At 65.2% G+C, this 115,343-nt stretch carries 104 protein-coding genes and 3 pseudogenes (2 of these 107 cut by a window edge); 32 read left to right on the forward strand and 75 right to left on the reverse strand.

The features are described from left to right. The 3 genes in view from ACQPXH_RS20515 to ACQPXH_RS20525 are tightly spaced (at most 18 nt apart) and all read right to left on the reverse strand, a layout consistent with a single transcriptional unit that may run on beyond the window. Positions 1 to 2,783, reverse strand: the 5' end (the start) of a protein-coding gene (locus tag ACQPXH_RS20515) for a PfkB family carbohydrate kinase (RefSeq protein ID WP_433598151.1). 25,432 nt of this gene lie to the left of the window's left edge; the window shows 2,783 of its 28,215 coding nt (coding positions 1-2,783); its start codon is at positions 2,781 to 2,783; its stop codon lies off the left edge, out of view. 8 nt (positions 2,784 to 2,791) lie between these two features. Next, positions 2,792 to 4,348, reverse strand: a complete 1,557-nt coding sequence (locus ACQPXH_RS20520; protein ID WP_433598152.1) for a hypothetical protein — start codon at positions 4,346 to 4,348, stop codon at positions 2,792 to 2,794. A gap of 18 nt (positions 4,349 to 4,366) precedes the next feature. After that, on the reverse strand, positions 4,367 to 5,788 hold the full coding sequence (locus ACQPXH_RS20525; RefSeq protein WP_433598153.1) for a hypothetical protein: 1,422 nt from the start codon (positions 5,786 to 5,788) through the stop codon (positions 4,367 to 4,369). Positions 5,789 to 7,344: 1,556 nt separating this feature from the next. On the opposite strand from ACQPXH_RS20525, the gene ACQPXH_RS20530 reads away from it, so the two are divergent. From ACQPXH_RS20530 to ACQPXH_RS20545, 4 genes are all read left to right on the forward strand, one after another. Continuing rightward, entirely contained in the window at positions 7,345 to 9,522 is a 2,178-nt protein-coding gene (locus ACQPXH_RS20530) for a hypothetical protein (RefSeq protein ID WP_433598154.1), read from the forward strand. Between the two features lie 621 nt (positions 9,523 to 10,143). Then, complete coding sequence (locus tag ACQPXH_RS20535) at positions 10,144 to 10,404, forward strand: hypothetical protein (protein WP_433598155.1); 261 nt, start codon at positions 10,144 to 10,146, stop codon at positions 10,402 to 10,404. Continuing rightward, positions 10,401 to 11,459, forward strand: coding sequence for a hypothetical protein (locus ACQPXH_RS20540; RefSeq protein WP_433598156.1), 1,059 nt, complete (start codon positions 10,401 to 10,403; stop codon positions 11,457 to 11,459). The genes ACQPXH_RS20535 and ACQPXH_RS20540 overlap by 4 nt, the downstream gene beginning before the upstream one ends. Then, positions 11,366 to 12,247 carry a class I SAM-dependent methyltransferase gene (locus ACQPXH_RS20545; protein WP_433598157.1) on the forward strand — a complete coding sequence of 294 codons (882 nt, stop codon included), beginning with the start codon at positions 11,366 to 11,368 and terminating at the stop codon, positions 12,245 to 12,247. The genes ACQPXH_RS20540 and ACQPXH_RS20545 overlap by 94 nt, the downstream gene beginning before the upstream one ends. A 242-nt stretch (positions 12,248 to 12,489) precedes the next feature. Here the strand turns inward: ACQPXH_RS20545 and ACQPXH_RS20550 are convergent, their stop codons facing one another. The 4 genes from ACQPXH_RS20550 to ACQPXH_RS20565 form a co-directional block, all read right to left on the reverse strand. Beyond that, a complete protein-coding gene (locus ACQPXH_RS20550) occupies positions 12,490 to 13,701 on the reverse strand; it encodes a cytochrome P450 (RefSeq protein ID WP_433598158.1) in 1,212 nt (403 codons plus the stop codon). A 499-nt stretch (positions 13,702 to 14,200) separates the two neighbouring features. Continuing rightward, complete coding sequence (locus tag ACQPXH_RS20555; RefSeq protein ID WP_433598159.1) at positions 14,201 to 14,635, reverse strand: hypothetical protein; 435 nt, start codon at positions 14,633 to 14,635, stop codon at positions 14,201 to 14,203. 143 nt (positions 14,636 to 14,778) lie between these two features. Then, positions 14,779 to 15,132, reverse strand: a complete 354-nt coding sequence (locus ACQPXH_RS20560; protein WP_433598160.1) for a hypothetical protein — start codon at positions 15,130 to 15,132, stop codon at positions 14,779 to 14,781. Between the two features lie 300 nt (positions 15,133 to 15,432). After that, positions 15,433 to 16,164 (reverse strand): SDR family oxidoreductase, encoded by a 732-nt coding sequence (locus ACQPXH_RS20565; protein WP_433598161.1) that lies wholly within the window; start codon positions 16,162 to 16,164, stop codon positions 15,433 to 15,435. Positions 16,165 to 16,274: 110 nt separating this feature from the next. Between ACQPXH_RS20565 and ACQPXH_RS20570 the strand changes: the two genes are divergently transcribed. Beyond that, a complete protein-coding gene (locus ACQPXH_RS20570; protein ID WP_433598162.1) occupies positions 16,275 to 16,469 on the forward strand; it encodes a hypothetical protein in 195 nt (64 codons plus the stop codon). Between the two features lie 1,655 nt (positions 16,470 to 18,124). Next, a complete protein-coding gene (locus ACQPXH_RS20575; protein ID WP_433598163.1) occupies positions 18,125 to 18,808 on the forward strand; it encodes a putative glycolipid-binding domain-containing protein in 684 nt (227 codons plus the stop codon). 647 nt (positions 18,809 to 19,455) lie between these two features. Here the strand turns inward: ACQPXH_RS20575 and ACQPXH_RS20580 are convergent. Continuing rightward, the gene (locus ACQPXH_RS20580; protein WP_433598164.1) at positions 19,456 to 20,748 is read right to left on the reverse strand and encodes a recombinase family protein; all 1,293 of its coding nucleotides are present in this window, start codon (positions 20,746 to 20,748) and stop codon (positions 19,456 to 19,458) included. 51 nt (positions 20,749 to 20,799) lie between these two features. Continuing rightward, positions 20,800 to 21,171, reverse strand: coding sequence for a hypothetical protein (locus ACQPXH_RS20585; protein ID WP_433598165.1), 372 nt, complete (start codon positions 21,169 to 21,171; stop codon positions 20,800 to 20,802). A 1,007-nt stretch (positions 21,172 to 22,178) separates the two neighbouring features. Between ACQPXH_RS20585 and ACQPXH_RS20590 the strand changes: the two genes are divergently transcribed. The 3 genes and pseudogenes from ACQPXH_RS20590 (at position 22,179) to ACQPXH_RS20600 (ending at position 23,222) form a co-directional block, all read left to right on the forward strand. Beyond that, positions 22,179 to 22,670 (forward strand): DUF2975 domain-containing protein, encoded by a 492-nt coding sequence (locus ACQPXH_RS20590; protein ID WP_433598166.1) that lies wholly within the window; start codon positions 22,179 to 22,181, stop codon positions 22,668 to 22,670. After that, positions 22,670 to 22,867, forward strand: a pseudogene (locus tag ACQPXH_RS20595) (helix-turn-helix domain-containing protein); the annotation flags it as partial. The gene ACQPXH_RS20590 and the pseudogene ACQPXH_RS20595, both read left to right, overlap by 1 nt. A gap of 115 nt (positions 22,868 to 22,982) precedes the next feature. Next, positions 22,983 to 23,222, forward strand: coding sequence for a hypothetical protein (locus ACQPXH_RS20600; RefSeq protein ID WP_433598167.1), 240 nt, complete (start codon positions 22,983 to 22,985; stop codon positions 23,220 to 23,222). A gap of 79 nt (positions 23,223 to 23,301) precedes the next feature. Here the strand turns inward: ACQPXH_RS20600 and ACQPXH_RS20605 are convergent. The 3 genes and pseudogenes from ACQPXH_RS20605 to ACQPXH_RS20615 form a co-directional block, all read right to left on the reverse strand. Beyond that, positions 23,302 to 24,378 (reverse strand): annotated as a pseudogene (locus tag ACQPXH_RS20605) (IS110 family transposase); the annotation flags it as partial. Next, complete coding sequence (locus tag ACQPXH_RS20610; protein WP_433603522.1) at positions 24,312 to 25,136, reverse strand: group II intron maturase-specific domain-containing protein; 825 nt, start codon at positions 25,134 to 25,136, stop codon at positions 24,312 to 24,314. The pseudogene ACQPXH_RS20605 and the gene ACQPXH_RS20610, both read right to left, overlap by 67 nt. A 116-nt stretch (positions 25,137 to 25,252) precedes the next feature. Continuing rightward, on the reverse strand, positions 25,253 to 25,618 hold the full coding sequence (locus ACQPXH_RS20615; protein ID WP_433603523.1) for a reverse transcriptase/maturase family protein: 366 nt from the start codon (positions 25,616 to 25,618) through the stop codon (positions 25,253 to 25,255). A gap of 113 nt (positions 25,619 to 25,731) precedes the next feature. Between ACQPXH_RS20615 and ACQPXH_RS20620 the strand changes: the two genes are divergently transcribed. The 7 genes from ACQPXH_RS20620 (at position 25,732) to ACQPXH_RS20650 (ending at position 33,768) form a co-directional block, all read left to right on the forward strand. Continuing rightward, on the forward strand, positions 25,732 to 25,923 hold the full coding sequence (locus ACQPXH_RS20620) for a hypothetical protein (RefSeq protein ID WP_433598168.1): 192 nt from the start codon (positions 25,732 to 25,734) through the stop codon (positions 25,921 to 25,923). A gap of 844 nt (positions 25,924 to 26,767) precedes the next feature. Continuing rightward, complete coding sequence (locus ACQPXH_RS20625) at positions 26,768 to 27,958, forward strand: ROK family transcriptional regulator (RefSeq protein ID WP_433598169.1); 1,191 nt, start codon at positions 26,768 to 26,770, stop codon at positions 27,956 to 27,958. 29 nt (positions 27,959 to 27,987) lie between these two features. Next, positions 27,988 to 29,487 (forward strand): sugar ABC transporter ATP-binding protein, encoded by a 1,500-nt coding sequence (locus ACQPXH_RS20630; RefSeq protein ID WP_433598170.1) that lies wholly within the window; start codon positions 27,988 to 27,990, stop codon positions 29,485 to 29,487. After that, entirely contained in the window at positions 29,484 to 30,506 is a 1,023-nt protein-coding gene (locus ACQPXH_RS20635) for an ABC transporter permease (protein ID WP_433598171.1), read from the forward strand. The genes ACQPXH_RS20630 and ACQPXH_RS20635 overlap by 4 nt, the downstream gene beginning before the upstream one ends. A 25-nt stretch (positions 30,507 to 30,531) precedes the next feature. Then, positions 30,532 to 31,578: a substrate-binding domain-containing protein gene (locus ACQPXH_RS20640; RefSeq protein ID WP_433598172.1), complete on the forward strand. Its 1,047-nt coding sequence runs from the start codon at positions 30,532 to 30,534 to the stop codon at positions 31,576 to 31,578. A 22-nt stretch (positions 31,579 to 31,600) separates the two neighbouring features. After that, complete coding sequence (locus ACQPXH_RS20645; protein ID WP_433598173.1) at positions 31,601 to 32,764, forward strand: Gfo/Idh/MocA family protein; 1,164 nt, start codon at positions 31,601 to 31,603, stop codon at positions 32,762 to 32,764. Next, on the forward strand, positions 32,761 to 33,768 hold the full coding sequence (locus tag ACQPXH_RS20650; RefSeq protein ID WP_433598174.1) for a sugar phosphate isomerase/epimerase family protein: 1,008 nt from the start codon (positions 32,761 to 32,763) through the stop codon (positions 33,766 to 33,768). The genes ACQPXH_RS20645 and ACQPXH_RS20650 overlap by 4 nt, the downstream gene beginning before the upstream one ends. A gap of 65 nt (positions 33,769 to 33,833) precedes the next feature. Here the strand turns inward: ACQPXH_RS20650 and ACQPXH_RS20655 are convergent, their stop codons facing one another. From ACQPXH_RS20655 to ACQPXH_RS20745, 19 genes are all read right to left on the reverse strand, one after another. Next, entirely contained in the window at positions 33,834 to 34,100 is a 267-nt protein-coding gene (locus ACQPXH_RS20655; RefSeq protein ID WP_433598175.1) for a hypothetical protein, read from the reverse strand. A 9-nt stretch (positions 34,101 to 34,109) separates the two neighbouring features. After that, entirely contained in the window at positions 34,110 to 34,868 is a 759-nt protein-coding gene (locus tag ACQPXH_RS20660) for a peptidoglycan recognition protein family protein (protein ID WP_433598176.1), read from the reverse strand. A gap of 14 nt (positions 34,869 to 34,882) precedes the next feature. Next, on the reverse strand, positions 34,883 to 35,341 hold the full coding sequence (locus ACQPXH_RS20665; protein ID WP_433598177.1) for a hypothetical protein: 459 nt from the start codon (positions 35,339 to 35,341) through the stop codon (positions 34,883 to 34,885). Continuing rightward, positions 35,341 to 36,645 (reverse strand): hypothetical protein, encoded by a 1,305-nt coding sequence (locus ACQPXH_RS20670; RefSeq protein WP_433598178.1) that lies wholly within the window; start codon positions 36,643 to 36,645, stop codon positions 35,341 to 35,343. Before ACQPXH_RS20670 ends, ACQPXH_RS20665 begins: the two co-directional genes overlap by 1 nt. 113 nt (positions 36,646 to 36,758) lie before the next feature. Then, the gene (locus ACQPXH_RS20675) at positions 36,759 to 37,091 is read right to left on the reverse strand and encodes a hypothetical protein (protein ID WP_433598179.1); all 333 of its coding nucleotides are present in this window, start codon (positions 37,089 to 37,091) and stop codon (positions 36,759 to 36,761) included. After that, the gene (locus ACQPXH_RS20680) at positions 37,088 to 38,137 is read right to left on the reverse strand and encodes a hypothetical protein (protein ID WP_433598180.1); all 1,050 of its coding nucleotides are present in this window, start codon (positions 38,135 to 38,137) and stop codon (positions 37,088 to 37,090) included. Before ACQPXH_RS20680 ends, ACQPXH_RS20675 begins: the two co-directional genes overlap by 4 nt. Before the next feature lie 14 nt (positions 38,138 to 38,151). After that, on the reverse strand, positions 38,152 to 39,228 hold the full coding sequence (locus ACQPXH_RS20685) for a hypothetical protein (protein WP_433598181.1): 1,077 nt from the start codon (positions 39,226 to 39,228) through the stop codon (positions 38,152 to 38,154). Positions 39,229 to 39,238: 10 nt separating this feature from the next. Further along, positions 39,239 to 40,267: a hypothetical protein gene (locus ACQPXH_RS20690; protein WP_433598182.1), complete on the reverse strand. Its 1,029-nt coding sequence runs from the start codon at positions 40,265 to 40,267 to the stop codon at positions 39,239 to 39,241. Positions 40,268 to 40,287: 20 nt separating this feature from the next. Beyond that, positions 40,288 to 41,904, reverse strand: coding sequence for a phage tail protein (locus tag ACQPXH_RS20695; protein ID WP_433598183.1), 1,617 nt, complete (start codon positions 41,902 to 41,904; stop codon positions 40,288 to 40,290). After that, positions 41,904 to 42,797: a phage tail protein gene (locus ACQPXH_RS20700; RefSeq protein WP_433598184.1), complete on the reverse strand. Its 894-nt coding sequence runs from the start codon at positions 42,795 to 42,797 to the stop codon at positions 41,904 to 41,906. The genes ACQPXH_RS20695 and ACQPXH_RS20700 overlap by 1 nt, the downstream gene beginning before the upstream one ends. Then, a complete protein-coding gene (locus ACQPXH_RS20705) occupies positions 42,794 to 45,244 on the reverse strand; it encodes a hypothetical protein (protein ID WP_433598185.1) in 2,451 nt (816 codons plus the stop codon). Before ACQPXH_RS20705 ends, ACQPXH_RS20700 begins: the two co-directional genes overlap by 4 nt. Positions 45,245 to 45,299: 55 nt before the next feature. Next, positions 45,300 to 45,527 (reverse strand): DUF5361 domain-containing protein, encoded by a 228-nt coding sequence (locus ACQPXH_RS20710; RefSeq protein ID WP_146161186.1) that lies wholly within the window; start codon positions 45,525 to 45,527, stop codon positions 45,300 to 45,302. Positions 45,528 to 45,676: 149 nt separating this feature from the next. Then, positions 45,677 to 45,967, reverse strand: coding sequence for a hypothetical protein (locus ACQPXH_RS20715; RefSeq protein WP_433598186.1), 291 nt, complete (start codon positions 45,965 to 45,967; stop codon positions 45,677 to 45,679). 210 nt (positions 45,968 to 46,177) lie between these two features. Then, on the reverse strand, positions 46,178 to 46,765 hold the full coding sequence (locus ACQPXH_RS20720; RefSeq protein WP_433598187.1) for a hypothetical protein: 588 nt from the start codon (positions 46,763 to 46,765) through the stop codon (positions 46,178 to 46,180). 74 nt (positions 46,766 to 46,839) lie between these two features. Continuing rightward, entirely contained in the window at positions 46,840 to 47,277 is a 438-nt protein-coding gene (locus tag ACQPXH_RS20725; RefSeq protein ID WP_433598188.1) for a hypothetical protein, read from the reverse strand. A 59-nt stretch (positions 47,278 to 47,336) separates the two neighbouring features. Continuing rightward, entirely contained in the window at positions 47,337 to 48,185 is an 849-nt protein-coding gene (locus ACQPXH_RS20730) for an immunity 49 family protein (protein WP_433603524.1), read from the reverse strand. Positions 48,186 to 48,190: 5 nt separating this feature from the next. Further along, positions 48,191 to 51,340: a hypothetical protein gene (locus ACQPXH_RS20735; RefSeq protein ID WP_433598189.1), complete on the reverse strand. Its 3,150-nt coding sequence runs from the start codon at positions 51,338 to 51,340 to the stop codon at positions 48,191 to 48,193. Positions 51,341 to 51,342: 2 nt separating this feature from the next. Then, a complete protein-coding gene (locus ACQPXH_RS20740) occupies positions 51,343 to 51,957 on the reverse strand; it encodes a hypothetical protein (protein WP_433598190.1) in 615 nt (204 codons plus the stop codon). A gap of 216 nt (positions 51,958 to 52,173) precedes the next feature. Next, positions 52,174 to 52,716 (reverse strand): hypothetical protein, encoded by a 543-nt coding sequence (locus ACQPXH_RS20745; protein WP_433598191.1) that lies wholly within the window; start codon positions 52,714 to 52,716, stop codon positions 52,174 to 52,176. A 317-nt stretch (positions 52,717 to 53,033) separates the two neighbouring features. Between ACQPXH_RS20745 and ACQPXH_RS20750 the strand changes: the two genes are divergently transcribed. Then, positions 53,034 to 53,297, forward strand: coding sequence for a helix-turn-helix domain-containing protein (locus tag ACQPXH_RS20750; protein WP_433598192.1), 264 nt, complete (start codon positions 53,034 to 53,036; stop codon positions 53,295 to 53,297). A gap of 10 nt (positions 53,298 to 53,307) precedes the next feature. On the opposite strand, the gene ACQPXH_RS20755 is transcribed toward ACQPXH_RS20750, so the two are convergent. The 9 genes from ACQPXH_RS20755 to ACQPXH_RS20795 form a co-directional block, all read right to left on the reverse strand. Beyond that, complete coding sequence (locus tag ACQPXH_RS20755) at positions 53,308 to 53,694, reverse strand: hypothetical protein (protein ID WP_433598193.1); 387 nt, start codon at positions 53,692 to 53,694, stop codon at positions 53,308 to 53,310. A 4-nt stretch (positions 53,695 to 53,698) separates the two neighbouring features. After that, the gene (locus ACQPXH_RS20760; RefSeq protein ID WP_433598194.1) at positions 53,699 to 53,944 is read right to left on the reverse strand and encodes a hypothetical protein; all 246 of its coding nucleotides are present in this window, start codon (positions 53,942 to 53,944) and stop codon (positions 53,699 to 53,701) included. Continuing rightward, positions 53,941 to 54,771: a glycoside hydrolase family 25 protein gene (locus ACQPXH_RS20765; protein ID WP_433598195.1), complete on the reverse strand. Its 831-nt coding sequence runs from the start codon at positions 54,769 to 54,771 to the stop codon at positions 53,941 to 53,943. Before ACQPXH_RS20765 ends, ACQPXH_RS20760 begins: the two co-directional genes overlap by 4 nt. A 150-nt stretch (positions 54,772 to 54,921) precedes the next feature. Next, on the reverse strand, positions 54,922 to 55,695 hold the full coding sequence (locus ACQPXH_RS20770) for a PE-PPE domain-containing protein (RefSeq protein WP_433598196.1): 774 nt from the start codon (positions 55,693 to 55,695) through the stop codon (positions 54,922 to 54,924). Positions 55,696 to 56,180: 485 nt separating this feature from the next. Continuing rightward, on the reverse strand, positions 56,181 to 56,378 hold the full coding sequence (locus tag ACQPXH_RS20775; RefSeq protein ID WP_433598197.1) for a hypothetical protein: 198 nt from the start codon (positions 56,376 to 56,378) through the stop codon (positions 56,181 to 56,183). A gap of 881 nt (positions 56,379 to 57,259) precedes the next feature. Further along, the gene (locus tag ACQPXH_RS20780; RefSeq protein ID WP_433598198.1) at positions 57,260 to 57,973 is read right to left on the reverse strand and encodes a hypothetical protein; all 714 of its coding nucleotides are present in this window, start codon (positions 57,971 to 57,973) and stop codon (positions 57,260 to 57,262) included. Continuing rightward, positions 57,970 to 58,389 carry a hypothetical protein gene (locus ACQPXH_RS20785; protein WP_433598199.1) on the reverse strand — a complete coding sequence of 140 codons (420 nt, stop codon included), beginning with the start codon at positions 58,387 to 58,389 and terminating at the stop codon, positions 57,970 to 57,972. Before ACQPXH_RS20785 ends, ACQPXH_RS20780 begins: the two co-directional genes overlap by 4 nt. Before the next feature lie 86 nt (positions 58,390 to 58,475). After that, on the reverse strand, positions 58,476 to 58,685 hold the full coding sequence (locus tag ACQPXH_RS20790; protein ID WP_433598200.1) for a hypothetical protein: 210 nt from the start codon (positions 58,683 to 58,685) through the stop codon (positions 58,476 to 58,478). Positions 58,686 to 58,873: 188 nt separating this feature from the next. Continuing rightward, complete coding sequence (locus ACQPXH_RS20795) at positions 58,874 to 59,098, reverse strand: helix-turn-helix domain-containing protein (RefSeq protein WP_433598201.1); 225 nt, start codon at positions 59,096 to 59,098, stop codon at positions 58,874 to 58,876. A gap of 141 nt (positions 59,099 to 59,239) precedes the next feature. Here ACQPXH_RS20795 and ACQPXH_RS20800 point away from each other — a divergent pair, with 141 nt between their 5' ends. Together ACQPXH_RS20800 and ACQPXH_RS20805 are read left to right on the forward strand one after the other, a co-directional pair. After that, positions 59,240 to 59,503, forward strand: coding sequence for a helix-turn-helix domain-containing protein (locus ACQPXH_RS20800; protein ID WP_433598202.1), 264 nt, complete (start codon positions 59,240 to 59,242; stop codon positions 59,501 to 59,503). Between the two features lie 1,255 nt (positions 59,504 to 60,758). Next, positions 60,759 to 60,980 (forward strand): hypothetical protein, encoded by a 222-nt coding sequence (locus ACQPXH_RS20805; RefSeq protein ID WP_433598203.1) that lies wholly within the window; start codon positions 60,759 to 60,761, stop codon positions 60,978 to 60,980. Positions 60,981 to 61,214: 234 nt separating this feature from the next. Here the strand turns inward: ACQPXH_RS20805 and ACQPXH_RS20810 are convergent, their stop codons facing one another. Beyond that, positions 61,215 to 61,916 (reverse strand): GntR family transcriptional regulator, encoded by a 702-nt coding sequence (locus tag ACQPXH_RS20810; RefSeq protein ID WP_433598204.1) that lies wholly within the window; start codon positions 61,914 to 61,916, stop codon positions 61,215 to 61,217. A gap of 193 nt (positions 61,917 to 62,109) precedes the next feature. Between ACQPXH_RS20810 and ACQPXH_RS20815 the strand changes: the two genes are divergently transcribed. After that, positions 62,110 to 63,054: an alpha/beta hydrolase gene (locus ACQPXH_RS20815; RefSeq protein ID WP_433598205.1), complete on the forward strand. Its 945-nt coding sequence runs from the start codon at positions 62,110 to 62,112 to the stop codon at positions 63,052 to 63,054. Next, the gene (locus tag ACQPXH_RS20820) at positions 63,051 to 64,649 is read left to right on the forward strand and encodes a flavin-containing monooxygenase (protein ID WP_433598206.1); all 1,599 of its coding nucleotides are present in this window, start codon (positions 63,051 to 63,053) and stop codon (positions 64,647 to 64,649) included. The genes ACQPXH_RS20815 and ACQPXH_RS20820 overlap by 4 nt, the downstream gene beginning before the upstream one ends. Here ACQPXH_RS20820 and ACQPXH_RS20825 read toward each other — a convergent pair. Further along, positions 64,633 to 65,253 carry a TetR/AcrR family transcriptional regulator gene (locus tag ACQPXH_RS20825; RefSeq protein ID WP_433598207.1) on the reverse strand — a complete coding sequence of 207 codons (621 nt, stop codon included), beginning with the start codon at positions 65,251 to 65,253 and terminating at the stop codon, positions 64,633 to 64,635. The genes ACQPXH_RS20820 and ACQPXH_RS20825 overlap by 17 nt on opposite strands. Before the next feature lie 153 nt (positions 65,254 to 65,406). On the opposite strand from ACQPXH_RS20825, the gene ACQPXH_RS20830 reads away from it, so the two are divergent. Further along, entirely contained in the window at positions 65,407 to 67,542 is a 2,136-nt protein-coding gene (locus ACQPXH_RS20830; protein WP_433598208.1) for an acetate--CoA ligase family protein, read from the forward strand. Positions 67,543 to 67,546: 4 nt separating this feature from the next. Further along, positions 67,547 to 69,916, forward strand: coding sequence for an acetyl-CoA acetyltransferase (locus ACQPXH_RS20835; RefSeq protein ID WP_433598209.1), 2,370 nt, complete (start codon positions 67,547 to 67,549; stop codon positions 69,914 to 69,916). Positions 69,917 to 70,080: 164 nt separating this feature from the next. Here the strand turns inward: ACQPXH_RS20835 and ACQPXH_RS20840 are convergent, their stop codons facing one another. Both ACQPXH_RS20840 and ACQPXH_RS20845 read right to left on the reverse strand, forming a co-directional pair. Then, positions 70,081 to 71,577, reverse strand: coding sequence for a class I adenylate-forming enzyme family protein (locus tag ACQPXH_RS20840; RefSeq protein WP_433598210.1), 1,497 nt, complete (start codon positions 71,575 to 71,577; stop codon positions 70,081 to 70,083). A 12-nt stretch (positions 71,578 to 71,589) separates the two neighbouring features. Beyond that, complete coding sequence (locus tag ACQPXH_RS20845; protein ID WP_433598211.1) at positions 71,590 to 71,901, reverse strand: hypothetical protein; 312 nt, start codon at positions 71,899 to 71,901, stop codon at positions 71,590 to 71,592. Between the two features lie 190 nt (positions 71,902 to 72,091). On the opposite strand from ACQPXH_RS20845, the gene ACQPXH_RS20850 reads away from it, so the two are divergent. After that, positions 72,092 to 73,159: a hypothetical protein gene (locus ACQPXH_RS20850; RefSeq protein ID WP_433598212.1), complete on the forward strand. Its 1,068-nt coding sequence runs from the start codon at positions 72,092 to 72,094 to the stop codon at positions 73,157 to 73,159. A gap of 276 nt (positions 73,160 to 73,435) precedes the next feature. On the opposite strand, the gene ACQPXH_RS20855 is transcribed toward ACQPXH_RS20850, so the two are convergent. The 9 genes from ACQPXH_RS20855 to ACQPXH_RS20895 form a co-directional block, all read right to left on the reverse strand. Next, a complete protein-coding gene (locus ACQPXH_RS20855) occupies positions 73,436 to 74,176 on the reverse strand; it encodes an SDR family NAD(P)-dependent oxidoreductase (RefSeq protein ID WP_433598213.1) in 741 nt (246 codons plus the stop codon). A 130-nt stretch (positions 74,177 to 74,306) separates the two neighbouring features. After that, the gene (locus tag ACQPXH_RS20860; RefSeq protein ID WP_433598214.1) at positions 74,307 to 75,767 is read right to left on the reverse strand and encodes an aldehyde dehydrogenase family protein; all 1,461 of its coding nucleotides are present in this window, start codon (positions 75,765 to 75,767) and stop codon (positions 74,307 to 74,309) included. After that, positions 75,764 to 76,951, reverse strand: coding sequence for a cytochrome P450 (locus ACQPXH_RS20865; protein ID WP_433598215.1), 1,188 nt, complete (start codon positions 76,949 to 76,951; stop codon positions 75,764 to 75,766). Before ACQPXH_RS20865 ends, ACQPXH_RS20860 begins: the two co-directional genes overlap by 4 nt. A gap of 84 nt (positions 76,952 to 77,035) precedes the next feature. Next, positions 77,036 to 77,227, reverse strand: a complete 192-nt coding sequence (locus ACQPXH_RS20870) for a ferredoxin (RefSeq protein WP_433598216.1) — start codon at positions 77,225 to 77,227, stop codon at positions 77,036 to 77,038. Further along, the gene (locus tag ACQPXH_RS20875; protein WP_433598217.1) at positions 77,227 to 78,141 is read right to left on the reverse strand and encodes a 3-keto-5-aminohexanoate cleavage protein; all 915 of its coding nucleotides are present in this window, start codon (positions 78,139 to 78,141) and stop codon (positions 77,227 to 77,229) included. Before ACQPXH_RS20875 ends, ACQPXH_RS20870 begins: the two co-directional genes overlap by 1 nt. After that, the gene (locus ACQPXH_RS20880) at positions 78,141 to 78,821 is read right to left on the reverse strand and encodes a histidine phosphatase family protein (protein WP_433598218.1); all 681 of its coding nucleotides are present in this window, start codon (positions 78,819 to 78,821) and stop codon (positions 78,141 to 78,143) included. The genes ACQPXH_RS20875 and ACQPXH_RS20880 overlap by 1 nt, the downstream gene beginning before the upstream one ends. After that, positions 78,818 to 80,005 carry a thiolase family protein gene (locus ACQPXH_RS20885; protein ID WP_433598219.1) on the reverse strand — a complete coding sequence of 396 codons (1,188 nt, stop codon included), beginning with the start codon at positions 80,003 to 80,005 and terminating at the stop codon, positions 78,818 to 78,820. The genes ACQPXH_RS20880 and ACQPXH_RS20885 overlap by 4 nt, the downstream gene beginning before the upstream one ends. After that, positions 80,002 to 80,451 (reverse strand): Zn-ribbon domain-containing OB-fold protein, encoded by a 450-nt coding sequence (locus ACQPXH_RS20890; protein WP_433598220.1) that lies wholly within the window; start codon positions 80,449 to 80,451, stop codon positions 80,002 to 80,004. The genes ACQPXH_RS20885 and ACQPXH_RS20890 overlap by 4 nt, the downstream gene beginning before the upstream one ends. Before the next feature lie 118 nt (positions 80,452 to 80,569). After that, the gene (locus ACQPXH_RS20895; protein ID WP_433598221.1) at positions 80,570 to 81,331 is read right to left on the reverse strand and encodes an SDR family NAD(P)-dependent oxidoreductase; all 762 of its coding nucleotides are present in this window, start codon (positions 81,329 to 81,331) and stop codon (positions 80,570 to 80,572) included. Between the two features lie 59 nt (positions 81,332 to 81,390). Here ACQPXH_RS20895 and ACQPXH_RS20900 point away from each other — a divergent pair, with 59 nt between their 5' ends. Then, positions 81,391 to 83,094 (forward strand): PEP-utilizing enzyme, encoded by a 1,704-nt coding sequence (locus tag ACQPXH_RS20900; RefSeq protein ID WP_433598222.1) that lies wholly within the window; start codon positions 81,391 to 81,393, stop codon positions 83,092 to 83,094. A 97-nt stretch (positions 83,095 to 83,191) separates the two neighbouring features. Here ACQPXH_RS20900 and ACQPXH_RS20905 read toward each other — a convergent pair whose 3' ends face one another. The 13 genes from ACQPXH_RS20905 to ACQPXH_RS20965 all read right to left on the reverse strand — a co-directional run bounded on the left by ACQPXH_RS20905 (position 83,192) and on the right by ACQPXH_RS20965 (position 96,437). Further along, positions 83,192 to 83,824 carry an HAD family hydrolase gene (locus ACQPXH_RS20905; RefSeq protein WP_433598223.1) on the reverse strand — a complete coding sequence of 211 codons (633 nt, stop codon included), beginning with the start codon at positions 83,822 to 83,824 and terminating at the stop codon, positions 83,192 to 83,194. 29 nt (positions 83,825 to 83,853) lie between these two features. Next, complete coding sequence (locus tag ACQPXH_RS20910; RefSeq protein ID WP_433598224.1) at positions 83,854 to 84,144, reverse strand: hypothetical protein; 291 nt, start codon at positions 84,142 to 84,144, stop codon at positions 83,854 to 83,856. Position 84,145: 1 nt separating this feature from the next. After that, the gene (locus ACQPXH_RS20915; RefSeq protein ID WP_433598225.1) at positions 84,146 to 85,300 is read right to left on the reverse strand and encodes an amidohydrolase family protein; all 1,155 of its coding nucleotides are present in this window, start codon (positions 85,298 to 85,300) and stop codon (positions 84,146 to 84,148) included. 39 nt (positions 85,301 to 85,339) lie between these two features. Then, complete coding sequence (locus tag ACQPXH_RS20920) at positions 85,340 to 86,545, reverse strand: thiolase C-terminal domain-containing protein (protein WP_433598226.1); 1,206 nt, start codon at positions 86,543 to 86,545, stop codon at positions 85,340 to 85,342. Next, the gene (locus ACQPXH_RS20925) at positions 86,542 to 86,967 is read right to left on the reverse strand and encodes a Zn-ribbon domain-containing OB-fold protein (protein WP_433598227.1); all 426 of its coding nucleotides are present in this window, start codon (positions 86,965 to 86,967) and stop codon (positions 86,542 to 86,544) included. Before ACQPXH_RS20925 ends, ACQPXH_RS20920 begins: the two co-directional genes overlap by 4 nt. A gap of 11 nt (positions 86,968 to 86,978) precedes the next feature. Continuing rightward, positions 86,979 to 87,989, reverse strand: a complete 1,011-nt coding sequence (locus ACQPXH_RS20930; RefSeq protein ID WP_433598228.1) for a hypothetical protein — start codon at positions 87,987 to 87,989, stop codon at positions 86,979 to 86,981. A gap of 8 nt (positions 87,990 to 87,997) precedes the next feature. Beyond that, positions 87,998 to 90,658, reverse strand: a complete 2,661-nt coding sequence (locus ACQPXH_RS20935) for an NAD-dependent epimerase/dehydratase family protein (protein WP_433598229.1) — start codon at positions 90,656 to 90,658, stop codon at positions 87,998 to 88,000. Between the two features lie 72 nt (positions 90,659 to 90,730). Further along, positions 90,731 to 91,144, reverse strand: coding sequence for a MaoC/PaaZ C-terminal domain-containing protein (locus ACQPXH_RS20940; RefSeq protein ID WP_433598230.1), 414 nt, complete (start codon positions 91,142 to 91,144; stop codon positions 90,731 to 90,733). Further along, entirely contained in the window at positions 91,141 to 91,590 is a 450-nt protein-coding gene (locus ACQPXH_RS20945) for an FAS1-like dehydratase domain-containing protein (protein ID WP_433598231.1), read from the reverse strand. The genes ACQPXH_RS20940 and ACQPXH_RS20945 overlap by 4 nt, the downstream gene beginning before the upstream one ends. Then, positions 91,590 to 92,495, reverse strand: coding sequence for an SDR family oxidoreductase (locus ACQPXH_RS20950; protein ID WP_433598232.1), 906 nt, complete (start codon positions 92,493 to 92,495; stop codon positions 91,590 to 91,592). Before ACQPXH_RS20950 ends, ACQPXH_RS20945 begins: the two co-directional genes overlap by 1 nt. Before the next feature lie 23 nt (positions 92,496 to 92,518). Beyond that, positions 92,519 to 94,033: a class I adenylate-forming enzyme family protein gene (locus tag ACQPXH_RS20955; RefSeq protein WP_433598233.1), complete on the reverse strand. Its 1,515-nt coding sequence runs from the start codon at positions 94,031 to 94,033 to the stop codon at positions 92,519 to 92,521. A 98-nt stretch (positions 94,034 to 94,131) separates the two neighbouring features. Next, positions 94,132 to 95,208, reverse strand: coding sequence for an acyl-CoA dehydrogenase family protein (locus ACQPXH_RS20960; protein ID WP_433598234.1), 1,077 nt, complete (start codon positions 95,206 to 95,208; stop codon positions 94,132 to 94,134). After that, a complete protein-coding gene (locus ACQPXH_RS20965; protein ID WP_433598235.1) occupies positions 95,208 to 96,437 on the reverse strand; it encodes an acyl-CoA dehydrogenase family protein in 1,230 nt (409 codons plus the stop codon). The genes ACQPXH_RS20960 and ACQPXH_RS20965 overlap by 1 nt, the downstream gene beginning before the upstream one ends. 97 nt (positions 96,438 to 96,534) lie before the next feature. On the opposite strand from ACQPXH_RS20965, the gene ACQPXH_RS20970 reads away from it, so the two are divergent. After that, complete coding sequence (locus ACQPXH_RS20970) at positions 96,535 to 97,542, forward strand: acyl-CoA dehydrogenase family protein (RefSeq protein WP_433598236.1); 1,008 nt, start codon at positions 96,535 to 96,537, stop codon at positions 97,540 to 97,542. A gap of 175 nt (positions 97,543 to 97,717) precedes the next feature. On the opposite strand, the gene ACQPXH_RS20975 is transcribed toward ACQPXH_RS20970, so the two are convergent. From ACQPXH_RS20975 to ACQPXH_RS21015, 9 genes are all read right to left on the reverse strand, one after another. Next, entirely contained in the window at positions 97,718 to 98,869 is a 1,152-nt protein-coding gene (locus tag ACQPXH_RS20975) for an acyl-CoA dehydrogenase family protein (RefSeq protein ID WP_433598237.1), read from the reverse strand. Between the two features lie 13 nt (positions 98,870 to 98,882). Further along, a complete protein-coding gene (locus ACQPXH_RS20980; RefSeq protein ID WP_433598238.1) occupies positions 98,883 to 99,641 on the reverse strand; it encodes an SDR family oxidoreductase in 759 nt (252 codons plus the stop codon). Continuing rightward, complete coding sequence (locus ACQPXH_RS20985; RefSeq protein WP_433598239.1) at positions 99,641 to 100,534, reverse strand: enoyl-CoA hydratase/isomerase family protein; 894 nt, start codon at positions 100,532 to 100,534, stop codon at positions 99,641 to 99,643. Before ACQPXH_RS20985 ends, ACQPXH_RS20980 begins: the two co-directional genes overlap by 1 nt. A gap of 13 nt (positions 100,535 to 100,547) precedes the next feature. Continuing rightward, positions 100,548 to 101,702, reverse strand: coding sequence for an acyl-CoA dehydrogenase family protein (locus tag ACQPXH_RS20990; RefSeq protein WP_433598240.1), 1,155 nt, complete (start codon positions 101,700 to 101,702; stop codon positions 100,548 to 100,550). A gap of 6 nt (positions 101,703 to 101,708) precedes the next feature. Beyond that, positions 101,709 to 103,511 carry an acyclic terpene utilization AtuA family protein gene (locus tag ACQPXH_RS20995; RefSeq protein WP_433598241.1) on the reverse strand — a complete coding sequence of 601 codons (1,803 nt, stop codon included), beginning with the start codon at positions 103,509 to 103,511 and terminating at the stop codon, positions 101,709 to 101,711. After that, the gene (locus ACQPXH_RS21000) at positions 103,508 to 105,505 is read right to left on the reverse strand and encodes an acetyl/propionyl/methylcrotonyl-CoA carboxylase subunit alpha (protein WP_433598242.1); all 1,998 of its coding nucleotides are present in this window, start codon (positions 105,503 to 105,505) and stop codon (positions 103,508 to 103,510) included. The genes ACQPXH_RS20995 and ACQPXH_RS21000 overlap by 4 nt, the downstream gene beginning before the upstream one ends. Before the next feature lie 10 nt (positions 105,506 to 105,515). After that, positions 105,516 to 107,120, reverse strand: coding sequence for an acyl-CoA carboxylase subunit beta (locus ACQPXH_RS21005; protein WP_433598243.1), 1,605 nt, complete (start codon positions 107,118 to 107,120; stop codon positions 105,516 to 105,518). Positions 107,121 to 107,201: 81 nt separating this feature from the next. Next, the gene (locus ACQPXH_RS21010; RefSeq protein WP_433598244.1) at positions 107,202 to 108,035 is read right to left on the reverse strand and encodes an amidohydrolase family protein; all 834 of its coding nucleotides are present in this window, start codon (positions 108,033 to 108,035) and stop codon (positions 107,202 to 107,204) included. A 9-nt stretch (positions 108,036 to 108,044) separates the two neighbouring features. Next, the gene (locus ACQPXH_RS21015; protein WP_433598245.1) at positions 108,045 to 109,196 is read right to left on the reverse strand and encodes an acyl-CoA dehydrogenase family protein; all 1,152 of its coding nucleotides are present in this window, start codon (positions 109,194 to 109,196) and stop codon (positions 108,045 to 108,047) included. A 284-nt stretch (positions 109,197 to 109,480) separates the two neighbouring features. Here ACQPXH_RS21015 and ACQPXH_RS21020 point away from each other — a divergent pair, with 284 nt between their 5' ends. The 6 genes and pseudogenes from ACQPXH_RS21020 to ACQPXH_RS21045 form a co-directional block, all read left to right on the forward strand. Then, positions 109,481 to 111,115, forward strand: coding sequence for a pyruvate, phosphate dikinase (locus tag ACQPXH_RS21020; RefSeq protein ID WP_433598246.1), 1,635 nt, complete (start codon positions 109,481 to 109,483; stop codon positions 111,113 to 111,115). A 71-nt stretch (positions 111,116 to 111,186) separates the two neighbouring features. Further along, complete coding sequence (locus ACQPXH_RS21025) at positions 111,187 to 111,945, forward strand: FadR/GntR family transcriptional regulator (protein WP_433598247.1); 759 nt, start codon at positions 111,187 to 111,189, stop codon at positions 111,943 to 111,945. A 63-nt stretch (positions 111,946 to 112,008) separates the two neighbouring features. Next, the gene (locus ACQPXH_RS21030; protein ID WP_433598248.1) at positions 112,009 to 113,091 is read left to right on the forward strand and encodes an acyl-CoA dehydrogenase family protein; all 1,083 of its coding nucleotides are present in this window, start codon (positions 112,009 to 112,011) and stop codon (positions 113,089 to 113,091) included. Positions 113,092 to 113,177: 86 nt separating this feature from the next. Then, on the forward strand, positions 113,178 to 113,786 hold the full coding sequence (locus tag ACQPXH_RS21035; protein WP_433598249.1) for a MarR family transcriptional regulator: 609 nt from the start codon (positions 113,178 to 113,180) through the stop codon (positions 113,784 to 113,786). A gap of 4 nt (positions 113,787 to 113,790) precedes the next feature. Continuing rightward, positions 113,791 to 113,973 (forward strand): annotated as a pseudogene (locus tag ACQPXH_RS21040) (enoyl-CoA hydratase-related protein); the annotation flags it as partial. 222 nt (positions 113,974 to 114,195) lie between these two features. After that, on the forward strand, positions 114,196 to 115,343 hold the 5' portion of the coding sequence (locus ACQPXH_RS21045) for a CaiB/BaiF CoA transferase family protein (RefSeq protein WP_433598250.1). 73 nt of this gene lie beyond the right edge of the window; only the first 1,148 of its 1,221 coding nucleotides appear in the window; its start codon is at positions 114,196 to 114,198; its stop codon lies beyond the right edge, outside the window.

A 115,343-nucleotide genomic window follows, 5' to 3' on the forward strand; every position in this document is an offset into this window, starting at 1 on the left:
AGCCGCGACCTTCCCATGTGCCGCAGCCACCGGTTCCCGTCCGGCAGCGCCTCGACCTTCGCCCGTCCCGCTGGTGTCAGCGCCGCCTGTCCGTCGTACCAGTACTCCGTCCCCACCTCGAGGGTTCCGTCGGGCAGTTCCACGTCGACTTCTTCGGCGATCCGTTTCAGGCCGAAATCCTCATGCGACAGTTGACCTTTCACGAGCGCGTCGGCCAGGAAGTCGTGGGCGGCGAACACCTCCCGCGCGGTCGCCTCGGGGGCGGCGCCAGCGGCGATCTCGGAGCGGATGAACGTCCTCTCCCCGCGGTCGACGATCGCGTCCATCTCGTCGATCACCGCCCGGCGCGGTGGCATGTGACCGGCGTTACACAGGTGTCCGACCGTCTCACCGGTGGCCACCACGATCGCGGGCCGGCCCGAGGTCACCGGACCGAAACCCTTCTCCTGGTCGGCCCGCAACACGTCGATCCCGAAGCCACCCAACACCCGCTGGTACTCGGTGAACTCCCGATGCGCCAGCCCGTCCGCGGTCGTCACCAGCAGCACCGAACCGTGGCGGACCGCCTGGTTCATCGAGTACGACATGAACATCAGCGTCTTGCCCTGGCCGGGCAGCATCTGCACCGGTCGCCGGGCCATCTCGAACCCGCCCTCCAGCTGCGGCGGCCGCAGCACCATCCCCCCGGGCGCCCCGTCGGACGTCTGCCGCTGGATGATCGCCATCCCAGCGATCAACGATTCCCGCTCGTCGGGGTGGAACAACCCGGCCTTCAACACCTCGTCGGGAAGATTGGACAGCCGCAGTTCCTCCAGGAGGTGGTCACCCGAACGCGCGTGGAACTCGGCCAGCACCTCGTCGGCATGATCGCGGAAGTTCGATGCCGACGAACCGGCATCGTCGTGTGAACTCGCCGCCGGATCGGGGTGAGTCGGCGTTTCGGGACGGGCCGAGGTGTCCTGCTCCCCGGCAACGGCCGATGTGTGCCTGGCACCAGACACTGCGGCCGGGTCCGCGCCGGCCGACCTCTCTGCGTAACGTTCATTGGCCGAGGCGCCGCGTTTCCCGGTGCGATCGTGCTCCTCGCTGCTCGGCGATCCATGGTCCCTGGTAGCAGTCGATGCGTGCCCGTCCTCGGGAGCCGCGACCGGGTGTGCGCCAGCGGGTGCCTTCTGGCGAGGTTCAACGGTGGGGATGCCTTGCTTCCCTGTCCCGCCGGGCCCCTCATTCCCTGGCGATCGGTGTTCGCCTGTGGCAGCGGTCGTTTCGTGCCCGGTTCCGACAGGGCGTATCGGGGTGCTCGTCGAAACCTTCGGCGGCGCAGACGTTTCCCCACCGGCTTCAATCCTTCGCAGCACTGGCTCACTCGTACCGGCCGTGGATTCGCCTCGCTGCGGGCGCTCAACCGGCGTGGCCGTCTCCGAGTGGCCCGGCACCCCGGCCGCAGCACCGGGTGTGACCTGACCACGACCAGTCGCCTCCGCGAGCGACCGCGATTCGCCGGACCCGACCGACGCGGCGGTCCCGTCCGCCACGACCTGCGGCAGCTCGCTGCGCGCACCGTCGGCGATTACCGTATCCGGAGCCGCTGTCCATGCCGACTTCGCAGCCTCCCACGCCTGCCTCGATTCCGCCGACACCTCGACCTGCGGGAGAACCTGCTCCGGCAACGCGGTGCCATCGCTGCGGCGAGCCGGTATCAGCTGTGCGGCATCCTCGCCGCGAGCTGCGGCGGCCAGGTCGGGCCGAGTGAAGGCGCCACTGCCGTCTACGACCGCCCCCGACGACGCACCGAAATCCGAGTGAGCACCCGGACGCGCATTCACCACCCCGGCGAATCCGCCGTTGAGCAGCGGTGCAAGCACCTGATCGAAATGCTCCGGCCAACCCGTGACCAACGCCGCCGCCCCCAGACCCGACACCGCGCCCGCCGTCCCGTGTACCAGCCCCTGTAGCGTGCGACTGCTCTCCATCCGCGGAATCACACTCGGCGCGAACCGGCCCGCGAGCATGCCACCCACAGCGCCACCCGCACCCGCCGCACCCGCCGCCTCGATCGACGTCAGATCGATACCCCGCGGATTCTCACCCCCCGCCCCCTTGACAATCCAGTCCCGGTGGCCGTCGAGGGCCTGCACCAGTTGCGTACCAGCATCGACCGCAGCGGGCAATGCAGCAGCCTTGCCAACCATCACAACGCCCCTGAACGGCCCCAACGCCGACAACCTCGCCGCCGTCTTCGCCGCACCCGCCTTGAACGCCTGCTCCAGCCCCGCACGCATTAGCTGAACCTCACCCCGCCCCTCGGCCAGCATCGTGCTCACCACCGGCGCGGCCGCGGCTTCCCCGCCAGGACCGGCCGCCGCAGCCGCCGACAACACCCGGATGATCCGCCACGCCAGCTCGATACCGAACGCGAACATCACACACAGCGTCTTCTCCGCCTCGTTCGCCGCCCCATCCGCCTGATCAGCCAATACATGAGCCTCATCACGCAACCGGACCGCGCCGTCTTGCTGCAGCAGTAACGTCTCGCGCAGTCGGTCGCCGAGCACACCCACCGAATCCTGCTGCGCGAGAAGCTTTCTCGCCTCATCCGCGTGACCGCTCACCGCCTCGGCCCGCGTCCGCAGCTCAGCCGCCATCCACCGCATGCCGGACACATTGGCGCGCGGCAGATCACCCCCGAACACGACCATCTCGATCGCACGCCGCACAGGCACTGGCAGTCCATCGAACACGTGGCGGATCTCCTCCACCGGATTCAACGACCACACACCCACGACGCCGCCTACCTCCGCCGCGTAGTCGCATCGACCAGAACCCCGTGCAACGTCCGTGCTTGCACACTCGCTTCGCCGCCGCGTACGACGACATCGGCGAACGCGGCACCGAGTGCTCGGCTCGCGTCGAATCCGGACGCACCCGCGGAATCTCCGGTCAGCTCGGCACGCCAGCGCCGATAACCCCGCACCAACTCTGCGAGCGTGGTGTACTTTCCCGCCATCCGATGCATGTACTCCGCGATCAGGACATGCTGCGCCGTCCTGCGCGCGACACCGCCACCGGCAAAGTCGAGTGCCCGGCCGAATTCGCGTAGGGTCGCCGCGTAGACGGCCGGCACCTCCGGTTCGCCCTCGGATTGCGACGTTTCGGCTACACCCAACTCTCGTGCCGCCTGCCCGTCGAGGGTGATCGTTTTCTCGACTCTGGTCGGGTCTCCGCGCGATTCGGAACTCCATCGCACTCGACGTCGGTCCTCGAGGTCCGCTATCGCAACGACATCGACCGAAATCACCGGATAATCGGTCAGCACTCGATCGACGGCCGCAACGAATTCCCGCACGGCCGGTTCCTGCAGGCCGGGTGTGTCGAACCCGGTGACCTGCACGCCGTGTCGTTCGACCAAACTCCGTGCCAGCCACCCGAGTACAGCGTTGCCAGCCCGCTCATCCGGGCGACGTCGCTCAGGGCCGCGTTGCCGTTCTTCGGTGGGCTTCTTCGTGCGCGGCGGGGATACGGATCGCGGATTCGACGGACTCGACGGAGTGGTGGCCGCGGGCCCGCCGGGTGCGCTGGGCGACCGCCCGGACCACGGGGTCCCTCCGCGTCCCCCGCTGACCGTTGGACCGCCGCCCCGGGTGGCCGCGGCGTCCGGCGCACGGGGGACATTCCGCGCGGTGGCCGGAGGCGACACCGCCGAGGACGGGGAGCGGCGGCCGGGCTGCTCGGTGCGTTCTTCACCGCCGCGTCGGCCCGCCGCGTCGGTTGATGGGTCCGAGCCCTGCGCACCATCCTGCGGTGCGGATCGTCCGCGCGAACCGTCCGGACTCCGCGACCCACCGGGCGATGCTTGCTCGGCAGGGCGGGTCCGATCTCGGGCTCCCGCGGATGTCGCGAGCGGATCGCCGGGCGCCGTGCCGGACTCGGCGCCCGCGAACGGACCTGTACCCGCGCCATTGCCCGGCGAATACATATCCGTCCTGCCGCCTCGAGACGGACCGGTCGGTGTTCCGCCGATGGGGTCCAGCGGGTCGGACGAGTCGGCGATTCGACCGGCGCCGATCGCATCCTGAGCTTCGAAATCGTTTGCAGCGGTGTTGATTCCATTGGCCATGTCGTGCAGGCTTTCCGCCATCGACCGCAGGTTGGCCAGCAACTTGTCGGTGTTCGGCTTGAAATCCTTGGCGAACGCCAGGCCCATATCGTCGTCACCCCAACACCCATCGGCATACGCCAGGGCATCACGCAGCCCGGTGTAAGTCTGGCCCACCTGGTCGCCGAGTTCGGCCAGCCGCACGCTCTGATATCGCAGACTGTCCGGATCCACCCGGACTTCACGATTCACGTCGCCGCCCTCCTCCCGTCAGGCGAGGCCGTCACGGCGATAGCGGAACCGGCGCTCGAAATCGGCCACAAACACCGACGGCGGCACCGAGGAGTTCGAGCGCTCCACGACACCGTCGTCGGCAACGTAGAAGACCGCACGGTCCAAAGCGATTTCACCAGCAGGCACCGGCGAACGCACCATCCACCCCACACCGATACGATCGGCCGTCAACGTCGACAGCGGATATCCCGTGGTGTCGAGACCTCGCTGCCGAATATGTTCACGGACCAGATCGAGCGCCTCCATCGCACCGGTACCGCCGCCGTCGTGCGCGATCACCCCCGCGATCATGAACTGGAACAGAGCTCCGGCAATATCGATCCGCTCGCTGTCCCCGAATACGTCCACGATTGTGTCCCGAGTCACGGTGCCCGCCTGCGCCGCGGCTACCAACCGCTTCGCGGCATCCCGCGTTCCGGCCGACCGATCGGCGAGCAGGTCACCGATCACCCCCGCTACCGCCTCGACCGTCCATACCGCGGGCACCGCCGGCGCGCACTCCGACATCGGCGCGGACTCACCCCGATACCAGTGCCCCGCCTCCCACCAGTAACAAAACGAAAGCAAACCCGTTGCCACACGCGTATTGAGCACCGGATCCGCCACCCAATCCGGGGCTCCCGCAAAGAATTTCGGCATCCCGGCACCCACGTTGTGTACGGCGTCCAGCACGGGCGCGTTCCACACCCCGCCCGACAGCACCGCCCGATCACCGGGCAACAGGGTCAACGTCGAACCACTGTGTCCCGCGCTTTCGAATATTCCCACCGACGGACACACCCGCGGCCCCAACTGCGAACCCACCGCCACGAACGCCGCCGACAACGCCGCCCATCGCGCCCACAACGCCGTGAGGTCCGGCAACTCACCCGCGACGGCTACCGCCCGCACCCCCGCCCGCTCATCCGCGCGCGCCGCCTCGGCGGCCTGCCGCGGCGGCCTGGACCGCCACTCGCCCCGCCCGACATACGCTGCCAACCACACCGGCAACCGATCCCGTGGATAGATTTCCAAATCGGCCAGATATGCGTCCGGAGTAAACAACTGCTCACCCGAAAACGGCTCCGTACCACGGTCCTCCACAACCTCGACATCACGAGTATCGATCCGCACCAGCAATCGCCACCACGGCCCATCACCCGACGCAGCCGACACCCGCCGGTGCCGACGCACCACATCACATATCGCGTCCGGCACCGGACACCGCGCCGACCGCACACCGTCGTCGGCCACCAACAATGCCGATTCGGCAGCGACGGTCATCGCGAACCGGGCCTCCAATCGCTGCCACCCAGGCGGCGCGAGTTCACGCAGCCCGCTCACGACCCGATCCGTCAGCCCGACGAGGTCGTCTCCTCGCCCCTCCACCACGTCACACTCCGTGCTGCTGGACCCCATTGCCGATCTTCTCCTCGAACGCAGCCCCGGGATCGCAGCAGTTGCGGATCGACCCACCGCAATTGACTCGAACCACACACTTCTGCTCGGACAAATCGCGATAAGCATGACCGGATAGGTAGGTCCGAGTCATCGGGAACGTACGCGCATGCTGCGCTTGGTCTCCCACGATCGGGTTACCGTCTTCGAACGCATGGTTGGCCGAGGCAGATCAACTCGGATCTTCTTAGGCGAAAGGCGCATCGACAGGGCCCGGCTTGACCCGAATCGAAATATTTCTGGAAGGAGTGCCGCTCACCTTCCTCGACTTCTACCGATGCGCTCGGCCCACCTATCCGGAAATCCTGGTTATCGATCTTGTCTGGTGAATCGAAGCCACCGGACATTCGTACGATCGGATCGATAGAGTGTTCGAAGGAAGTCTTTCGGAGGCGATGCAGCCATCCGCGACAGATTGAAGAAGGATATAGCGGATGTCGCCGCGCTACAGGCGCAGCCGCCATCCGCGGTTGCGGATGCCACTTCTACGGAGAGGCACGATGTCCACGACGCCCCATCCTGGACAGCACTATCTGCTTCCGGCGATGAACCCGAGTCGAGCGGACCTTCCGGACCGAATCCGCCGTCGTCAGACGAATCACACGACCCAACCACCGACGCACTGGGGACATCGACCATATCGACGACGATCGGATCGACCGAGAATCCTGAAACAGGTGCTCGCGCCAAAGTCACCAGACCACACGAATGCCAGAACGATACCGGATAACTTACAGGCCGGACTGCGAACTTCCCGCGCATCTCACACGCCGCATATCCAGGCGCACTGTCCGATTCGATACGGACGATCGACCTGAAACGCAGGAGACGCCATCCGTGAATTACCGGCGTGCCGAGACCGGTATACCCACCTCCGCCATCTCGTTCTCGATGGCCTTCGCCGCGAAATGAAGCCCCATGGATCGCGGTTCGCGAACTCGCTGATGCAACGCGGAAACACCCCCGGGTGCAGCAGCGATCTGGACAATGCCGATAGGCGCCTCGATGGAGGGTATCACCGGTCGAATAGCCATGCCATCTAACCTTTCTGCCGTTTCGCTCATGCGGCTCGCTGATACGCAGAGCGAATGTACAAAGTGCTCGACACATTCCGACCGGCTCAATAAGTAATGCACATAGGTGGATAGCTCGCGGCAATTACCTATAAGCGGCCGCTACCTACGCAACCGCAGTTTGCTGCGATAAAACAAAGACGCCAGTTTGTATCGCGATCACCCGATGCCATAGACCTACTTATGGCGCCATTCTGGAGTTCCGCAGACCGGGATCGAGAGGTGCAAGAGCATGGTGTGCTGTGTGCTGCTCGCCGGCCTCGTGGTGTTCGGGCCGCGTGGTGTGCGTATCTACCACACCTTTTGGGCCCATCGCCGGGGCCGACGGCCGAATCGTCACCCTCTCGAAGTCGCCGTCTCCGGTCACCTTGTCGAATCATCGGATACGACAGTCCTTTTCGTGCCCGCCCGGCCACCGGCGGCGCGCACACCATGGGAGCCGTCATGAGCACAGCCGTACCGGTTCAGCAGTCCGCGTCGAATATTCGTCTGCGCGGACCGGCCACCACCCGATGGTTTCGGCGCACGCTCGCGATCACCGCGCTCGTCTGGGCTGCCGCGGCGGCTATCCCGCAGATTCTCGGGCTGTCCGATGCGTGGCGGGCCTTCGGAACCGGACTCATCATCCCGGGCGCGGGGCTGCTGTACGCGATGCCACCGCTGGATCACACCTTCGCTACCACGGTTGTCATCGGCCATGCCGTAGTGATCTGGGCCGAGGTCGCACTCGCGGGTGCAGCTGCGCGGCGCAACTCCGGGCTACTGATCGCAGGTTTGGTCGCGCCAGTGCTGGCCATTGCGGTCGTTGCCGTTCCGGCAGTCGTTGTGGCGGCTGGCCATATTGCCGCGTTCCTCGGCATCCTCACCGCCGGGGGCTGGGCATTCGCCTTCCGCTCGGTGGCGCGATCAGACTATGTGACCCTGCCCGCGATCGTGCTTGTCGCCGCCACAGCGTCCGCGGCACTGACGCAGGTCCATGGTGATATGCCCGGACCGATGACGTGGGTGTGGTGGGGTGCTCCTGTTGCCGCGGTAGGGATTTCGGTACTGGTCTCGATTCGGGAGCATGTCCGGCACCGTGCCGCCCGTAGGCTCGGAATCGAACGCGACAACTATCTGGCCGAGCGGCCATGCCCGGCGCGAACGAATCCGGTGCCGCTCGACCAGCGGACGGGCACACCAGCGGTGACCGAGGCCGACGCCGACCAGCTGCGCCTGCTGCGCTATCTGATGAGCATCGCCGCGCACCCACTCGACAGTTGGGACGGCTTCGACGCCGAGGGCGCCGGCCCGCTGCAACAGTATCGCTATCAGCTCAATGCCCTTGGCTGGGCGCTGGCGATGTACGGGTACGCACATACGCCCGCATTACGCGGACCGCTACACCGCGCGCAACTCGATGTGCTCACGCGAATGCGCGACAAAGCGGTCTGGGGATACTGGTACCATCAGAATCTGCTGGGCAACTGGGATTTTCGCGAGCGACGCGCGGACCCGATCGACGTTCCACAGAACATCATGTTCACCGGCTACCTCAACTTGCAGCTCGCAATGTTCCGGCAGGCGACCGGTGACCGTCGCTTCGACAAACCCGGCTCGCTGAACTTTTCCTGGTCTCCGACGGAACAATTCGCCTACAACCATCCGACGCTCAATGACATCGTGATCCGAAACTTCGACAGTGAGCTCGGCCTGTGGCCCTGCGAACCGCTCCCGGTCGGTCGCGGCCGAAGGCACGGACTGATCTTTCCCTATTGCAATGCGGTGAGCGCAGCGGGCGTCGCCACAGTCGACGCCCTGGCCGGAACCAACCACGCCGCCGATATCGCCCGCCGCTTCCAACGCGGTCTCGATGCCGAATTCACCGCCGCGGACGGCGATATCGTCTCATTCATCGCCACCGGACTCGGCTTCACCGCACGCGCATTCCGAGGACCCGCGACCACTGCGGCGGTCGCGGCCTTCGTAGCACCGCTGCTGCCCGATCTCGCATGGCGGGCATGGGAAATATTGCTGCGTGAGTGGCTGACCACCGACCGGTTCCGTCGGCTCGGGTCCGGCGGATCGGAATCTCCGATCGTCGCGGACTGGGGATCGCAGGCGGCGACCAACGCCGAATCATTCGCCGCGGCAATGCTGCTGGCACAGGAATGCGGCGAATCGGACTGGTGCGCCGAACTCTGGCACGCGGCCACCGAGCAGCTGAAATTCGTCGAAGACGAGAACCAGGCCGGCATGTGGAGTTTCGACACCGCCTCCCTCCACGCCAATGGCATGCTTGGTCTGGGTGGACTCGGCCGTGCGTACGCGCTGACCGATATGATGTCGCGCTTACGACCGTCGGAATGGAGTGCCGGTCCCCGGATCTTCGACCTACCACATCCGAACGTCCTTGTGGCGAAGGCGGTTTCCGATGGCCACGGACTGGACGCGGTGCTCTATCCCGGTCGCGGGCCAGGCCGCTTCGCGCTACTGCTCGATCAGCTCGCTCCTCGCGGACGGTATCTGGTACATGGTGCGGTCGAACCGGAATTGACCGCTGACGCGAGCGGAAAGGCCCGAATCACCGTCGAACTCCGCGCCCGCAGTGCCATCGAGCTTCGGCCGGTCCCGCACAGATGATCTGTCATCCGTTGATGAGACTGTGTCTCGTGTCGATGGCTCGGCCTTCATGAATGTCAACCGGGATCGTTCGCAAGCGGCCGTAGCGTACCGGCATCATTGCTGTTTGCCTCCGAGATGCCCACCGGCCAGTGGGGTTCCGGCGCGACCGCCCTGCGAACTGGACTTGCGCGGAGCGACCGGGCGCGGGCCTGTCACATCGCTCCTTTCGCTCAGTTCGTTGGAGTACGGGCGGTGTAACCACCGCTGAAGACCGGCGGTCTCCCACTCTGTCAACGGGCCTCGCACTTACGCAACAAAGCTCGACCAGCGCGCTCACAGCCCATCCGGCACCAGACACGGCGCCAGTACATCTACCGCGACCAGACATTTTGCAGCACAACCGGTTACGACGTACCGCGAACGACTCTGAAGCCCGAGCCGACCATGGCGACGTGAGACACGGTCTCGCATGGTGAACACGGATAATTCTGCAGAAATACCGATGCGACACAACTACCTATGTGACGAACATACGTATACATCGCGATACCGAGCGTCGAACGTACGCATTGATATCAGCCGATGAATCCAACGGAAAAGGGTGAATGCCGAAGGGTATTCGACAAAACGGAGGATGCTATGAAGTCGACATCGAAGGTGGCCGTGGTCGCCGGGTTGATGGCAGCGGGTGTGCAAGTGAGCGGCATCATCGCGCTTGGACACGCGGACGGCGCGGGTCGGGTGGTGACCGTCATCGCGGGCCACGCGGACCAAGTCGCCGACGACGACGCGACCGACCGAGCGACCCCATCGGATTTCGTACCAGTCGGGCGCTACCAGTCGGCGCCACCCGTCTGGACGGAACCGACACCCGCGGAGGCCCCGAGCAAGGCCCGATGAATTCTGTTGTGTCGCCGAGACATACCGTCGATGCCATTGTGGTTCCCGCATCCCGTCCCGGCGGGTACGTGCAGGCGGACTGCCAGCTGGCGGAGGGTCTTGGTTGCACCCTTGTGGTGTTGTGCAGCCAGGAAATCCGCGCGAAGAAGGTCATGGAGCTGGTCGACACACCCCGAACCGAAGTTGTCGCTCTCGACTTCGACCGCGACCACAGCGCGCCGATCCGCAATGCCTTCGGTACTTCGGAGTTGTTGCTGCACACACCATTCCACAACGACAGCGAAGCAAGCGCCAAACGCAATACGGCGATTGCCCTGTCCCACCTCACCGGATGGAACACAGTCTTCTTTCTCGATGACGACGTCGTGATCGACGATCCCGACCATATTCGAAGCGCCGCAGCGCTGTTGGACAAGTATGCGGTGACCGGACTGACAGTGCACACCTTCCCCGACCTCTCGGTGGCCACGCACGCGTACCGAAGACTCGGTGGGCAGGCCAAACCATTTCTCGCAGGTGGTGTCTTGATGACCGCTCCACGGCGCCGGAAGTCGTTCTTTCCGGAGATATACAACGATGATGCGTTCTATCTGCTCGACGAGCACTCCTTTCCACCCCTTGCCCTAACAGGACTGGCGACCCAGGACGAATACGATCCTTTCGACGACCCGGCCAGGGCGATACAGCAGGAGTTCGGCGAGGTGATCGCGATCGGCCTGCATTACCGAACGCGCGTCGGCGCCAAGCCACACGAGGCCGATCGCGATTTCTGGCGGGACTACCTGCCGATCAGGCGCCGTTTCCTCGACCATCTCTCGACGGAGTACCACGCTCGGATGGATACCGAGCCCGACAGCGCGAAGATCATCGCAGCCATTCAGGCGGCCATGGACACGCTATCGCTCATTACGCCGGCCTTCTGCACCGCATACGTGGACGCCTGGCTGCGCGACCGCACATCGTGGATCCGCTGTCTGGACAGTATATCCGACAAGCGAATGACCACTGTCGACGCGGTAGCCGAACTGGGCCTTCCGGCGCTGGTGCTGTCATGACGAGCCGCGATGCCAACATCGACTTGAGCTTTCGAGAAAAAGACCGACGTCTCGCCGACCGCATCCGAGCGAACAAACTGTTCGGTGATTTCGACCTGGAAACCTGGGTTACCGAACACGTCGGGAGTCTTCGGTGGAACTCGGTCCTCGACATCGGTTGTGGCGATGGCAACCACCTGGGGATCTATCTCGAGAACGGCCCGTCCACACGCCACGTCGTCGGCCTCGATCGGGATGCCGCGTTGTTGGAGCAAGCGCGGAAACGCTACGGCGACGCCGATGGACTGGAACTGCTGCAGCATTCCATGGACGACCCACTCCCCTTCGCCGACACCACATTCGGACTCGTCATGTCTGTCTTCGCAATCTACAACGCCCGAAATCCCGCCACCACGCTGCAGGAAATTCACCGTGTCATGCAACCGGGCGCACGCCTGACCCTTATCGGCCCGACTGTTGACAACGGCAAAGAACTCTACGAGTTCAACGAGCGCCTCACCAGCCAGCGAATCGACGAGCGGACTCTCGCACGATCCCAGCGCCTTGTCGACGAATTCCTCCCCATCGTCCACAAGATCTTCGACAGCTGCGAACACAACGTGATCGAAGCGAAACTGACCTTTCCCGACCGACACGAGTTTCTGCGGTACTACACCTCGACGATGCTGTACGAGGAGACCGCCGAGGGACGCGGCTATTCCCCGTCCGCCATGGCGGATGCCTGCTCGTCCACCCACAATCTTCGGCTATCGAAGGAAACTGTGGTGATCACCGCACAGAAGGACTGACGAGAGGCGGGCCCGCGGCGAGCCGGTGCGATGGCAGCGAGTCACCGCGATCTGACTTCAGCATCGCCACATCGTCGGCGACTCGGACGAATTGTGCGATCACTACCTGCTGCAACGAGTACCCCGGATAGGGATAGAGCTGCAAGGATGTTTCCGTGTATCCGCCGCTGTGATTCAGTGCGCGCACAGAAATCTTCGCGGATTCACCGGATTGCACCAGGGCGGCGGTCGAATCCCATTACCTACCTGGGAAAGACGACCGGTAGAGCCGACAAGGCTCGGTGAAATGGACCGGGTCGCCAGGTCAGCTTCTCGGCGGGAACCGCCAGCCGCATACCGGGCAAGGCGTCTAGGAGCTGGTCGATGGCGTCTTGGGCGATCAGGTACGCCGCCGTGCGGGCCGGACACGCGTGCGGTCCGGCGCTCCACGCCAGATGTGAACGGTTGCCGATGTGTTCACCGGCGCTGATCGCGGGATCGTTGTTGCATGCGGCCATACTGATCACGACCGGCTGATGCGCGGGCAGCCAGACGTTGTCGATCAGAATCGGCTGGCGCGGGTAGGTGACGCAGAAGTTCGCCATTGGCGGATCGGTGAACAAGACCTCGTCGAGCGCGTCGCGGGTGGATAGGCTGCCGCTGAGGATTCCGCCGCCGAATCGGTCATCGGTGAGCATCAGCAACAAAGTGTTGACGATCAGGTTCTGCTGTGGCTCGATCCCGGCGCCGTAGAGAACGACGAGTTGGTGGATCAACTCCATGTCGTCGAGCTTGCTGGGGTGGTGCAGTAGCCGGCTGGCGATGTCGTCACCCGGTTCGGCGCGTTTGAGCTCGATCAACCGCGCCAGCGCCGCGGCCAGCAGCACATTGCCCTGTTCGGCGTCGATACCGTCGAACAGCGCCGCAATGCCGGCCGCCACCTCGTGCCCGATCTCGGGTGGGCAGCCGATCATTGCGTTGACGACCGCGAAGGCGAGTGGAAAGGCATACTCCTCGACCAGCTCAACCGTTGCCGCCCCGAGGAAGCTATCGATCAGCGGGGCGGCGAGACGCTCAACCGTGGCGTGCAATGCGTGTAGATCGACCTCGCCGATGCTCGCGGTATTGGCCTGTCGGTAGCGAGCATGCTCGATTCCGCTGCTACGCAACGCATTCGGACGCCATTCCAGAACCGGCAGCACCGGGCACTCGGCCGGGATCGTTTGCTGCCAAGCCCGAGGATCGGCCGGAAAGTGCTCCGGGTCGTGCAGGATTCGTATCGCGGTGCGATATCCGATCACCAGAGTGGCGGGCACCCCGGGGGCCAGATCGACCGGCACCAGGGCGCCATAGCGCCGACGCATCTCCCGGTAGAAGCGGTGTGGATCCGCGGCGAATTCTGTACTGAACAACGCAACCCGCCGATCGTCGGGATCGACCGGTGATTGATGGTGTGGAATCGGACTGGTCACCATCGCTCTTCCTGGACGTCACAATATGCTGGGTTGGTTCTTTTCTGGCTGCTGAGCACGTGTGCGAGTTCGGCAGCCGTGGGGCGCAGACGGGCATCCGGTGACAGACCTGCTTCCAGGACGTCCCGCAGATCGGCGGATAACGCGGACGAACTTGCCCTGCCCGTCGCGGCGAATACCAATGCAGCGGCGAGCGCGAGCACGTCATCGGCAGGGCGGGACAGGTATTCGCTGGGCGCTGACCTTTCCCCGGCGATCTTTCTGAAATCGATACGGTCGAAGGCACCAGCCGCGGGCCGGCGAATGTCAGCTCTATGGACATCGGTGACACCGCACCATGGATACGCCCAGTTGCATGCAATCTGGCGAGGTGGCGCGCAAGAGCAGCGCCCACCGCCCGCACAAAGGGCTCGGGCAACGGCCCGAATTCGGAAATCATCTCATATAGCGGGGCCCTGACCGGCGCTTCGGACCCACCGACCCCATCCATCCGCGCGCTACGCTATCGATCGGCCAACCGCGGCCTTTTGAACCAACGACCCGCCGAACCCTGGCACAATAGTACCACAATGACAAATGCGGCAATCAAACCGATAGGCCCCGGCGAATAGCGCACGATATTCATGCCGGGATGCTCGTGCATAGCAATACTGGAGTTAGCCTGAACCGAGCCGAGTGCGATCAACGACTGCAGGATCGCCAGCACGATTGCCGCGACACGAACCCCGTTGCCGCCGCGGCGGAAGAATAAAGCGACGATAGCCAGGATCCAGAAGAAGAGATAGCCCGTGCTGTTGGCCCCCGCAACATAGGAATCACGGAAGGCAGCGAGGCCGACGGTTCCCACCACACCGATAATGGCGAAGATATTGATGATCCACCGCGCCGCACGGACGGTTCCAGGCAACGTCGGAAAGGCTTCTGACCGCTCATACATGTGTTGTGCACATTTCACCGGGTTGCACCGATCTTATCGACATTCTGTCGCTTTCCTGCCGACAGACCTGTTACAACAGTTCGCGATCGGAGTGACTGCACAGCAATCCCCGATACTCAGTTGACTCGATCGATGATCGTCGACTAGGTAGATGACGCACATCGGTAATTCACAAAGATCATGCACTGGCCAAGCCGTTCGAGGATCCAGCCATAATGGCTCGAGCCGCTCTCGATCAGTTCTCGCAGGAAGCAGAGGGGACAGACGGGGTCGAAAGGAGCTGTCGTCTGTGTTCGAGCAGTGAGTTCAGGTTGCGGCGGTGTCCTGTCCGGGGCGGCCACCGCGATCGCCGGCTGCAGACCGAGCGCCACAGAGATCGCTCCGGCGGCAATGATTTTCGCCACGACACGATACACGAGATCCTCCACTCCGATGAGATGAGCGCCGACGGCATCAAGGTCGACACCGCCGACCAACCCAAGCCAGTTCTCGGACACGTCACTCCTGTTGCCCCCGCTGGCGCACCTGCCGGTTGTGCAGGGACGCCGCCGATATCGGGCGACAATGTGATCCTTCTCGAATAGGTAGAGGACAAACATCAGTATTGTCGGCGCGCTGAGTCGATTCATGCCGACACCACAAGATTTCCCCTCTGTGTCGTGGTGTCGCAGGCCGGGGCTCCACCGATTGGTGGATGGGACGGACTTTCCGGTTGGCCCGCTCCCACCATCGACCGGTGGCGAAGTTTGACCGGGTCGGCGGATGTGCGCCGCTGTCTCGCCGCCCGGCCGTGACCGTCAGAAGACGCCACCGCCGGCGCCGAGGTTCTGCCCGGTGACCCAGCGCCCCTGATCCCCGGCGAGGAAGACCGCCACGTCGGCGACGTCCTCGGGTTGGCCGACCCGGCCGAACGCCGACATGCCCGCGGCGACTTCGCGGTCGCGGTCGGGCAGCAGGTCCGTGTCGGTGAAGCCGGGAGACAGGGCGTTGACGGTGACATCACGCGGGCCGAGCTCACGGGACAGCACGCGGACGAACTGCTCCACGGCAGCCTTGGTGCCGAGGTAGAGCGAGGTCTCGGTGAAGAACATCCGCGTGCCGCCGGTGGACGTGGCGATGATCCGCCCGCCGTCACGCACACGCCGCGCGGCCTCCTGCATGGTGAAGAAGGCGCTCTTGGCGTTGGCAGCGAACAGCTTGTCGAACTCCTCCTCGGTGCAGTCGACCACCGGCTTGATCACGACATCGGCTGCATTCGCCACCACGATGTCCAGGGCGCCGAACACCTCCTCCGCGCGGTCGAAGAGGCGCTTCACCTCGGTAGGCTTGGCAAGATCACCCTGCACGGCGATTGCCCGCCCACCCTGTTCGAGGATCTCCTCGACGACCGCGTTCGCCTTCTCCTCGTTGCGCAGGTAGCCGACGACGACGGCCGCGCCGCGAGTGGCGAGCCGGACCGCGATGGCGCGCCCGATCCCACGCGAAGCCCCGGTCACGATGGCTGTGCGCCCGGACAGATCCGTATGCATGGTGTCCTTACCTTTCTTGCAGGGATCGAGCCAGCTGTCCGCAGGCTTCGAATTGCCCAGGAGCGACGGGTCTGGCTTCCATGTTGAGCCGAGGTTCATAGCCGAAGGAAATGGCCGCCGATCGTTCCGCGACGGTCGAGCTGTGCATCCTTACCGCCGCCCGACCCGACCCGACCTGGCCTGGCCTGCGACCGCACCGTGCGATCAACCGACTGCGCGCCACACTGCTCGAACACCTCCCCGCCCTGAAACGCGCCTTCGACTACAGCGCTGATCCTGCTGTCGGGCCACAACACCCCCAATAGGTTGCGTGCCCTCGGCATGCAACGGCTGGCGGCTTGGCTGCGAGAACATAAGGCGCGCAACGCATCCGCAGTCGCAGCGACCGTCCCCGCAGCCGCTGATGCCCAGCACACGATCGTAGCGGGGCAAGCGATCGCCGCGGCGATAGTGGCCGAGATAATCCTGAACATGCCCGTTTCGGCCCCCTGCTCAACGCGGAATTCGGCACCGCCACCGGCGATCTCGCCGTGGTCAACCGCAATGTGAGCCCTCGATTTCGGCAGCCGGGTCGAGACAACGCCCCGTTGACGCGCACTTGTATAGCTCGGCCTCCAGCCGATCAGGACACCGACAGCACCTCGTGCACGCGTGACCGGCGCAACACGGCGAAGGTGATCAACAGGTTGAAGATCACCACCACCGCAAGAACGACCACAGCGGCAACGACGAATGCCATGGCACTCCCAGCTTGTGAATATCGGCCCGGCTCAGGTGAGGGCCCATTTGAACTCGGGGGCGGTGGGTTGCCCTCCGGACGGCTGCTTCAGCATCAGGTCATTGAATTGCGTGGCCAGGTACCATCCTGAATGTTGGCGCGGCGAGAATGCTACTTGCGGCGGATTGACTGTCCCGCCTCCCGCCCAGTCCATCTCCTGACCGCCGTCGCACGAAGCGAGGCCGATCGAGGTCGAGCTGCCCGCGGGTCCACCGATGAGGCACAGGCTGGGCTGGTCGGCCAGTTGGAGGCGTGCCCAGCCGTCGGGGGTTCTGATGAAATTGAAGACGTTCGACGACGCGGGATTACAGGTCGTACCATCCAGCCCCTTGTCGAGCCAGATCCGTGTTTTGTCGCAGTAAATGCATTGTCTGCCGTGGCCAGGCCAATCGGCCGGATTGTAGAGCTGGAATTGTGACGGGAACCCAGCTTCCAGGCATTTCCCGACGGGCCCGGATCGGGTGAATCCGTAGGCGACGCAACAGCGGCCGGAGCGGACAGACCGAACGCCGCGACCAACGCGGCGGCAACCGACGCGATCGACCTGGTTTTCACACCGACTTGCCGCATTCGAATACTCATCTACTTGATTCCGATCGTTTGGTTGTGAATGACAAATCCCAAAGTTTCCGGCCGACTGCCGCACGGCCAGGAGTGCGCAGATCCAACCGCCGATCAACTGCCACTGCGCACACCTGGCCGCGTCCCAAAGAGATCATCGCGTCATAGGTAGGTGCGAAACATCGGTAATTCCGTCGGAGATCCTCCCTGTTGTCATCCACCACACCCTGCAAGTGATGCCGATATCAGGCAATCTCGGTGGCCCGCTGCCTGCAGGTCGACTGCCACGTGCTGCGCGATTTTATTGCGCGGCTTGGCTTCTCGGTCGACTATTCCTTTGCGAGCTCGGCGTTCGCCGTACAACCGGTCTTTGAGGTTGGTATCTTTGTGGGTCGGCAGGAAAACCTGGTGCCCCAAGGTGAATCGGTCGATGTCGCGGGTCGCGTTCTGCTGCTGAGCCGGATAGAAAATACGCACTTCCCCAATAGCGCGGCGTGTGGCTGGCCTCCGAGGGAAGGAGGCCGGTCAGCCTGCCTGTCGGAAGTCGGCGCAGCAGCCGCGGCGCCCGGAATGACATCGCGACATGTCGCGCGCGGGGAGTAATCGCGATAGCCTTCCCGCGTGCGAACCCTGATGTGGGAGGGCATCGATGAGCCTCGAATCGAAATCGTCCGAGTGGACTCCCTGGATCGGGCACGCGGTACTCAGCTCGGGCTCGTTTACGAATTGCGTTGGGAGCTGGACGGTTCCGAGTTGATCGTCGACATCGGTGACGGGCCGGTACGTCACCGTCCGGACGGAGCGGACTATTTCGACCTTCAGCATTCCGCGTTCTTCAACACGTTGCCCGTGGTGGGAGACCGGCTGCTGGACACCGCCGAACCACGCGACTACATCATGCGGTTCGTCTCTGTTCCCGAGCTCACCGCCACGCTCGCCACGCAGCGATACGAACCGGTGGGCGACCGCACGGTGCACTTCTCCTCGGGTGACTACGAGGCCGATATCGACTTCGACGACGACAGCTTCGTCCTGCTTTACCACGACTACTTGCGACGTCTGCGCCGTGGTGACAATTGGGAGACAACGGCGACCAGCGACAGCTGGGTAATCACCCAGCAGATGAAATGGGACGCCCTGACAGCTCGGGCTCGCACGTTCGAGATCGCTACCTCCTGGGCTCCTGCCGATCTCCACGAAGATGCGCGGACGCCCGAACATCGGTCGGTGATTCGGTTCATTTCCGGCCGAGTGAGGTTCACCCACGTTCGCCGACGCTCTCCCCCAGCTACTGATCACTCTTGAGCATTCCCTGGATCGGGTCGACGACCTCACGCTGCTCTGCGCACAGCGCGCCGTCGGCACCGACTCCACGAGCGAACCCGCAACCATTAGACCCGCGCACACATGAGCGATCGGCAAACTCGTCATCCGCGGACTCGCACAAACCCGACGACCACAACAACGCGCGGCGCTTCTGGATGTAGTCGACGCACTAGTCTTTCGAGGCTCCTACGGAATCAACCAACTCATCTCCGACTCCGAGAGACGGTGATCAGACCACACCGCAACGCCGGGGACGGCACGCACCACAGCAGCAACGAGGCCGGATACGACGGAAAATCAGGGCGGTGGCGTGGCCATAGCTGGTAATCGGCTTCAATCTGTTACCAACCGGCCAACAGGAAACCGTCGGTCAGACCCTTCCCATCTTCACAGTGCCCCGCAGAGGGCACCAACCCTGCGACCCATCTCCGCGGCTCAGCGGGTGTACCTGACCCGCACATCGCTTCCGGATCGCCGAAGAAACCGAAAACGTGCAGGTCAAACAGTTGCCCTGGTACGCGTGTCGGAGGACGCACCTGCGACACTGCGGACCAGAACCAATACGCCGCCGCCACTATTCGCCGATGACCAGCAGTTTTCGCTGGGATACCACGTGTGCGTAGTGGTCAAGTCCCCCTCCGGACACCAGTGCTAACCACACAAGGGTTGGCTAACACTGTGGCGATTTGCTGTCGATGGTCGTAGTGAATCTCGACGTTGAGCGCGGTGTAGAGCGCGATCTTGTCCTCCGGTGCGCCTGCGTTGAGGACCGCTGTCATGTCGCCCAGCGAGTCGATCAGCTTGTTGAACTGAGCGGCCGTCAGCATGACGGTCTGTGGAATCTGCTCCATTTCGGCTTGGGCGATTGCCTTTTCGGCTTGCGCGGCGTTCATGGTCTCGACCAGGGCGAACGGGTCAACTCCTGCCTCGATGGCGCTGCGGTGCCGCGTCAGCTTGGTCTCGGCCGCATTGATCTTGGCGCGCAGCATCTCGCGGCGTTGGTTGCCGTTGTCGTGGTTTTGGGCTTTGACCAGCTTCGCGACGGTGTGATCACGGTTGGTCCGGTTGAACAGCCCGCTGAGCCAGTCGTTGAGTGGGCCGATGATGTGGGATTCGCGTAGGTTCACTGTTTTCGGGTGGTCGGCCAGGGCCGGGCTTCCGGGTGCCAGGGTGCGGGCGATGCACCGGTAGTAGATAACGCCGTGCACGACCTCGGCCTGCATCTTCCTTCCACAGCAGTCGTGGCGGATCCGCCCGCGCAGCTGATAGGGCCGTGGCAGCCGCGTTTGCCGGCCTCGCTCCAGCTGACCGCGGGAGCGGTTACCGCTGCCGGCCTTGGCGCGCCGGATCAGATGCGCCTCGGTGAAGACCTCCACTGACACGATCTTGGGGTGCGCCGGTCGACGTGACCGGACGATGCGATCAGCGCGGGATCGCCGAAACCGCACCACATGCCCCGCGGCCACATCATCCGGGTCCAGAAGTTCCTCGACCTTGGACCATCGGCCGAACACCCCATAACCGGTGTAGCGGGGATTCTGCAGGATCGCCGAGACAGTGGGAGCCTGCCAGCCGTCACCGGCGCGATGGCGGTTCTGCTCCGGCCGATGCGCGGAAGGACACGGGATGCCGTCGCGGTTGAGGCCGATGGCGATCGCCTTGTCACCGGCACCAGCGATGTATTCGCGGAAGATGCGTTGCACCACCGCCGCCGTCAACTCGTCGATAGCGAGGATGCGCAGTTTCAGGCCCGCGGCCGCGCGGCTCGGGTTCGGGTGCGGCGGGCCGTCGATCGTCACGTAGCCATAGGGTGGCCGACCGCCCTGATGGCGTCCCTCGTTGAGGACCTGAGCGTCCATCGCCGAGCGAGTGCGTTGCTGAACTTGCTGGCGTTCGGACTGGCTCATCCCGCCGAGCATGCTCATCATCATGTTGTGCGCGGTGTTGTGCGGACCGTACTGACCACCCAGCTATGGCACCCAGATCCCGACCCCGTAGGCGTGCAAACGCGGTGCGACCAGGCTGAATTGATTACCGAACCAACAGCGTTGCCCCTCCCCGACCACGATCGCCGACCAGCCACGCTCCCGGTTCTTCAGATCCGCGAGCAGCCGACCCGCGTGCGGACGCCGATCCCACGGCACCGACCGGGATTGCCCGGTATCGAAATACGTTTGGGTGATCCGCCCCGGAGCCAGCGCGGTGGCCTTGGAGTACTGCCAGTTCAACGAGGTTTCCGGGTCCTGGTTGTCCTCGGTCGAGCAGCGACCCAGAAACGCGAACCACCGGTTCGAGTCGAACTCCTCTCCGGTGACCTCGATGCCGAGCAGCTCGTCGAGCATCACCCGCCATCTAGCCCTCTCCTTCCTGCCCAGCCGGCAGCCTGATTCTTGAATTGGTTGTGCGCCAGCATGATCCCAGCAGGACTCTCGCCACCGCCAGGTTCACCTCGGGGAGTTCTAAAGAACTCCATCGACACCTCGCCACGGGGCCACTGTCGTGGCACGACACCGGCACCTGACCATCCTGCGATCTTTCCCACGACGGCCAACCCAATCTCTATCGCGGACCCAATGTCATCGAACGTCGTTGTGCACCAGTCAATCCAGCGATCCACGTATTGGTATTCGCTGCCCGACCCCAGCTGCTGAGAGACCCGTGTTGAATATCTTCGGAATCGAGCAGCGCCCACATAACGCGAACCATTGGTCAGCGCCGCTTCCGGCGGTTTCGGGGACGATTTCGCGCGGCTCGTCGAGAAGGGCGCATCCGTTCGACTTGGTCGGCATCGTTCTCTGTCTCGCTGGAATGTTCGCGGGCATGTCGAAGTAGAAGCTGAAGCAGCACCCGGGCTGCCTGGTCGGTGAGCTCGGGCGGGCTGTCGGGACAGACGACTCCAATGATGCCAGGATCCACGGCACTTGAGTTAACCGCTCGGTTGCTGTGGTTAGCGCACACGATCGACACCGGAGCTCTGAAAGCCTGTTGTGGGACTGCAGATTGCGGGTCGCTCAGATTGCCCGCAGCCGTGCCGCAACGGTTGGCGGGCACCGGTCGAGGCAATAGGCGCAACCGCCGCAGGCAACGCGGGGGCTAGATCGGCGACCGCATCGCGGCTCAGTTCGACAGACAGGCAACTAGCGGCGTAGACCGGGCCTGCGCCGCCGCGGCCCAGACGCCAACCCCACATCGCCCAGGTTGGACCCGTGCCCGGCGGTGGCACAGGAACGCCGCCAGATCCTCTCGCCGTTACGGCGTGGCCCGCTCGTTGACGCTCGGCTGGCCACGCTTATGCTAGACTATCGACTTTCGATAGATTCGCATCGCAACTCGATAGAAGGACGGGACCATGGGAAAGCTGGCAGTACGTGCGCTCCGCGCCGTGCTCATGGTGGTACTCGCAGGCACCATGCTCATACAGGCTGGGATGGTGTGGGTGTTGGTAAGCGGGAGCGACCCGGAGGACGGATCGCGCCCACTGACCGCGTTCCGCGTCATGACGATCCTGGGGATGGTGTCGGTCCAGGTCGCCCTTGTCTGCGTATTGCAGCTGGTGACGATGGTGCGCCGTGGAACCGTGTTCTCCCACGCCGCCTTCCGTTACGTGGACGTCGTGATCGGCGCGATCGTATCGGCTGCCCTCGTGTGGTTCGCGGTTACGGCCATCAATGCGCCGGACCAGCGGGACGACCCAGGTGTCACCATCATCATGGCCGGGATCGGCGTGGCCATCCTCGGGGTCGCGCTCATCGTGTACGTACTGCGAATGCTGCTCGCTCAGGCCGTCGTGCGCGATGTCGAAGCGGCGCAGCTGCAGGCCGAGCTGGACGAGGTGATCTGATGCCGATCGCCGTCGACATCGACGTGATGCTGGCCCGGCGGAAGATGTCCGTCGGCGAGCTCGCGGACCGCGTCGGGATCACTCCCGCCAACCTGGCGGTACTCAAGAACGGCCGCGCCAAGGCGGTGCGCTTCTCGACGCTCGCCGCCCTCTGCGAGGAACTCGACTGCCAGCCAGGCGACCTGCTGCGCTGGGAGGCCGAGCCAGCGCGGGTCAAGGCCCCTCTGGGATCGCCCGGCGGCTTCGTCACTGCCCCGCCACCACCGCAGCCCCGTCACGACGATGCCTTCTGACCCGACTCGCGATCCGCACGTGAACACGCTCGGAGAGCTGCGGGTGATCGGCGCGCGTGCTGTCGTCCGCAGTGATGTCGTGACGACGGTCGGGCGGTTGAGCACAAAGCTGGCTGAGCCGTGGACGCTCAGCTCGCTAGCTGGCGAGGTCCATCTGTCGCGCTCTCAGCCTGTCCGCTCGTTCGACGCCATGGTCGGGATGAGCCCGATGGCGTATCTGCGGCGGACGCGAGTCGAACGGATGACCGCCGGCTGTTGACCACTGACCGGAAAATAGTCCGTGGTGACCGGCATGGCGGAGCCACTCGGCGGAGCCGGGTTGTTCGTTTGAAGCGTGGTCAGGCGGCGGGTTCGAGGGTGACGCGGTAGCCCATCGCAGCTGCGCGACGTGGTTGCGGGTCCTGCGTTCGGTGTTGATGCGGGTGGCGTGGTAGTCCGCGCCGAGGTCGCGGAACCGAGTCGTGGTGTCGTTGAGCAGGTTCCAGATGATGACCAGGATCGAACGTGCCACCGCGACAATGGCTTTGAGCTTGCCGCGGCGCTTGACGATACGACGGTAGCGTTCACCGAGAAAGGTGCTGGTTTTGTCGGCGGCCGTGGCGGCCTCGCCGAGCGCACCTTTCAGGTACGGGTTGCCCTTGCCGGTTTTACCGCCCGCTGCGCCGGCCCGGACTGGATGGTGCGTGGACACAGTTTCGCCCACGACACCAGGTGGGCGGCGGTCGGGAATCTGGTCATGTCGAGGCCGATTTCGGCGATGATGGCTTGGGCGAGTCCCGCGCTGATGCCGGGGATCTCATCGAGCCGTTAGACCGTGCTCGGTTCGCCGACCGCGTCGCGAGACCGATTCGCACCGTCGGCGTCGCTGCCGCTGGCACTGTCGGGTTCGGGCTCCATCGCTGAGAGCAACCCCTCGATGCGAGTGGTGAGTGTGGCGATCTGGGTGGCGAGGGTGTCGATCTGATCGAGCAGCATCCGGTCAGCTCGGCGTGGTGATCGTCGAACCGGCCGTCGAGCGCCTCGATGAGGTCGGCGTGTTTGTGTTTCATCCTGCCGCGTGCCAGACCGGCGAGCCGACGCGGATCGCGTTCACCGGCGATCAATGCCTCGAGCATGTCGCGCACCGAAAGCGTGTCCATCGTCGAGGCCACCGAGGACACCTTGATCGAGGCATCCTCGAGCAGTTTCTCCAACCGCTGCCAGTACCGCGTGCGTTCCCGGGTCAGATCGACCCGCAACCTGGTGTAAGGGCCGGTGGTACGAAACTGGGCCGCAGCAAGCCCTCGGTGAGTTTGGCCAACCACACCGCGTCCAGCTTGTCGGTCTTGGGCCGCCCCTGCACGTTTCTTCACATCCCGGCTGACCAGCTGCACCGAAAGTCCCGCCGCCTCCAGCACATAGAACCAGATCCGCCACTCGGGTAGCGACGGCGCATTACTGCGCCGTCGCCCCCTAGGAACCGGGCGGGCGGGATTTCCCCGCACCCGGCTCGGGCAAGCCCTGAAGGCTCGTGGCAGGTAGAAGCGCTGGTCGGCTGCCGCTGTCGCGGGTGAGGCGACGCTGGCAGCCGGTGTGGATCAAACCGGAATGTGGTAATCCCGTCCGGTGTGCTCGGGTCGGTGCCGCTGGTGATCGCGTGTCTGCGGATCGCCGTGCGGGTCACTGTGGACCACTGTTCCCACTCGTCGGGGGTTTGCGGTTCGCAGTCGGCGTGCAGCAAGAGCCCACCGCAGAGCGGACAGCGACCGTTCTGCGCGATCAGCGCGCGCAACCGGCCGCGGTCCAGCGGTGGCTTCTTGCGGCCACGCCGCCAAGCCCAGTACTCGGCCAGGGCCGGGTCATCAGGTGATGCCCAGCCTTTGACCATGGTGTGCCGCACAATCTTGGCCCAGGAGAACTTCAGGAGATAGGCGCCGGTGTCCCGGTCGCCGAAAACCCATCGGTCGCTCCTGGCGGGGTGGAATTTGCCGAAGTACCGGTTGACGATCCAGCGTTTCGGCTTGTGCGGGTGACGGAACTTCACCCCCTTGTAGGTGAGGTTCCACATGTGGTCGTCCAGCGCGTCGAATGTCTTGCTGGACACCACGATCCGGTAGTAGGCGGTCCAGCCCCGAATGATGGGGTTGAGCCGTTGCAGGACCGCTTCGGCGTTGGCCCCTCGCAGGGCCTTCATCTCGGCGGACAACCGCGCCCGGATCCGTTTGACCGCCGCCTTGCTCGGTTTGATCAGCAGCTTGCCGTGGTAGCGGCGGGCATGGAACCCCAGGAAATCCACACCGCCCTCATCGATTAGGTGATGCGGGTCTTGTCCTCGTTGAAGACCAGACCCCTGGGCGCCAGCCACTGGGCCAGCCGCGCCTTGACATCCTCGGCCTGCTGCCGGGAATGACAGAAAGCGAGAAGATCATCGGCGTATCTGATCACCACCGGTGAGCCCGGCACCACGCTTCCGGCATCTCGATGCCCGGCGGTGCGGTAGCGGACTCTGGCGGCCTGCTCCATCCCATGCAAAGCCACATTCATCAGCAACGGACTGATGCAACCACCCTGCGGGCTACCCCGCTCGGTGGACAACAGCCGACCCTGATCGAGCACGCCCGACCGCAACCATTTGCCGACCATCCGCCGGGCCGGGAAACTCCCCAGTGAACCCAGTAGATGATCATGATCGAGGTTGTCGAACGAAGCCTCGTCTTACTACGGTCCTCGAGGACTTGCCCGCGGCGGTGAGGATCATGCGGTCTCGTCATCCTCTGGAGGGTCGGTTGTTGCCGGTCCTGGGCGGCATGCATCGTCACGCCGTGCTGGAGTTGCTGTTGGTGCTGCCCGACGGCAGCAAGTCGCTGATGCCGGCCGCTTGGACGGACATGAAACCGGGCGATGTCACCGAGTTGCGGCGGCTCGCAGCCGACGGCAACTGCGATGCATCCGACATTCTGGCCGAGCTCGCCGAAGAGTAGCGCAACGACACGGAACAAGCGCCGGTGACGGTCGGCCAGCGCTCTCGGATTCCGCTGGTTTGACACGAAGTTGTTGTGGCTCAGCGACTTTCGCGAGACTAGATGCGCGACGCCGAGTTGTCCCGTGCCACGAGAAGTAGGATCACCCAAGCCGCAACGGCGCCTTGGTGATCCGCCCACTGCACCTTTTTGCCCAGCTGAGCAACCGGATCCGCTGGATGCGGGCGGTGACGGCCCGCTGGTCCAGTCACCGCCGACGGCGAGGTGGTCGCCGGTTCGCGATCGCCGAAATCGCGTGCGGCTTCTGCTGGCGACGGGCCGAGTCTCAGATGACGGTGGCCAGTTCGATGACGATCCTGCCGACGACACTGGCCAAGCTCGGCGCCATCGCCGAACGCCGAGCCGAGCGCCGTCACCGGCCCGCGCGGACGCCGAAGGACGGGCGGATTACCGCCGCGCTGACGCGTGGGATCGACCGGCGACCGGGTCGCACGTTGCTGCTCGCGGTCCTGGTGATGCTGGCTGGGGCTGGCCGCGCCGATCCTGGGCATGAGGATCACCGACATGGGGCCGGAGACCCACCCGCGCGAACTGGCGGCCATGCGCACCTACGATCGGTTGACCGGTGTGTATCCCGAGGTGAAGTCGATCCACCAGGTCGTTGTGCGCGGGGCTGGACCTGCGGTGACCGACGCTCTCTCGTCAAACTCGAGGACGATCGAGACTGTTCAGCCGACCCGACTTTGTCTCGGTGCAGAACAAACTTTGTATCAATTCTTCGAAAGTCGATACAAGGGCGACAAAGTCGGGTTGAATTCGTGCCAACGGAAGAAAGAAGGACCTGATGCGGATCGCGGTTCGACCCGAAAATGCCCACCAGGTGCGACTATTGCGGCTGCTGCGCGATCACGGCCCGCAGTCGCGGTCGGAACTGGGCCGCCCGATGGGGTTGTCCCGGTCCAAGCTCGGGGTGGAACTCGATCGCTTGGCCGAGCTCGGACTGGTGGAGGCGGGCGGCCTGGCGGCGTCCAGCGGCGGACGCCGCTCGGCCATCGCCCGGCTGGCCTCGGACCTGCGCTTCGCCTCGGTAGACATCGGGGCCACTTCCATTGATGTCGCGGTGACCGACGGCGAATTACGTGTTCTCGCCCATCTTTCCGAGCCATGCGATATCCGGCAGGGCCCAGCTGCGGTGCTCGAGCGGGCGCTGGATCTGATCGGCAAACTCCGCGACGACCATACGATGACCGGGCGACTGCACGGTGCGGGGATCGGCGTGCCCGGCCCGGTGAGCTTCCGCGATGGTATGCCGGTGACGCCGCCGATCATGCCGGGCTGGCACCGCTTCCCGGTGCGTGAGGTAGTCGCGCAGGAACTGGGTTGCCCGGTGCTGGTGGACAACGACGTGAATATCCTGGCGCTCGGCGAAATGCAGGCCGGTTCGGCGCATTCGGTCGACGACTTCCTGCTGGTCAAGGTCGGCACTGGGATCGGCTGCGGGATCGTGGTCGATGGCAGAATCTATCGCGGCGTCTCCGGCAGCGCGGGCGATATCGGCCATATCCGGATCAGCGATGACGGACCGGTCTGTGCCTGCGGCAACAGCGGTTGCCTCGAGGCGTACGCGGGCGGTGGGGCCCTGGCCCGGGATGCGCTGGCCATGGCCCGCGCTGGGCGATCGGCGTTCCTCGCCGAACGTCTGGCGGGCGCGGGCGCGCTGACCGCGGTGGATCTGGCCGATGCCGCCGCGGCGGGAGATCCGGTGGCGGTAGCCATGATTCGCGAGGCCGGCGCCCGTCTCGGCACCGTGCTCGCGGGGTTGGTCAGCTTCTTCAATCCCGGGCTGGTGGTGATCGCCGGGGGTATCGCCGGATTCGGGCATCCACTGCTCGCGGAGATCCGCAGCGTGGTTTACCGCCGGTCGCTGCCGCTGGCCACCGGCAATCTGCCGATCGTGCTGTCGGAGCTCGCCGAGCTCGGCGGAGTGATCGGCGCGGCGCGACTCATCAGCGATCACGTATTCAGCGTCGCCTGATCTGCGGCGCCGGACAAGGAGGCCTGGCCATGGAGACCGTGCTGACGATGCGTGGCATCGTCAAAGAATTCCCGGGCGTGCGTGCCCTCGACCACGTAGATCTCGAGGTGCGGGCCGGGGAGGTGCACTGCCTGCTCGGTCAGAACGGCGCAGGTAAATCCACGCTGATCAAGGTCCTGTCCGGCGCGCATCAGCCCGACGACGGTGAACTGCGCTGGCTCGGCGAACCCGTACGCCTATCCGGTCCCGCCGCCGCCACCCGGCTGGGCATCGCCACGATCTACCAGGAATTGGATCTGTGCGACGGACTGAGCATCGCCGAGAACATCTTCCTCGGCCACGAGCTGGCCCGCGCCGGATTCACCCGCCGAACTCCGGCTGCACGCGCCACCACCCGTCTGCTCGGCCGCCTCGGCCATGCCGAACTGCGACCGGACACGGTCGTCGGCACATTGGCCGCCGCGGCCAAGCAGGTCGTCAGCATCGCGCGGGCCCTGTCCTATGACGCACGCCTGATCGTGATGGACGAACCCTCGGCGGCGCTCGGCAATGACGAGGTGGCCAACCTGTTCCGCATCATCGAGCAGCTGTGCGCGGAAGGTGTTGCGGTCGTGTACATTTCGCACCGCCTCGAGGAGATCCGGACGATCGGTGACCGAATCACTGTGCTCAAGGACGGCCGCACCGTCGCGGCTGGACTGCCCGCCCGAATCACGAGCACCGAGGACGTGGTGTCTCTGATGACCGGGCGTGACCTCCAGGATTCGGTCGCTCGGTCCCCGCGCGGCGCGGCGTCCGCGGAGGTGCTGCGGGTGACGGGACTCGGGCTGTCCGGCCGGTTCCACGATCTGTCGTTCGCGGTGTACGCAGGGGAGATCGTCGGCCTGGCCGGCCTGGTCGGGGCGGGGCGTTCGGAAATCCTTGAAACGATCTACGGTGCGCGGCGTCCGTCGGCCGGACAGGTGCTGCTCGGTGGCCGCTCGATACGGCCCGGCAGCACCACCGCCGCGGTGGCCGCCGGAATAGGACTCGCGCCCGAGGAGCGTAAATCGCAGGCGCTGTTTCTGCTGCAATCGGTGGGCCGCAACATCTCGGCCGCCTCGTTGCCGCGCTACTCGCGATTCGGCTGGTTCGACCGCCGTCGGGAACGTGCCGAAACCGGCGCGTCGCTCGCCCACGTCGGGATCCGTCCGGCCGATCCCGCACACCCGGTGCGTGAACTGTCCGGCGGCAATCAGCAGAAGGCGATCCTTGCCCGCTGGCTACTCGACGACTGCACAGTGCTGTTGCTGGACGAACCGACTCGCGGCGTCGATGTCGGTGCGCGTGCAGACGTGTACGCACAGATCCGCCGACTGGCGGATCAGGGTGTGGCGGTACTGCTGGTTTCGAGTGATCTGCCGGAACTACTCGGGCTATCGGACCGGGTGCTGATACTGCGCGACGGCGCGATGATCCACGCGGCGCCTGCGGCCGACCTCACCGAACACGACATCATCACCAGGATCATGGAAGGGAGCGCCTTGTGAGTGAGGTGCAGACACCGGCAGCGCCCCCCGCCGGCGATCGACCGGCGACGGGCGGCGCGGCCGTGAATCACAAGGCGCGCCGCGAGATTCGCAAACACGCGACTCTGATCATCGCACTGCTGGCATTACTGCTCGTCGGTGCGCTGACCAAGGGCGCCGATTTCCTCGGCACCGGCAATATCGTCACCATCCTGACACTGGCATCGGTAATCGGCGTGGTCACGGTCGGAATGACCTTCGTGATCATCGGTGGCGGTATCGACCTGTCGGTTGGTGCGATCATCGCGCTGGCCTCGGTCTGGTGCACCACCACCGCGACCCAGTCCTACGGTGTGATCGGAATGGTGTTCAGCGCACTGCTGGTCGGCGCCGGTTGCGGACTGTTGAACGGGGCGCTCGTCGCCTACGGCCGACTGGTGCCGTTCATCGTCACGCTGGCAATGATGGTGGCCGCGCGCGGACTGGCCGAACAGATCTCGGGCCGCCAATCCCAACTCGTCACCACCGATCTGCTCGCCCTGGCGCAGAACCGGGTGTTGGGCATCCCATTGCTGGTCTACCTGTTCCTTGTGGTCGTGGTAATCGGCTGGATCGTATTGGAGCGCACCACCTTCGGCCGTCGCAGCTTCGCGGTGGGCGGCAATCCAGAGGCGGCCAGGCTGGCGGGCATCGACGTCCGCCGCCACACATTGCTGCTCTACGCCATATCCGGACTGTGCTGCGGGATAGCGGCGATAATGCTCACCGCCCAGACCACCACCGGCGCAAGTACCAACGGCCAACTCTACGAACTCGACGCCATCGCCGCGGTGGTCATCGGCGGAACGCTGCTCAGCGGCGGATTCGGCACCATTACCGGCTCGATCCTCGGGGTGCTGGTCTTCACCGTTATCGAGGACCTGTTCATCCTCAACAATCTCGAACAACCGATCCAGGCGATCGGCAAGGGCGCGATCATCGTCGCGGTCCTGCTGTTCCAGCGTTTCGGTCGCACCCGGGCCGTTCCCACTCTCACCTGATCGCCTTCACGCACAAAGGAATACGATGAGCACCACCCACTCCCTCCCCCGTCGCGGTCTCCTGCTGACCGGTCTCGCGGCCACTTCGGGTGCCCTCGTGGCGGCCTGCACGTCCAACAACACCTCCTCCAATACCCAGGTCGCGGGCAATACCGGCGACAACGCGGCCGCTGGGCAGCAGGTGAAGGTCGGCTTCTCCGCACCCTCCGCCGATCACGGCTGGACCGCGGCGATCACGCGTAATGCCAGGGCCCAAGCCGAGGGGTTCAGCGATGTGACACTCAATGTCACCGAGGGCACCAACGACGTCGCCCGCCAGATCGAGCAGGTGCAGTCGCTGATCAATCAGAAGGCCGATGTCCTCGTGGTGCTGCCGTTCGACGGCAACGCCCTCACCGAAATCGCGAAAACTGCTATGGCGGTGGGTATTCCGGTGATCAACCTGGATCGGAAATTCGCCTCGGCGCTGGCCTACCGCACCTGGATCGGCGGCGACAACTACGGCATGGGCGTCAACGCGGGCAACTTCATCATCCGCAAGATGCGCGATGCGAAAATCGCCGATCCGGTGATCGTGGAGGTCGCCGGAATCGACAATCTGCAACTCACCCAGGAACGTAGCCGCGGCTTCCAGGATGCGCTCAGCGCCGCCGGATTCCGCATCGCCGCACGACAATCCACGGATTTCACCGCGGCTGGCGGGCAGCAGGTGGCCAGCCAGATGCTGCAGGCGGTGAAGAGGATCGACGCTATGTGGAACCACGACGACGATCAAGGCATCGGCGTGCTTGCCGCGATCCGACAGGCCAACCGAGCGGGCGAATTCGTCATGGTCGGCGGCGGTGGTTCGGCCCAGGCCATGAAGGAGATCCAGGCTGGGAACTCACCATTGCAGGCGACGGTGCTCTACAGCCCCTCCATGGCCTCTTCGGCGGTCGCGCTGGCCCGGCTGCTCGGCCAACGCAAGGCCCTCGGCGATCTCGCCGAACACGATGTGCCCGCACAGATGACGACCTTCTCCCCGGTGGTCACCAAGGACAACGTGGACAAATACCTGGCCAACGGCTACTGACGCCGGACCCGAACGGAGCACGATGACCTCGACAAACCGCCCGACACTCGGTATCGGCCTGGTCGGTCATGCCTTTATGGGCCGGGCGCACTCCCATGCTTGGCGCAGTGCGGACGCGTTCTTCGACCTGCCGTGGCGGCCGGTTCTCTCGGTGCTCGCGGGTCGCGATACCGAGCGAGCGACGGCCGCCGCCACCCGGCTCGGCTGGGCGAACGCTGTGGGTGACTGGAAGGACCTGCTCGAGCGAGACGACGTCGACCTCATCGATATCTGCACTCCCGGTGACAGCCACGCCGAAATCGCTGTTGCCGCACTGCAAGCGGGCAAGCATGTGCTGTGTGAGAAGCCCCTCGCGAATACGGTGGCCGAGGCCGAAGCCATGGCCGCCGCGGCCGAGCGAGCCGCCCGCCGCGGGATACGGTCGATGGTCGGCTTCACCTACCGTCGCGTGCCTGCGCTGGCGCTGGCCCGGAACCTGGTGGCGCAGGGGCGGATCGGTGCGATCAGGCATGTGCGCGCGCAGTATCTGCAGGACTGGCTCGCTGATCCGGAGGCGCCGCTGAGCTGGCGGCTCGATCGGCGGCGAGCCGGGTCCGGTGCGCTCGGCGATATCGGCGCGCACATCATCGACGCCACCCGGTTCGTGACCGGGGAGACGCTTACCGGAGTGTCGGCACTGCTGGATACCTTCGTCACCGAACGTCCGCTTCCGGACGGGCCGGGTAATGGACCTGTCACGGTCGACGACGCCGCCTTGTTCCTCGGGCGGCTCTCCGGCGGGGGGCTGGCCTCCTTCGAGGCCAGCCGGGTAGCCGCCGGACGCAAGAACGCATTGCGCCTCGAGCTCAACGGAACTCGTGGCAGCCTGGCCTTCGATCTGGAGGCTATGAACGAGCTGTGGTTCCACGACCACACCGAGGAACCGGCGACCGCCGGATTCCGACGCATCCTGGTCACTGAACCACAGCACCCGTATGCCGGACGCTGGTGGCCGCCCGGGCACGGGCTCGGCTACGACCACTCTTTCACCAATGAGATCGCTGACCTGGTCATCGCGATCGCGGCGGGCAAGGACCCCGAGCCCACCTTCGCCGACGGGCTCTCCGTGCAGCGGGTGCTGGCGGCGGTCGAGGCGAGCGCGGCCGACGCGGGCCGGTGGACCGCAACCACAGGAGCACAAACATGAGACCGATCACACTGTTCACCGGCCAGTGGGCAGACCTTCCCTTCGAGCGGGTGTGTCGACTGGCGGCCGACTGGGGCTACGACGGGCTGGAAATCGCTTGTTCGGGCGATCACTTCGAGGTCGACAAGGCAATCGCCGACCCGAATTACGTGACCGCTAAACGCAAGATGCTCGAACAGCACGGACTCCAAGTGTTCGCGCTGTCCAATCACCTTGTGGGCCAGGCAGTCTGCGATCACCCCATCGACGAGCGGCATCGCGCCATTATTCCGGCGCGCATCTGGGGCGACGGCGAGCCCGAAAGCGTGCGCCGCCGCGCCGCGGTGGAGATGACCGATACCGCCCGGGCGGCAGCCGAACTCGGCGTTTCTACGGTCGTCGGATTTACCGGATCGAGTATCTGGCATACCGTCGCGATGTTCCCACCGGTGCCGCCGGAGACCATCGAACGTGGCTATCAGGATTTCGCGGATCGGTGGAATCCGATCCTCGATGTGTTCGACACCGAAGGAGTCCGCTTCGCCCACGAAGTCCATCCGAGCGAAATCGCCTACGACTACTGGACCACAACGCGCGCCCTGGCCGCAATCGAGCATCGCCCGGCATTCGGATTGAACTGGGACCCTTCCCATTTCATCTGGCAAGACCTCGACCCGGTTACCTTCATCCTGGACTTCGCCGACCGTATCTATCACGTCGACTGCAAGGACACCAAGGTCCGCTGCGGCGATGGCCGCCGCGGCCGCCTGTCCTCGCATCTGCCCTGGGCCGACCTACGTCGCGGCTGGGACTTCGTCTCCACCGGCCGCGGTGACGTGCCGTGGGAGGACTGTTTCCGCGCCCTGAACGCTATCGGCTACGACGGACCGATCTCGGTCGAGTGGGAAGACGCCGGGATGGACCGGCTCGCGGGCGCGCCCGAAGCGCTGGCCTTCGTGCGCGGCTACAACGCCATTACGCCACCGGCCACCGCGTTCGACGCGGCATTCGGCGACCATCGGTAAGCAGGCCTCGCCATCCACAGCCATTCCCAGGCAAGCAGTCAGCTGCCGGAAGCAGGCCCTGGACATCACGGTCGAGCGCCGCGGCGACGAGTATCAACTCGTCCACCCGGAACGACCCGGGTATCAGCCTGGGCAGAGGTCTTCATCTGCCGGCCGAGGTTGACGCGCTGCACCAGCCTGGCGGTGTCCTGCTGGTTCAGGTTGTTGAAGTTGTAGACGTTCTGTCGGCGGCTCGAAGGCTTGAATTCGGTCGTGCTGACGCTTCCCGGCATCCACGTGGCCAGCGGTCGCGTGGACGCCGAGAACGGGGTCTGCGATGTCGAATTCGACATCGGGGCCTCCTAATGCTCGAAATGTTCCAGGCGGGTGTAGATGTCGGCGAGGGCGTCGACGACAGTGCGGTTGTTCAGCTGGGACCAGCCGGCGTACTGGCCGCTGTCGCGCTGGGCCTGGCCGCACAGCTGTTCGCGGATGTCTTTGACGTCGCTGCTGATCGGGCCACAGAACGCGGTGATGAATTCTTTGATCTCGGCGACTTCTGCTGCGCTCATCGGCGCGTCCTCTCCGTCGATGAAAGCCTGGACATCGCGGCGGAACTCGTCCATGTCGATGCCGGCGGGGTCGATTTTTCCTTCGCTGCTGTACTCGCGGTGGGCTACGCAGTCGGCGGCGGTGCGGTCGATGCGGCGCAGGATGGCGGCGCAGCCGCGTTTGTAGGCGTCGAGCTGAGCTGGGGTCCAATCGATTCCGTCACCACGGGAGACCGCTTCGATGCCGATCACGTGGTAGTTGGCGTTGTTGGTGGGCCAGCCGGGCCAAGAGCCACGGCCGGCGTGCCAGCAAACGCCTGCCGCGATCACGCGATAGGTGCCGTCGCGTTCCAGAACCAGTTGGGCCAGTGGGCCGTCCAGGTCGGGCCGCCCGTATTGGACCGTGCGCCAATCGTCCGGTCCACCGCCTGCGGTGTGGTGGCAGAGCACGCCGCGCAGATCGGCGAAGTCGCCGTGACCGCGGTCGCGCCAGCCCTCGTGTTCGATGACGTGCAGGCCGGCGTCGCGGAGCACGTCCGCGAGCCAGATCGGGTCTGCTGTCCATGTCATGCGGTGTTCCTCCGTTACACGACGTCGAAGGTGACGTAGGTTGCGGAACCGCCCTTCAACGTCGCGGTCACACCCCAGAAGCTGGTGGTCGTGTTGGTGACGGCGAGCCACAGACGATCACCGGGCTGCACGGTGATCGGAGTATCTGTGAGGGCGACGAACGTCGCGCCGCTCGCGAAATCCGCCCCTTTGAGCTCGGTGCTGTTCTGCATGAGCGACACATGGAACCCGCCGCCACCTGCACCTGGGCTCCAGGCCGCGGCCAGGGTCACCTTGCAGCGCGCGATGCCCGCGCCCGAGCTTCCGATGAGGATCTCATCGGCGCCGGAGATGACAGTGTCCGGATACCCGCTGCGTGCGACCCACCCGGACACCTTCAGGTTGGCGGTGTCCTTGCCGACGGGAAGATCACCGGATTTGTCCATGCCCATCGGTGCCGGCACCGCACCGGGGGCGACCACGACGAAGACCATCAGACCGTCACTCCTTTGAGGCTCACCTGCAGGCCCTTACCCGCCGGGCTGTCGGCGGTTGTGATATTGACGGTGAGACGATCACCCGGAGCGAACGTCCACGGGCCGCCTGCTGTGATGACGGTGTCGGTGTTGTGGGCGGCGGCCGCGATGGTCGCCGAACTGCCTGCGACAGGGTTGTTTCCGCTGCCATTGGTTTTGCGCAATTCCACGACGAGGTTGCCGGTGCCGACGGTCTCACCGCGGTAAGTGATCGAACTGATGCTGATCGAGCGCTCGATGCGAAGCCCTTCCGCCATCACATTTCCGGTGCCCGCAGCTCGAGTTCCCGTGTGGGATTTGAACGCGATGTCGTAGACCTGGCCGGCCGCGGTGGGCGGACGCGGATCGCTGAGCCGGGTGTCGGTGGCCGACACCGTCCCGAGCGCGGTGCGGGCGGCCGCCGCATCGGTGGCAGTGAGCAGCGAGCGTCCCACCGCGCTCGCGTCCGAAATTTGTGCGGTCGTGTGCGTGTGCGCGGTAGGTGTCCGAGCGTCGGTGAGCCGCGGATCATTGCCCGCGACAGCAGTTGTCGAGGTCGAGCCGATGGTCGGCGGGAAGGTCGCCGGCTTGCCGGTGACGCCGGCCCAGTCGGTCGCACCGGCCGGGCCTCGGATCACGATGCCCTGTCCGTTGGGAGTCCAGCCACCGGCCGTCGCGCGGTAGACATACAACAGCCCGTCGGCCTTGACGACGTACTGCGCACCGTCTTTCGGCGTGGCAGGCAGCGCAGCGTAGGTGGCCACCTGGCCGTCGATCTGGATGCCCACACCGCGCTCGCCGCGCACCACGGCGTTGCCGGGGCTGGCGGGCACCGGCGAGACGAGCGTCAGGTCGACCAGGCCGGATGCGCCGGTGTCGGGATTGGCGGGGTCCGGGCCGGCAACGTACTCGGGAACAGTGAAGCTGAACGGCTCCAGGGCGACCGATTCGCCCTCGTACTGGAGCGCGAACGAGACCCGCCAGGTCCATTGGTTCGGATTGGTGTCGGCGTTCGGCGCGACCAGCCGGATGCCGCGCTGACCACGCCAGGTGAGATAACCGAATTCGTCCAGTTCGCACACGTAGTGGTTGGGCAGCTGGACATAGGTGGCCGGCGCGGGTTGCGCGGCGGCCACCAGTACCTTCGGGGCGTCCGCCGTGAAGGTGACGGTACCGGTGAGGGGCGGGAACTCGGGGAGATCGCCGATATCGGGGCCATCGGCGATATTCGCGAGGAAGCGCCCGACGACCTTGCCGTATTTCAGTGGGGCCAGATCAGCCATCGATCAATGCCTTTCGAACAGCGGGCAGCCGCAAGAGGGCATGCCGGAGAGCGAGAGCGGCTCCGCTACGGAGCCGTGCTGGATGTCAGCGCGTCTGAGCGCCGTGTGTGGATCTACTCGGCCGGAGCCGTGCCGCCCTCAGGCGGTTGCGCAGGCTGTTTGTAGACCCAGAGCAGCCTGTCGTTCTTCATGTAGGCGACGGCGCCGGGCAGCCCGGAGACACCACGCACGGTGTTGCCCGGATCCGCGCCGGGCGCCAACGGGAGAGAATCCGTCCGGAGCTTGCGGAGTTCGTCCGCGGCAGTGGTCGTCTCGCCGGGGTGGCTCCAGTAGGTAACGAACCTGCCGAATTCCGTACTGGTCCAGATCAGTTCGCTGTCCTTCGGTACCAGAATGTCGGTCCACTGCGATCCGACGTCCACCTGGAGCCGGAAGATGGTCGTCATGACACCTGCCCCGCGTAGACGATCAGCTGTGCGCCGGTGTTGTCGACGGAGAACGACTGGCTGCCCTTGGTGCGCTTGGCGATCACGTAGAGAGTGACGGTTTGATTGGGCTGCACCACACCGAAATTCGCCGTCGGCGAGAGCGGGAAATCGAATTTCGGGCCGATCAAGACCCAATCCCAGCTGCTTATATCGTAGCCGTAGCCGTAGCCGACGAGCTCGCCGGTCGGGCTACCGATCCGTACTTCGACATCGGTGCGGGTGCCGTAACCGTTGCCGTTCGACGACAGCACACGGACCGAACCGCGCACCTGCGGGCGCCAGGCCGTCGGCTGCCCCGGAATGGTGATAGCGGCGAGCACCTTCTGCTCGTTGAGGTTCGAGCCGCCGCTGAACTGACTCTTGCCGACCGCCCACGGCCCGCCGAGCTTCGGGTTGGGGGCCGGGACGAACTTGCCGAGGGCCGCGTTCCACTCGAGAACGTAGTCCTGGGCAACCGGATGATCGGCGTCGATGAGGACATCCGCCGCGTCCTGGATGCGACCGGCCGCGCCCGGGTCACCGGTGTCACCCTGGACGCCCCGGGGAAAGGTGACCTCGAGATTCTGGCCCGGTGTGGTTCCGGTAATCCGCGCCGAGGCGGAGGACCCGGGTGCGCCGGCAATGGCGGTGCCGGTCAGCGCGTTCGCCGGGCCGGCCTTGCCCGCTCGGCCGAACGCGTTGGCGAATGCGATGAAATCGAGGCCGGTCCAGTAATAGACGGCGTTCTCCGACACCACTCGCCAAGCACTGCGCGCATCGGCGGTGGTCAGGTTCAGTGCCTTCAATGCCGCGACATCGGCGACGTCGCCGCGCCACTGCCAGGGCCAGGCCGCATCGCCCTCGGGTCCCTGCCCGCCGGCCGGCCCTTCGCGCAGCTCGATGAGCGCCTCGCGATCGACCAGTTCCAGCGGATTCACCGTGTACGGTAGACCGACCGAGTCGGAGACCCCGCGCATGGTGATCATGATGTTCTCGTCGTAAACGGTCTGCTGTTCGTCGGTCATACTGTTCTCCACGCTCACGAGGCCGTCACCGGCCTCGCCCAGCACACGATGTGCGAGTCGTCTTGGCGGTAGGAATAGTTGGAAGTGCCGCGGTTCCGCCGCAGCACCACGTGCAACGTGATCGCCCGGCCGGCTTGCACGACGCCGACCGCGCTGTCGGGAGTCATAGTCCGAGTGCCGTAGTAGGGCTGGAAAGAGCAGAAGCCGTCGGTGCCGAACGGGAATCCGGCGCCGAGCGCGACGATTTGCCCGGACGGGGAGTCGATGCGAACCTCGGCGTCGATGCGGGTGTTGAAGTTGCCGATCGTTTCGTCGGTGAACACCAGGGTGCCGCCCGCTATCACCGGCCGCCAATCGACGTCCTGAGCGGGGATATTCAACTGCGCCACGGTATTCGGCGAGGTACCGGCCTTGGTCTGTGAGGCAGCGAAGCCAGGGCCGCCGTCCCATGCCAGCGCGCGATTGATCGACCACGGGCCGCGCAGCCCGGGATTGGGGCGGGGCGTCCACAGCTGAGTGGCCGTATTCCACACCGGGACCGCGCCATCGGCGTGCGGTCCGTCGGCGTAGTCGGGCGCCTGCCGGATCGGTCCGGGGCCGCCCGCAGCGCCCTTTGTGCCCTTGACTCCTTGCGGGACAGTCAGATTCAGTACGAGGTTCGGGCGGATTCCGGTCACGGTCACCACCAGATCGGAGCCCGCGGGACCGGTCGCGACCGTGCCGATCGTGACATTGCACGGTGCGCCGACCGGTCCGGCCCCACCGAAGGCGTCGGTGAAGGAGTCGAAACTGGTTCCGTTCCAGTACATCAGGGTGTTCGTGGCGAGTACGCGCCACACCTTGCCCGCATGGGCGGTGTTCAGCTTCGACGACAGCGCCGTCAGCGCGGCCTGGTCGGCGATGTCGCCCTCCCAGCGGAACGTGGCGCCCGGCTCACCCTGCGGTCCCGCCGGACCGGGGGTGCCGGTCATCAGTTCCAGAGAACCGTCGCGCGGGGTCCCGTGCAGCGCCTGCACGACCCCCGCGGTTCCGACACCCTCGTCGATCCCACGAATGAGCGTGGACTCGAAATATTCTCCTACGGTTGACATGTCACCTCATTCAGATGGGCTGGGCGTGGACAACGAGCGACGCTTGGGTGCGCGAGAAGCCGATCTTCCCGCTGCCGTCTCCCGCACGGTTCAGACTGACCACGAAGGTGGCGGGCTGCCCGGCGGGCAGGGTCGCGAAGGTCGAACTGGGCGACAGCGTCGGCACCGAATCCTCGTCGCGGTATGTGGTGATCAATGGCAGGTAGAGGTACCCGCCGCCGCACGGACGTGTGGCGGCCACGATCAGGCCGTCTGCACTTCCCAACCGAACGGTCGCGTCCACCGGGGAGCTCGCACCGTACAGGTAGACGTGTCCCTGCACCACCGGCCGCCATGCGAACGACTGAGCGGGCACGGTGAACGTGCCGACGGTCAGCTGCGACGCGTCGACCTCCTGATCCGCCACGAAGTCCTCCTGGAACCAGGACCAGGGGCCGACGCCCAGCGGCGGCTGGAGCGGCCGGAACTTCTGCGTGGGACGGTGATAAGCGAACACGTAGTTCGAGCCTGGGCTGGTCGACGGGTCGTAATCCGGCGAGGCGGCGATCTTGCCCGAAGCGCCCGCAGGTCCCTCGGGCCCGGCGAAGCCGGCCGGCGCGGTGACCTTCACCTGCTGGTTCGCACCCTTACCGATGAAGTCGAGAGCCGGGACAGTCAGATTGGGTTGGTGGAGGGTAGGGGCGACGTCGAGTGTATTGGCGTCGGCCAACGGTCCCCGCGGACCCACCGCGTGCGGCGAGTGCACCCACTGTGCACCGTCCCACACGTCCATGCCGTCGTCGTCCAGTCGATGCCACCACTTCCCCCGGTCGTCCGCGCCGAGTCCGCCTGGGCGCGCCGCGGCGGTGGGGATCTCCCCCATCTTTCGAAAGGTGCTGCGCGGACGGCCTTTCGGTCCCGCGGCACCGGCCGGACCCGGGGGCAGCGCCAGGCCGGCTACGTCGTCGGCGACCTCTAGCTTCGCGTCCAGTATTGGCAGGCCGTCGACGTCCGGCTGCCGGGCAATGGTGATTCGGGCGGGAAAACTGATGTCCGCCATGGTGTTTCCTCCCAGCGAGGTTAGAAGATGAGCAGGTCCAGATCCGCGCCGACATCGGTTGACAAGTCTTTGATGGCGGCCGCGAAGCGGCCGAGCCGCTGCCAGGCCTTGACGACCGAGTCCTCTTCGTCGGATCCGTCGCCGACAGTGATCTGCCAGACGGCCGGGGTCTGCCGATCGTCGGTGAAGGTCAGTTCGGTCACGTAGTCGGTGAACACGTGCTCCCCGACCGCGAAGCCGATCTGATCGCCGAGTCCGAAGTCCCTGCCCAGCAGGTAGGGCGCGTTGTCCTCGATGGTCACCTTGTGGCTGGTGTAGCCGCGGGTGAGGTGCAGCCCCTGGCGCGCGGCGACCAGGCCGTCGAGGTTGAAGGCCTTGTCGCTGCCGGTGATGTACAGCTCGCGGAACGCGTACGGCCCCGCCTTGCGGGCACGTTCCATGTCCCGGTACACCATCCAGGCCAGGAAGACGTCATTGAGCTGACCGCGATACAGCCAGCCCAGACCGATCAGCGACAGCAGGCCCTTGATGACGACTTCGATACCGGCGTTCACCCAGCCTGGGGAACGGCCGCCGATGATGACGTCCGTCGCGGTCGGCTTGTGCAGTGCCACTTCGGAGGCGCCAATGCCCGAGTACTCCCCTTCGAAGTACCAGACCCATGGGAAGTTCCGGGTGGTACCGAACTTGCCCTGCTCCCCGTATACGGTTTCGTAGTCGGTGGTGGAGTCGAGATTCGGATAGCGCATCGGCGTGGTGCCGTCGTCGGCGAATTCCTCGAACCAGGACTGGATTCCATCCAAGAGCGTGCCGGTACTGCCGGTCACGCCGGACTTGTCGACGGTGTCGATCACAACGGTCGGATGCTCGAGGTAGAAGTAGTTCGGCGCCGGCTGCTCGTCCTCCTCGGGCAGGAAGAAACGCGCGGTCAGCATGACCCCGGAGTCCTCCAGCATCGGCTGAAACAGCTTGTCCGCCATATCGAATCGCGCAGAGGCAGCACTCCAGCGGCTGGTGTCGTGCAGCGGGTCGACCGGAACCACGGCGATCGGGAAGAGGGTATTGCCCGCATTCCACTTCGGGGTGTCGGGTCCGTCCGCGGGGGCCCATCCCGGCGCCTGCAACCGCATCAGGTTCATCGTCAGATAGGTGGTCACCAGCGTCCGGACCGGGCCGAACAGGATGTGATGCCGGGGGAACTGCGCCAGCACCGGCGCGAACGGTGACGCCCAGCAGCAGATGGTCGCGATGTGATTCCAGGCGTGAATGGCCTCGATATCGACCGTCTCGACGCCGTTCTCGTCCCGGACGATGGACGCCTTTGTGATGTAACCGTCCCACCGGAAACCCTTGGTGTTCACCGTGATCGGGATGGTGGCGTCCTCACCGTCCGGATTGTTGAACAGGTGGTCGAAGTGCACCATGTCGCGCGGGCAGATCATCTTCAGGCCGCCGGCGGCGTTGCGCGGATACGTGAACTGAACGGAGAGATAGCTGTGCTCCTCCCCCACCTCTTCCATGAATTTGTTCCAATAGCGAACCAGCACATCGGGATTGCGCGCGTGTTCCTGGTCGACCCGGAACTGCTCGTCCATCCGTCGTGATTCGTCGTACGGATCCCAGGTGCCCGCGGTCATCAGAACGGCCTCGAGGATCGGGGGGTGACCGAGGCGATGATGCTGGAGGCGGTGGTTCCGCCCTCGACCTGCACGGTGATCTCGGTGGAGCTCCAGGGATCCATCGACTGCATCCAGCGACGGCCGCTGAGCTGCGCCCACACATTGACCGGCTTCGCGCCCGAGCTGTCGTAGACGGTTGCGGTCCGGTGCCGCGGATGCGTGTCGATCCGTAGCGTCTGGGTGGCGGTCAGCAGCGGCGTCTGCACCATCCGAGGCAGGTCACCCGGAACCGGATCCAAAATCTGCCAACGTCCCGGGCCGTTCATCGTGTAACGCGGCCACGCCGGCTGATCCGCGGCATTGCGCAACCGCACGCTGCCCTGGCCGATGCCGGCCGAATTGGTCCACACCGAGTTCTCGTCGAAATGCCGCTCCAGCGGATCCATCGCGGTAGCGGACATCTTGTAGACCGCCATCGCATTTCGCGCAGGATCCACATCGCCGACCGGCTCCGGCGCGGCATCGAGCTGCGCCTGCTCGAACCGCCAGCCTTGATGCCGGGTGTAGTAGCCGACCGTGACCGGCTTGTCTGTCGACCAGCCTCGGAACCAGGCGTCATGCACAGCGTGGAAATCCCGAACCGGGTCGGCGCCACTATCTTTCGCGGACGCCGAGATGACGGCCAGGAAGTCCCACTCCTTCTTCGAACGGACGGATCGAACAAAGGTGGCGCCGTCCTGACGCGCCCCCTCCGAGATCAGCAGTTGCACCGGCGCGAACATGAATCCGTTCTGCTGGGACAAGCGCACGCCCTCCCGGCCGGAGTTCACTCCGGACAGGTGCCACACTCGTCCGTTGACATCCCACACGACCACCTTCGTGCCGTGGGTTTCCAAAAGTTGGTGGCTCATCGCCCGAAACCTCCTCCGCGTTGCTGCGCCACAGCCCGGCGCCGACGGACCCGCTCGACCGCGATCGATGCGCTCTTCGGGTCCATGCCGTTGAAGTTGTAGATATCGCCGCGAACGGTGTGCCCGCCCGGGCCTTCGGCCAGGTCGGTGAGACCGAAACCGGTTCCGACCAGCTCTTTGATCGTGTTGCCCACCCATTCGATAGGGCGAGTGAATTCCTCGGCGATACTGCCGCCGATCATCGAGCCCAGGAACTGGCCGATGACGGGGGCCAGCGGGGCGGCAGGGCCGAGGAACGGCGCGGCCAGGGTGCCGAGGAAGTTGCCAGCCAGGTTGCCCAGGGTCGAGCCTGCGCCGGAGATCGCGCCGGTCAGGCCACCGACCAAACCGTGCTGTTGCAGGCCCTGGATGCCTGATTCGAACGCCGCGACCCCGGCCTGCTGTTCATTGGTTATCTGATTCGCGGACGACGTGCCCGAACTGCCATTGGGGGTCCACTCGATACCTGTGGCTTGGCTGATCCAGCGACCGATGGTGTCGGTCCACGTGTGGTTCGGGTCGGCGTCGCTGTATGCCTGTCCGAGCGGCGCAGTCAATTGCGCTGCCAAATCGGCGAGGTTCTTGGGAGCATCGCTGCCGAGGATCGGCGTAAGCAAGGTGCCCAGGTCGGTGCCGACCTTTTGGGAGGCGAGGTCGACCAGATCCGCGAAATTGCCTTCGTTGGGGTTGTACTGGTGAATGTCGTCCTGCAGGGTTTGGGCGTCACCGTTGGCGGTCTTGCCGGTCAGCACATCGAGCCAATTCAGGCCCTTCGGGGTCCGTACCATCCGCTGCGGCGCGCCGTTATCGGGGATGAAGTTCCCCAGCTTGAAACCATCGGGCACCGCGTCCTTCGGCACCGAGTACTCCGACTCCGGCATGAAAAGCGCCCAGCCCGCCGACGTACCGAGTTCCGGGTTGGCCGAGACGTACTCCCAACGGCTGCCGTCCGCGTTGGTCTTTCCAATGATGTTGCCGCTGCCGACGTTCGAAGCTGCCGGGCCGGCAGTCTCCACGATGGTGCCGCCGCCGGGATTACCGTCGGTCGGTTCCGGCGCTGTACCGTCTCCCGTCGAGTCGGCTCCTGCCCCACCGGGTTCGGCACCGCCACCAGAGCCTGTCGCCGAACTGGCCTGTCCGCCGCCGACTCCGGCCTGCACGGTCAGCGAGGTACTCAGCTGAGCGCCGAACTGTGAGCCGATCAACCGGCCCAGTTGTTCGCCGATCACGGGTGCGAGCTCGCCGGATGGGCCAAGCGCGGGTTGGATTGCGGCACCGAGCATCTCACCCAGGCGGCTACCCGCGGCGGTCGCTGCACCGGTGATTCCGGAGCCCAGCGCCGCGGCGAGGGAACCCAGCTGACCGGCCGCGCCTGTCGGCGAATTCGGTTGTGCGGTACCGAGGAACCCAAGCGTGGCGGAGGGGGTGGCCTGAATCGAGGCCGTCATCGGAACGGCCGAGCCTGTGCCGGTCAGACCCGCATCGTTGCGAACCGACGCCGATGCCGCAGATCCAGGACGGGCCGCGAACAGGCCGCCCGGGCCGAACATGGGCGCCAGGGCGGAGCCCAATGCGGCGCCGGCCCAGGAAGCCGCGTCCACCGCCACATTTCCCAAGCCGCCCAACGTGTCCGCGATGACGCCCTGACCGAGCAGGTCTCGCCATTGGTTCGGATTGCTGGGCGCGGTGGTGCGACTCGCGTCCGCTCCGGCGAGGCTGGGCAGCATGCCCGCCAGGAAGTCCGCGGAGGGGACCCAGCCGGAATTGATCGCGTCGAGCAGCGAAAACGCGCGTGCGGCGGCGTCAGCATTGACCACGTACTCACCGCGGGAGGCCGCCAAGTGAACCAGATCGGAGGACGAGCCACCGGGTCCGGAAACCAGGCCACCGTCTGCGACGGTATCGCCGGGCTTGTAGACCAGACCGCCGCGTGCACGCCGCACCGGATTCTGTTCGAAGACCGAATCGCTCTGGTCCTCAGAGTCTTCCGGCCTACGCTGTCCGCCTCGCTTGGCAGGGTTGAGTAGCGTGGTCTTGGCGCTGAACTTGACGATCCGCGTTTCGGTGTCATCGCTCTTCGAGGTGTCACGAAGCAGGTTCAGCGCCTGCGACGCGACCCGGTCGGCGAAGAAGTTCGGTACATGGCCGAGCACTTCCTCGAAGGCATGGGCCAGCGCGGCGAACGGGCCGGACCGGCCCACGAGGGAGTTCGGCGCATCGGATCCGTTGTCGGAGACCAGAATCGGATCCTGGTCGGGAAGCGTGACGAGGGAGGTCCCGGGTGTCGGACCTCCCTCCCAGAGGGCGCCGCTGGGCAGCGTGATCCGCTTCCCCGGTGCCGGCTGCCCGCTGGTCGTCATCGCGAGAATGTCCGGCAGTGTCATCGCCGGTGGGCGTTGCTTGTCCACAATTCACATCCACTTTCTGGGCCGATTGCGCCCGAGCTCGCCCACCGGCGAGGAATCACTCACTCCAGCCGAGGAATTCGTTGATCCGGTCGACGCCCATCGCCGTCCCCACACGTTCGCGGCCGGACTCGAGGCCGGGACGGGAGATCGGCTCGGGGCGGTTGCGCCCGTGGCGGGCGTCGTCGCTCTTGGACCACACCAGCCAGCGCAGGCAGTCGGCCATCTCCGCGAGCAGATACTGATCGAGCCGCCAGCGGTGGGCTTCGGGGTGCATGGTGCGCATCAGTGCCGAGTCGGGCGGCAGAAATTTGACTATGGCCTTCAGGTCGCACCAGCTCAGCGCTTCATCGCCGAGCCGGCGCAACCGCAGGCCGAGGGCAATCAGGTCGTATTCGATTGCCTCGGAATGCTCTTCGAGAAGGGCATCGAGGCTCAGGATTCCCCCAGGCTGATCCCCGAGTGCGCGCGCCAGGCCTCCAACATCTCGTGGTAGGCATCCGGATCCATATCGTCCAGGGCCGCAAGCGCTTCGGGCGAAACCGCCAACTCCAGCAGGGTGTACATGGCGTCCACATCGCCCAGGCGGCGGATCCGGCGGACCAGACCCGGCTTGAGGTAGGTCAGCGACGGCAGCTCGATGTCGATGCCGTCGACCTGGTAGTGGAAGTTGTCCTTCACCTTCGTGGGAGTCGTGATCGCGATGGGGGCTTTCGGGGAAGTCATTGTTACGCAGACCTTTTCGTCTAGTTGTTGTGGTGGTTGTATGCAGTTGGAAGGCCCAACGGCGGCGGCGGGCCTGCGCATAGGTTTTGGAATAACCGCCGCCGTTGGGGGCTTTGCAGGACGGCTCGAGGCCGCCAGAGGGCAGGGTTCAGCCCCGAGCTACTCGGGGCTGAACCCTGTCATGGTGTTCGACGGTGAATACCGTCGGAATCAGGCAGTCTTGATGCCGTCGTCCAGGTACCGGTACGCCTTCACACCGGCGTCGTCTTTGAAGGCCTCGACGCTGATGGTGAAGCCCGCCAGGGCGTTCGACACGAACTTCTTCTCGGTGACCGAGGTGATCTTGGCGTTCGGCAGCACGATGCGCAGCTTCTTGTCCTCGGTGACCATGTCGAAGATCCACGAGCGACGCGGCAGCGGCGTACCGGTCTCCTTGACCTGGTACAGCGCACCGGAAGTAGAGGTAGCCGCGGTCGGAACGACATTGCCCGCGCCGAAGACCTCGCTCAGCACGTCCTTGTCCCACACCGCGTACAGGGTGAGACCGAACCGCACCGAGTGCTCGGTCTGCAGCTGCGCGATGATGTCCGCATTCCAGTCCTTAACGGACTCGATCTTGCGCTCACCCATCGATTCGATGCCGTCCTCGGACACATAACCCAGCGCCTTGAACGCGGGATCGATAGTGCCGGCCGCACCGGTCGGCAGCGCGGTAGCCAGCGGAGCCACCAGAACACCGCCGGTAACAGCGATGTTCGGGGTGCCGGCGCCAATGTACTTGCTGGAAGGCAGAGCCATTTTCGTTATCTCCCTTGGGATTTGCGCAGGCCCTAGGGATTGGTTATTCAGTTGTGACTGCCTCTTACATGCAGTCAGGCGAGAACAGTGCCCCGCACAATCAAATCGGTGACAATCGTGTACCGCGGAGCGGCAGTCACCGGATCGGTATCGTTCTCTTCGCCTGCATCCTCGACGTGGTCGCACCACACGGTGCCGATACGCCCAGGAGCAGCGGCATTCACAACGCCGCGCACAAGTGCAGCGAGGCCGGCCGCATTCCCAGCGTCATCGAAACACTCGAACAAGACCCGCGGCCGATCCAGAACCAGCTGAGCGCCACGGCGCCCCTCCCGATCCTCAACGTCAACGCGAGCCTTGCGATCATTCCGACTGACCCGCACCATTCGTGCAGGCCGCGACTCAGGAACCTTCGTGACCACCACCGCACTGTCGGAGACAGCTGCGAGCTTAGCGGTCAAGAAGGTGACAAGAGCCTTCTCGATATCAGCAAAAACTATCTGCTCAACCAAGGCAGGGATCCGTTCAATAGAAGCTCATAGGATAATTGAAACATCTACGCTTCAAGAAGCTAGAATCGAAATCCTTCCAGCCAGTCACCTTTTAACATATGCCTGGGGATGTAATCCGATTCGACCTCAACCGCAACTTCCATGTCATATCCGATGCACGCCATAGCGAGCGGAGCCAGAGCAATTGCTCCCGTAGCATCGTCGAAGCGATCGATATCCGAGGTCCAGTAGACCTTATGCAGTTCTAGTGCATCTTTCAACGCTTCGTTGAAAAGACTTACGTCTTTGAAGATCAAAGAATAGAAGAGATGCACGGGTGGATATAGAATAGTTTGAAGATAACCTGCCGAAACGAAATGAACCGCATCAGCATATGACGCCTCCATTGCACTCCGAACACGCGACGCCAAGCCGTCACCTCGAAGCCAAAAAGTTTGCAGAACATCTACCCATAGATAGATGAACTCATCTTCCCGGCTAGCCGCTCTAAGCCTATCGACCGGAATTTCGCATAGCTTCGTCATTCTAACTTGATCTCGGCAGATAACCGCGAGATAGAAGGAATTTAGCCAATTCGAAGCACTGGCGAATGTCCGCGCGCCGATCATGGGCAGCGTTCTATTCTCATCTAGAATGAATAACTCAACCGCATCAACATTATCGCCGGTCACTTCAAAAATTGCCGAGCCCACCTGCAAAGCTATTGCAGCCGACTCGCACGTTGCAAAATATTCCGCATCTCGGTCCGCCCAGAAGCTCAAATACATCGCCCGGAGGGCGGCATCGAACACTGCGCCGATAGAATTCGGCACATCTTCGAGGGAACTTACACGCATAGCAAGGTCGGACCGGGCTTCCTGAGCCCGCATTTCATCCGTCTTGGCCGGATGTCCATGATGAGCGACCATGACGGTCACGGAGTACCACCTTTACTGAGATCATATTCCCGCACTATATACCCATCATACAGGCCTATGCGCTTACCGTCCTGGCCGACTATATCGATACTCTTTCCCCGGATCTCAAGGTATCTAACACGGCCTAGCCGAAACGCCTTGTCCAATTCCTTAGCGATCTGAGCCGATACTCCACCATCCTTCATGACGCGCAAAATGTCGAAGAAATACTCCCGGGTACCCTCGTACACTTTTGTTCCATCCGGCAATGTCCGATAGTTGAGTCGAGTTCCCCTATCTCCCTTTGTTTCAATCACGAAATACGCGCCATCCGGAAAGCGGAGAATATCATCGAATCTGTGATTACCATTTGCGGGGCCAGGCGCGTCTACGTGCTTTCCGCCCGGAAAATTCTCAGGAACAGCGGCGACCCGCGATACCGCTTCGCCGTAAAGCTCAGACTTCTTACCCATCGCTGTATGCACTGCACTATATGCAGCCTCGTTCAGCTCCTGAGCTGCCGCATTCTCTGGGCTTGGATGAGTTTCTTGCAGTCTTCTAGAGGCCAGCTTCAGACGGTTCGCTTCGGTATCTGCATCGATAGCAGTCCGCCTGTCCGCTGCTAGGGGATCAAGAGTTTTCAGTACTTCCGGACTGGCGTTACTTCGTTCCTTCTCGATTCTGAATGGACCGTAATGCGGCTTCCATGGCGGGGGAATTTGATCCGCTAACGCCCATTTACCTGGAGATACTTCTTTGAGCTGCGGAGGTGTCGTGCCGGTATGGTCTCGAACCTCCGTGCGCAGGCGGTGCCCGTTTATCTGATAGTAGGCTGTGCGGTAGCCCTCGTAATTGTTCGCAAGCCAGACTTGATATTCGGCTATTAAACCGAAATCTCCAGGCTGCTTCTCGATATCCTCCGGCACCTCCCACTTAATCGTGGGCGGCCGCGAGGCGGGATTTGATTGCGATGATGATGATGCACGTCGACTACGCTGTTCGAACACGCTGCCTTCCAGCCAATTTCCTTGACTGGAGTTTGCGAGATATCGGCTCGATACGCCTGCGATAGCGGTTTGTGGACCTCCCAGCGGCGGGCCGCCGGATTTCCATTCATTCCATCGTGCTTCTATCCAGCTATCAACTTTGATAATTCCTGTTATCTTCGCATCAAAAGCTGGCGGCTGTTTATCAAACGTTTGGACAATCGGAGGTCTTCGGGTTCCGCCGGTCGGCGGCTGAACACGAGGTAGATGAGAAGACGTCTGGGTGTCGACCAGTGCGGATCGACCCGGAATGGCGCGAATTCCTTTTGTCGGTGTCGCCCAGCTGGCAATACCAAGGGCAGCGGTGGCGAGTACTGCGCCGGGGTTGTCGCGGAAGCCGGTCCAGTCCGTCCCGATGAGTAGTTTTGACTCCGCATTCAGAGCGGTGAGATAGCTCGGAATGCTCCTGGTGATTGCGTCGCCGAGACTCTGTCCTCCTGCTCGGTATACTGTAAGCTCTTTCAGTGCAGTAAGGTTGTGGAAGAGAACTGCCTGTTGGAAGCTATCGGCACCTTGCGAGAAGCTGTCTAGGATTTCCTTCTTGGTTGCGAGGTGGGGGCTATAGCCCATGACGGTGCCGGCCATGTTGATCACGTCATTGAGACCAACCATGCCGCTGAATCCTTCGACCATCCCACCGAGGGTCTTTACCGTCGTAAGGGCGAACTCCTGGCTCACCCATTCGTTGAACGAGCGATCTCCTTGGCGGTTGTAGCGTTTGACTTCGGCTCCGAATTTGTTGTACTCGACTGTTTCATAGCCGTCGCCGTAGTACAGACGCATGCCTCCGCCGGGAAGGTAAGAAAGTGTGCCCCTTCGACTTCGGTTGCCGCTCTCGTCTTTGAACGTATAATCGAGCTTTCCGTCTTTTCCAGGCTTCCCCTGAATGAGTAGTGCACCCGTACGTTCCAGTGATCCGATTACTTTGCCGTCGGGGCCGAACGTAAGGGAATTCACCAGCCGACCGGACGAGTCGAAAGTCTCGTTCTTCTCGTTCGGCCCATCCTTGTATACGAAACTCCACCCTCCGGTTAGAGGATCTTGGTATCGCCGGGCGCGATTCCCGTTATCGTCCTTGTAAAGTTCCCAGCGACGGTTCTCTTTATCGAGCCACCAACCGCGGCCTTCGATATCGACCTGACCTGCCTGTATGCTCCCGAGACCACCATCGGGCTTTACGATCGTGCGATCGAACGAGGTATTTCCGTACGTGTCCTGAAACTGATTGTCGTAGAATCCCTTGTCGTTTCGGACGCCGATGCTGACTCCGACATAGTTGCCATTTTCGTCGTACTCAGGCTGGTATGTATTGCTGTAATCAGCATTGGTTCCGGATTCACGAGTCGGTGCGCCCGACGTCGACTGTCCTGGATCGAACGATTGAATGTAGGCGTCCAGATCTGCTGTTTGCTTGTCGACATAAGACCCGGCGCCGGTGGAATCGTTGTTCCAACGCTGGTAACCACCGAGACCGTTGGCGACAACACGTGAGCGGGTGATGGTTCCGTCTGCGTTGTAGATCACCTGGTCGACGGTTTGGGTTCCGTTGCCGAAGGGGATCGTGTTTACACGGCGAATTCCTTCGGGATTGCCGGGGGTTGGGGGTAGGAACTCTTCCCAGGTGTCGCCTTCCTTGTGCCCCGTGACGTCTGGCAACCCGAAGACATGTTCATCGACACCCGCCGGTACGACACTGACGGTCTCCGGCCCTTGTTGGGTGGCGTCCGGTTGCGCCGCCTGCGACTGGCCCGATTGGCCCGCCGGCTGCTGCGAACTCGGTTGCGGCTGCTGGGCCGGTTGCGGGTTCGCGGGAGCTGGTTTGGCCGGTTCGGGTTGTGGTCGAGGGATGTCCGCGGGATCGAGGCCGGGGACCATCCGGCCGGTCTCCGGGTCCTTATGCATCGGGAAGATGGGTGTCGGTCCCAAATCACCACCGGGCGCATATGGGTCCTGGAACCGAACGCTGATGGGCCGAAGGCCTGGAATGAACTGTGCGCCAGCAGAAGCGAGCAGATCTTGGCCACCAACTATTCGCGCGAACTGTTGCGCGGCGTCAGCGCTCGATCTGACCGAGACATTGTGAACCTCACCAGTGGCAGCCTTGGACGGAGTGATCGGCATGATCACTCCTCACGGGTGCGCCGCGCTTGGTCGATGCGGGCGCGGAGCTGGTCGACGAGGGCGGCGTAGGCGTCGGTTTTGGTGGGGGCTTCGGTGGCCAGGCCGCGGGGGTGGGTGGCACACCAGAGGCCCTCGTCGGTTTTGGTGACCTGGATGTCTTCGAGGTTGTAGAAGTCCTCGGGGTCGGGGGCGGGCCAGCTACCGGTGGCGTCCTTGAGGATGTGGAGGCCGGTGTCGAAGACGCCGGGCTGCCCACCAGGGGTGGGGGTCCAGCGGATCTCCTCGAGCTCCGGATGCACACGGACGCCGCGCTTTACGAGGTATTCGGCTACTCGGACGGCCTGTTTGATGCTGGTAACCGTGGGTTCGGCCAGCTTGCGGCCTACCCCGGACTGCCATTCGGGGAGGTGGATCACCGACAGTTCCTCGGCCAGGGCACGGACTTCCGGGGAGAGTTCCTCGGTGTCGCGGTGCTCGGAGAACTTGCCGGAGAGCGACTGCTGGATGAGGGCGAGGAATTCGGGGGTGACCAGCTGGCCGGCATCGGTTTTCACGTACTCGGAAGGCGGCTGGTGGTTGCCGAAGTGGATGGATTCGAGAACTTCCTTGTCGGGCATCGGATTCGGAGACCTTCCGGGACGAGGGCATGGCGAAACACCGCGCCCTGGCTGAGGCTCGGGTTCGAGGGATGGGTGGGTCCCGTCCCCGGAGAGGGGGGAGAACGGGGACGGGACCCGTTGCGCCCCATTCGGCGTGACAACCCTGCATCTGCTACCGCAGACCACCAGCGGGAGACGGGTGCGCCGGAATGGGGCGAGTGTGAGAGGACGGGATCAGGCCTGGGTGAAAACGATTTCGTCGGTGTAACGGACGTACCGCCACGAACCGTACGGGTGAATCAAGCCGAGGTCGACGGCGCCGACGGGCAGCTCCCGATCAGGGCCGACCGAGGAAACGGTGACGTGGTGAATCTCGCCGACATTCATCGTGTTGTAACGAACGAACAGCTGAACAATGCCGAAGTCACCGACCGGCCGCAGCTTGTCGATCGCGACAAAGCCTGGGACATAGAACTCGAAGTTGGAAGGCCGACCTGTGAAGACCACCGTCTTCTCGTTGTGCCAGTTCGTCGGTGCGGGCAAGGCATAGCAGAAAACGTATGCCCAACCACCGATGGTACGGACCTTGCCGAGAGAGATGGCGGGAGGCGTCTGGCCCACGATCGGCGGCCCGTCCGAACGACTGCCCACGGTCACCTGTGCGACCTGGCCGAGCTGCGAATCGTCATAGACCACCGAAAACTCAGCGCTACCGTATTCGTCGGTCAGGCGCAGCTCGTCGATGCGAACGAACCCGGGGATATAGAACTGTGCCATAGCTATTGGCGGACAGGATCGTCGTCTTTTCCATTGTTCTTCTCTCGCTTCTTGATCGAACGGAAAGTTGGGTGCCCCTGCGCTGCGACCGCAGCCGGCGACCGTGGGACCACCTCACGGGAGGCGCGCGAGCGCAGGGGCGGGCATGCGGCGAGCTCGACCCGCTGTCAGGAACCGATGGAAGGTTTCCGGGGGCTGGCCGCATGGGTCTTGAAAGATCGCTTGATCGAAACCCGCTGGTAGAGAATGTGATTCAAGCAACGTTGACAAGTTGGGCTGTTTGCCGGGAAGGCCGCGCGGTCTTCACAATTTTCCGTATGGAACTGCGTGAACTCCACGACGACATCAACCGCGCGGTGGGTGACGAGTTGCGGGCCGCTCGCGCACGCCGCAATCTGACCCGGCCACAGCTAGCCGAGGCGTCGGGGGTCGCGATCAGTACGATTCAGCGCTTCGAGAACGGTGAACGCTCACCGGACATGCATCAGCTGTTCGCGCTGTGCAACGCACTCGACATCTCGCCGCTCGAGATCATGGATCGAGCGGTACGGATCGTCAAAGGCTCACTGTCACAGGACTGAACCTCGGACATCAAGTGATCGCCCCGTTCATCTCGACCTCGTCCATCAGCTCCCTGGACATGTACAGTTCCGGGATGCGGCCGTGCTGAGCGGCCTCTATAACGCCTCGCAGCACCGCGAGCGCCTCCCGGAAAAGCCCTGTGACCCTTGTCAATTCACGGATCGAAGCTTCCTGCGCCGCCTCGACCGCATCGAGACGGCCGGTGACATCGCGCAATTCCTGCGACACCCGTCCGAGCGTCTCGAGCGCGATGTCGTTCACGTTCTTGGCCGCCGCGACCTCATACCGCAGGCTGGTCATCGGCTGCATGCGACGAGCACGCAGCAACGAGAAGAAGGCCGAAGTACCAGTTCCGCCGAGGAAGGTGGCCGCGGCGAGTAGCAGCGTCTCGAACAAGCGATCACCCGGCCTCGGGTGCGACGATCTCGTCGATGGCGGATACGAGAGCCGGTTCGTTCTTGACGATCCAGACATTGGCGCTCCGCAGCGCCTCCATCAGCACCAGCAAGGTGGCGCCCACACCGGCGTATTCGGCCGGCGCGAACTGGAACAGGGCCGCCGACACCGCCAGCACATTGATGATTCCGCCGATAACGGAGACCACCGCTTTCGCATTGCGCGACACGAACACGCCCTGAGCGCTCACGATGTGGCCTTCGGAGCCGAGCCTAGATCGTGCTGTAGCTTCGCCACCGCGTCGACCAGAGTCATGTTCTGCCCCTGGGCATTGCGACCGAGTTGCGGCCAGCCTTGACCGTCCGGGCCGCGGAGCTGGCCCCAGATTTCCTGAACCTTCTCGTACAGGTCAGCCTGCTGGGCATCTGTGAGCGCCATGAGGACTCCTTGAGTAGTAGATGGTGCCAACCCGAGCAGAGCGCGGAGTTGGTCGAGGGTGCCGAGGAAGGCGTTGGCGTCGACTCGATGTCCGGCGACCACGGCAGCGTCGGTGAACTGGAGGATGTCGACGTTCTTGCCGCCGAAACCGGTCCACAATGGGGAATCGTCGCCCGGATACAGCGCCGAGGCGGGAGCCGAACCGTAGACATAGCTCGACTGGATCAACCCGGGTACCTTCGACACGTCCGGACAGCCGATCCGCTGCCAGTACCAACGGGGCAGGTAGGAGAGGTTGATCTGTCGACCGCGCGCGTTCACCGCGTTCACGAACGCCCAAAAGGTCGACAGATCACCGGAATTCGCCTCGAAGTCGACCATGGTCGCCGCGCCGCCGAGATGGGCGACATACAGATCGGCCTGGTCTTCGACGTCGGCGTCGCCCCTGAGGTAGTGATAGCCTGCCACCAGTAATCCGTTGGCGTGGGCTGCCTCTCGATACGCTGGCCACGTGTGGTCGACGAAGCCGTCGCCCTCGGTGACCTTGGCGAAGACGAATTGAAACCCTTCACGGGCGACCCGCGCCAGGTCGATGTCCGGACCGTTGTTATTGGAGATGTCGATCCCGAAGATGGTCATGGAACTCTCTTCGTGTTGTGTGCCGCCGGAATTCGAGTCACCGACCTGGCGAGGGGCAAGGTGCTGGCTACAGTCCGAACAGCGGCAGGACCAGCGGAATCAGGTCGCCGATCAGCTTGATGAGATCTTCGGCAATGGTGATCACTTCGTTCACCCCCTCTCCGGATAGCGGTTGAGGATCGCGGCCAGTCGATCGCAGAAGCCGCCGGTGATGTAGGCGGTACTGTGCTGACCGCCGTTCAGATAGCCCTCCATCAGCGCGGCGGCCTGCGACCACAGGTCCCAGATCCGGATCGGATGCGACCACGAGCCGAACTGCCTTGTCTGCCAACGATTTCTACGAATACGGTCGGCCAGGTCGCGGGTCCAGCCACCCATGTCGGCGAAACTGAAGGCGGATACCGTGTCGGCAAGGGCACGAAGCGGCGAATCCGGAGGACATGAGGTGATTCCATCCGCCGGGTTCGCGACCTCCCAGGTCGGAAACTCGTCGGGCCAAGGCCCGCGCTGACCATTGATACCGAAGCCGACAGGGTTCGGATCGATCGAATCTCCCTGCATACGCAGCGGATTGGCCAGATTCGCGGCCCAGGCCAGTTCGCAGTCGGGGAACTCGCCGCGAGCCTTTGCCTCGAGGAAGCGGGTAACCACCTCCGCACCGAGGCTGTAGCCGAGGAGTCCGACCCTGTTCGGGGTGGCGTTGATTGCCCGCACCAGGGCGGTGATGCCCTGGTCGATGGATTGCTGTTCACTACAGCCTCCGACACCGTGCCGCGGATTGGCGGGGCCGATGGCTGCGGGGTAGTCGACGTCGGGGCCGATTTCGTAGATCGCCGGGTCGAGCTGCCTGGTCACCGCGGCGAGCATGTTCGCCGGGGATCCGAGGGGTTCTCCGGTGCCACGGCAGGTCAGGACGGTGATCATGCGGAATCGCCTTTCGGTCCGGTGGATAGCGGACGGCCCCACCCGCGGATGAAGGCTGCGGGTGGGGCCGTCGAGGACTGGGTCCCGCCCTCGAGTTCGAGGGATTCGAGGGCGGGACCGTGGCACCCCCGCGCTGCTGCGGCGTCTGCGACCGCGGACCACCTGCGGGAGACGGGCGCACGAGGGGTGAGCATGCGGCGGGCTCTGATCCCGCGTTATACCTGAGAAGGGGTTTCGGGGGCCGACCACATGGGTCTCGGGAAAACGCCGATGGGTGGCTTCGTCATCAATATCTGTTGCAGTACAACAACTCTCGCACCGAGTCGGGTTCTCAGGAGTGGAAACCGTTGGTGGAGTGATGATTCCCGTGAGTTCGAGAGGAAGGCACAACTGTGGCGCTGCAAATAGCTTCACTTAAGCGGCGCGCAATGTCAACACCCAAGATCAAATCTCTTGAAACTTGCTGGTAGACGCCACTTCAGAGATCAAGTGTGGCGACCGGAGTCCGGCACCAGGCGCCCGGCGGCGGCCAGCGAATCGAACGCCGCCGACTTCCGTGGACACCTGCCGGCCGGACATTCACGGTGCAGACGCATGATCTCATGGGCGCTGTCCACAGACAGTGGCGTACTGGGTGCCGTGTGCGCGGCCATCTCGATCAGCTCGAGCAATGAGTAGTTCATGACGGACCTCCTGATCAGGGGATGCGAGAACGACAAAGGCCGCCGGACCGAGAGTGGAGCTGCGGTCGGCGGCCTTGAAAACGTGACTTCGTCTTCGAGACAAAGGATCACGATCAGTGTCGAGCAGGTCACACAGGGTGGGCCGGGTGCTGCAGTTTTGGCGAGCTTTCGACACTATCGCTGCGATGGCGGCGCAGTGAACTGGATGGCTGCGCAATGAACGGCGGGACCGACGCGGCGAGCGAGCACGCCGGCACTAGCAGATCGAGCGGCGGATCGGTCACAGTCGGTCTCTTTCGTGTGGTCGGAGTTCCCTTGCGGGAGTGGGTTGTTCGTGAGCCCCGTTCCCGAGCCCGGGGCCCGGGAACGGGGCTCACGCGCCCGAGTCGAGTGGTGTCTGGACCGCGCTGGTATTGCTGGAAGACACCGGATCGCCCGGGGCGGTATGCGGCAGGCTCCCCCCGCTTGTCCTTGGACATCGAAAGGGTTTCGGGGGCGTACCGCACGAATCAGCCGACCGAGAGGTGATGGACCGGCACAGGAACGACTGTGGCTTCGGCACCCACGCGGGTACCGAAGCCACAGTCACATTCGGAAAAGAAGGGGCCGACTCTTCGAGTCGTCAAAAAAGGAGGGGCGATGTGAGCCAAACGCTTTCCTCCAGAAGCACTTTCAAGGCTTCGGGCACAGCTCTGGCGCTGCACTAATCTTCACTTAACACGCAGCCGATGTCAACCCCCAGCCTCGAAATGACCCCCGAATGTGCTGGTAAACAATGGTTTACGGTCCACACGTGGCGTCGACAAAGCGAAGAGAATGCATCGAATACGCGAAGTGCCCCACCTGCGCTCGAGGTAGGGCACTGATCGGCGCGATGTGGATCACCGAGAAACGCGGTGTCGCGGTGGCGTGGTCGCTGAAGCAGCGCGCCTGCGGCGACTGGGGTAGGCGAGATGGGCGTCGAGGACCTGACCGACGGCGAATAGTTCGGGCCATTCGGGGGACCATGGTCCTGGTATCGGCGAGATCTTTCCGGCATCACGCAGTGTCTGCACGCGCCGGAGGGTCAACGTGCGGTATTCGGCTCCCAAGCGTTTCGCCAGGGCCGCCAGCCCTGAAGCGTTGAGACGTTGCGAGCGGGCCAACAGCAACGCCGCATCGTCGAGTACCGCGGACTCCTCGGGCGGACTGATGACCCGCAGCGCGGCTTGGACCACACGATCGATCTCCGTGGGCGCCGCCTCGGAACCCACGGTCATCGCCAAGGCGATGAGATTGCGTGCCAGCCAGCGGGCAATCCCGGCGGTCGTCGTTGATCCCGGATAGTCGATCGCACGCTGTTCACAGACCAGCCGCACCCATGACACCAGTACAGCCCGCATACCGTCGGCAGCGTCAGCGGCCGCTTGGTCGTAGGGCAGCGGTTGTTCACTGGGGTGCCGCGGTATCCCATAGTCGCGACGCGCACCGATTCGCGCCTGCCGGGATCTGGCGATCGTGAGGTCTTCGTCCAGTTCTGGTATGGCACGTAGCAAGTCGGCCAGCGCACACAGTTGTGATCTGTCGAGGTAGAGATGCTGCGATGCTTCGCTCACCGCGCGGACGCCCGTTCGACCGCGCCGTTGTCGAGAGTTTCGGCCAGATGCCGAGTACGTCCGAGGCGAATGGAGTCTTCCGTATGGCGGTCATCGGGGAGATAACACCGCGCATAGACGACAGCATCTGTCCAGACGCGCCAGCTCCATGGTGACCACCAGCGCCACAGCCGACCGCGCGCGACAACATCCACCGGACTGCACCCCCACCCCAACATCGCCTCGGGACTACTCGGACTGCGGCAGGAACCGAGGTGGGCGAGCGTGCGCAAGGGCCTGCCCTCGGGCCAGAAGGTGATCGGATTCCCTTGGGCCGCAGCCTGATACGCAGCGGCACGGACGGACTCGGTGACATCGTCTCGGTTCGGATGCCAGGTTCCGGCGACCATCAGCACCTCTGTCGTCGGTTCCGGCATCGTATACTTGGGCGCCTGAGTCCTTTTGGGCATGAAACCGGACACGACAGGTCTCACTTTCTGACGAATATTCCGAAAACGGTGGTTCAGTGCGTCGGCGCATGGGAGAACACCGGAGCTTTGGTCACGGGAGGCGAGTCCGGCTTCGCGACAGGGGATTCGAGCCGAAGGTTGGCGGGGTGGGTCGCGATGGCATTGCCAAGGCTCGGCCAGACCGGGTTGGGATAGCCGTAGTCGACGTACACCATCCGGTTGTCGACCCGGGCGATGACGCCACGTTCGACTCTCGTGTTCACCGGCGACACGAACACGACAGCGCATCCGATCCGACGCCGGAATTGCTCCAATGCCGCCGCGATATCGATAACTGATCGATCGCTCGAATGTCTGATTACCGATGACCCACTGGAGTGATGTCGCTCACATCGAGGTTTGCACTTCCCCCGCTTCGGTCGACCGCCAGCCACCATTCGCTCGATGCCGGTCACTGCCCACGCACCAGATCCGGAAGAAGATCGACGGTCCGACACCCCAGGACCGCGGCGATTGCGGCGAGTTCGGTCAATGTGAACGACGCTTCTGCGGCCAATTGCCGCCGCAACACCGCCGACGGTATCGAGGCGCCTTTGACCAGGTCTTTTATTCCGATTCCAGCTTCGCCGAGCGCCCTTCGGACACCGTCTGCGATCACCCTGTCCAGTTGCTCCACATGGAGCACAATATGGTCCAAACGGACTACTGGCAAGTCCGAACGAACCTATGGCTCCAGCAGTTGACCCGCAGGCACTTCAAGATCATCATCTACGGATGGCGTTTGCCACATAGCCGTTCGGAACTCAGAATGGTCCATATGGGTGCGAAACAGACGGCTACGGCAATCAATCGCGCGGTCGGGGACGAGCTTCGAGCCTCCCGGGCCCGGCGCGACCTGACGCGACAGCAACTCGCGGAGCTGACCGGGCTCGCCGTCAGCACGATTCAGCGATTCGAGAACGGAGAACGCTCCCCCGACATGCAGCAACTGCATGCCCTGTGCGACGCACTGGATATTTCCATGCGCGAGTTCGTCACGCTCGCCCTCGAGGGTGTCGAGCGGCCGACTGCGCGACCGTGACGCGAACGGGTTCCCATCACGTCGCGCTCGAGTCAAGACAATCGTGATGCTCGCTCCGCGAACGGAACAAGCGTCACCACCCATCACGCACAGCGCGGACCGGCAGTGCTCTCGGAGACGGGGCCGAGGGCCGCCTCGGCATAGTCCACCACAGCCTGCACCGAATCCACTCCCAGCACCCATGATGCTAGAACGACCTCGCACACAGTCGCCCTGCCTTCGAGTACTCGGTGCGCGCCGTCCATTCCCAAGGTCGTCTGCAGCGCAGACGCCGCTACCATCCCCCGCATCGTCGATTGTTCGGCGCCGGTGCCAATACACTCCACAACATGTTCCCCTTCAACTCGTTTGCCCGCCATCGGGCAAGGCGAACCCGGGCTACAGAACAAATCCTGCGTCCCGGAATCAGGGTATTTATATCGCATCGGCTTCCGGTTTACTCGGCAAAGACAGGCACCGAATCGACTCTTCGTCACTAGCAGTTGGTATCAATCGGCGCGTGCTGTTTGCCCGCTATTCGCCAATAGTGCGCGATCCGTCGAAGCACCCACCCGTGCAAGCACATATCCGTATGTCTGTATCGGATTACCCGGTCGTGGACGGCAGAGGAGGGATGAACAAACCCCGATAGATCTCACCGTGCGCCGAGGGGTTCGGAACAACCCGCGACTGGAACCATTCCGGAGCCGCCCGAACCACATCCATGAAAATACTCCGCGAATGAAAACACAGAGCCATCACTGAAACCGAGCACGTCGATACCCGCCGAGGTCCACCACCCCGCAACCCGACCTCATCGGCAGGGCCACAGGCAAACCCGAACCTGAACCTATCGCGCAAGGCGTTGCCAGGATCCCGCGGTGGTCTATCGCATCCATCCTGCTCGGATTACTCCAGCAGAGTGGCGAACCCGCGAACTGGACATAACTATTTGTGGCACACAGCCATCAGGCGCCGGCGAAACGAGTTCCCCTCCGCAGTGCCGCCTCCGACCTCGACGACAGGCCCGTCCGGCGGACATCACAACATTTCCCACGGGCGCCGACCAAGCCGTCAGCGCCGACCGACACACAGCCATACCCGGCGGGACTAACGCACGACGATAACCTTCACCGAAATCGGCCGAAGTTGCCGATTCGGAAATCGGACATGCCACTCAGCGGAATAGTTCGATGGGGTCACGGTCGAGGAGATAACAGGCGCGGACGAGATCGCACAGCGTTGGTTTGTCGCGCATCAGCCGGCCTGTAAGACGATGAGCGCACGCAGCGACGCCGACATCGCCGCGATCCGGATGATGATGGACCGGCTCGATCTCACCGTCGCCGACATCAGCGACGACACCCCTCCGGCCACAAACGTGCCGACCTTCGGCGACTACATCCCAGTCGTCGCCGACAGCATGCCCGCGAGCCGGACCCGCGACCACTACAGACCAAGATCCTTACCCAGCCGGGGTGGGCCGAACGGGCACTGAACAGCCGACTCCCGCCCAGTTGCAGGGGCTGTGCGAGATGATCAAAACCCAACGGCTGATCCGCCGCAACGGACGAGACGTCGCAGGCTGAACCATCTGCCCGCGGCCACAGCGGCACCCTTCTCCCTGTACGTGTACGTCCTGACGACGCGCCCAGCTTCCCGCACACCGACTAATAATGCATTGTTATGGTGCAACACCTCCGAGTTCGGCGTGCCGACCGTTCCGGAAATCTCAGCCGGTGGGCCCGAGAAGTACACCGGCGGAGTCGCCGTGCTCGCGCAGCGTGGCCACCACGGTGGCGAAGTGATCCTCGAGTCGTATCACCGCACGTAGGCCACGCCCGGCTTCGAGCAACTCCACCACAGCGTCCAGGCTCTCCCGCCACACGACCCACAGCGGGCTCGCGTCGTCCAGGCCGATCAGGCGGTAGGACCTGGTGGCGACTCCGTCGACGAGGTTCGCCAGCTCCCGGTTCGCCGCGGCGGCGGTGAGAATGTGCACGAAGTCATCCATGGCCGAACGTGTTACATGCTTGTCGCGCGCGCGGGAGGCCGGGCGGTACTCATCCACCGCGGCGCGCAGCCGCGCGAGTGGTTCGCCGGGCAGGTTCGGCAGCGCGCGCTGCAACGTCGCGCACAGCAGAACGCCGAGCACATCCATCAGTTCGGTCGCGGCCTCGAGCGAGAGCGTCGTCACGCGTCGACGCTTGTTCGGCAGAGCTTCGATGAGACCTTCCTCGATCAACTGGGTGACCGCCTCGCGCACCGGGGTGATGCTCACCTCGAGCCGCGCCGCCAGTTCGACGTCCTTGATCGGATGCCCGGGCGCCAGTGCGCCGGAGAGGATCTCGCCGCGCAACGTCCGCAGGACGACTTCCTTCCGGGAAGGCGCCAGCTCGGACTCGGTCAACCACTGCCCTTTCCGCGTGCTCATCTGCCTCGATCAGCGTACCCGCAGCGGTGCTGCTCTACGGGAACCGAACCCCCCCTTGCAAAACAATGCATTGTTTTTGTATGGTGTGTGACAGCCGCCACTTCAGGCCAATGTCATGGCGCACATCACATTTCAACTCCCGGTACCTCGAACTCGGGAGGGTCTCATCATCACTGCCTCGGAAGGGACCACCATGGCCCTCGACACCGCAACCTCGTCCTTTCTCGCCCAGATGGCAGGATCGGGTGCGCCACCCACGTGGACGCTGACTCCCCAGCAAGCTCGCGACAAGGGCGGGGCGCTGATCGAGATGATCGGTCCGGGTCCGGATATGGCGCAGATCCGCGACGTGCGAGTCGACAGCGACGCCGGTGGCACCTTCGAGATCCGGGTCCTCGTACCGAATGCGGAACCGTCCGCGGTCCTGGTCTACTACCACGGCGGCGGCTGGGTGGTCGGCCATATCGACGAGTTCGACACGCTCGCAAGAAAACTCGCGGTGGCGACCGGCGCGGCCGTGGTGCTGGTGAACTATCGCAAGGCACCCGAGCACCCGCACCCGGTGCCGATCGAGGACGCCTGGTCGGCGTTGCGGTGGGCGCAGGAGAACCTGACGTGGATCGCCGGACGCCCGGTGCCGCTCATGGTGGGCGGAGACAGCGCCGGAGGCAATCTCGCCGCCGTCGTCGCGCTACGGGCCCGGGATCGGCAAGGGCCGCAACTGGCCCTGCAAATCCTTATCTACCCGGTCACCGACGCCGACCTGGACACCTCGTCCTATCGCGATCCGGAGAACCAGCTGATGCTCGACCGGAAAACCATGACCTGGTTCTGGCATCACTACCTCGCGGACACCGCGGCCCGACCGGGTTGCGAAGCCGCACCGCTGCGCGCCGCATCGCTGGAAAATCTGCCGCCCGCAATCGTTCTCACCGCCGAGCACGATGTCCTGCGCGATGAGGGCGAGGCGTATGCCGAGCGTCTCGCCGCGTCCGGAGTGCAGGTGCGCTGCCACCGCTTCGCCGGACAGATGCACGGCTTCTTCACCTTCGTCAATATTCTTCCCGGCAGCGACGCGGGGATCGCTTTCGTCGCCGAGTCCGTCCGAGAGATCGTCGGAAAGGAGCAGGCTCGATGAGCGCGACCGATGTCGATGCCATTGTGGTCGGCGCGGGTTTCGCCGGACTGCATCTCGTTCATTCCCTGCGCGAAAAGGGTTTGCTTGTCCGGGCCTTCGAACGTGGCGACGGTGTCGGCGGCACCTGGTTCTGGAATCGTTACCCGGGCGCGCGCTGCGATGCCGAAAGCGTGTACTACTCGTACTCCTTCGACCCCGAGATCGAACAGGAGTGGACCTGGTCGGAGAAGTACGCCACACAACCGGAGATCAGGAGTTATCTGGACTTCGTCGCGGACCGGCTGGATCTGCGCCGCGACATCACCTTCGAAACGACCGTCACCGCAGCGTCTTTCGATGAATCGACAGGCACATGGACGGTCCGCACCAACGGCGGCGAAGAAGTCACCGCACGGTACGTCGTGATGGCCACGGGATGCCTGTCCGCCGGGCGGCGGCCCGACATCGCCGGGATCGACGACTTCACCGGCGAGGTCTACCACACCGGGTCCTGGCCGCGCGACGGCGTCGACCTGACCGGCAAACGGGTGGCGGTGATCGGCACGGGCTCATCCGGCATCCAGGCGATTCCACAAATCGCGACCCGAGCCGACCACCTCACGGTCTTCCAACGGACCCCCAATTTCAGTGTGCCCGCCCGCAACTCGCCCCTCGATCCCGACCACATCGCCGAGGTCAAAGCCAACTACCCGGATCTGCGGGAACGGTCCCGGTGGTCCGGTGGCGGCTCACCGACCGACGCCGTCGAGACCTCCGCACTCGAGGTCACCCCCGCCGAACGGCAGGCCCGATACGAAGAGTTCTGGCAGGCCGGAGGCGCGACCATCATGTTCGCGTACGCCGACATCATGACCGACAAGGCCGCCAACGACACCCTTGCCGATTTCATCCGGGGAAAGATCGACGAGATCGTCGAGGACCCGGAGCTGGCGCGCTTGCTCAAACCGCACGATCATCCTGTCGGCACCAAGCGGATCTGCGTCGACACCGATTACTACGCCACCTACAACCGGGACAACGTCTCACTGGTGGATCTGCGCACCACCCCGATCGAGGCCCTCACCGCGAACGGGATCCGCACCACCGCAGGGGATCACGATCTGGACGTCATCGTGTTCGCCACCGGATTCGACGCGATGACCGGCGCGCTGAACCGGATCGATATCGTCGGCCGCGACGGAGCGTCATTGCGCGACCGCTGGCGGGACGGTCCGAAAACATACCTCGGTGTAGCGGTCCACGGATTCCCGAAACTGTTCCTGGTCACCGGGCCGGGCAGCCCCTCAGTGCTCAGCAATGTCGTGACCTCGATCGAACAGCACGTCGAATGGATCGTCGCACATATCGAGCATCTCGAGAAGAACGAGCTGGACCACAGCGAAGCGGACGAAGCCGCTCAGGAACGGTGGGTTGCCCACGTCAACGAAACGGCGGACGCAACCCTGTACCCACAGGCCAACTCCTGGTACCTCGGGGCGAACATCCCCGGTAAGCCGCGAGTGTTCATGCCGTACGTCGGCGGGGTCGGGGCGTATCGCGAAAAGTGCGACGAGGTTGCCAGGAACAACTACGAGGGGTTCATCCTTGCTCGATAACCCCTACGGGCTGGTCCGAACGAACGGTCCGCAAGAGGAAGTCGACGAGCTCACGAATATAGCGAGATGCGGTGGCGGGCAACTGATGACGCAGATGCGCGGGGGTGGCCTGCACGTGCATGGTCACCGCACCGCACAGCATGTCCAGCAGCAAGGTGACAGAGGTGCCCGCCGGCAGCTCCCCGCGAGCCATCGCCCGGCGCACGAGCGTGCGCGCCGCGACCACTTGCGATTCGCGGATAACCCGCCACCGCTCGCCGATGGCCGGGATCTGATCGGCCTCGACCCCGAGGCGCATCACGGCCCGGCCGCTCGGTCCCATGTACTGCATCATGACCCCCTCCGCCAGACGTACGAGGTCGGTGCGCACGTCACCGGTTTCGACGTCCTCGATTCCGCCGAGCTGGTTCAGCGCATCGATGAGCAGCGCCTCACCGGTGGACCAGCGCAGATAGATCGACGCCTTTCCCACTCCGGCGACCTTGGCGACCTTTTCGACGTTGAACCCGCCCCAGCCCGCCTCGCCGTACAGCGTGAGAGCAGCCTCGAGGACCCGTCGGTCCACATCTGGATCACGACGTCGCCCTGGTCCCGTCGTGGTCATGCCAACCTCCGTGTTCGTCCGATCAATGTTTGCCATACGGATGCGTTCAGTATAGCCTGGGTCACATTACCGAACGGGATCGTTCCGTAATTCTGGTTTCTCGGAACCCCGCCGGTTATCCCGGCATTTCTAGTACAAGGAGCGTGCCCAACGATGAGCAGCGACATCACCCCCGACCGTCTGCGGACGTTGTTCCGGCCGCGCAGCGTGGCCCTGGTCGGGGCATCGGACAAATCAATGTTCTCGGCCATCGCCTACAAGAACCTGGTCGACTTCGGCTTCGCCGATCACACCTTTCTGGTGAACCGGCGCGGTGTCGACGTGCACGGGCAACCGTCCGTGCCCACCTGCTCGGATATCGGCCACGAGGTGGATGTCGCCTTCATGCAGGTTCCGCAGTCCGGTACGCTCGCCGCGCTCGACGACGCCGCCGCGGCCGGGATCCGCAATGCGGTGATCCTGTCCTCGGGATACGGCGAAGCGGGCGCGGACGGTCGCCGCGCCCAGCAGGAGCTGGTCGAACACGCCCGCTCGCTCGACATGCTGGTGCTCGGTCCCAACCACCTCGGATTCGCCAATTTCGTCGACCAGGTCCCGGTGACCCCTGTGCCGGGGCTGCCGCGGACGGCCGGGCGGGTAGCGCTGCTGTCGCAGTCGGGGGCCAGTTCCTCGGCCATGGTCGACTTCGCCAGCATGGCCGGCTCCGACCTGTCCTATATGGTCACGCTCGGCAACGAGGCGTTGATAACCGCCGGTCACGTCCTGGACTTTCTGGTGGACGACGAGGCGACCAAGGCGATCGCGATCTTCATGGAGACCATCCGCGAGCCGGAGGTGTTCGCAACCGCGGCCAAGCGGGCTGCCGCGGCGGGCAAGGCCATCGTCGTACTCAAGGCCGGTAGCAGCGAGATGTCGGCCCGGACGGCCGCGGCCCACACCGGCGCTCTGGTCGGCGACGATCGCACCATCGATGCGGTCTTCCGCGAGCTCGGCGTCATCCGGGTCGATTCGATCGAGGACATGATGATCACCGCGGCGGCGGCCGCGAACCTGGGCAAGCTCGGCGCGCCCGGAATCGGATGGGTCTCCATCTCCGGCGGCGCCTGTGACATCATCGCCGACAGGTCGGAAGACCTCGGCGCACATCTGCCCGAACTGGCCGCCCCGACCCGAGAGCGACTGCAGCAGGTCCTGCCGGACTACGGAACCGTGCAGAATCCGCTCGATGTCACCGGTGCCGCGATCATCGATCCCTCGATCTTCACCAAGGCGATCGAGGCGATCTCACAGGACCCGTCGGTCGGCGTGGTTGGCGTGATCAGCGGTGTCCCATGGCAATCCACCGGCGGACCGAACCAGTCGCAGTACATGCTCGACGCCATCGGCGCGGCGAATGCCGCCACACCGGTGACACTGGTCAACCAGGTGCTACAGCCCATCACCGACTACACCAAATCCGTTCTGGCCGAAGCGAAGATCGGTCACCTCATCCCCGGGCTGCGACAGTCGGTGGTGGCCCTGCGCAACCTTGCCTGGTGGTCCGCGACCATCGGTTCGGTGACCACTCACACCCCGAACCCGGTCGAGGTCACCACCGCCGCTGCCCGGGTCGGCGCCTGGTCGGAATCGACCGCTCGCGACGCGCTCACCGATGCCGGAATCCCCGTTGTCCCCAGCGGTCTGGTGACAGGTGCGGACGAAGCCGCGAAGGTGGCAGCCGGCTTCGGCGGCGCGGTCGCGATGAAGATCGCCTCCCCCGACATCCTGCACAAGAGTGATATCGGCGGTGTCGTACTCGGAGTCGAGGGCGACGCGAACATCGCTGCCGCCTATGAACAGATCACCGCCGCGGCGGCGACGAACGCGCCCGACGCCCGGATCGAGGGCGTCCTGATCTCGCCTATGCGGACCGGTGGAGTCGAACTGCTGGTCGGTGTCGTTCGCGATCCGCAGTGGGGCCCGGTGCTCGCGGTGGCGATCGGCGGGATCTTCGTCGAGGTACTCGATGATTCGGCCCTCGCGACACTGCCGGTGTCGCCCGATCGGGCCCGTGCGCTGCTGGACAGCCTGCGCGGCAAGGCGATTCTGCAGGGCGCACGCGGAACGGCCGCAGCCGATCTGGACGCACTCGCCGCGGTGATCGCCCGGGTCGGCGATCTCGCACTGAGCCTGGGCGACGAACTCGAATCGCTCGAGATCAACCCGCTGCGCGTCGACGGGTCGACGGTCGAGGCACTCGACGCGGTGATCACCTGGGCAACGCCCGCCGACGACACGAAGGGAGAATGAGGACATGACCACCATCGACGACATCGATTCGCGCACACCGGTTCTCGTCGGCGTCGGCCAAGCCGCCGAGCGTATCGACGGCTCCGCTTACCGCGCGCTGTCCGCAGTGGAGCTCGCCGCCGCAGCGGCGCGAGAAGCGCTCGCCGACGCAGGAGCGAACTCCGAAGCACTCGCGGCCCGTATCGATACGGTGGCCGGAGTCCGGCAGTTCGAGATCTCCACGCCCGGTGCACCTGCCCCGCTCGGCAAGTCCGACAACTATCCCCGTTCTGTGGCGGATCGGGTGGGGGCAGATCCCGCCCGTGCCATTCTGGAAGTCAGTGGCGGACAGTCACCGCAGCATCTGATCACTGAGCTGGCCCGCAACATTGCCGCCGGAAACTCCGACGCGGCATTGATTTTCGGTTCCGAAGCCATCTCGACGGTACGGCACCTGGCGAAATCCGAGCAGCGACCCGACTTCACCGAGCAACGGGGCGGGCAGTTGGAGGACCGGGGCTTCGGCCTGAGCGGACTGGTTTCCCGGTACGCGATGATGCACGGACTCACCGACGCGCCGAGCCAGTACGCGCTGTTCGACAACGCCCGGCGAGCCCGCCTGGGTCTCTCGCGCGAGGACTACCGCCGCAGTATCGGCGAGTTGTTCGCGCCCTTCACCCGGGTCGCCGCCAAGAACCCGTACGCCGCGGCACCGGTGGAGCGCAGCGCCGAGGAACTGATCGCGGTCGATGACCGCAACCGCATGGTTGCCGAGCCCTACACCAGATTCGTGGTAGCGCGCGATCAGGTGAATCAGGGTGCCGCGGTGCTGCTGATGTCGGTGGCCGCGGCCCGGGAACTCGGTGTCCCCCAGGACAAGTGGGTCTTTCTGCACGGCCATGCAGAACTGCGGGAGAAGAATCTGCTCGATCGTCCCGATCTCAGCGTCGCACCGGCCCTGGTGCGGGCCGCCGAACACGCCCTCGAGATCGCCGGAATCGGCGCCGATCAACTGCACACCATCGACCTCTACAGCTGCTTCCCGATCGCGGTCTCGGCCCTGTGCGACGATCTGGGACTGACCGCCGACGATCCGCGCGGCCTGACGGTCACCGGAGGTCTGCCGTTCTTCGGCGGCGCGGGCAATAACTATTCGATGCACGCGGTAGCAGAAACCGTTGCGCGCCTTCGTACTACGCCCGGAACCTACGGCTTCGTCGGCGCGAACGGCGGCACCCTGAGCAAGTATTCTGCCGCGGTCTACTCGACCACCCCGACCGACTGGCGCGAGGACGAGAGCCGACGCTTGCAGGAGGAACTGAACGCGGTGCCGTCGGTCGAGACGGCCGTGCAAGCCGACGGCCCGGCCAGGATCGAGACCTACACCGTCAAATACGAGCGCAGCGGCCCCACCGGCATCGTGGTGGGACGCCTGGACGACGGCCGCAGATTCCTGGCCACCGTGGCGCCGCAGGACACGGACCTGCTGGCGCTGCTCACCACCGGAGACCCGGTCGGACATCCCGTCTTCGCCCGATCCGACGGACGAGGCAACGTCGTCACCGGCAGCCCGGAGAAAATGAAAGAGCTTTTCCCCCAGCGTGTTCCGGTGCTGCGCGACGATTACGAGTTCGCCCGCGTGCACCGCGACGGCCACCTGCTCGAGATCACGATCAATCGCCCCGAGGCCCGCAACGCGCTCACCCCGCAGGCCAACGAGGAACTGGACGAGATCTTCGACGCCTACTTCGCCGATCCCGAACTCTGGGTCGCGATCATCACCGGCGCGGGTGACCAATCGTTCTGTTCCGGAAACGATCTGCGCTATTCCGCGAGCGGAAAGCCGGTCTGGGTACCGAAGAACGGCTTCGGCGGTCTGACCAGCCGCCGCGATATGACCAAACCGGTCATCGCGGCGGTCAACGGCTTCGCGATGGGCGGCGGCTGCGAGATCGCTCTCGCCTGCCATATTGTGGTCGCCGATGACACCGCGCAATTCGCCCTCAGCGAGACGCGCGTGGGGCTCATCGCCGGCGCCGGAGGTCTGGTGCGGCTGCCGCGCGCGATTCCCCCGAAGGTCGCCAACGAGCTGATCCTGACCGGCCGGAAGATCCCGGCCGAGCAGGCCCATGAACTCGGACTGGTGAACCGGGTCGTGCCCGCGGGTACGGCGTTGGACGGTGCGCGCGCAATCGCGGTCGAAATACTCTCCGCATCACCGACATCGGTGCGCGCTTCGCTGCAGGTGATGAACGAGACCAGCGGCATCAGCGACGTCATCGATGCCGTAGACCATCACTCACCGGCTCTCGACGATCTCATGACCAGTGAGGACATGATGGAGGGTCTTCTCGCTTTCGGCGCCAAACGCGCGCCGCAGTGGAAGAACCGATAAGCGAGGACGTGCTCACGGTCCCGATGATGTGACCGTGAGCATCTGCTCGAACGGCCCGTGATCACCCGACCAGGGAGGTCACGGGCCCAGTCGTGTCCCGATATCGTTCGCCCTGAGCAATGAAGGTCCGCGATCCCTTCGACATGGATCGCGGACCTTCATCGTCAGGAGACGGAACTCTCCGGGCTCAGCCCGGCAACAACGTCTCGACGCTGGATCTTGCCGACGACGTTGCGCGGCAACTCTTTCCAGCATTCGATGCGGTCGGGAGTCTTCGAACCACGCAACAGTCCACGGACGTAGGCTCGCAGCTCCTCGCCGTCCACCCGGGCGCCGGCCCTGGACACGACCACGGCCTCGATGCGCTGCCCCCACTCCTCGTCCGGTACGCCGACGACCACCGCGTCCTCGACGTCCGGGTGCCGGGTCAGCACATCTTCGATCTCGGCGGGCGCGATGTTCTCCGCGCCGCGGATGATCGTGTCGTCGATCCGCCCCTCGATGAACAGGTAGCCCTCGGAATCAATCCGGCCGCGGTCCCGTGTATCGAAGAACCCCTGGCTGTCCACCGATGATCCGCGACCTGCGTATTCGCTGGAGACCTGTGCCCCACGGACCCAGATCACGCCGGTCTCCCCTGAAGCTACCGGTTTACCCTCCTCGTCCCGGATGACGAGCTCGATCGAGGGCACCGGCCGCCCGGCCGACATGAGTCGATCACGCTGCGCGGCAACGGTACTGGACAGCGCAGCGCGGTGTTCCTCGGGTCCGAGTATGGAGATCGTGGAGCTGGTCTCGGTCAGCCCGTAGGCATTGACGAAATCGACGGCGGGCCATTCCCGCAGCGCCTGCTCGATCACCTTCAGTGGCATCTTCGCGCCACCGTACGACAACAATCGCAGCGACGGCACACTCCGGTCGCCGTCGTGGCTCATGATGCGAGCGAGCATGGTCGGCACCACCATCGCCTGGGTCACCGATTCGGTGCGAACCGTCTGCAGCCAACGCTGCGGATCGAACACCTCCAGAGTCAGAAAGCGCCGTCCCGCATAGAGATTGGTCAATACGTTGGACACCGCCGCGATGTGGTACGGCGGCACGCTCATCAAGGCGGCGTCATGCTGATCCGCCGCACCGAACTCCACGGTCTCCAATACGTAGGAGGCCAGGTTCTCGTGCCGGAGCACCACACCTTTCGGCTTGGATGTCGTGCCACTGGTGTAGATGATCACCGCCGGTGCGTCGGTCGGGGTGACCTCCATCGACTCCGGCACCGAGGCGGCGGCCCGGTCGAGCCACTCCCGCGGGGTCACCGCATCCCGGCCGGAGCGCGCGAGCGCGGCGGTCTGCGGTTCGTCTGCGATTGTCACAGCATGGGGGTGATTGGCCAGTAGTTCGTCGAGTTGCTCCGCGCCGAGCCGATAGTTCAGCGGAACCAGCGGTACGCCGGCGATGGCGGCAGCGAACAGCGCCACTGGGAAAGCGGGTCCGTTGACCGCCAGATAGACCACCGCGTCAGCATTCGCCTCGCGAATCAATTCGGCACCGCCGGCTGCCAATTCGCGTAGTCGGCTTCCGGTGATCGCCGCGCTGCGGGTTCCGACCACGCCGCGGTCGGCGAATCCGTCCGCGGCCATGTCGAGCAGCAGTGTCAGATGCATCGCGCACTCGTTTCAGTCAGAGGACGGCAAGGGTTTGGCCCCCTTGATCGTCAGAGGGACGCCGTTGACGGCGAGCGTGCCCTGGCCGGCCTTGGCCACCAGCAACTCGATGCCGATCTGTTCATCGGCGTACCGCTTGCCGAGCTGGGTGCCGTCCCGCTGGTCCGGATCCGCGGGCTGCCGGGCCGCCGCATCCGCCGCCTGCGGATCCACCATTTCCGCCCCGCCGCAGGTAATGCTCACCTGGGTGGCGGGCGCGCGCACGACAACCACCCGAGTGTCGTCGACCGCGCTGGCGAGCTGCTGTCCTGTTCGCGGATTCATCGCTGGAACCTTCCTGATCGAGATACAGAATACGATAACCTAGTTAGTGTATTTGGGTCCAGCTCGTCACTAAATCTAGAACATATATATAAACTGCATCCGGATTGACACTCCTGACCGCTACCGGGCGCGGACGAGTGCGCCTATCGACGACAAATTCTTCCGGCTTGCATCTATAAGAGGAACTTCCTTGTCCAGCAACAGATTTCACATCAACACCAACTCGAACCCCACCGGGGCCACGGTCGCCCCGCGACTCGGCGAACTCGGATACAACACCGCTGTCGCGTGCTACGAAACCGAGCTGGCGATGCATCTACCGACCTCTCGCCCGTTCGGCCTGACCGAGCAGTCGTGGTACCTCTACGGTGGCTGGCGCGATGCCTCCGGAGCGCTGCACATCGTCGAGCGGAAGTTCTGCGGCCCGATGACCGCTGGGCTGTGGCTGATGAACACCCGCTCGGGAAAGGTTTCGCTGGCCCCCGAGTCGCTGCAGACCGTGCGTGGCGAGGTCAAACGCGAGTACAGCGCGCAGGAGCATCACCTGTTCGGCTCGCTGCTGGGCAAGGCCGGCGGCGCCCCCGAGGAGGGCCTGGACTTCCGGCTCCGCGGCGACGGCCTGAGCTGGCGCGAAGGCGAGATCCTGGGCCTGGAGGGCACACTGGTCGGCCCCGGCATCCAGATCGCGAGTATCGATCACGAGGAGCCGTTCTTCTACACCAGCGAGTTGTACCGCATCGAGGGCAAGGTCCTCGGCGAAGACGTACGCGGGTTCGTATTCCTCGATCACGGCTATTGGCCGCACGGTGCGGACTGGAAGGAGTTCCGGATCTTCAACGAGACGCAGTTGTCCTGGTCGGCCTTCGCCACCGAATTCGAGGACGGAACCGTCGAGTGGGGCCAGGTCGCCATCGGGCGCGAAGGGTTCAACTTCGTCGCCGTCGCCGACGAGAAGGGCCCGGTCACCATGCAAGCGGGCACGCGCGGCGGATTCGACCCCGACGCCGATGACTGGGCACAGCGCATCGGATACCAAACCGACGATGGACAGACCTGGGTGTTCGAACTCGAACCCGGCGGCCAGATGGCCCAGTTCTCCGACGCCCGCTGGGGTGGCTACCGTGCGCAGGCCGGTCGCATCCTGCGCCACGGCGAGGACCGCCCCGTCCGAGTGGCATTCAGCTGGGGCGAAACCTTCATCACGCGGTTCCGCGACGAGGGCGTCGGCGGAGTCGACGAACTGCTCTCCCACTCCTGAAACGTATCGACAACACACCCCGTGCCCGCGGTGACGACGCGGCGCGGACGGTCCACCTGCACGAGAACACGTGCGCTCGACCTCGAAAATCCTCGTCGCGATATTGAAATGCGTCGGATTGTGTTCGGCACAAACACAATTCGCGACCGCCGGGCCGCCGCAGGACGCCCGGACGGTGGCCGTCCGCGGTGGCAAGACGGGACCGTCCGGTACCCGCCGACGCGGATCGGGGATCGGCCGCCGACGCCTGACCACCGTGCCGAACTCATTTTGCGTTCAGTGAGCGGTGTAACCGCCGTCCACCGAGTAGAACGAACCGGTGACGAAGGACGCCTCGTCCGACAGCAGGAAGGCCACGACCGCCGCGACCTCGCGCGGCGTACCCAGACGGCCGATCGGATGCAGTGCGGCCACGGCATCACGGACATCGGGCCGTTCGGCGGTCATCGGGCTCTCGATGACGCCGGGGCCCACGGCGTTGACCCGCACGCCCCGCGCGGAGAATTCCAGTGCGGCACTTCGGGTCAGCCCGACGACGGCATGTTTCGCCGCGGCGTAGGCGCCGCCGCCCGCCATTGAGACGGCGCCGAACATTGAGGACATATTGACGATGGACCCGCCGCCGGTGGCGAGCATGGCGGGGATCTCGGCCTTCATACAGAGCAGCACGCCGTCGAGGTCCACGGCGGTGACTCGCCGCCAGGTTTCGAGTTCGATCTCGGTGGTGTGCGGCTGCTCGCTGTCGCCGATGCCGGCGTTGTTCACCGCCATGTCCAGACGCCCGAAAGCGTTGACCGCCGCATCCACCATCGACCGGGCGTCGGCTTCCACGGTGACATCGGTGTGGTGCGCAATAGCGTTCTCGCCCAGGCGATCAGCGACTCGTCGAGCCGCCGTCTCATCGATGTCGGCGATGACCACCCGCGCTCCGCGTTCGACCAGCAGAGCGGCGGTGGCCTCACCGATTCCCGATCCGGCTCCGGTAACCACCGCAACCTTGCCCGACAACGCTGTCATGACATACCTCCGCAAATATCAGTAACCTTCGCCGAAGCGCGATTTCGCTCCGCAGCGGTTACGAAAGGCCCGAAAGACCTTCTGCCGCTGCGGAACTCACTGGTCTTCGCCGATCATCGACGGTCGGGGACTACGCATCGCCCCAGCCGAGATACTTGATCTCGGTGTACTCGGCGACGCCGAGGTCGCCGCATTCGCGGCCGACGCCGGACTGCTTGTATCCGCCGAACGGGCCCTCCGTCGTGGACGCCGTCGCGTTCACCCGGACCTGTCCGGCGCGGATCCGCCGGGCCAGCCGCACACCCAGGTCGACGTCGCGGGTCCACACGGCGCCGACCAGGCCGTATTCGGAATCGTTGGCCAGCGCGACGCCCTCGTCCGGATCGCCGCTGTAGCGGATCACCGAGATGACCGGGCCGAAGATCTCCTCGCGGGCCACGGTCATGTCGTTGCGCACATCGACCAGAAGAGTCGGTTCCAGGAAGTATCCGTTGCCCGGTACGTCGGGGCGCTTGCCGCCGAAGGCGATCGAGGCGCCCTCGTGCACGGCGTCGGCGAGACTCGCCTCGATTCGACCGAGTTCCCCGGCGCTGATGACCGGGCCCATCATCGTCTGCGGATCGTGCGCCGAACCGACCCGCACCTTGCCCAGCGCCGCGACGAAGGCCGCCACGACCCTGTCGTGCAGGGAATCGGGCACCAGAATCCGGGTGAGCAGGCCACAGCCCTGTCCGGCCAGGGTGACGAATCGCATCGCCGCCGCGACCATCGAGGGCACATCGGCGTCCGGCAGCGCCAGCAGCGCGGACTTGCCACCGAGTTCGAGCAGCGCGTGCTTCAACGATCCACCCGCCGTGGCGGCGATGCCGCGCCCTACCCCCGAGGAACCGGTGAACGCGATCATGTCGACGCGGGGATCTCCCACCATCAGGCGGCCGACCTCGCCGCCGCCGGTGATGACGTTCAGGACCCCCGCGGGGAGCCCTGCCTCGAGGGCGAGCTCCCCGAGCAACAGCGCGCACCCCGGCGCCTCGGGAGAAGGCTTGAGCACCATGGTGTTTCCGGTGACCAGCCCCGGGGCGACCTTCCACAGGTTGAGCAGATGCGGCGCGTTCCACGGCGTGATCGCCGATACCACGCCGCGAGGTTCACGGGCGATGATCTGCCGGGACCGCGGCGGTCCGGGCAGATCGGCCAATTCACGATCCAGGCCGCGCGCACCGCGGTCGATCATGTCGCGGTAATGATCCATCGGCCTGCGCACCTGCCCGGCCTCGGCGATCAGCCGCGGGGTGCCGACCTCGGTCGCCACGAGATCGGTGAACCGGCCGGTATCGGCCTCGATCAGGTCACCGAGGCGATGCAACGCCGCGGCCCGTTCGGCGACCGGCAGATGCGGCCACGGCCCCTCGTCGAACGCCCGTCGCGAGGCGGCGATCGCGGCCTCCGCCTCGGCGGGACCGCCGAGCCACACCTCTCGCACGACCTCGCCGATCGAGGGATCGACCACAGGAAGCGTGGCGCCGTCCGATGGGCCGACCAGTTCACCGTCGATGAGCAGATCCCGCGGCGGCGTACCTACCGCGGTCATGCCGCCAAGCCCGCGTCGAAGATGACGGGCATGGCGGCGACTCCGCGCATCATCATCGGGCCGTGCGGCCGGAACTCGTAGGTGTCGGCGAGCCTGATATCGGGCAGCCGGTCCAGCAGAACCTCCAGCACAACGGTGGCCTCGAGCCGGGCCAGCGACGAACCCACGCAGAAATGCTCGCCGAAGCCGAAGGTCAGATGTGTGCGGTTGCGTGCGGCCGGACGATCGATATCCCAGGTGTCGGGGTCTTCCCACATGGACGGATCGCGATTGGCGTTGCCGACCGCGTTGCACACCATCGTCCCGGCGGGGATTCGCGTCCCCGCGAACTCGGTGTCCGCGTACGTCATTCGCGGAACCCAGTACAGCGGCGGTTCGCAGCGCAGAGTCTCCTCGATGACGTTCGGGATCAGCGATCGATCCTGCTTCAGCTGCTCCCACCGGGACCGGTCCGACAGCAGGAAGTGCAGCATCGAGCCGATCAGGTTGGCGGTGGTGTCGGTACCGGCGAGGATGAGCTGGCGCACCAGCGCGAGCAGCTCGCCGGTGCTGAGCCGGTCGTTGCCGTCGTGCGCTTCGATCAGGTCGGTCAGCAGATCCTCACCAGGCGTGACGCGCCGTTCCTCGATGATCTGATTCACGTAGGCGCGCAATTCGGGGTCGGACGCCGCATAGCCCGACTTGCCCGGCGCCGCTTGGGAAATGGCGTCGTCGGCCCAGTGCACGAAGGTGCTGCGGTCGCCCGGCGGGATGCCGATCAGTTCGGCGATCACCATGGCGGGCAGGATGAATGCGAATTCCGCGCACATATCGGCGCAGCCCCGTGCGGCGAACGTGTCGATGAGTTCGTTGGCGATGTCGTGGGTCGGCTGTTCGAGGCGCTTGACCGCCTTCGGAGTGAACGCCTTGACCACCAGTTTGCGCAACCGGTTGTGGTCGGCGCCGTCGATGTGCACGAGGCTCGGCTCGATACCCGGTGCGGGCGGCTTCAATTGATTCCGGAAACCCTCCGGATCGCGGAAGACCCTGGAGACGTTCTCGTAGCCGGTGATCACCACACTGCCGGCGAGGCCGTTGTTCACCGGACAACGCGCGTGCGCCGCGGCGAGCGCGGAGTACGGGTCGACTGTGGGCGTGAAGACATCGAGCGCGGCGCTCTCCTCACGAGCCGGTGTTCCGGACATCCGTTCCTCCAAAAGTCTTCTCCGGCCGGCATCGTCCACGCCAGCCCAATGCATTAACCAGGTTAGTTAATTCGGATTGCAGGGTCAATCATCGATGCTGATGGCCCGTTCCGGACACGCCTGGGCGCCCGCGCGGGCGGCTTCGGCCAATTCCCCCTCCGGCGCGAGCACGCGGACCACACAGAAGCCGTCGTCGTCGGGCTCGAACACATCGGGCGCGTGCGTGTAGCACTGTCCGTGCCCGGCGCACAGTTCCGGATCCACCGACACTTCCATCACGACATCGCCGTTTCGGCCGCCGGAACGCCGCAGCGAGCGCGCAGGTCGGCTGCCGTGGCCGGTTCCAGACCCCGAGCTTGAATCAATTCAACGGCGCGCTCGACCATTTCGGTATTGGTCGCGGTCGGAAACGCCCAGGGGCAGTCGCCGATCCCGACGCGGATCCCCAGCCCGCGGTCCAGCGCCCGCTCCCACAGCTTCTCGGCACGCTCCGCCGAACTCATCGCATACGGGACCACGACGGTCTCGTGCTCGATACCGGCCGGTATACGAGAGAGCAGGAAGTCGATGACATCCGGGTCGGGATCGTTGTTGGAGACCCAGCGGTCGGAGAAGAAGAGCTTGATGTTGAGCGGTTGGCTCAGGATTCCGATCCGCGCGGCCAGGGCCACCCATCGCATATCGGCCGCGTTGAACACCGCGATATTGGGGATCAGCCCCAGCTCGCGGAACCGGTCGAGTTCGGGAGGGTAGGGCGGGCGCGAGTTGTTCGGATCGTCCGGGCCGAAACTCACCACACCGAAGCGGTTCTCCTCCTCGAGCCACAGCACCCGCTTGACGTGCTGCACCGGATCGAACGGGGTCAGCAGCAGCCGGGTTCCTGCCGGCGGCCGCTCGGCCAGCGCCCAGATGTGTTCCAGGCTGCCGTGATAACTCGGATAGGCCAGCACGTCGACCTCACGCGCCGCGGCGGACAGCACCCGCCGCGACACCTCGTCATCGGTCCAGGCCTGCCGTCCGTCGTCGTAACGAGCGTGGAAGTGCACCGCGGTGGCTCCGGCGCGGATGACCGACACGACATCCGGAGCCACCTCGTCGGCGCCGTAGGGCACGTTGGGGTTGTCCTGCTTCGAGACGACCTCGTTGACGCCTACCTCGAGGTAGACCTTCCCATCGTCGTGCAAACTCATCACATACTCCTGGTCCTCGCCGTCGCGGATGGACTCCCGGCGTACGGGCGCGACTGCCGCAAATGTTGAATCTCGTTGAAAGAGCGGAGTTTCCACCGCAGGTCAGCGGTGATCTGGATCCGGGTCATCGAGGCATATACCGCTTCCACGACCGAGCGCCCGGGATGGTCCAGCGCCTTGCGCGCAGCCGCGTTCACCACGCCCCCGTGCGCGAACACGGCAACGACGCCGCCGAGGTTGTCGGCGACGATCCGTTCGAGCGCATTGACCACCCGCACCTGATATCCGTCCAGAATCGCGGGCGCCTCCGGACTATCGATCCAGGCCCGGAATCTGTCCAGACGTGGATCCTGTTCCGCTCGCATCTCCTCCAAGGGGATGTAGTAGTCCGCACCCAGCTCGAATTCGGCCAGGTCGGCGTCGACATGCACGGGCAGGTCGAGCAACCGGGCGGCCGGACTCGCGGTCTCGGCGGCCCGTCGCATATTGCTGCTGTACAGGGCGGTAATCGGTTCCTGCGCAAGCCATTCGCCGACCGCCTGGGCCTGGCCCCGCCCGATCGGACTCAATTCCGGATCCGGGCGCGGAGTGTTCTCGACCCGGACCGGGAGGCCGTGCCGGACGATCAGGATCTCGGTGAACTCGGAAGTACCCACGATGTCCTTCACCAAATCCGTCATCGCCGCACCAGCACCGTCGCGCCCGCAGTCGGGCCGCCACCGACACCAACCGCGACCGTCCGAGGCGCTCCCGCCTGACGATCACCGCCGAGTTCCCACAACTGGACGCAGGCCTCGTAGAGCAGGCCGCAGCCGTGCAGACGACCGGCCGAGAGCTGGCCGCCGCCGGTGTTCAACGGCAACTCACCGTCCAGCGCGATGCGCCGGCCGCCGTCCAGGAACGGCCCGGCCTGGCCCTTGTCACAGAAGCCCAGCGCCTCGAGCCACACCAGCGGCAGGAACGAGAACCCGTCGTACAGCTGCACCTGGTCGACGTCCGCGGGCCGCAACTCGCTGCGCTCCCACAGGTGCGCGGCGGCGTCCCAGGCGGCCATCTCGGTCATATCGGGCCACTGGTCCCACAGCGGCCGATGCCGCATCGCCCAGCCGAATGACTCGATGCCCAGCGCGGGGCGCGGGCCGTCGTCGGCGGTGTCGACGTGCGAGACGATGAACGCCACCGAACCGTCGCACGGCACATCGCAGTCGAACATCCCGAACGGCGTGGAGATCATCCGCGCGCCGAAGTAGTCCTCGAGAGTCATCGGCGCCCGGTACACCGCGGCCGGATTGCGCCCGGCGTTGCGCCGGTTGTTGACCGCGATCGTGCCGAGATGTTCTCGGGTGGTACCGAATTCGTACATGTGCCGCTGGGCGTACAGCGCGATCCAATTGGCGGGCGAGTGCGCGTCGAACGGAGCCAGCCAGCGCCGGAAACCGCTCACCGGGGCATTGGCACCGGAAACCACCGTCCCGCCGCGACCGGCGCTGCCCTGCGCGGTCGCCTCGCCGACGGTCCGGTAGACCAGCACGTGGCGCGCGAGCCCGGTGGCCACGGCCAGGCACGCGGAGAAGAATCCGCCCAGCTGGCCGCCTTCCGGGCCGCCGTAGGTCCAGTTGGTCTCCAGCGCGAGGGCGGCCTCGACCTCCAGAGCGCCCGGACCGGCGAGGCCGGGCGTGTCGAAACCGCCGCCCGGAAACGTGGCCAGGCCATCGATATCGTCGCGGGTCAGCCCGGCATCGGCGATCGCCGCCTGACATGCCTCCAGTGTCAGATCGAGTTCGCTGCGCCCAAGCCGCCGCCCGATCCGCGAGGCGCCGATCCCGCGGACGACCGCGTCGCGCTCCGGTCGCCGGTCACTCATTCGGCACCTCCGGCCGGGGCGAAGAGGGGAACATAAAGACCGCCCTCGACCCGCTCGAAACGAACGGCGATCCGCATACCGATATGCACCTGCGAAACATCCTCGACGTCGATCAGCCTGCTGGCGAAACGCAGTCCGGGCTGCTCTGCCAATTCGGCGATGATCACCACGAAAGGCACCGCGAGGCCCGGACTCCACTGCTGATGGTTGATGGTGAACGTGTACACGGTGGCCTGCCCGCTGACCGGCTGGAAGACCACCTCGCGCGACAGGCAGCGAAAGCACACCGGCGAGGGTGGGTGCTGGAACTTTCCGCACGACCGGCACAGCTGCATCCGTAGCACGCCGTCCGCGCCCGATCGCCAGAACGGCTCGTCGTCGACGGTGACCGCCGGTATCGCTCGCTCGACCCGGACCGCTGCCTCGCCCGTCACGCCCGCTGCCACCGCAAGAGTCTCCTCACCGTACTTCCCATCGACAGAAAGATATCACGTGGTTATATATTTCTAAAGGTGCATCCGGCCGTTCGACGACCGCGAACAGCACGTCCCCTCACGCACGAAGCTAAACCGTTCTCCGCACGATGGCGTCGAAGAGGCCGGGCAGAAAACGCCGCATCCGCCACATGACGGTGGAGCCGCGCCCCGGAAAGACGAACACCTTACCGCGTGGGCGCGCGAGCGCGGCGTCGACGGCATCGAGCACGGTCTCGGGGGCGATCGGCACCGCCAGTTTCGTTGCGCGACGCGACATCCCCTGATCGAAGATGTCGTCCAGCATCGGCGTGCGAACCGCCGGCGGGCACACGCACCGCAGCGCGATGCCGGACCCGGCGAGTTCGAGTTTCAGTGTCTCCGCCAGCCCCACGACCGCAAACTTGCTCGCGGTATAAGCGCCCATCCGAGGCGTGGCGAACCACCCGGCGAGCGAGGCGAACAGGACCAGCTCGCCCGCCCCGCGCCGTCGCATCTGTGGCAGCACAGCCCGCACCCAGTGCACCGTGCCGAGATAGTTCACCTCGATCACCCGGGCGAACCGTTCGTTCGAAACGTCCTGCACCGAACCGGAAACAGCGATTCCCGCGGCATTGACCAGCCGGTCCACCCGTCCGTATCGCTCCTCGACGGCCGCGGCAACCCGATCGACCTCATCGGGTCGGCTGACGTCGCAGGCATGGGTCGATACCCCGTCGCGCCGGGCCAACGCCTTCAGCGGCTCCCCCGGCAGATCGACCGCGGCGACCCGCCACTCCCGCGCCACGAGGCGCTCGACCGTCAGCAGCCCGATCCCGCTGGCCGCGCCGGTTACTATCGCAGTTCGTGACATCACTGCTCCAGAAATAGATTACGTGGTTATATATTTTGGAGATTAGCAAAGGATGTCGCATGAAAAGCTGGTTTACCGATACCGTCGTCAATGCGAAATATCCGCTGTTCACCAGGGCAAACGCCGGCGAGGTCGCGCCGGCGCCGCTGACGCCCCTGGGCTGGACCCTGTTGTGGCAGCGCGGATGCACCCCCGGCACGGTGGACGCCTACTTCGAGAGCGGGGTATTCGATCCGTCCGAATCGGACGGGCTGGACACGATCTACGGCTGCTTCGGCGGCTACCTCATGCTGAATCTGTCCATCCTGCGCCGGCGAGCGGCGCGCGCCCCTGGCACCTCGGTGACCGCGATGGAGCAACTGCTGCTCGGACAGCATACGGGCGTGCCGCCGTACCAGCCGGATCCAGCCGACGACGCACCCGAGCGGCAGGCCGAGATCGGTGCCCGGCTACAGCGATTGCTCGCCGTGACGGAACTACCGCAACTCGACGAAGACGCCCGCCTCGTGCGTCGGATCCGCTCCGCGCGTGGCGATCTCACCGAATTCACCGATCATGAACTCGTCTCACGCGCAAGGGATCTCGCGTCGGTAGTCCGGCAGATCTATCCCCGGCACGTGCTGATGTCGACCGGCGCCGGAGCGGGCGACGGGATGCTGCGCCGGGCGTGTGCGGCGGTCGGCCGCGCGGACCTAGCCGTCGGATTCATCTCCGGAATCGGCGGCGTCGACTCGGTCGGGCCGGTACGGGATCTGTGGGAGATGTCCCGGCGAACGCGGCACGCGCCGATCATCGATCGGACCTTCGAGTCCGGCGGCCCCGCGGCCGTGCTGGATCTGCTCAACCGCGAATCCGGCAGCGACCTGGACGGTTTCCGCGGCAGCTGGGAGCGGTATATCGCGGAGTACGGTTATCGTGGAGCGGCCGAGTGGGATCCGGGCGCAGATTCCTGGCAGACCCGGCCAGAGCTGCTGCTCGCGCTGCTGAACGGACTGCGCCGCATCGACGACGACCGGGCACCGGACCTGTCCGCCGAGTCTGCCGATCACAGCGCGCTACGCGCCGAATTCCTTGCCGCCGAACCGGATTCGGAAACGACAGAACTCCTGGACAACGGATTGCGGGTGTCGGCGCTCTATCTCGCGGGCCGCGAGCGCAGCAAGACGAATCTGATGATCGTGGTCAACGAAATGCGTTCGGCGATAAGCGAACTCGGCAGGCGCCACCTGGCCGACGGTGCCGCCGTCGCCATGCTGCGCGATGACGAACTCGACGATTTCATCGCAGCCCCGGGTTCCTTCGATGACGAGATCCGGGAACGTAGCATGCGTTTCGGCGAACTGCGTGATCTCGAGCCGCCGTACATCGTCGACACCGCTCCCCCGCCGCTGTCGAACTGGCCCGTTCGAGCGGTGACAGACACGCACCCTCGGGCCCAGCGCGGCGACGTCCTGACGGGGCTCGCGGGCAGCCCGGGCACCGTCGCGGGTCGCGCTCGCATTCTGCGCGACAGTGACGATGTCGATCTGCTGCAATCCGGTGACGTGCTGATCACCCCGACGACCGACCCGGCCTGGACTCCGGCCTTCCTGATCGCCGCCGCCGTCGTCGTCGAAACCGGCAGTGTGCTCAGCCACGCGGTCATCGTCTCGCGTGAACTCGGCACACCCAGCGTCATCTCGCTGGCCGCGGCCACCACCCGCATTCGCGATGGGGATCGGATCCTGGTGGACGGGGCCCACGGCACGGTCACGATCCTGTGAAACCAAACGCCGCCCGCGACCGCCACGGAGACGATCGCGGGCGGCAAGCGACCCGGCGCGGGGGAATTGGGCAGGGACAAAGCGCGGGGTCGCGGTCTCAGGAGGGCAGCACTCGTCGTGCCACCAGTTCGGCGCGGAACCGTTCCGGCGTGGAGAACAGCACAGCGCTCAGGCCGACCTCGATCGCCGCCATCACATTGGCCGGGGTGTCGTCGACGAACAGCACCGGACCGGCGGACAGATTCAAGCGCTGGAGAAGTGCGGCGAAGATCCGCGGATCCGGTTTGCGCACACCGACTTCCGACGAGTCCACGATGACCTCGAAAGCGTCGATCGGCAGCACTCCGCTGTTCCACCAGGAGCGGGCCTCACGGACATTGTTGGTGAGCAGACCCAGCCGGGTGCCCGCATCCGCCAGTTCCCGCACCAGCTCGACCATTTCCGGACGCACTCGCTGCCCGGCGGCCATGGCGGCGGCCAGGCGCCGAATATCCACCTTGGCATCGAACCCGGCCTGTACGTCCACACACGTCGTTTTGAGGAAATCGCGCATCGTCGACGCCCCGGTTTCCACCGCCTGGAATCCGGGGCTGTCCCGGAGCAGGTCGGAGAAGGTCGACTCGGGCAGGCCGAGCTCGCGTGCGTACTCGTCACATGCGATGAAGGGGTCCTCGGTCAGCACCCCGCCCATGTCGAAGACCACGGCCGCCACCTCGGGTGGAGCACCCACGGACGCTCCACCCGTCGCGGTATCCGGGCTCACGTCGGACCCGGCGCCGAGGCGTGAGCGGCGAGGATCCGGTCCGCGGCCGCCTTCAGCTCCTCGGCGCGCTGCTGTTCGGCCGCCACCTCGGCGCGCAACCGCGCCGAGTCGGGACCGTCCGGATCGGCGACCAGCGACTCGGACGCGCGCTGCGCCCGTTCGCGAGCCAGGCGAACCTCCATCGCCAATCGCTCGGACGCCTCGCTGATGGTCAGGAGATCCTCGTCGTCCCAATCGGATTCGCCGAGCATCTGCTCGGGCGGGATGGGTTCGACCGGTGCCGGCATGTCACCGATCCTGCCGCGGGAAGTTGAACAGCGTGCGGGCATTGGTCTCGACGATCTTGCGAACCTGCTCGTCCGGAACGTCCGCGAAAACATCCTGCGCGATCTTGCGGCTGTTGGGCCAGTTCGAATCCGAATGCGGGTAGTCACACTCCCACAGGATGTTGTCCAGCCCGACATCGAACCGGTTCTTCAACCCGTGCCGATCGTCGATGAAGCACGAGTAGACGTGCTCGAAGTACAACTCCGAGGGACTGACGGTCTGATCGATGTTCTGGTAGTAGCGATGCCGCTTCCACACGTAGTCGGCCCGTTCGATGATGTACGGCACCCAGCCGATGCCTCCCTCGGACAGCGCGACCTTCAGCTTCGGATGCTTGTGGAATACCGGCGAGAACAGCAGATCGGTCAGCGCCGACATCGAATTGGTACCGAACAGCGTAATGCTCACCGCCAACGGCCCGTCCGCCGACGGACGCGGCGACTGGCCCGAGGTCCCGAAGTGCAGCGACAGCGGCAGATCCAGCTCCTCGGCGGCAGAGAACACCGGATCCCAGTGCTCGCTGTGCACCGAAGGAAGACCCAGCGGGGCAGGGTTTTCCGGGAATGCGATGGTACGCGCGCCCTTCGCGGCGGTGCGATGAATCTCCTTCACCGCCTCCTGCACATCCCACAGCGGCAGAATCACCAGCGGGATATAGCGGTGCGGCGCCGCGGCGCACCACTCATCGAGGATGAAGTCGTTGAACGCCCGCACCGAGGCCAGCGCGACCGCCCGATCCGGACCCTCGAGAAATACCGTCCCGGCGAAACGCGGGAACGACGGAAAGCACAGTGCCGCTTCGACTCCGTCGAGATCCATATCGGCCAGCCGCTGCACCGGGTCGTAACAGCCCGGCAGCATCTCGTCGAAGCGCGCGGGGTCGATGCCGTACTCTTCCGGGCTCTTACCAGCAACCGCATTGAGCCCGATCTGGGGGAAGCGCTTGCCCTGATACTCCCAGACCTGACTCGGCGGCCCGCCCTTCTCGCGCGGCACCTCCACGATGTGCGGCCCCAGAGCCCGGTACTTCTCCGGGAGCCGGTCCGCCCAGACCCGCGGATGTTCGATCAGGTGATCGTCGACCGATATGAGGTGCATATCCGGCTGGAGTGGCATCTCATCTACCTCCTGTTGAAAATCGGTGGCTGCCGCACATCAGCGCGCACGCCGTTCCAGAATGTGCACCGCGCAGGAGCTGCCCAGGCCCAGGACATGAGCCAAACCCACTCGCGCACCGTCGATTTGCCGGTCACCGGCGTCGCCACGCAGATGCGACACGATCTCGAACACCCCGGCCACGCCGGTCGCGCCGAGCGGGTGCCCCTTCGACAGCAGACCACCGGAGACGTTCACCGGCATGGCGCCGTCCCGCCACGGAGCACCCGAATCCAGGAATTCGGCGGCGCCGCCGGGCTCGCACAGTCGCAGGTTCTCGTAGTGCAGCAGCTCCGCGGTGGCGAAGCAGTCGTGCAATTCGACCAGATCCAGATCCGACGGACCCAGGCCCGCCTGCTCGTACGCCTGGGTCGCGGCATTGCGGGTGACGGTATTGACGTCCCACGAGGCCTCGGCGGCCTCGTCGAAGGGGTCCGAGACCAGGACCGAGGCCGCGATGCGGACCGCGCGATCACGAACCCCCGGTTCGAGTTTCGCCAGCGCGGCATCGCTCGCGATCACCACGGCCGCCGCGCCGTCCCCGGTGGGCGAGCACATCAGCGCGGTATTCGGGTAGGCGATCATATCGGCCGCGCGGATATCGTCGAAACTGAATTCCTTGCGGTACTGAGCATAGGGATTCAGTGCCGAATGACCGTGGTTCTTCTGGGCGATCTTGAAGAAATGATCGACCGTGGCACCGGGATTCTCTGCCAGATAACGAATTCCGGCCTCAGCGAAGACACCGGGCATCAAGGTGCTGCCGATCAGACCCTCGGTGTCCATGACCGAACCGTCCCGCCCACGCGGGGTGAATTCGCTGCCGCGCGGTTCCTCGGGTGCGGCGAGCAGACCGCGTTTGCCGAGCTGCTCACAACCGATTGCCAGGGCCAGGTCCGCTTCGCCGGCCCGGATCGCCAGCAGCGCGGTCCGGATCGCGGTCGCGCCGGTTGCGCAGGCGTTCACCACATTGTGCACCGGCACGCCGGTCTGCCCGATTTCGTGCAGAATCCGTTGTCCCACGCCGGTCATCGACTCGAACACATTGCCCACGGCCACCATCTGCATCTGGCCGATCGCGCAGTCCGCGTCCCGCAGGGCCTCGCGCGCCGCACGGGCGCCGAGGTCCACGACGTCGAATTCGGGATAGCGTCCGAACGGGGTCATCGCGGCCCCGATCACCCATACCGACTCGCTCACGCTCACGCCGACTCCTCGATCTCGAAGGTGAACCCGACCGCCTGCACGCCGCGGCTATCGGCGCCGACCACGGCGGTCCGCAGCCGGGCGGTCCGGCCGACGGCCGCCACCGGATCCTGCGGAACGCCGGTCAGCGTGGTCCGCACGAACCCGCCGCCGTCCAAGGCGACGACACCACTGGTGAACGGAGTCTTCACCCCTTTGGGTGCACGATGGATCGTCGCCGCGCTCACGACCCGGCCGGTATTCGAAAGATCTTGCGGCCCGGTGAATTCGGCATTCCCACACGATCCACAGGCGCTGCGGCGCAGCAGGTACACCGCACCGCACTCGGCGCAACGGTGGCCATGCAAACGCGGTTCGTCACCGAGCTTCAGATAAGCGACAAGTGGAACCTGCTGCGGTTCAACGGTTTCGGTCTGTGTCATCACGGAAGTCCTCAACGGCCGATGATGCGGCCGGTGCTCTCCCACGCCTTGATGGCGGGCGGGAAGAATTCGTTGTACGAGTGGTAGTACTTCGGCGTGCGGGTTTCCCCGACGCGCCGGATCAGTCCTTCCGAGGAGCGGTAGAAGTCGTGCCCGGATGCCTGGTCCGGCAGTTCCCCGTCATCGACGCAGGTCCACTCCCAGTCGACGCCATCGACCTCGTAGTACATGTGCTCCGGGAACGTGTTCGGCTTGTACTTGATGTCGCGGGCGCGAACGTCGTCGGTCTTGTGCAGGACCTCACCCGAGTCGGTGGCGATCATAGCGAAGTTGAAACCGTTTGCGCCGTAACAGATGTGGCCCATCTCGACCGAACCGTCGGTGTATTCGGTGCCGAAGGGGGTCCAGGCCAGTTCCACGCCCTTGAAGAAATCGCTGTTGCGCCAGGTTACCCCGGGCGGCAGGTATGCCTGATCGACCCAGAGGAATCCCTCGGCCCGCTTGCCGAACGCGGTCCCCGAGACGCGGTGCTGCAACGAGCTGTAGAACAGCGGCGTCGGCCCGGACGGCACGTAGACCTGCATTCCCGGTCCGATTCGCCTGCCGGAGAAGGCGAGTTCCTCGCCCTCCCGGTACTCCACCGTGCGCTCGGCGCGAGTCAGCTCGAACGGCTGCCCGGTCGCGTAACCGGCCTCGGCCGGCTTGCTGCGCATCCGGTAGACGCCGTCGGAGACGGTGGTCTGGATCGGGCCGCGGAAGAACTCCTTGCCCTCCGGCAGCTCGATCTTGCGCAACGCTCCGTCACGAGACTCATTGCAGGTGAAGTGCATCGAACCTTCGAGCCCCAGCGCGGTGCGATAGGCGAAGTGCAGTTTGCCCTCGGCGTCGCGGAAGTTGAGGTAGAACCACGTGCACATCAGCGACAGACCGAAGTATGTCCGCGTCGGGTCGCCGTCCTCGGCAACCGGTTCGAAGGTGTCGACGATCGTCCGGTGGCCGAAATCGCCTTTGCTGTTTGTCATTTCGCTGATCACTCCGTCTCGGAAGCCGCGACTGGCGCGTCTTCGATCACTGTGATGGTTCCTTCGGCGCCGTCCACGCGGACGAGTTGGCCCGTACGCAGCACGCGCGTCGCGTCGATTGTGTTCACCACCGCCGGAATCCCGAACTCACGGGCCACGATCGCGGCGTGCGACATGGCGCCGCCGATATCGGTGACCACGGCGGCGGCGCAGCCGAAGAACGGCGTCCACCCGGTATCGGTCACGCTGGCGACCAGAATCTCGCCCGACTCCAGTTCGTCGTCGGCGTCGGACATGATCCGGACCCGGCCCTGGGCCACTCCCGGCGACACGGCGAGTCCGGAGACCACCCGGTCCGCCGCGGTCTCTTCGGCCTGGTCCGTACCCGGATGCCAGGGCTGCACGAAATGGACGGGTACCGGCAGTACGCGCAGCCGCTCGCGTTCCGCGCGACGGCGCCGCACGCGCTCCTTGGCGTCGGCGGGCGGCTGGTAGAGCTCGTCCAGCGGCAGGTAGGGCAGATCCTCCGGCGCCTCCAGGATGCCGCGGGCCGTCAGACGCTCACCCCACTCACGCAGAATCAGCCGCAGTTCCAACGAGATTCGCATACAGGCGTCGCGACTGCGCTCGCGGCGGGCGATGGCCGTGGTCGCGGTGTTGATCAACGCGCGCCCGATCGGACCGCCCGGAGCCTTGGCCCGCCCGGGCGGCGAGGACGGCGCCTCGAGCGACCCGACGATCGCCTTCACCAGCAGTTCCGGCGCGTCGGCGTAGACCGGATTCGCGAATTCGGTCTCGCCCGGACCGCGGTGCCCGCAGCGGGACACCAGATCGTCGAAGCGGGCCGCGAAGTCCGGCGCCTCCGCCCGGAGTTTCTCCAGCACGACATCGCGCTGGGTCTCGCGCATGATCCGCGCGATCTCGGTCCGGCGGCGAACCTCGTCGGCCAGCTCCCGGATCCCGTTGAGCAGTGCGGCACTACGCAAATTCTCGGTGCCGACCCGAACCGCCTCGACACCGACGGTGCCGTATCGCTGCTCGATCATCGTCATGGGCGCGCCGACGAGGAAAGTGTTGACGCAGTTGATATCCCAGGCCCGCACCAGGAAATCGAACACCTGGTCGAAATACTTCAGCAGCGCCTCGTCGGTCACGGCCGAGTAGTCCGGGCGCCGCGCGGCCAGATCCTCGGCCCGCTGCTCGATTCCGGCGACCTCGCCGTTCAACCCCGCGACCTGGGGGCCCGCGGCGGTCAGCACCTTGCCCAGACGGGCGAGTTCGCGCGCTCCCAGCTTCGGCGGCTTGTAGTCTTCCGGAAACGGCGTGCCGTGCATCTGATTGTCGAACGCGTCCTGGGTCTGTCCCGGGATCGAGGTAACCAGCTCGTGCATGATGCTGACGTTGTTGTACAGCCGATGCCCGATCGCACCGACCTGCTTGGTGCTGACCCGCTCGGCGGTGTGCTCTTCCACGGGTACGAGCCGGGTCACCATATTGGCCGCGCTGAACATGATGCGCAACGCGATACCCAGCGACAGCGGCGTCATCGGACCGGGGAATGCCTCGGAAAGATTCGCCGCAGTCCACTCCGGATAGTCCGGATCCGCTGTCGCGGTATCGAATTCACCGCCGGAGTTGTCGCCGATGATGTTCTCGCTGCGGCCGTCGTCCGCGGCGTGCCGGGCGGGCAGCACCGTCGGGGTGGCCAGTCGCCGCGGCTTGCGGATGGCCTTGAGTCCCAGATAGATATGCGACTTCGACCACTCGCCCATGTCCGCTATCGCCTCCGCCGAGGAGTACGCGCAGGTGAAGCCGAATTCGTTCTTCAGCCGGGTGGTGTCTCCGAGCGGATAGTGCAGGAACAGTTCCAGCAGATCGGGCATCTGCCGTACCCGCGGAATCAAGCCGACCGGACGGACCATCCCGCGCGCCGGGCCCCTGCCGATGTTCACCACCGGCCGTCCGACCAGGCCACCGATCTCGGTCCAGGTGACCGCGTCGTCCGCGACGAGGTTGACCGCGCCGGTCGGACCGCCCAGCGAGGCCTGAGCGAAGAACCGGCCGACATCGTCCTGGTGCACGAGTTGCAGGCGAGCAGCGCGTCCCGGCGTGACCACGACGGGCTGCCGGAAGATCTGCGCGGGCGCGCTCCACGCCTCGCGGCCGACCACGACTGTCGGGCGGACGCTGACGCCCTCCACACCCGACTCGGCGATCATCCGTTCGGCCCGAACCTTGTTTCGCTCGTACAGGAAACTCGCCGCGGGCCGCAGCGCCTCGTCCTCGGTGTAGGGCTGCGGATGATCGGCGTGCCCGCCATAGGTCGTGATCGACGAGGCGAACACCATCCGCCGGCAGCCGGTGCGCTCCATCGCTTCCAGCAGGTTGCGCGTGCCACCGATATCGATCCCCTCCGCCTGCTCGGCGGTCTGGATCGCGGACACCGTCCACGCGAAATGCGCGACCGCGCTGCAATCACGCATAGCCCGCGTGACCGAATCCGCGTCCTGTATATCCGCCTGCATATAGGTGACACCCGGGAGCGGACGCGCGGGCGCGCGCCGCGCCAGCACGACGACATCCGCCCCGAACCGCCGCAGCCACTTCACTGTGGCCGCACCGAAGGCTCCGGTGCCTCCGGTGACCAGTACCCGGCCAGCGTTTTCCATGGTTCCTCCGCTTGTGACGCCAGTCTCATTCTGGGTCAATTTAACATAACCTGGTTAGACAATTCTATGAATCTAGCCGTTGCCCGGAACGGCGACGACGACCGCCGCGGTCACGGCGACACCACCGCCCTCCCGGCTCAACGTCAGCGCCAGCTCCAGCTGGCGTTCCCCGTCGGATTCGGATGTCTTCTCCACTCGACCGGCACAGACCAGCACGTCACCGGGCCAGACCTGTTCGGAGAACCGCACCGAGAACAGCCGCACGCTCTCCGGACCGAACAACTCGGCGCAATAGGTGCCGAGATATCCGGCCTGCAACATGCCGACGCTGAAAGCGCCCGGCATCCCACCGGCCTTGGCGAACTCGTCATCGTGATGAACGGGGTTGAAATCGCCGCTGGCCCCCTGATACCGCACGATGTCGGTACGGGTCTGCGGGCCGAATCGGCGAACGGGCAGCTCCTGCCCCGGGCAGTGATCGCTCATGACCGTCCCCTCTCGATGACGGTGGCGCGTGCCTCGGCCACGACCCTCCCTTCCGGGTCGCGATACCGGGTCAGCAGGACGACGAAGGTCATCTCGCCGCCACGCTTGCCCGCTTTCGTGGTCACGGACTCCACACTCACCACGGCGTACAGCCGGTCGCCGGCGTGTGGCACCCCGCCGAAGAAGCGAAACTCCTGGCCGCCCTGCAATACCCGGGTCAGGTCCAGTCCCAGCAGGTCCACCAGCGACGGTCGATCCTCGGGCTCCCACAGCATCGAACTGATCAGGAACGTCGGCGGGATCGGGGCTCGCTCACCGCGATACACCGCCGAGGTCGCACCGGTCGCTCGGGCGAATTCGCGGATTTTGCCGCGCTCGACGTCCAAATCGAACTCCAGCAGCACCGAATCGACCAGTGCCGCAGCAGGATGCGTGGCCGTGGTCATCAGGAGGGCCGCCGACCGGTCATATCCGCCGCCGGAACCGCCCCGGCCACCAGACCGGGCAACACCTCGTCGAGCCGATCCAGGGTCCACCGCTGGTCACTGGAAATCTCGGGACCGTATGCCCAGCCGTCCACCACCGCGACCGTGCCGCCGATGACCGCGAAGACGCGGCCCGTGACGTCCTTGGAGGCTGTGCTGCCGAGCCACACCACTACCGGGGACACCGACTCGGGCGCCAGATCGATCGTCGAAGCCAGTTCGTGCACGGCCTTCAGGTCGTCGGTCATCCGGGTCAGGGCCGTCGGGGCCACGGCGTTCACGGTGATGCCGTACGGGGCGAGCTCCATTGCGGCGATCACGCTGAAACCCGCGATTCCGGCCTTGGCCGCACCGTAGTTCGTCTGGCCCGGGTTGCCGAACAGCCCCGATGGCGAGGTCGTATTGATCACGCGGGCGTCGTTGGACAGCCCGTCCTTGGCACGCTTGCGCCAGTACGCGGCGGCGTGATGGGTGGGTGCGAACGTGCCCTTGAGATGGACATTGATCACCGCGTCCCATTCGGGCTCGGTCATCGACACCAACATGCGGTCCCGCAGGATGCCCGCGTTGTTCACCAGCACATCGAGGTTGCCGTAGGTGTCCACCGCCTGAGCGATCAGGTTGGCCGCGCCGTCGAAGGAGCTGATGTCGTCGGTATTGGCCGTGGCCTCGCCGCCGGCGGCGACGATCTCGTCCACCACCGACTGCGCCGGTCCCACAGATCCGCCGCTGCCGTCACGACTGCCGCCGAGATCGTTCACCACGACCTTGGCGCCCGCGGCGGCGAAGGCCAGCGCGTGCGCGCGGCCGAGGCCGTTACCGGCGCCGGTCACGACGACAACGCGTCCGGCTACTGTTTCCGTCATTGGGTTCTCCTCGTCGTTCGGATCTAGGTCGGGTTCGCGGCGAGGTTGTCCGCCAACATCGCTCGAACCTCGCCGCGCAGTGGCTTCATTGCGGGGTTCTTGGGAATCTCGCCGACGAACATGATCTGCGTCGGCGCCTTGTAGGACTGCAGCTTGGATTTCACCCACGCCACCAGCTCGGCATCCTCGACCGGGGTACGAGCGACCACCGCCGCGGCCGGGACCTGGCCGAGTCGCTCATCGGCGATGCCGACCACAACAGCTTCTCGGACCGCGGGATGTTCCTCCAGGCAATGCTCGAGTTCCGCAGGGAACACCTTGAATCCGCCGCGATTGATCACATCGTCACTGCGTCCGTCGATCCAGACGAATCCGTCCTCGTCGACGCGGCCGATGTCGTTGGTACGTACCCAGCCCGCGGCACTGCCGCCCACGGCCTGCGCGGACCGCACCAGCAGCACCCCCGATTCACCCGCGGGTAACGGCTCGTCGCTATCGGAATCGACCACGGTGATCTGCACTCCCGGGTGCGGGCGGCCCACACTGCCCCGCTTGGTGCTCTTCCACGAATTCCAGTCGCGCAGACTCCATCCGGTGATGCCGCCGGTGAATTCCGTCGCTCCGTAGCTGAGCAACACCGGGCACCCGAACCGTTCCTCGAATTCGGCGGCCAGCTCCGGGCCGACGGGCGCCGCGCCCGCCCACACTGCCTTGAGACTGCACAACGTGGACGGATCCAGCTCTGCATCCAGCAGCATGCGCAGGGCAGCCGGGGGCACCGACACCGACGAGGGAGCGTGTTCGGCAACCAGTGCCGCCCACGCCTTCGGTTCGAACCGATCGGTCAGCACCGACCTGCCGGCACCGGTCAGTGCGGTGATCAGGGCCCACAGACCGGAGATGTTCACCGGCGGGAGCGACACGATCTGCACTCCGCCGCCGCGCACCTTCGCACCATTGCCGACCTTGCCGACGTAGTGTTCCTGCGCACTGTCGAGGGCATGCTCGATTTCACTGAACCGCAGAGGAATTCGTTTCGGCGGGCCGGTCGTACCACTGGTGAGCATGAGGATGGCGACGTCCTCGCCGATCGCACCGACCTCGGCGTCTGCGCGCCGCGGGAACACCACATTCATCCGATCGGCCGGCATCTCCAGTAGCAGCCCGAGCGCACCGATCGACTCCGTCGCGTCACGAATGGGCGTGCGTTTCCAGTCCTCGCCGTCGGCGAGCACGGCCGCCGGACCCAGCGCCAACACGTCCGAAGCCACCGTCGCATCCGGATTGAGCGGACTCAACACCACCAGCGGACGACGGAAGCCGAGCAGCGCAGCGAGCGCCGCCACGTGCCCTGGACGGTTGCGCATGTAGATCCCGACTGGAACACCGTCGCCGACCCCTGCTTCACGCAGCAGCGCATCGATCCGATCGACCCCCCGGCTCAGCTGCGCCGCCGTCCACCACACCCCCGAGTAGCACACCGCCGGCTCGTCATCACTGCGCCGCGCTATCCGGCGGATCTGCTCAGGCAGTCCCATCCCATCTCCTTGCTCGAACGGCCGAAACCGTGCAGCGGGTCAACCAAATTAGATAACTAGGTTAACTCGTATAGATTCATATGATGATCTGGCATCGATCAGCCGTCCAGCAGCAACTGTGCGAGACGGTCGAGATGCCACCACGACGCACCGAAAGCCAGCTGCAGCGACTTGGCGCGACGTAGATACAGGTGCAGGTCGTTCTCCCAGGTGACGCCGATGCCTCCGTGCAGCTGAATTGCCGAACTGACAACGTCCACGGCATTGGCCGTCGCAACCGCCTGTGCCATGGCCACTGCCCGGCGCGGATCGCGCCCGTCGGCCAGAGCCCACGCCGCGCCGTAGACCGCCGAACGGCTGTTCTCCACCTCGACGAGCATGTCGGCGAGTCGGTGTTTCACGGCTTGGAACGTGCCGATCGGCAACCCGAACTGATGCCGCTGCGTGGTGTAGGCACTGGTGAGCTCGAGCGCTCGCGCCGCGATACTCGAAGCCTCCGCCGCCGCGAGGGTCAGTAGCAGCGCGGCGGAACTGTCCGCGACTGGCGCGAATTCCTTTGCACCGATCAGCAATTCAGCACTTCGTCCGGACATCTCCAGGCTCGCCAGCGGCCGGGTGCGGTCAACGGTGGGCAGTACCTGCAGCTCGGGGTCGTGTACAACGAACCAGCGCGGCCCGTGATCGGTGTCGGCGGGCAACACCACGAGTCCGGCGGCGGCCGCGTCGACGATCCATGGGATCGATCCGTCGAGATGCCATTCGCCGCCGTTCGAAGATGCCGTCGTCGTGATCGGGCCGTCCCATGCGGAGGCCGGGACGTACGCACCGATCATCTCGCCGAGCGCCAGCGGCCCCAACAGCCGCTTGCGCTGGTCGTCGTCACCAGCACGGACAATGACGTGCGCCGCCACGGTATGCCCCAGATAAGGCACCGGGGCCACGGTTCGGCCGAGTTCTTCGGCCACGATCATCTGCTCGATGACACCGGCCTCGGCGCCGTCGAACTCCGCGGGAATCGCCAGCCCGGTCGCCCCGACATCGGCCAGGGTCCGCCACAACGCCATGTCGTGGGAGGCGCCGTCGTCGTAACAGGCGCGCGGCGCAGCCTTGGCCTCGCACAACTCGGCCAGCATCGCCCGAAAAGCGTCATGCTCTTCGCTGAACTGATAATCCATCACGCATCCGCCCAAGGGTCGCGTGGCTGACCGAGAACACGCTCCGCCAGCACATTTCGTTGAATTTCGGAGGTGCCGCCACCGATCGTCGAGGCCCGCGTACGCAACCAGCCCAGGGCCCACTTGCCGCGATTGGGGGCGTTCTCGGCACCACGGTCCAGGAGTGCGGCGGTGCCGCCCAAGTCCAGGGCCAGTTCGTGTACTCGCTGCTCGGCGTGCTGGCCGAAAAGCTTCGACATCGCCCCTTCCGGGCCGGGAGCACGTCCCGAGAGCACCTTGCCCAGATTGCGAATCCCGTTGATACGCACCAGTTCCGCTTCGATCCAGGATTCAGCGATCCGGGTTCGCAGATGCGGGTCATCGGCCGGACGCCGACCGTGGCCGTCCACCTTCCGCGCTTGCGTGATGATCTTGCCGACCGTCGACGCCAGAGCGATCTGCTGCCCCATGAACAGGACCGCACGTTCGTTGGCCAGAGTCGTGCGGGTAACGCCCCAGCCCTTGTTCAACCCGCCCACGACGTTGTCCAGCGGCACCCGCACCTGATCGAGGAACACCTCGTTGAATCCGGAGTCACCCGAAATCTGTTTGATAGGGCGAACTTCGAGCCCCGGCGCGTCCATCGGAATCAGTACGAAACTGATGCCGTCACGCTTGGGCACCGTCCGGTCGGTGCGGACCAGCGCGAACATCCAGTCCGCACGGTCCGCGCCCGAGGTCCAGATCTTCTGGCCCGTGATCACGAGCTCGGAGCCGTCCACGACAGCCGAGGTCTGGAGCGACGCCAGATCCGACCCGGCACCCGGCTCGGAAAACCCCTGACACCACAGGTGCTCGCCGCGAAGCATCGGGCCGAGGAACTCCGCGCGTTGCCGGTCGGTGCCATGCGCGATCAGGGTCGGGCCACACAGGTTGACACCGATCCGGCCGATCGCCGGCGGCACCCGACGCTCGGCCATCGTGGAGTGATACACCAATTGCTGTGTGGCACTTGCCTCTCGACCACCATGTGCGCGCGGCCACGTGATCGCCGCCCATCCGCCGTCAGCCAGCCGCGCCTGCCAGCGACGGGCGATGCGGAGCCGATCCTCCGGCGTAGCCGCGCCAGCCGCTTCCGCCGAGTAGGCAGGCAGATTGGCATCCAGCCACGTCGACAACTCGGCGCCGAACGCTTCGTCAGCCGAATCCAGCTGCACACCCAGCTCGCCGATCACCCCTGGTGCATCCACAAGAGCCCTTTCGGTCGTCCGTTATTCCGCAATTGTATAACCAGGTACTATATTTTGAAAAGTAGGCAAAGCGCTCGAAAGATGGTGAGGTAGTCATATGTTCGATGAACGCTGGCCCGACGAAGCCGAGGAACTGGCGGCCGCCCTCGCGAACCTTCTGGCCAAACAGTGTCCCCGAGAGGTCGTCCGAGCTGCGGAAACCTCGGACGGGCACGACACCGCACTGGATGCCGCTCTTGCCGATTTCGGCCTGTGGGAGCTGGGTTCGGATCCCTGCCTGCTCGCTCGCGCAGCGGTCGTCCTGGGTAACCATCTAGCACCGGTTCCGTTCGTCTCGGCGGCACCAGCACTAGCGATCCTGGCCCGGAGCGGCGTCGCCAATGGCATCGATCGGGATCTCGTACCTGCCGGACTGGCCACAGTCGCGGTGGCCGTGGATGACAGGCTCGCGATCATGCCCACGCCGGCACAGCAGCACCGCACCACGGCCGGGGAGTACGCCATCGATCTGCGTGGGCTGAAAACCCAAGGCGCGGAGACGATCGCGGGGGCAGAAGAGTTGTCCGCGATGCGCACGCTCGGCCTATTACTCGAGGCTGCACGCCTCGTCGGCGCCGGCGACATGTTGCTACGCGAAGGTGTCCGATACGTGAGTGAACGTCACCAGTTCGGACAACCGATCGGCGCGTTCCAGGCGGTCTCGCATCCACTCGCCGATGTCGCCACGGCGTTGCAGGCCGCGGATCTGCTGGTCCGCAAGGCGGCCTTCCTGGCCGACCCGGCCAACGGTCGCAATGGTGCTCCCCCGCCACACGCGGCGACCATGGCAGCGCACAAGGCCCGCACAGCGTCCCGGCTCGCCGCGACCGCTGTCCATCAGGCCCTGGGCGGATACGGATTCACGATCGAAGCGGACTGCCAGCTCTACACCCGACGCATCCGGGCTTGGACGACGATGATGCCGGACACGACGCCCGCACTCGCGGCACTGGCCCGCACACTGAGCGATCCCGATCGCCGTGCGACGGTCGCAGATCTGTGGCAGTTCGACCGTGCCTACACTGTGCCTCGATGGGCAGCGGAGATCGACCGAGCCGCGCCCTGATCCGAACGCGGCCGATGTCTCAGAGCCTCTGCAATTCGCGCACGAGCGCTTCGACATTCGCCTGAGCATCGGCCCACAGTTCAGGACGGATCCGGCCGCTGTGATTGATGACCGAGACATGGGCCGGCCCCGCGCCACACACGCTCGGGCAGATGATCGCGCGAGCCGTTCCGGCTCAGGCGCGTGGCAGTCGTAGCCAGCGTTGGGCGATGACGTTGCGCTGAATCTCATTGGTACCGCCGATGATCGACAGTACGGTCGCGGCGCGCAGGAAGTGTTCTACATCGCCTGCCAGGCCGTCGGATTCGTCGAGAAGCGCATCGGCGCCGAGCCGGTCCACGAGCCATTGCGCGGTGCGCTGAGCGGTGGCAGCACCCTGCAATTTGCTCATCGAGGCTTCGCCGTTGGCGATGGTGCCGCGCTCCCCCATCGCCACGACGCGCTGGCCGAGCAGGCGCTCGGCTTCGAGTTCGGTCACCAGTTCACCCAATTCGGCGTAGTGCGCCTCGGTCAGTTCGGTGCCGGTGTCAGCGAGCCGATTCAGATAGCGCGCCAGCAGAAGTCGCGATTCGCGGCCGCCGAAGCTCATCGAGCGTTCGATGTCCAGGGCCTCGGCCATCATCCGCCAGGCCTGGCCGCGCTCGCCGATGACCTGTTCCAGCGGCACCCGGACATCCTCGAAAAAGCAGGCGTTGACTCGCCACCCGCCCATCACGCGCACCGGCTGAATCGTCACCCCGGGAGCCTTGGCGTCGATCATCAGCAACGACAAGCCGCGGTGGCGTTCGGAACCGGGTTCGGTGCGCACCAGTGTGTAGATCCAATTCGCCAGGTGCGCACCGGAAGTCCACATTTTCTGCCCGTTGACGATGAAATGGTCGCCTTCGAGGGTGGCTCGGGTCCGCAGCGCGAGCATGTCACTGCCGGCCTCGGGCTCGCTGTATCCGCCTGCGTAGGACCAGGTTCCGTCCAGGATGTGCGGGATGTGCTGCTCGGCCAGCGCCGCCGGGCCGAATCGGGCCAGCATCCACCCCACGGCCTCGGCCTGTTCCATACCGTAGGTCGGCAGCCCGGCCGAGTCGAGTTCCTCGTGTGCGATGAATCGCTCGGTCTGAGTGGCCGGGCGCCCGTACGGTTCCGGCCAACCCATGCCAAGCACCTCCTGCTGCGCCAGCCGCGGCGCGAAGGTGCGCGGAGCTTGGCGGTCCGCCTCCAATTCCGCAATCTCCCGGCGGATCTCCCGCATATCCTCGGCGCTGAAGCTGTCGACGAATTCGCGCAACCGGGAACGCAATTCGAGTTCTTCGTCGGTCAATCGGAACTGCATGGCACCCCTTATCTCAGGCGAGCAGACTGTAGCCGCCGTCGACGGCGATGGTCTGCCCGGTGACGAACGAGAAATCGCTGCCGAGCAGCGCGACGACCACCGAGGCCAGTTCCTCGGGCTTGGCCAGCCGGCGCAACGGCGTCTTCTTGGCGACCCCCTGAATCATCTCCTGCACGCCGGTGATGATGTCCTCACCGCCGTGCCCGGGATTGTCCACCAGCGACGGCGACACACCGTTCACCCGCACGCCGCGAGGACCGAGTTCGGCGCCGTAATAGCGAATGAGGTTCTCCATCGCGGCCTTCGCCGGGCCGATCGCGCCGTAATATCGCGCATAGTGGTTCGCACCCAGGCTGGACACCGCGACGACCGATCCGCGCACCTTCTCGAGTTCGGGCAGTGCGGCACGTACCGCCTCCCACAGACCCCAGACCTGCACGTCGAAGACGCGGTCGTACTCCTCACGGGTCACCGACAACGTCCGTCCGGCAAGAATCGGCACGGCGGTCGTCACGAATCCGCCCAGCCCGCCGAGCTGCTCGATGGCCGCATTCACCATGCCGGGCGCGTCGGCGCCGAGATCACCGCGGACCAGGACAGGCTCGGGTCCTCCGGTAGCGGCGGCCAGCGCCTGGGTCTGTTCGGCGGCGTCGTCGTTGGCGTTGTAGCCGATGGCGCAGTGGGTTCCGGCCGCCGTCAACTGAACCACGGTCGCGCGGCCGATACCGCGGCTGCCGCCGACAACCAGGACCTTGCTGGGAAGTGTGGTCATCAGGATGATCCGTTTCCGTAGAACTCGTCGCGTTTGCGGAATGCCTCGCTGGTGCCACCCGCGGCGCGTTCCTTGACGAAATTGAACTCATCGGGCTCGAACCGCAGATTCGTGCCGTAGCTGTGGAACAGGTAGGAGGTCGTCTCCTCGAGTCCCAGTGCCGAACCGGCCTCCACCAGACGGTAGGCCTCCTTGGCGATGGTGATGCCGTCCGCCGGCATCTTCGCCACCTGCGCGGCCAGTTCCTCGGTCGCGGCGGGGACGTCGACTCCCTCGACGAAGCGGGTGAACAAGCGAGCCGACTCGAATTCGGTGGCATCGGCCATCCGGCCGGTCAGCAGCAGCTCACGGGTCACCACGGGCCCGAGACGGTGCAGGAACAACGCGATATTGCCCAGGACGGGCCCGAGGAAACGGGCCGCGGGCATGCCGAGCTTGGCGTTTCGGCCCACTACGGTCAGATCCGCCGCGAGCGCCAGTTCGAGCCCCAAACCGAGCGCATAGGACTCCACCTGGGCGATGGTCGCTTTGGGGAAGCCGATGAATTCGTGGAACATACGCTGGCCCCGCCGGTCCACGCTCAATCGGCGACGCTGACTGGGGCGGCGGGTTTCGCCCGGCGTGTCGTACCAGCCGTAGGCGCGCGAGAGATCGACTCCGGTGCTGAAGGTTCCGCCTGTTCCCCGCAGAATGACGACCTTGATGGCATCGTCCGTCGCGATGTCGTCCAGGTGCCGGGTCAGCAGATCGCAGTCCTCCGGGGCCAGCGCGTTCTTCTTCGCCGGGTTGTTGAACGTGATCCGGGCGATGTGCGTCTCGTGATCCTTGTCCAGCAGGACCCGGTCGCCCGGATCGCTCCCGACCGGGTCCGAGGCGGATTCCGCAGTGGTCATGATGATCTCCTGATCAGTCGAAGAAGGTGCCCGCGACCAGGTCGCGGGACAGGACGCGCAGCATGACCTCATCGGCACCGCCGCCAATCGACAACAGCCGCGAGTCGCGATAAAACCGTGAGGTCCAGGTTTCGGCCATATATCCGAGGCCGCCGTGGTATTGCAGGCACAGATCGGCAACGCGCCGAATCAGCCTGCCCGCCAGCAACTTCGCATTACCGGCCCGGCGCGTGACATCCTGCCCGGCGACGATGAACTCGGCGCAGGAGTACGAATACTGCCGCACCGCATCGACTTCCGCCGCCAGTTCGGTCAGCGTGTACTGCAGATGCTGGTTGTCGATCAGCGACCGTCCGAATGCCGGACGCTGCTTCAGATATTCGACGGTGCGCTCGAGCGCGGTCTGCATCTGGCCCACAGCCTGATAGACGGCACTGATCCGCTCGGTCTGGAATTGCTCCATCTGCTGCTGGAAGCCGCGGCCGATCTCACCGATCGTGTTCTCAACCGGCACTCGCGCCTCGGTGAAGGTGAATTCGGCCGTGTCGGAGCACCGGTTGCCGAGCTTGCGCAGCGAACGGCTGACGGTGACGCCCGGCGTATCGGTGGGGACGATGATCTGACTCATCCCGCGGTAGCCGCCCTCCTCGGAGGTGCGTGCCAGCAGACAGAGCCAATCGCCCTGCACGCCGTTGGTGATGTAGGTCTTCGCACCGCTGATCACCCATTCGTCCCCGTCGCGAACGGCCTTCGTACGCAGGCCCGCGACATCGGAGCCGGCGTCCGGTTCGGTGACCGCGATCGAGCACACCTGCTCGCCGCGAATCGCCGGCGCGAGGAATCGTTTCTTGAGTTCGGGGCTGCCGTGCGCGTGCAGGGAAGGGGTGGCCATATTGGCCTGCACATTGTAGGCCATCGGAATTCCGTTGCAGGACAGCCGCCCGAACTCCTCGCAGGCGATGACCGTGTACCAGTGGTCGGCGCCTTCACCACCGTATTCGGGGTCGTATTCGAGCCCGAGCAGCCCGACCTCGGCGAGCTTGGGGAACAATTGGTGCGCGGGGAAGGTCCCGCCCTCTTCCCACTCGTCGATATGCGGTTCGACCTCGCGCGCCAGCAGGCCGCGCACGCTCTGCCGGAACAACCGGTGTTCGTCGGTGAAAAACATTGGGGCTCAGACCTCCTCGAGCGGCCGCGCTGCGCGGCTCAGGTACGTGGCGGGAATCGGCGCCGTGATCGCGCGGAATCGTTCGCCGAGGCTCTTGGCCTGGGCATCCTCTCGTAGGGAGGCGGCGACCCCGCGTCCGAGCAGGCCGCCGACCACGATGTTGACCGCGAGCAGATTGGGCAGCCGATAGCAGCGCACTTCCAAACCTGCTGTCTCCGGCAATAATTCGTGTATGCGCTCGGGTGTGGCCAGGCGGGTGAGCCACCCGTAGGCATCCGGGTCGCGGACCCACAGGCCGAGATTGGCGTTACCCGCCTTGTCGCCCGACCGTGCCCCGATCACCCGGCCCAGCGGCGCCGACACCGTGGAATCCGCAGCGGTGCTGTCGAATTCGATCGGAATGTTCGGAACATCACCTATCGGGCGAGCGGTCGCCGGTGTCGGAACCGGTAGCTCGGCACCGTCCATGCGCAGCCGGGCCGGGACCCGGGCGACATCGATCAGGGCCGGCCAGCCGACGAGGAACTCGCTTGCATCGCCGGGTGGACCGGTCAGATACAGGCCGGGATAGCTTGCCAGACTGGTGGCCACCACGGCGGAGGAGAAACGCCTGCCGACCAGTTCACGGTCGGGACCGGCCACCGAGATTCGCACGTAGCTCTGTCCCGCGCTGTCACCGGAATCCAGTGGCGCACCGATCGTTTCGACCCTGGTTTCGGCGAATTCTGAACGACCACAAGGGAATTGGGCCCAGATCGCACGTTCGACCGCAGCGGCTTTCGCGGCACGGTCGAGCCCGACGATCGCCACGGCCATCGAATTGCGGTAGCCGCCCGGATAGGTGAGCAGGACCTTGGCCCGGTCCGGCGCCGGTTCGCCGCGCACTCCGCTGATCAGCACCCGATCGGCCCCGACCGGGCTCAGCTCGACGGTGTCGAACCGCACGACGACATCGGGGACCAGGTAGCGCGGCCCGCCGATCTCGTACAACAGTTGCGCGGTCACCGTGCCGGTGGTGACCGCACCGCCCGTGCCGGGCTGCTTGGTGATGACACTGCTCCCATCGGCGGCGATTTCCGCGATCGGGAATCCAGGACGCACCAGATCGTCGATCTCTTCGAAGAACGCATAGTTTCCGCCGGTCACCTGGGTGCCGCATTCGATCGCATGGCCGGCGACGGTCGCACCCGCCAGAGGATCGAGGTCCTCCGGCGACCAGCCATGCCACCATGCGGCCGCACCCGAGACCAGTGCGGCGTCGGCGACCCGGCCGGTGATGACCACGTCCGCGCCCGCCCGCAGCGCCTCGGTGACCGCGTGGCCCCCGAGATATGCGTTGGCAGCGAGCACATCGGCCGGATCGCCCGCCCAGGGCTCGCCGCTGTCCATATGCTCGAAATTCTCGCCAGCAGAGCGTAATTCGTCGATCCGACCGGTGATGTCGTCGCCGTGAACGACGGCAACCCGCAGCTCGATCCCCTGCTCGCGCCCCAGCTCGACCACACGTCCGGCGCACTCGTCCGGAGCCACACCGCCCGCATTGGCGACGATGCGCACCCCCTGCTCGTGACAGGCCCCGAGGACGTCGGTCAGTTGACGCAGGAACGTGTGCGCATAGCCGCCCCGACCGCGGGCGCGCGATTTCGCCAGGATCGACATGGTCAGCTCGGCTAGCCAATCCCCGGACAGTACGTCGATCGGGTCACCGGCCATGATCTCCGCCGCGGCCGACAGCCGATCACCGTAATATCCGGAGCAGTTCGCAATGCGCACCGGACGCCGCTGATTGCCGTTGTGCGACATATTCATTCGTCCGCCTTCAGCTCGACCAGGACCTGCCCGGCAGCCACCGATTCGCCGACTCCGACCAGCACGCGTTCGACCAGGAAATCTCCGGGCGCCGCGACGACGTGTTCCATCTTCATCGCCTCGACCACCACCAGCGGCTGGCCCTCGGACACGACCTCCCCGGCTTGCACCCGGACATCGAGCACCGTGCCCGGCATCGGTGCGGTCGGGCCGCCAAGGACACCTTCCAGGGATACGTCGGCGAATCGCGGTGCAACGGTGAATTCGACAACTCCCCGCCGACCGTCGACCCACACACGCCCGCCGGAATCGGTGCGTGCCGACGGTTCCGCGGTGACCTCGAAATCTGCTGCCATGCCATCGATTTCCACTCGAGTCCAGCTGTCTGCGAACTCGCCGGACGCGGGCACCCGACGGACCCGGTGTACCGCACCGTCGAATTCGAAGGTTTCGAGTGGTCCGGCGGCGTAGACCGGTGGCAGATAAGCGATCTCGTGGTTGCCACCGAGGCTGTCCACCAGTTTCAGTACTATCGCCGGGGTCGGCGTATTCGACCAGGCGGGCGTCAGTCCGGTGACGACCGGAGCATCCCCCTCCAACAGGTCGTACACGGCTGCGGCCACCGCGCCGACCGGCAGCGAATCCACCGGTTGCGCCAGTTCCGGTCGCGCTTCGAGCCAGTTCACCGATACCGAACCGGTGCGGTAGTCGTCGCTGTCGAGAATCCGCAGCAGTGCGGGGATATTGGTCTGCGGACCGTGCAGGCGGGTATCGCGTAACCCCGCCGACAACCGGCCGATGGCCTCGGCGCGATCGGCGCCGGTGCCGATCACCTTGACGATCATCGAGTCGTAGTGCGGGCTCACGGTGCATCCGGTCGCGATGCCGTCCTCGAACCGAAGTCCCGGCTCGACGGGGTGGTCATAACGCAGCACCGGTCCGGAGCTGGGGAGCCATCCGGCGGCGGGATTCTCCGCGCAGACCCGGGCCTGGATCGAATGACCACGCACCACGATGTCCTGCTGGCGAACACCTAGCTCGCCACCGTCGGCGATCCGCAATTGCAGTGCGACCAGATCCAGACCGCTGACCTGCTCGGTCACCGTGTGCTCGACCTGCAGCCGCGTGTTCATCTCGAGAAAGTAGAAGTCCTCGCCGTCCACCAGGAATTCGCACGTTCCAGCGCCGAGGTAACCGATCTCGGTGGCCAGCCGTACGGCTGCCGCGGCCATCTCTGCCCGAAGTCCCGAATCGACCAGGGCTGCGGGCGCTTCCTCGAGCAACTTCTGGTGGCGGCGTTGCACGGAGCATTCGCGATCGCCGATATGCAGCACCGTGCCGTGTTTGTCGGCCATCACCTGGATCTCGATGTGCCGCGGGGCGGGCAGGTAGCGCTCGAGGAACAACGTCCCGTCCCCGAAGGCGGACACCGCCTCCCGTCCGGCAGCGGTCACCGCGTGTTCCAGCTCGGATTCGTCTGTGACCAAACGGATTCCGCGACCGCCGCCGCCTGCGCTGGCCTTGACCAACAGCGGATAGCCGACCTCGCTCGCGAGTTCGGCCACCTCGGCGGCTGTGAGCTCGGGCGCCAGCACGGCGTCGGGCAGCACGGGCACAGCGGCCTTGCGGGCGATCTCCTTCGCGCGAACCTTCGATCCCATCGCGGCCACGCAGTCCGCGGGCGGGCCGATGAAGCACAGCCCGGCCGCCTCCACCGCATGGGCGAAATCGGGGTTCTCCGCGAGGAATCCGTAGCCGGGATGGATCGCGTCGCAGTCGGCGCGACGGGCGGCGGCCAGCACGGCCTCGATGTTCAGATAGGTCTGCGCAGGCGTCGTCCCGGCCAGGGCCACCGCCTCGTCGACATCGTGCAGATACGGCAGGTGCGCATCGGGTTCGGAATAGATTCCGACAGTGCGGATTCCGTGGGCGCGAACGGTGCGGGCCACCCGGCTGACGATCTCGCCGCGGTTGGCGATCAGAATGCGTCGCATGTGGTGCTCCTCAGAAGCGGAAGACGCCGAAAATGGACGAGGGTGTGAGCGCACCGCCTCCTCGGCCGCAATCCGCGCCGGTGGCCATTGCGAAGCTCACCGCCAGCGCGGAGCGGGTGTGGCGCGGGTCGATGATGCCGTCATCCCAGCAGCGGCCGGTGGAGAACAGCGCTGTCGACTCGTGGTCGATCCGTTCCTCCAGCGCGGCACGACGTTTCGCGTCGGCGTCCTCGTCGAACGGCACACCCTTGGCTTCGGCCGATCGCCGCTGCACGATCGACATGACTCCGGCCAACTGTCGTCCGCCCATCACGGCGATGCGATGCGTCGGCCAGGTCAGCACCAGTCGTGGACGGTACGCGCGCCCGGCCATCGCGTAGTTGCCCGCCCCGTAGCTGACTCCGACCATCAGAGTCACATGCGGCACACGGGAATTGGATACGGCGTTGATGAGTTTCGCACCGTCCTTGATGATGCCGCCGTGTTCGGCGGCGGTGCCCACCATGAACCCGGTGATGTTCTGCAGGAACACGAGCGGGATGCCGAGTTGGTTGGCCAGCTGGATGAACTGAGCGCCCTTCTGCGATTCCGCGGAGAACAGGATCCCGTTGTTCGCCAGCACCCCGATCGGCATGCCATGCAGGGTGCCCCACCCGGTGACCAGATTGTGGCCGTACAGCGGCTTGAATTCGTCGAATTCCGAAGCATCGAGGACTCGCGCCAGAACCTCGCGAATATCGAACGGACGGCGCGGATCATCGGGGACAATGCCGAGCAACTCGTCCGGGTCGTGCAGCGGGACCGCCCCACCAGCCGGGCGGCGCTGTGCCGGGAACTGCCGCACCGCGGCACGCGCGAGCCGCATCGCATCGGGCTCGTCGGCGGCGAGGAAGTCGGCCAGGCCCGACACCCGGGCGTGCATGTCCGCACCGCCGAGTTCCTGTTCGGTGACATCCTCATCGATCGCCATCTTCACCAAGGGCGGACCGCCGAGGAAGGCATAGCCGCGATCTTTGACGAAGATCGTGTAGTCGCTCATACCGGGCAGGTAGGCGCCACCCGCGGTCGACGAGCCGAGCACCACCGAGACCGTCGGGATACCGGCGGCCGACAATTCGGTCAGTCGGCGGAACTGCTCACCGCCCGGTACGAAGATGTCGCTCTGCTTGTCCAGCTCGGCGCCGCCCGATTCCACCAGGGTGATCAGCGGCAGCCGGTTCGTTTCGGCGATGTCCAGTGCCCGTACGGTTTTGGTGATCGAGGTCGGTGACAGTGAGCCACCGCGCACAGTGGGATCGTTGGCGATCACCATCACCTGGCGGCCCTCGACCTGCGCGATACCGGTGACCACGCCCCCGCCGAGTGGATCGCCGGCGCCCCAGCCGGCCAGCGCGGAGAGTTCGAAGAACGATCCGTGCCGGTCGCGCAGCAATGCGATGCGCTCGCGCACCGGCAGTTTCCCTCGTTCGCGGTGGCGCGCGACCGATGCCGGCGAGCCACCCTCCCGGGCTTTGCGCTGCAACTGCTCGACCTCGCCGACCAGATCGAGCATCGCGCGCCGCGATCGTTCGTACGCCTCGGACCGCGTATCGAGCTGGCTCGGCAGAGCTGGCACCGCAACCTCCAACATTCAGATAAATGTATAACCAGGTTAGTTATATCAGGTGTGAGGCGGGAGCGGAACCTCCCACCCGGCTCACACCTCGAGTCGAAATGCCTCGACGGCGTTGTCCCGCAGGAACATTCGACGCACATCAGGGGTCAGATCGAGGATGTCGACACCGGTCAACGGTGGGCCGAACTCCAGGATCGGCCAGTCGCTGGCCCAGATGCACTTGCGTCGCCCGAACGTCCGCAGGAAGTGCACGAATGACGGCGGAAAATATTTGGGCAGGTGCGCACTGGTATCGATCCAGACGTTCGGATGCTTCGCGGCGACCGCGATCATCTCCTCGGTCCACGGCCAGCCGATGTGCCCGGCGACTATCCGCAGCTCGGGAAAATCGATCGCGACGCGATCGATGTGTCCGGGGCGGCCCGTTTCGGAGGTGTAGGTGGCCGGGCCGGTACCGCCGACCTGCACCTGCAGGGTGATATCCAATTCCACGCATTCGGCGTAGAGCGGGTACCACTGCGCCTCGGTCGGAGCCTTGTCGTTGATGAACGGCTCGAGCTTCAGCGCCTTGAATCCACACTCACGCACGAGCCGCCGCAGCTCTCGCACGGCGGGCATCACGCCGTCCGGGGACCACGGGTCCACGGACGCGACACCGACCAGCCGTTCCGGGTATTCGGCGACGGCCTCCTCCACGAACCGGTTCGGGATCAGCGGGCCCGCCGAGCACAACGCCCGGTCGATGCCGGCCGTGTCCATCTCGGCGATCATCTCCTTCACCGGGATTCCGGCCAGTAATCGCCGACCGTGCTCCATGCGGTCGGCGAGTCCGAAATTCCGGCGCGGCATCGCGGCAACCGCCTCCGCGGGCCAGGGCTGGACCCAGGCGTCGATCGCCCGCACGTCGTCACTCAATTGTGCTACTCACCCTTTCGGCAGGCCGAGCACGCGCTCGGCGATCATCGTCTTGACGATTTCGTCGGTACCGCCCGCGATGTGGAAAGCGGGAGCCGCGAGCACCACCAGACGCCAGTCGTCCCATTCCGGATCGGGATCCGCGATGCGCGGCCCGAGCGCACCGACCAGGGCGTCGCTGAGTTCGCTCAGCACGCGACCGGTGGCGAGCTTGGCCAGCGCGGCTTCGGGCCCCGGGGCCGCTCCAGCGGCGAACTTCCGCTGAAATCCCTCTTCCATCGCGGCCAGCGCGCGTTGATCGATGACGGCGTCCAACAGTGCGTTCCGGGCCCGCTCCTCCTGCCATGGCAGATCGGCCGCGCGGCGCATCAACCTGCCCATCGATCGGCCGAAACTGGAGAACCGTTCGAAGCCGAGCGTGGTCATCGCGACGGTCCAACCACCACCGACCTCACCGAGCACCGCGTCGGCGGGCAACTCGACATCGTCGAGAAACACTTCGGAGAACGATGATCCGCCGGTCATCTGCCGCAGCGGACGGACCCGCACGCCCGGTGCGGTCATATCGACGACGAAAGCGGTGATGCCGCGGTGGCGTTGCGCGTCGGGATCGGTGCGCGCCAGCAGATATCCGTACTGCGCGTGCCGAGCCTCCGAGGTCCACACCTTCTGCCCGTTGACCCGCCAGCCGGTTTCGGTGCGCACCGCCCGGGTGGCGATCCCGGCCAGATCACTGCCGGCGCCGGGCTCACTGAACAACTGGCACCACACCTGATCACCGCGCAGGATCGCGCCGCAATGCGCCCGCTGGGATTCGTTCCCGAACGCCAGCAGAGTCGGACCGACCATCTCCAGGGTCACGCCGAACACACCGCGCGGCAGTTCGTACTCGGACTCCAGATCCGCCCAGGCCAAGGCATACGCGTTGGACAGTCCCCGGCCGCCTACATCCTCGGGCCAGGTGATGCCGGCGAAGCCGTGCTCGAAGAGCAGGCGCTGCCAATCACGGCAGTTCCTGGCGTGCTGCTCGGGGTCGGCGATATCACGGAACTGGGCGAACATCGCGTCGGGGAAGCCGTCCGGCCGCAACGTCGCGAACTCGTCGAGGAACTTCTTCGCATCGGATCGAAACCCTTCGATCGACTGCGGACGAGACGCCATCGTCGCTCCCTCGGCCGTATGACAGTACGGATGCGAACTGTCGAAATATCGTGAACATGACTTCTGTGAACCAGATAATAACTAACCTGGTTATTCAATGGAAGCAGAATGTCGCATACAACGCTCCGCCAGGTCGCCCCTTTGTGTCGCGCACACCTGTTCGGATGCCGTGGTGCGCGAGTCGAGCCGGGCGGGTCCAAGGGGGCATCTTGTGAAGACGCTGCAATAATAGCTAACCTGGTTATGTGATGTCGAATACAAGTGACGCCGAAAGGAGCGAGATCATGACCGCTCCCTCCCTCGAGGGCAACCAGTCTCGGCCCACCGCGCCGGAGCTGGTTCTCCGCCTGGACGGCCGGGACGTCCCCGCTCGCGAACTCGTCGGCGGCAAGGCGCACGGCATCGCCCGGATGCGCGGGAACGGCTTGCGCACGCCGCCCGCCTTCGTGGTCGGCATCGAAGCCTGCCAACGCTACTTCGCCGAGGGCGACGCTCTCATCGACGACATCTGGGATCAGGTAATGGACGGCATCGCCTGGCTCGAAGCCGAGACCGGCCACACCTTCGGCGGCGGGCCCGAGATCCCGTTGCTGGTGTCGGTCCGCAGCGGAGCAGCGCGGAGCATGCCCGGCATGATGGACACGATCCTGAACCTCGGCATCAACGACCGGACCCGGGAGCAGCTCGCGGCCTTGGTCGGCGCAGAGTTCGCCACCGACACCCAACGCCGGTTCCGTGAACTCTACGGCGCGGTCGTCGGGCTCGGCGATCGACTTCCTCCGGCCGACCCTCGAGAGCAGCTTCGCGCGGCGATCAAGGCCGTATTCGATTCCTGGAACTCCCCCCGGGCGACCGCGTACCGCAGCCACCATGCGATCACCGACCTGCACGGCACGGCCGTCACAGTTCAGGCGATGGCGTTCGGCAATCTGGACGATCAGTCGGGAACCGGTGTGCTGTTCAGCCGCAACCCGCTGACCGGCGCGGCCGAAGCGTTCGGCGAGTGGCTGCCGCGCGGACAGGGCGAGGACGTCGTCAGCGGCCGATTCGACCCGTTGCCGCTGTCCGCGCTCGCCGCGCAGATGCCCACCGTCCACGCTGAATTACTCTCGGCGGCAAGGGAACTCGAACGCCAGAACACCGACGTCCAGGACATCGAATTCACCGTCGAGTCCGGCGCGCTGTACCTGCTTCAGACCCGCAACGCCAAACGGTCCGCGCATGCGGCGGTTCGATTCGCCGTCGCATTGCAGGAGGAGGGACTGATCGACACGCGCGAGGCATTGCGGCGCGTGAGTACCGCGCACGTATGCGCGGTACTGGAACCGACGCTGGCGCCCGAGACCAGGAAATCCGCCGAGCTTCTCGCATCTGGCCTACCCGCCTGTCCCGGCATCGCCCAGGGAGTCGTCGTCACCGATTCCGACGAGGCGCAGGACGCCGCGGACGAGGGCGTCGATGCGGTCCTGGTCCGGGAAACCACCAGCCCCGACGACGTCAGCGGCATGATCGCGGCGGTCGGGGTGGTCACCGAACTCGGCGGTTCGACCTCGCACGCGGCCGTGGTGAGCCGTGAACTCCATCGCCCCTGCGTGGTCGGCTGCGGCAGCGGGACGCTCACCGGGCTGGCCGGGCGCGAGATCACCGTGGACGGGGGCAGCGGCGAGATCTTCGCCGGACGCCTTCCGCTGACGGCGTTGTCGGAGGACTCGGACGCGGATCTGGCCAAATTACTCGAATGGGCCGGTGCGGCATCGGATATCGCGGTGCACCGACCGGATGCGGTGCCCGAGGGCATCCTGACCGCCCGGGTGGTGGACCACACCGATCCGAGCACGGTCGCCGCAGCGCTGGCAGCCGGTCACAAACATCTGATCTGCGAGCATCCTCTGCCCGTGTTGCTCACGATCGGCCGGTGAGCCGGCAACTGTGGGCCACACCCCACAGATCTATCGAACGTGGATATCACATTTCATGAGAGCATAGGCCTATGATCGGTAGCCAATCTGAGACCATCGGGACCCCGACCGCCGGGCAACTGGTCGCGGACTCGATCCGCCGAAAAATCGTACTCGGCGAACTCCGCGATGGCGACTACCTCCCCAATGAGGCACAGCTACTACAGAATTACGGTGTCTCGCGCCCGGTCCTTCGCGAGGCGATCCGGATTCTGCAATCCGAGGACTTGCTGAAGATTCGCCGCGGCAGCAAGGGCGGAGCCCTCGTGAGCGCACCGAACCCTGAGCCCATTGCCAAGCAGGCCGGCGCGCTATTGCAATATCAACACACTACCCTGGTTGATGTTTTCCGCACCCGGGCGATCATCGAGCCTCCCGCCGCGCGGCTGCTCGCGGAGAATCGGACACCCGAGGTGGTGGACCGCCTGCACACCGCATTGCAGAAGGAGGCCGAGTCGATCGAATCGGCCGCCACCTGGGGACCGGCGCACGCGCACTTCCACACCTTGGTCGTGGAACTGTCCGGGTCCAATACGCTCGCCCTGTTCGCCAACATCATGTCCGAGATCACGCGGGCGCACACGCAGGCGGTGATCGCCCGCGTGCACGACAGCGCGGAGCGGCACCAGGGCGCGGAGGTCTCACATCGCGTGCACCGCAAGCTCGTCCAATTGGTCGCAGCAGGCAAGGCCGACGAGGCCGAGAAGCTCTGGCGCAAACATCTCGAGGAGACGACCGAGCAGATGCTGCGCGATCAGGGTTCCCGCGAATTGCTGGAACTGTTCTCGTAGGGTTCCTATAAATAGCTATCCTGGTTAAACTTTTCGAAAGGATCTTGCGTCGAAGGAGACCACATGAGCCCGGACCTGTCCGAGGACATCCGTGCGGCAGTACGTGCCACGTTCATTCGGCACGACCCACGTGAGCACGGTTCGGGTGCATGGGAGGCGCTCGCCCAGCAAATCGGCGTGACGGGTTTATTCGTCCCCGAAGCCCTGGGTGGCGCGGGGCTCGGATCGAGCGAGATGGCCCTGGTCGCTCAGGAATTGGGCCGGACCGCGGCGAAGACCCCCTTCCTTTCGACCGCGGTGCTGGCCACGACCGTGGCCCTCGCCGCGGAGGACGGCCCACTGCGAGCCGACACACTTTCCTGGCTGCTGGAAGGCAAGACCGTGGTCGCCGTCGCCGTCGCGGAGACCGACGGCACCTGGCACGTGCACCAGCCGACCACCACCGCGCGCGAGTCCGGGGCGGGCTGGACGATCGACGGCGTGAAGCAGTGCGTCGTCGACGGCGCCGCCGCCGATCTGTACTTCGTTTTCGCCGAGACATCCACCGGCGCAGCGTGGTTCGTCATCGACGGCGGTGCGCCCGGTGTTCGGCGCACACCGGCGGATGCCTTCGACCTGACCCGGGATCTGGCGACTGTCACCTTCACCGACAGCCCGGCGAGCATTCTCATCGGCCCCGATCGCGCCGCCGAGGTGGTATGGGACACCGCGCGGCAAGGGTTGCTGGCAGTCGCGGCCGATCAGATCGGCGTGGCCGACCGCGCCCTGCAGCTCGCGGTGGAACATGCCAAGTCCCGCAGCCAATTCGGCAAAGTCATCGGATCATTCCAGGCCATCAAACATCTGTGCGCCGATGTCCTGCTCGAGGTCGAACTCGCCCGTGCCGCAGTCGATTCCGCGGCACTCGCCGGAGACGACGCACGGATCGCATTGGCCCACTTGTGCGCAGCGCGAGCGGCGATCTCCGCGACCGAGGCCTCCATCCGGATTCACGGCGGAATCGGGTTCACCTGGGAGCACGAAGCACATCTGTACCTGCGCCGGGCGCGCATGGGCGCGGTGCTCTTCGGTCCTCTCGACGAGTACCGGGACGCGATCGCGCGATCGGCCGGGTTGCCCGGCCGGACCTCCGTCTCGCCGTACTGATTTCACCAGTTCCCCCGTCACCACATCCCCGGCCGCAATCCGCGCGCAGTACAGATCTGCCGGGCAGCAGTTAGGAGTTCACACAGGTGAGCACTTTCGCCATCCTTCGTCTCGTGGTCATCAAGGGCCGTGTCGACGTACCGGCCATCGCCGAGAGTCTGGGCCTGTCTGTCGAGCAGGTAACAGAAACCACCACCGCACTGACCACCGAAGGCCATTTGAAGCAGACACCCATGGGATTGCGTGCCACCCCGCAGGGGCGCGAACACGCCGTCACCCTGGTGCAGCAGGAGAGCGCGGCCGTGGATACGGCGGCAGTCGAACAGGTCTACGCCGAATTCTGTTCGCTCAATAGCGATTTCAAGGCCCTCATCACCGACTGGCAGTTGCGGGAAGGCACCCCGAACGATCACGGCGACGCCGCCTACGATGCCGCCGTCCTGGACCGGCTGCGCAAGCTGCATGCCGAGGCGCTGCCCCTGGTCGAGCGAGTCGGTACGCTGGCCGAACGGCTGTCCGTGTACCCGCAGCGCTTGGAACGCGCCCTGCAACGAGTCGACGCGGGCGATATGACCTACATCGCCCGCCCGGTACTCGACAGTTATCACACCGTCTGGTTCGAACTCCACGAGGACCTGATCGGATTGGCCGGGCTCACCCGCGCCGATGAAGCCGCGGCGGGCCGGGGCGCCTGATCCGATGGCTACCCCCTCGGCAGAGCCTGCCGGTCGCCTGGTCTCGTCTCGGACGGCCAATGGGATCGCGACCATCACACTCGATTCGCCGCACAACCGCAACGCCCTGTCGGTCCGGCTTCGCGACCAGCTCGCCGAAGCGCTGGAATCGGCGTTGCGCGAGGATTCGGTCCGGGTGATCGTCCTGACTCACACCGGAACGGTGTGCAGCGCGGGCGCGGACCTGAAGGAGGCGCGCAGCGGCCTCAACATGACCAGGACGCGGGTCAGATCGGTCATGCCGACTCCTCCGATCGCCCGCACAAGTTCCGGAGTTCGCGATGACTGGGCTCGAAATACATGACGTGGTTAGTCTATTCTGACTTGGCTCACGTGAACACGATCGCGTTACTTGTTTCGGAGGCCGATAATGACCGCTGTGATGCGCGGAATCCGCGTCGTCGAGCTTGCCACCTGGGGGTTCATCCCCTCCGCGGGCGTTGCTCTCGCCGACTGGGGCGCCGAGGTCATCAAGATCGAGCACCCTGAGCACGGCGACCCCATGCGCGGACTCGTGCCGTCCTCGTTGAAGAGTTCGGGGACACATCCGGTGAGCTTCATGTTCCAGACATTCAGCCGCGGAAAGGCCAGTGTTGGAATCGATCTCACCACCGAGGGCGGTCGCGAGGCACTGCACCGCCTGGTTGAGACCGCCGATGTGTTCCTGACCAACTACCTGCCCTCGGTGCGCCGCAAACTCGGCGTGGACGTCGAGGATCTCCAGGCGATCAACCCGAAGCTGATCTACGTCAAGGGCAGCGGCCTCGGCCCGGACGGCGACGAAGCCGACACAGGCGGCTTCGATCTCGCCTCGTACTGGTCCCGTGGTGGCGTCGCCCACGTGACGACCGGAGCGCATGAGCCGTGGCCCGCCCCGATGCCCGGCGCCGCCTTCGGCGATCTGCAGGGCGGCCTCTACGCTGCCGGTGGCGTGGCAGCGGCCCTGTTCGACCGGGAACGCACCGGTACCGGTCACGTCGTCGATGTGAGTCTGCTCGGTGCCGCGGTCTGGGTGATGGCACCGCATATCGCGGCCTCGACGATGTACGGCATCGACGCGATGGCTCCCGCGCGCCACGAACTTCCGAGCAATCCCATCGCCAATACCTACCGCACCAGCGACGACCGCTACATCGCTCTGGTGATGCTCGAGTCCGACAGGTTCTGGGCGCCACTGGTGGAACTGATGGGGCGTGGCGACCTCGCCGCGGATCCGCGATTCGCCGATGCCACCGCCAGATCGGCCAACAGCGCCGAATGCGTCATCGAACTGGAGAAGATCTTCGCCGCACATTCCCTCGCCGACTGGTGCGAGTTGCTGAGCAAGCAGCGCGGCGTCTGGGCGGTGGTGCAGACACCCAAGGAGGTCGGCACGGATCCTCAGGTCCTTGCCAACAAATATGTCGGGCAGCTCGACCTCGGGCCCGGCGGCACGATCGGCGTGGGTATGCCGCCCATTCAGTTCGATCGACGACAGCCCGACCCCTCAGCCGCGCCGGAACTGGGCGCCGACACCGA

This window comes from Nocardia sp. CA-135953, assembly GCF_050955735.1.
Taxonomy (GTDB): domain Bacteria; phylum Actinomycetota; class Actinomycetes; order Mycobacteriales; family Mycobacteriaceae; genus Nocardia.

Coding starts and splice junctions, on each gene's coding strand:
- ACQPXH_RS20525 (WP_433598153.1), bottom strand. CDS start 5,788: ATGGGGTCCAGCAGCACGGAGTGTGACGTGGTGGAGGGGCGAGGAGAC.
- ACQPXH_RS20530 (WP_433598154.1), top strand. CDS start 7,345: ATGAGCACAGCCGTACCGGTTCAGCAGTCCGCGTCGAATATTCGTCTG.
- ACQPXH_RS20535 (WP_433598155.1), top strand. CDS start 10,144: ATGAAGTCGACATCGAAGGTGGCCGTGGTCGCCGGGTTGATGGCAGCG.
- ACQPXH_RS20540 (WP_433598156.1), top strand. CDS start 10,401: ATGAATTCTGTTGTGTCGCCGAGACATACCGTCGATGCCATTGTGGTT.
- ACQPXH_RS20550 (WP_433598158.1), bottom strand. CDS start 13,701: ATGGTGACCAGTCCGATTCCACACCATCAATCACCGGTCGATCCCGAC.
- ACQPXH_RS20555 (WP_433598159.1), bottom strand. CDS start 14,635: ATGTATGAGCGGTCAGAAGCCTTTCCGACGTTGCCTGGAACCGTCCGT.
- ACQPXH_RS20565 (WP_433598161.1), bottom strand. CDS start 16,164: ATGCATACGGATCTGTCCGGGCGCACAGCCATCGTGACCGGGGCTTCG.
- ACQPXH_RS20570 (WP_433598162.1), top strand. CDS start 16,275: ATGGCCGCCGATCGTTCCGCGACGGTCGAGCTGTGCATCCTTACCGCC.
- ACQPXH_RS20580 (WP_433598164.1), bottom strand. CDS start 20,748: ATGCTCGGCGGGATGAGCCAGTCCGAACGCCAGCAAGTTCAGCAACGC.
- ACQPXH_RS20585 (WP_433598165.1), bottom strand. CDS start 21,171: ATGCTCGACGAGCTGCTCGGCATCGAGGTCACCGGAGAGGAGTTCGAC.
- ACQPXH_RS20590 (WP_433598166.1), top strand. CDS start 22,179: ATGGGAAAGCTGGCAGTACGTGCGCTCCGCGCCGTGCTCATGGTGGTA.
- ACQPXH_RS20610 (WP_433603522.1), bottom strand. CDS start 25,136: ATGAAGGCCCTGCGAGGGGCCAACGCCGAAGCGGTCCTGCAACGGCTC.
- ACQPXH_RS20625 (WP_433598169.1), top strand. CDS start 26,768: ATGCGGATCGCGGTTCGACCCGAAAATGCCCACCAGGTGCGACTATTG.
- ACQPXH_RS20630 (WP_433598170.1), top strand. CDS start 27,988: ATGGAGACCGTGCTGACGATGCGTGGCATCGTCAAAGAATTCCCGGGC.
- ACQPXH_RS20640 (WP_433598172.1), top strand. CDS start 30,532: ATGAGCACCACCCACTCCCTCCCCCGTCGCGGTCTCCTGCTGACCGGT.
- ACQPXH_RS20645 (WP_433598173.1), top strand. CDS start 31,601: ATGACCTCGACAAACCGCCCGACACTCGGTATCGGCCTGGTCGGTCAT.
- ACQPXH_RS20650 (WP_433598174.1), top strand. CDS start 32,761: ATGAGACCGATCACACTGTTCACCGGCCAGTGGGCAGACCTTCCCTTC.
- ACQPXH_RS20655 (WP_433598175.1), bottom strand. CDS start 34,100: ATGTCGAATTCGACATCGCAGACCCCGTTCTCGGCGTCCACGCGACCG.
- ACQPXH_RS20660 (WP_433598176.1), bottom strand. CDS start 34,868: ATGACATGGACAGCAGACCCGATCTGGCTCGCGGACGTGCTCCGCGAC.
- ACQPXH_RS20665 (WP_433598177.1), bottom strand. CDS start 35,341: ATGGTCTTCGTCGTGGTCGCCCCCGGTGCGGTGCCGGCACCGATGGGC.
- ACQPXH_RS20670 (WP_433598178.1), bottom strand. CDS start 36,645: ATGGCTGATCTGGCCCCACTGAAATACGGCAAGGTCGTCGGGCGCTTC.
- ACQPXH_RS20675 (WP_433598179.1), bottom strand. CDS start 37,091: ATGACGACCATCTTCCGGCTCCAGGTGGACGTCGGATCGCAGTGGACC.
- ACQPXH_RS20680 (WP_433598180.1), bottom strand. CDS start 38,137: ATGACCGACGAACAGCAGACCGTTTACGACGAGAACATCATGATCACC.
- ACQPXH_RS20685 (WP_433598181.1), bottom strand. CDS start 39,228: ATGTCAACCGTAGGAGAATATTTCGAGTCCACGCTCATTCGTGGGATC.
- ACQPXH_RS20690 (WP_433598182.1), bottom strand. CDS start 40,267: ATGGCGGACATCAGTTTTCCCGCCCGAATCACCATTGCCCGGCAGCCG.
- ACQPXH_RS20695 (WP_433598183.1), bottom strand. CDS start 41,904: ATGACCGCGGGCACCTGGGATCCGTACGACGAATCACGACGGATGGAC.
- ACQPXH_RS20700 (WP_433598184.1), bottom strand. CDS start 42,797: ATGAGCCACCAACTTTTGGAAACCCACGGCACGAAGGTGGTCGTGTGG.
- ACQPXH_RS20710 (WP_146161186.1), bottom strand. CDS start 45,527: ATGCGCACCATGCACCCCGAAGCCCACCGCTGGCGGCTCGATCAGTAT.
- ACQPXH_RS20715 (WP_433598186.1), bottom strand. CDS start 45,967: ATGACTTCCCCGAAAGCCCCCATCGCGATCACGACTCCCACGAAGGTG.
- ACQPXH_RS20720 (WP_433598187.1), bottom strand. CDS start 46,765: ATGGCTCTGCCTTCCAGCAAGTACATTGGCGCCGGCACCCCGAACATC.
- ACQPXH_RS20730 (WP_433603524.1), bottom strand. CDS start 48,185: ATGGTCGCTCATCATGGACATCCGGCCAAGACGGATGAAATGCGGGCT.
- ACQPXH_RS20735 (WP_433598189.1), bottom strand. CDS start 51,340: ATGCCGATCACTCCGTCCAAGGCTGCCACTGGTGAGGTTCACAATGTC.
- ACQPXH_RS20740 (WP_433598190.1), bottom strand. CDS start 51,957: ATGCCCGACAAGGAAGTTCTCGAATCCATCCACTTCGGCAACCACCAG.
- ACQPXH_RS20745 (WP_433598191.1), bottom strand. CDS start 52,716: ATGGCACAGTTCTATATCCCCGGGTTCGTTCGCATCGACGAGCTGCGC.
- ACQPXH_RS20750 (WP_433598192.1), top strand. CDS start 53,034: ATGGAACTGCGTGAACTCCACGACGACATCAACCGCGCGGTGGGTGAC.
- ACQPXH_RS20765 (WP_433598195.1), bottom strand. CDS start 54,771: ATGACCATCTTCGGGATCGACATCTCCAATAACAACGGTCCGGACATC.
- ACQPXH_RS20770 (WP_433598196.1), bottom strand. CDS start 55,695: ATGATCACCGTCCTGACCTGCCGTGGCACCGGAGAACCCCTCGGATCC.
- ACQPXH_RS20775 (WP_433598197.1), bottom strand. CDS start 56,378: ATGAACTACTCATTGCTCGAGCTGATCGAGATGGCCGCGCACACGGCA.
- ACQPXH_RS20785 (WP_433598199.1), bottom strand. CDS start 58,389: ATGCCGGAACCGACGACAGAGGTGCTGATGGTCGCCGGAACCTGGCAT.
- ACQPXH_RS20800 (WP_433598202.1), top strand. CDS start 59,240: ATGGGTGCGAAACAGACGGCTACGGCAATCAATCGCGCGGTCGGGGAC.
- ACQPXH_RS20805 (WP_433598203.1), top strand. CDS start 60,759: ATGAGCGCACGCAGCGACGCCGACATCGCCGCGATCCGGATGATGATG.
- ACQPXH_RS20810 (WP_433598204.1), bottom strand. CDS start 61,916: ATGAGCACGCGGAAAGGGCAGTGGTTGACCGAGTCCGAGCTGGCGCCT.
- ACQPXH_RS20815 (WP_433598205.1), top strand. CDS start 62,110: ATGGCCCTCGACACCGCAACCTCGTCCTTTCTCGCCCAGATGGCAGGA.
- ACQPXH_RS20820 (WP_433598206.1), top strand. CDS start 63,051: ATGAGCGCGACCGATGTCGATGCCATTGTGGTCGGCGCGGGTTTCGCC.
- ACQPXH_RS20825 (WP_433598207.1), bottom strand. CDS start 65,253: ATGACCACGACGGGACCAGGGCGACGTCGTGATCCAGATGTGGACCGA.
- ACQPXH_RS20830 (WP_433598208.1), top strand. CDS start 65,407: ATGAGCAGCGACATCACCCCCGACCGTCTGCGGACGTTGTTCCGGCCG.
- ACQPXH_RS20835 (WP_433598209.1), top strand. CDS start 67,547: ATGACCACCATCGACGACATCGATTCGCGCACACCGGTTCTCGTCGGC.
- ACQPXH_RS20840 (WP_433598210.1), bottom strand. CDS start 71,577: ATGCATCTGACACTGCTGCTCGACATGGCCGCGGACGGATTCGCCGAC.
- ACQPXH_RS20845 (WP_433598211.1), bottom strand. CDS start 71,901: ATGAATCCGCGAACAGGACAGCAGCTCGCCAGCGCGGTCGACGACACT.
- ACQPXH_RS20855 (WP_433598213.1), bottom strand. CDS start 74,176: ATGACAGCGTTGTCGGGCAAGGTTGCGGTGGTTACCGGAGCCGGATCG.
- ACQPXH_RS20860 (WP_433598214.1), bottom strand. CDS start 75,767: ATGACCGCGGTAGGTACGCCGCCGCGGGATCTGCTCATCGACGGTGAA.
- ACQPXH_RS20865 (WP_433598215.1), bottom strand. CDS start 76,951: ATGTCCGGAACACCGGCTCGTGAGGAGAGCGCCGCGCTCGATGTCTTC.
- ACQPXH_RS20870 (WP_433598216.1), bottom strand. CDS start 77,227: ATGGAAGTGTCGGTGGATCCGGAACTGTGCGCCGGGCACGGACAGTGC.
- ACQPXH_RS20875 (WP_433598217.1), bottom strand. CDS start 78,141: ATGAGTTTGCACGACGATGGGAAGGTCTACCTCGAGGTAGGCGTCAAC.
- ACQPXH_RS20880 (WP_433598218.1), bottom strand. CDS start 78,821: ATGACGGATTTGGTGAAGGACATCGTGGGTACTTCCGAGTTCACCGAG.
- ACQPXH_RS20885 (WP_433598219.1), bottom strand. CDS start 80,005: ATGAGTGACCGGCGACCGGAGCGCGACGCGGTCGTCCGCGGGATCGGC.
- ACQPXH_RS20895 (WP_433598221.1), bottom strand. CDS start 81,331: ATGTCACGAACTGCGATAGTAACCGGCGCGGCCAGCGGGATCGGGCTG.
- ACQPXH_RS20900 (WP_433598222.1), top strand. CDS start 81,391: ATGAAAAGCTGGTTTACCGATACCGTCGTCAATGCGAAATATCCGCTG.
- ACQPXH_RS20910 (WP_433598224.1), bottom strand. CDS start 84,144: ATGCCGGCACCGGTCGAACCCATCCCGCCCGAGCAGATGCTCGGCGAA.
- ACQPXH_RS20915 (WP_433598225.1), bottom strand. CDS start 85,300: ATGCCACTCCAGCCGGATATGCACCTCATATCGGTCGACGATCACCTG.
- ACQPXH_RS20925 (WP_433598227.1), bottom strand. CDS start 86,967: ATGACACAGACCGAAACCGTTGAACCGCAGCAGGTTCCACTTGTCGCT.
- ACQPXH_RS20930 (WP_433598228.1), bottom strand. CDS start 87,989: ATGACAAACAGCAAAGGCGATTTCGGCCACCGGACGATCGTCGACACC.
- ACQPXH_RS20935 (WP_433598229.1), bottom strand. CDS start 90,658: ATGGAAAACGCTGGCCGGGTACTGGTCACCGGAGGCACCGGAGCCTTC.
- ACQPXH_RS20940 (WP_433598230.1), bottom strand. CDS start 91,144: ATGAGCGATCACTGCCCGGGGCAGGAGCTGCCCGTTCGCCGATTCGGC.
- ACQPXH_RS20945 (WP_433598231.1), bottom strand. CDS start 91,590: ATGACCACGGCCACGCATCCTGCTGCGGCACTGGTCGATTCGGTGCTG.
- ACQPXH_RS20950 (WP_433598232.1), bottom strand. CDS start 92,495: ATGACGGAAACAGTAGCCGGACGCGTTGTCGTCGTGACCGGCGCCGGT.
- ACQPXH_RS20955 (WP_433598233.1), bottom strand. CDS start 94,033: ATGGGACTGCCTGAGCAGATCCGCCGGATAGCGCGGCGCAGTGATGAC.
- ACQPXH_RS20960 (WP_433598234.1), bottom strand. CDS start 95,208: ATGGATTATCAGTTCAGCGAAGAGCATGACGCTTTTCGGGCGATGCTG.
- ACQPXH_RS20970 (WP_433598236.1), top strand. CDS start 96,535: ATGTTCGATGAACGCTGGCCCGACGAAGCCGAGGAACTGGCGGCCGCC.
- ACQPXH_RS20975 (WP_433598237.1), bottom strand. CDS start 98,869: ATGCAGTTCCGATTGACCGACGAAGAACTCGAATTGCGTTCCCGGTTG.
- ACQPXH_RS20980 (WP_433598238.1), bottom strand. CDS start 99,641: ATGACCACACTTCCCAGCAAGGTCCTGGTTGTCGGCGGCAGCCGCGGT.
- ACQPXH_RS20985 (WP_433598239.1), bottom strand. CDS start 100,534: ATGACCACTGCGGAATCCGCCTCGGACCCGGTCGGGAGCGATCCGGGC.
- ACQPXH_RS20990 (WP_433598240.1), bottom strand. CDS start 101,702: ATGTTTTTCACCGACGAACACCGGTTGTTCCGGCAGAGCGTGCGCGGC.
- ACQPXH_RS20995 (WP_433598241.1), bottom strand. CDS start 103,511: ATGAATATGTCGCACAACGGCAATCAGCGGCGTCCGGTGCGCATTGCG.
- ACQPXH_RS21000 (WP_433598242.1), bottom strand. CDS start 105,505: ATGCGACGCATTCTGATCGCCAACCGCGGCGAGATCGTCAGCCGGGTG.
- ACQPXH_RS21015 (WP_433598245.1), bottom strand. CDS start 109,196: ATGGCGTCTCGTCCGCAGTCGATCGAAGGGTTTCGATCCGATGCGAAG.
- ACQPXH_RS21020 (WP_433598246.1), top strand. CDS start 109,481: ATGACCGCTCCCTCCCTCGAGGGCAACCAGTCTCGGCCCACCGCGCCG.
- ACQPXH_RS21025 (WP_433598247.1), top strand. CDS start 111,187: ATGATCGGTAGCCAATCTGAGACCATCGGGACCCCGACCGCCGGGCAA.
- ACQPXH_RS21030 (WP_433598248.1), top strand. CDS start 112,009: ATGAGCCCGGACCTGTCCGAGGACATCCGTGCGGCAGTACGTGCCACG.